Source organism: Microbulbifer mixtoriginis (SeqCode), assembly GCF_052467945.1.
This window is the reverse complement of record NZ_CP174328.1, coordinates 117,844-233,186: the sequence shown is the minus strand read 5'-3', so window position 1 is coordinate 233,186 and position 115,343 is coordinate 117,844. Positions and strand designations below refer to the sequence as shown.

The window sequence follows — 115,343 nt, the reverse complement described above, 5'->3', positions numbered from 1 at the left end:
AGCCGACTTTCCGGTCATTATGGTTTTATCAGCTCCACCATTAGTCATAGTGACGTTAACAATAGCCGCTCTACAAATTATATTGGCAGTTTTAACACCAATATCATTGCCACAAAGGACCATATGGCATGGGGCGGCGAACACTCACTGGAAAGTGCCATCATTGTAGATATAGAAGGCAGCCAACGGGAAAACTTTGAAGTATTAATCGACGGTAACCGCCATGGCTATGCGAAAGGCGAGAAAAAGTCCGTGATTAATCTTCGTCCATTTCAAAGCTACAATATATCACTTCGCCCACTAGGGGATGGTTTCTTTCACTACCGTGAAAACACGGATCAAGTGACGCTTTATCCTGGCAGTGTGACCACCGCTACTTACAAGATTCAACCTGTCTATCTGACCATAGGTCGAGTTATGGCTAAGGGGCAGGGCTTAGACAATGTGTTAGTTTCCATTGAAGGAGAGTCAACACTCACAGATAGCTTTGGTGTTTTTCAATTGGAAATACCTCTTTCTGACGAGCCCCCTTCACATCTCGAAGTCACCTGGCTTGATTGTAATGCCAAAGTTGAGGTTGTGGAGTCCAGTGAAGACTGGTTAAACCTCGGGGTTATTGATGAAAGTTCAGCCAACTGTCAAATCTCACAGACTGCTAAAACAAATGACACCCAATAAAAAATCAAGAAAGTTTATTAAAAATTTTCTTATACTAATTTTTCTTCTCTATCTGCCAAATAGCAGCCTTGCCAGCTGCCAAGGTGACACTTACCTGCGCATCTGCAATCTCTCTGGATGGCACACGATCAACAACCAAGCACAACAGCAGAATATTAGCTTCACATTCCTCAGCCAGGAACTCGGGGCAGCCTCACCTTTTTCACTGGAGATTCAGCCAGAGCATGAGGGTTATTATAGGTTATACGCCGATAATGGTGATACCGTAGATTTATCTTTAGCTTTATCTGCCCCTCATCGTAAATACTTTACTTTTCGCCCTGGTAAAACTTATCAGGACATACCCGGCAGCATAAGCGATTTCAATGCTGACCTTAAAGTAAAGTTAGTTGGGAATAGAAACTTCACCTCCAGCAGTTACCGAGGGAATTTTCAACTGCAGGCTATTCAAGAGGAATCAGGCAAAGCTGAGGAAATTAATTTTTCCATAGAACTAACAATTGAACCAACAATCAAGATCCTGCAACTCGACAATATATTTCTTAGTGATACAGGAATCTCACCGGGACAGGATATAGTTGGTCATGAAGATTTTTGCGTTGTTGGCAACGGCTTTAGCCATTACGCCATCTCCCTTTCCAGTAGCAGCGGCATCATCGCTGGTAATAGCGGGCGCATTACCACTAGCCTCCAAGAAGAAATGTTTATGCTCACCGGCATAAGAGAAGAATTGCCCTATATGGCCAGCTTTTCTAATAATGCACAGGGGAGAGCGCTCACAAACCTCAACGCATCCGGGCATATTCCCGGTATTTATGCTCGCACAACCCCAGGGGGATGCCTTGGCGACAATACCAGAATTACTATTAGAGTACCATCTCCTTACTGGGAACGTGCAACAGAATCCAAATATACAGACGTCCTTACCGTGACAGTTACTAGCCAGTAGCCAATACTAATACTAATAGCCATGATTAATGAGAACTTCCGCTTAGCTATACCCTATACAAGCAGTACATTTAGAGTTTGAACGATTGGTTTAGATTAAACCCCAAGCATAAAACAAAAATGGACTTTTTCTTTAAACTGAAAAAATTTCAATGCTGTAAATCAGGTATAAACTTTCGATATTATAAGAGGGATACCAAACCAGGTCTTAGATATCCCCTTATCGTATTTATTCTATATCACCTAGTCAGTAAAAATCTTAGCTAACTGACCCTTAACTGCCCAAAGGAAGCCGCACTCGCTCGCTATCACGTCCTCTTAAAAAGAGCTCTAGTTCCCCTTCGGTGGGAAGGTCCTCTAACGTCAGGCTTGTTCCAGCATACAAACGACCTGAAATATCAAGCTTTTGACATTCACCCTCGCTTGGGCAATGGCGGGCCTCAACCACTTCAACATTGATATTTCCGATGTTCTTTAAGTAGCCTTGACTTCCGTCAGCCTGTAACTCCAGCTGGTAACTTCCATCTTCAGGTTGCACAAATACTAACGCCTGGTAGGCCACAAGAATTTTCAGTGCGGTTTGCTCCGACTTGACCTCCCCAACTACTGGCTTGAAGGTAACCCGGTAGACCTTCTCTTCCTTTAAATCTCTATCCAACGCCATTAGACGAAAACGTTTCCTCTCTCCTGGCGCCAATATGGCCTTGGCCGGGCTCACCAACAACCTGAATTCATCCGGGTTAATCACTCGAATGCGCTCTTCGTTATCTAGCCCGGGGTTATCTACCCGAAATATTTCTGTCTGTACATACAGGGTCTCTTTATCCGGATTAGTGATAACCACGTCATCACGCGCATTGGGAGCATCATCAAGATAAAAAATTATTTTATCCAGGGACATGGCTGCCAGTGCGGGCTGCCCTAGTAGCAACAAGAAAGAGAGCAGTATTTTTTTCATCGCTCTAATATCCACCTAAATTAACCATTATTTTAAAGACTGTATTCATCGAATTTATATGGCTGTATATAGTACTCTTCCCATATTTCTGTTCTAACTCAGGGAGACCTACAGAAACTCACCCCCATACAAAAGAATTAACTCCGAGCCAGTCATTCAAAAACGATTTGTTCTTGAAATGATTACTCCGCTGAAATCATCACTCCCGAAAAGTTCTCAATGGACTTTGTTTCCAGGCACTTATTAACACCTAAATAATATACACGCTGCTCAGAGGAAGACAGCAGAGCTTCGCTTGTTAAACGAAAATGTTTGGCCGGCATATTGCGAAGACAAAACCTTACCGACTCCCTGCTTCGCTCATAACGCCACTGCACCTGAGGTGTAAAACTCAGCACTATCTGTGAAGTCGCCTGGGCAGTCTGTCCTGCAGACTGTACCTGCTCCGCTAACGCTAGCACAGTGGTGGAAATTACCAAAAGCAGAATACGTCTTTTACTACTCACGGGGGCTATATACCTCTTTAACAGCGCAGTTATGCCACAGCTGCACAGACATCTAAAGGGCACACCTTAAGTTTAGCTGGCTATTCCCTACTCTTGAGGAATGCACCTGAGCATCGAAATTTCCGCCTAACTCTACTTGCAACAACCTCTCCAGGGTCTATTTTTCCTGTAAGACCCAATTCCAGCCTGGGTCATTTGACCCTTGGGTTACAGAGCGCCTAAGCGCCTATATCCACTCGACAATAACGCCTGCTTTCCGGATTTGACTCACATGCTAATCGCGCACCGAGGCGACAAAACCCGCCACCCGGAGAATACCATCGCCGCCTTCGAGGCGGCCCATAATCTGGGCGCCTGCGCCATTCAGTGCGATGTCCGCTTTAGCTTGAATGGCACTCCCTGGTGCTACCATAGCGATACACTGCCTATGCCAAGTGATAAGCGTCAACATTTCTTCCACGATCTAAGGGACTCCCAACTCAACCGCTTGCCTATCGATTCCTTTATAAAATTGGTGGACTGGGCCAGCTGTCACCGGCATCTGGATTGGTTTGTAGGCATCTCCGCAGCCAATATCACCAACATGGGTTTTACAGCCGCGGTAAAGAAGCTCATGGAGTTAATGCGTAACGAACGCGAGTCCTTCGCGCTGCTCACAAAAGACTGTCGCAGTCTTCGGGCCGCACGCAGCATGGGCTGGCATAGGGTGGCCTTGCAAATCAACAGCGTTCCACGTTGCCTGTCTGCCGATATTGTCACTCTCGCCCCGGAGTTTCTGCTGATTCGCGACAGCTTCGTCGATTGCGAAGAATTACCCCCTGGCCCCTGGCAGTGGGTTGTCTATGAAATTAACTCTGCCGAAGAAGCTGTACTCTGGCGAAAGCGGGGGGCGCACCATATCCTCACCGGCAACCTGCCACTATTAATGCGCTCCTGGGAAGCGAGTGATGTCTACGGATTTTGATGTACTGGTAGTTGGTGCGGGAATTCTTGGCGCAGGCACCGCAGAGGCTCTGGCCAAGGAACGGCATTCGGTCGTGATTCTGGAACAGCTCGGTATCGCCGCAGCCACCTCCTCACGCTCATCCAAGCTTATCCATGGGGGCCTGCGCTACCTCGAGAGCGGTCAATTCCGACTTGTCTATGAGTGCCTGCGCGAACGTCACTGGTTGCTGGAAAATAAGCCGCAGTTGGTGCGTATGGTGCCCTTTTATATTCCTATTTACCGTGACAGCAAGCGTCCACCATGGATGGTCAGACTGGGGCTTAGCCTTTACGCGCTCCTCTCCGGTATCGGCAGTGAGGCCTCGCGCTTTCGCGCTTTACCCAAATCCGAATGGGATACCCTACCTGGCCTCAAGCAGGAGGATCTACTCGCAGTATTTCGCTATTACGATGCGCAAACAGACGATGCCGCCCTAACCCGTGATGTAGTCGCTTCAGCAATTGCGCATGGTGCGCAAATTATCTGTCCCGGCAGTTTAGTCGGGGCGGAAGTTACCGAGGAGGGGGTGCGGGTTGATTACGTGGCCGACGGCAAACTCAATACTCTACACACCCGTGCCCTGGTTAATTGCAGCGGCCCCTGGGTAGCGACCACCAACACGCGCTGTTCTCCCTCTTTGACCCTACCTCCTATAGACCTTGTCGCTGGCACCCACATATTGTTGCCACTGTCGCTCGGCAATAAGATCTTCTATGTGGAAGCTGAGGATCATCGAGCGGTCTTCGTAATGTCCTGGCAAGACAAAACCTTAGTTGGCACCACAGAGCGCCCCTTCTTCGGCGATCCACGGGAAGTGGTTCCCACCATGGAAGAGGAGGCCTATTTGCTACGTACAGTACAGCAGTATTTTTCCCAGACACGCAGCCTACAGGTGGAGGATATATGTGATAGCTATGCTGGATTGCGGGTTCTACCGGAAGCGGAAAAAAGTCCTTTCGCCCGCTCGCGGGAATCCATGATTTGCTGTGATAATGAGCGCAATCCTCGTATTCTCGCGGTAGCCGGCGGCAAGCTTACCAGCTACCGCGCCACCGCACGCAAGATACTGAAAAAACTGGAGCCTACCTTCCAGGCTGGCCAACCGATTACTACAAAAAACACTCCAACCAAATCAGAAGATAGCTCCTCCGAAAGAGAGCGAAACATTTAAATACATTTTGAAGAGCAGTTTAACCACCTGAGCGCAAGTAATCTGAATAACAATCTGAAGAACTGCCCCCAAACAATGAATTATCTCTCCACATTTTCACCATAAATATGCCTAACCGAGTAGAAAGCTAACGGCAGAATCAAATAGCTAATAATCGGTACTATAATAGCCACCGCAGTAATTACCTGGAGCAATTTATGATCTGGCAAGATTAAGGCTAAACTGTCAGGGATAAAATAAACCAAAGGAATCAAGGACAAAAAAGTAATTAGTGGCGCAAAATGTTTGTTGTGATGAACCATAGGCATACTCCCGCCCCTCCCGTACAAATGAGAGGGGCTCTAAATTACTTTTGGTTTGCTGCAGTAAGGTAGCTGTTATATACCCATCGGTAGGTCGTGTGTTGAGCTAATATGCCCCCAAGTTCCGTGTCGTGATCACTTCGCCAATCATCCATCATTTCTGCCAACACGGATGACCAGGTAGCAACTTTCACACCCGCCTGCGTCATACGATGCATAGCAGCCTGTGTCACTGTACTATTCCAAGTACCTGAAGCATCCACTACGGCATATACATCATACCCTTCGGCTACAGCAGAGATAGCGGGAAACATCAAACAGACATCCGTAACGATGCCAGCCATAATTATTTTTTTACGCCCGGTTGCTTCAATAGCTCGCTTAAACTCCAGGCTTTTCCACGCGTTTATCTCACCTTCACGCTCAATAATTTCATTGCCCAAGATGTTTGTTATCTCAGGCATAATAGGGCCATTTGGCCCCTCAGGCATACTCGCAGTAACAACAGTGGGTAAATTTACTGCCTTCGCAAGATTTGCCAATCCCTTTATGTTCTCCGTCATCAGATGAGGGTCCAGATCCCGACAACTCACCAATAGTCCCGTTTGATGATCAATTAACGCCAACACAGAATTGTCTTTAGTTAAGGTTTCTGAAAACTTATTCACGGTGTTACCTACCTATTTAATGATTTAACTTTCTAATAACAATTGCACTTGTATTAACATCTGCAATTAACTTACCGCTATGACTCCTAATTAAATCTCCATCCTTCACACTTTCTTTTTGCTCAGCTTCAGAAAAGATTCCCCAGCCATTAGTTAGGTAAACCAGAGTCTCGCCATTAAATGAAATTTGCTCGTCTGCATTTAAATTGGCGATCTCGATAATCGTACTGTTATCAAAGGTGACTGTTTGATCATCGCGCCCCCCATAAACTCGGGTGACCTTATTTTGGCCTGGCCTGTAGTACTTGTAGCCTGCGGCTTGACCAGAGACAGGTGGTAAGGCCCATAGCTGGATCATTCGATTTTTTTTGCAATCCGGGTTCATCTCGTTATGTGTAAACCCCTGGCCTCCAGCCCGCTGGACTTGTACTCCTCCTTTATCTAAACCTTTGCCATGCTCTAAAGAGCCCTCATGTTGTATTCGTCCATCCACCATGACCGAAATCACATCTATCTCACGGTGAGGGTGCATGCCTGTTTCGCCTTTCGGATTGAAGCGGGCATCGGCCAGATAAACAAAATTATCGAGCCCTTCAGAGGTATGTGGATGTTTATGCGGACCGAATACCTGGCTATCCATGACCAACCTGTGCTCGGTAAGCCCAGCAAAACCGCCAAGTGGTAGTGAGTCACGTTTGAGGATTTTCATGATGTGCCTCCAAAATATGTAAGCGATGGAGGTATCTTAGGTACAACTTATTGTTTGATATATACAAAAATTAGAATATAACTATCTCATTTTTAACAACAGTTGATTTCTATGAACCAAGACCTCAACGATATGATGGTGTTTTTAGCCGTAGTGGAAACTGGCAGTTTTACCCAAGCCGCAGACCGACTGGGCATACCAAAAGCCAACGTAAGTAGGAAAGTCGCACGCCTGGAAGATCAGCTATCAGTCAGGCTCCTGGAGCGGTCCACTCGCTCTCAAACCTTAACGGAGGCTGGTAGGAAGTATTTAAGTCACTGTAAGCGTATTGAAGAAGAGATAATGCTGGCCGAAGCGGAAGTATCAGAAATCCTGCAGGTCAATCGAGGCCTCATTAAGGTAGGGGCATCAATTACTATTGGCCAGCAAATCCTAAAACCCACGCTAGCAAAATTTTTGCATCTTTACCCTGAAATACAAATGAGCCTGAGCTTGGTTAATCACAGAGTCGATTTGATCGAAGAGGGCTTTGATGTGGTGATTCGAATTGGGCAATTGGATGACTCCAGGCTGGTCGCAAAACCTCTTGGGCACGCATGCCGAAAAATCTATGCCAGTCCAGCTTATCTTAAAGAATATGGAACACCTACGAGAACTAAAGACTTGGAGGGGCATCAATGGCTGTTTATGAACGCCATGCAGAAGGCTCCTAAAATAATTTTGCAGAACGGGAAAAAGGTATTTGAAATTAACATAAATCCAACCTTCTCTTCGGATGACTTCTCCATCATTAAGCAAGCCACATTGGATTCATGCGGTATCGCAGTTCTGCCAGACTACATGTGCCACACGGAAATTAGACAAGGCACTCTTGTAAATCTATTACCAAACTGGAACATGGAAAGAATTGGTATCTATGCACTGTACCCACAAAATCGAATCAAGATTGCTAAAGTCAGCGCATTTGTCGAGTTTCTATCAGAGGTATTTAAACAGAAAGAACTTTGTACTACCTAGCCGTGAGGATAGCAGGAATAAAGTGTAATTGCGCATCAGGGCAGCTGCCAGTCTCTCTATGCAACCAGTCAAGTGTTTGAATGTAGCAAATGTCCAGGGAGTTCAGATTGAGGGCTTGCAGGGGGTAAATTTATCTTCATTTACATGCACTTCCACATAGGGTCTATGTTTTACATCCCATATAATGGCGGGCTACTCTGTTTTTATTAGTTTTTTACATCGTAGTTTATGTCTGATTACAGTCCCCACCGCTTTTGCACCGCGCCACTACTCGATTGGAGTGACCGCCATTGCCGCTATATGTGGCGCCTACTGAGTAAACGCGCTCGCCTTTATAGCGAAATGGTGACCACTGGGGCAATTTTGCACGGGGATCGCCAGCGCCACCTACAATTTGACGCTGCCGAACAACCTGTCGCCCTGCAGCTCGGCGGTAGCGACCCGCGCGAACTGGCGGAGTGCGCACGAATTGCCGAGGAGTGGGGGTATGCGGAAATCAACCTCAACTGCGGCTGCCCCAGTGACCGGGTTCAGTCTGGACGTTTTGGCGCCTGTCTGATGGCGGAACCAGATGTTGTAGCTGCCGGCTTATCTGCGATGCGTGACGCAGTGTCTATTCCGGTCACAGTCAAACACCGTATCGGTATAGACAATATGGAAGACTACCCTGGCCTGACCCGTTTTGTGGAGGCACAGGCAGCCATCGGCACAGAGACATTTATCGTCCATGCCCGCAAAGCCTGGCTGCAGGGCCTCAGCCCAAAGGAAAACCGCGAAATCCCACCGCTTAACTACGATATGGTTTACCAGCTGAAAAAGGATTACCCACAGCTGCAAGTCATCATTAACGGTGGCATTAATTCTCTGGAAGAATGCCAGCAACATTTGCAGCGGGTAGATGGTGTTATGCTCGGTCGCGCCGCCTATCAGACCCCAGCGCTTCTTTCGCAGGTGGACAGTGTGTTGTTTGGAGAAAATGAAGGACCCGATGCCGCGCAAGTGGTCGAGCAGATGTTGCCCTATATCGAGCGAGAACTGGCAAGTGGTCAACGCCTCAACCATATTACCCGGCATATGCTCGGGCTCTTTCAGGGCCTGCCCGGGGCACGCCGTTTCCGTCGTCATCTGAGTGAAAATGCTCACAAGAAAGGGGCAGGGCCTGAGGTTGTGGAACAAGCTTTGTCACTGGTCACCCAAGCGGCTTAACTTGGAAGGCCAGTATTTCATAGGAAGGGAAGCCAAATACTATCGAGGGAATCGCGATGAATAAACTGGATCAACTCAAACAGCGCAGCCAGGTGGTAGCAGATACTGGCGATATTGATGCCATACGCCGCTATCGCCCCCAGGATGCCACCACCAATCCCTCTTTACTCTTTAAGGCTGCCCAGCTGCCTCAATACAAGGGCCTGATCCAAGAGTCACTGGACTGGGCAACTCACCACCACAGTGGCGCCAATTCCTCTGAAACAGCGCGGCTGGCTGCAATCAAGCTGGCTGTCAGTATCGGTAGTGAAATATTGCAATTGATCCCTGGGGTAGTCTCTACCGAGGTGGACGCGCGCCTGTCTTTCGATACCCGCGCCACTATTGATTACGCCAGACACCTTGTGGCCCTATACGAGCGCGAAGGCGTAGCCCGGGAGCGAGTACTAATTAAAGTCGCCGCCACCTGGGAGGGAATAGCAGCAGCAGAAATACTGGAACGGGAGGGCATTCACTGCAACCTCACCCTGCTGTTCTGTTTGAGCCAAGCGATTGCCTGCGCCGAAGCTGGAGTAACACTGATCTCTCCCTTTGTGGGCCGCATCCTCGACTGGCATCTAGCCAATGGGGACCGCAAAGCCTTTAGCGGTGAAGAGGATCCCGGTGTACTGTCGGTACGCAATATCTATCATTATTATAAGTCGCGCGACTACTCCACCATTGTGATGGGCGCCAGCTTCCGCAACACGGAGGAGATCGAAGCGCTGGCCGGATGCGATCGCTTAACCATCAGCCCTCAGCTGCTCCAGTCTCTGGAAGAGAGTGAGGGTTTATTGGTTGGTGGGCTTCCCACGGTCAACGAACCGCTGCCACGCCCTGAGGGGCGACTCTGCGAAGCAGCATTCCGCTACCAACTCAACAGTGATGCCGTGGCCACAGAAAAGCTCGCCGAGGGTATCCGTAATTTTGTCAAAGACCAGGAGCGGCTCGAAATGCTGCTGCAGAGCCAAGTGATGGGACGCCGGGAAACTGATGCTGCAACAAATCCGTAAGCTGTTTGAACAGATTGGCAACAGTGCCGATGTTGAAATGCACGATGAAAAAGACGTGCGAATGATTAGTGCCGCCTTACTGGTTGAGGTGGCTACTGTGGATCAAAAGCTAGACCCGCGCGAACGTAACACTTTGATCGAACTACTTTGCCAACACTACGCGCTGAGCAGCCATGCGGCGGCAGAGATTATTGATGAAGCCATAGAGCAAAGGGAGCGAGCCACTTCCCTGTTTGAGTTTACCCAGGCCGTCAATGACCAGTTCAGCGAGCGAGACAAGTACCTGCTGGTTCGGCAGATGTGGCAGGTGGCTTTTTCCGACGATGTGATCGAGGCTTTTGAAGAACATCTAATCCGCCGGGTTTCCGAGTTAATTTACCTTCCCCACGGACTCTTTACCCGCGCACGGGCGGAAGCTAGAGACATGCGGAGTAGCTGAAAAGTTTTGCCGGGGCGTTAAAACTTTGAAGGAGGGTGTTTGTTAAATCTCAGTGCAGGTGCGCGGAGGACTTGCTGTGGGAGCCACATTCTAGCTCGAGGGTATGGACCAGATCGCGAAAGGTTTCCGCATTTTGCTCGTTCATACTCATCAGCACCCGGTGTGCCTCTAATACCTTCTCCCGAGCAGCACATTCATCCGGGGTTTTACAGACCAACGGAGTTGTCTCCACGGAGAAATCACGTTTCTCATCGCTGATTTCCATCAGGGAGTCGAAACCCATCGCATCTAGCAGATGTTGAATGCCCCTATCGGCAAGGAATACCAAGGGCTTCTGGCAGCCACGCTCCTGTGCGCGAATCGCGATCTTGGCCATCAGCCCCAGGGTTGTGCTATCCACACCCTCGGCACCGTGTAAGTCAAAGGCCACACCGGCAAAGTCACTGCTTGCAAACATATTATCGATAAAACTATCGAAAGAAGTGCATAGGTTGAGGCGAACATCGCCCATCAATTTAATGATGTAAACGCCCTGGTGGGCCCCAACCATAATTTGCCCGGACTGCATAACAACCCCTGGCTCACCCGAACACACTCAGTGGATTAAAGTGTACTGGATGGCGAAAGTTCACTGGTAGAGCAAAAATGCTTGCGGCGGTTTTGCCGCCTCGGCACTTTTGTGCATAGGATGGGCGGAGCTTACTCCTGACTGCTGGGACTGACAAGAGTGCTAGGGCATGAAATTCGACTATTTAGTCGCAGAAATGCCACCTCTAAACGTGGGCAAGGGTAAGAATTGTAATGTCATCGGGTAATGCGCCAAAAGTGTCCACTTTCAGGCTCTCACACAGTACTCCCAACTCACCGCCCGTAGCGCTTATCAACTCTAGTAACCGCTCTTCTTTTTGCAGTAAATCGCCTTCGAGTAACTCCAGTACACCATCGGAGCAGGCCACCAACCGCCAACTGCTGGGCAGCTCGGCACACATTACCTGCCAATCACCCCGCTCAAAAATGCCCAAGGGCCGCCCCTTGCCCGGCAGCCAGTCGGCGCCAGCGGCACTGGCAAGCGCCGGCATGGGAATCTGTCCGGCGACAGCATAATGCAGTTGGCTAGCGGCGGTATCTACCACACCGATAAACATGCTGGCGTGTTTACCCATACCTGTGGATAAGAGCTCGCGGTTAATCAACTCCAAAACTTCCAACAAGTCGGAGTCCAGGGACTCCAGTTGGGAAAACAAAGGGCGCTCACGCAGGCGATGCATCACGCTGTTTTTGATCAGTGCCGTAACCAGTGCGGAGGACACCCCATGCCCTGAGACATCCACCAGATAAAACGCCACAAAGCGCTCGCCGAACAAACCGTAATCGACAAAATCGCCGCTGAGATACAGAGAGGGGATCAGGCGGTAGGCGGCCTCAACGCCGCCGGGATAAAAATAGGGACTGCGTGGCAACAGGTGCTGCTGCAGCAAGCGACCGGCCTCCTGATCACGGCGCAATACTTCTACGTGCTCGCGCAGCTCGCTATTGCGCTGCTCCAGGGTGTTGCGGTACTCAATATTCTGCTGGGCGAGGTTTTCCGCGCCGGTGATACGGCAGATTACTTTATCGATCAATGCAGCCTGTTGAATGGGTTTGATCAGATAATCGCAGGCCCCCAGACGCATGGCCTGTAATACTTCGTGAAGCTCACCCTGCTCGGCAATCATTACAACCGCCGTCGCCGGGGAGCGGAGCTTGATTTTGCGCAGTACCTCCAACCCATCCATATCGGGCAGGAGTAGATCGACGATAACCAGCTGAAACAGTTCGGGAGTAAATTGTTCTATGCCTTGCTGGCCACTATCAGCTACAGCAACTGAAAGCCCTTGACGCGAAAGCGCTCCACGCAAGAAATTGCGGGAGCGCTCATCATCGGTCAGTAACAGGCTACTGGGGCCGGCCATGGCAGGCTCTTTTGGAAAGGGGGTTAACTAGCTGTTGCTCAGTAGTCACTGGACTCTTCGACTTCCCCCTGATCGATTGCCTCGGCAGCTTCGGTCGCGGTATCCACATCCACTTCACCATCCACAATCAAGAAATCGCGGCGCTGCAGGTAGGCGTCGCGCAGCAGAATATAGCGATCACCCTGCAGAAGGGATTCAGCCTTCAGCAGGCTAGCGCGACTCTGGATAATATCGGTAGCCTTAAGCGTATAGCGAGTGGGATCGTGCTCCACATAGGTCAGAGGATTGGTGTAGTAATCCACCACTCTAGCTGGCGTATCCCGCACCGTCGAGGGCCCTAGCAGTGGCAACACCAGGTAGGGACCAGAGGGTACCCCCCAAACCGCTAGAGTTTGGCCAAAGTCCTCACCGTCACCTTTCTCCAAGCCCATATGCTTGGCAACATCAAAAAGACCGGCAATACCAATGGTGGTATTGATTAGCAGACGACCGGCGTCATTACCCGCCTGGCCCCACTTGCCCTGTAACACACCATTGAAGGTATTGGTCACTTCAGCCAGATTACTGAAAAAGTTGCTTACACCTTGCTGTACAAATATCGGGGTAATCTGCCGATAACTCACAGCCGCCGGTTTTAGCACATAGCGATCCGCACCGTCATTGAAGCTGAATATGGCGCGGTTAAATCCCTCCCAGGGATCGCGAAGAGAAAAGTCTTCACCTTCCTCACTCTCAAATTCTTCCGCGGGGTCAAAGCCATACTCATCCAGTAGTGAACCATTGGATTCACCACTAACGTCATTCTGCTCTACCGCCTCAGGCTGGGCTGAGGGAGTGGCGGCGTCACCAAATGGGTCCTGTGTCGCCAAAGCGCCCATGGGGGAGATGGCCAGTATTGCGGCCATCAACCAGGGCGATAAATCTCTGCGTCCTAGCAAAACCCTGCTCCTCTTCTAACAAATTTCAAGGTCAAGGATTCTAACGCCCCCGCAAACTGTAAACCACCCTCGGCAGCATAGCAGCTGGTATTCATCAAAGATGCCGCAGTTTCAGGCAAGCACACGCTGTCACAGAAAGGTAAATTGCGCCAGAAATCCTAGGCCCGGCCGATCTACTCTGTCGCCAGAGGCCGCAAACCAGCGATCACTCCGTTATCCAGTAATTTCTGGAGTAACTCAATACCGAAGCCGAAAAGGGCTTCGCTATCGACTTGCGGTAGCTCGGCAGCAATTTGTGCCAACAACTGCTCCCCTGTGACATCACCCTCTGAGGCCAACTGCAATAGTCGTGCGGTTACTGCATTGATTTCCATAAAGCTGACTTCATCGCTAAGGTCGCGATAGACCAGCAAGAAGGTGGGAGAATCAGCTGGCTCCTGGGGCTGATAGGTAGGACCGATACGGTGCACCGGGAAACGGTAACTGAGACTCCACACCAGTGGTGACACCACCGGAATAGAGGTCAATAAATCTCCCTGGCGATCCAGGTCGGTGGGAATCTCCTCAGTACTCACATCCAGCGCCAGCTCCACCCACTCATAATGAGCCAGCTCCAATAGAAACGCTGGGTCTTCCTCCCGCTGTTCCCTCTCCTGTTGCAGGTAAGTGAGAAACTCCTCACTAATCTGCAGAAAGTAGGGGCTCTTGGAAGTGTGGTGCTGAACAAAATCACGCACCATTTTGTGCCAGTGCTCATCACTGTAGAGGCTGCGTAATACAGGGAAACCACTGGCAATAAAAGATTCGATATTGTTGTAAATCAGGTCCCGATATATGGCAACTCGCCGGTCCTCAATATCCTCTGGCGCCTCAACTTGATCAGGGGCGCGTAGGTGATTGGCTAAAGCCCGCTGTAAGCCTTGGAACCTGGCTGTCTTATCGGCGACTGATGACATAGCTCTCTTCTTCTCGGTGACAGGCCTGAATGCTCTTGATCTGTTCCACTTCCTGAAACAATTGCGGTAGCGGTGGGATATTGAAATCGCGCTCCAGCAAGGTCGGCATGACACCGTGTATCTCGTAGGCTTTGTTCAACAACTGCCACACGGGATCAATCACTGCAGCACCGTGTGTATCCACTTTCAGATCATCCGCCTCATCGTAATGCCCGGCTACATGTACATAACGCATACGCTCGGAGGGAAGCCCGCGCAAAAACTCCAGGGGGTCATAGCGATGATTGATTGAATTCACATAGATATTATTTACGTCGAGCAGAAGGTCGCAGTCCGCCTCTTGCAGGACCGCCTGCAAAAATGCCAGCTCACTCATCTCCTGACCCGGCGCCGCATAATAGGAGACATTCTCCATGGCAATACGTTGCTCCAGGGTATCCTGCACAATGCGTATTCGCTCGGCGACATACATTACCGCTTCTTCGGTAAAGGGGATGGGTAATAAATCGTAGAGATGGCCCTTATCTGAGCAGTAGCTCAAGTGCTCGCTGTAAAGACGGATATTGTGATCGCGGATAAACTGCTTGATCGAAGCAAGCAGGTCCATATCCAGCGGGTCAGACGAGCCAATAGATAGAGACAGGCCATGTAGGATAAATGGATATCGTTCGCTGAGCTGGTGAAACCAGCGGCCATAGCGCCCGCCGACGCCAATCCAATTCTCCGGCGCCACCTCAAAGAAATCCACCGCACCCGATGAAAGTTCTTCACCCATCATAGAGCGACGCAGCCCGAGACCGGCACCCTCCACTGGATAATTACGCACCGCTATTTGCCTCTAGTGATAGTGAAAAGTACTTGGGGCGGCCCTTAACACAGTGCCGCCCCAATCGCGCGTGTTGGGGTATTAGTTACCGCATTTCCCCTCGCCGCACTTACCTTCTTTCTTTTTACCTTCTCCACACTTACCTTCGCCGCATTTACCTTCTTTCTTTTTGCCTTCGCCGCATTTACCTTCTTTCTTTTTGCCTTCGCCGCATTTACCTTCTTTATTCTTGCCGTGGCCGCACTTGCCTTCTTTCTCCTTGTCATCGTGATCGGCCAGAGCCAAGTTATAACCGGAGGTGAGCTCAGCAGCGGCAAACGGGTTAGCTTCAGCGGTGGATGCAGATACATTCATCGCAGCAGTTGCAATAAAAGCAGCACCAACAGCAGCTGCTACAGGGGAAAGATGCTTCTTGTTCATAATGAATCTCCTAACTAATACCCAATGTAATATAACTCTCTATGACTTTTTCTATGTCCCGCAACAGTATAATGATGCGCACTGAAAAACCGTCATATTGTGAAACCGGCTCACAGCCATCACATATTTAATGATGCCGCGTATGCTTACCGACTCTCATTCATCTGTCGGGCCAGTTTGGGAAATATTACACAAGGCCACAAATTTTTTTGTGAACTATGGCTAAGCAGTACTCAACCGAGCAGCTCCATGCCATCAATTTCTATCCAAACTTTGTGTAGGCGCTTGGCGGAGATCGGCATCAGAGTCTTTAACGTCTGTGCAAACAGGCTCACACGGAATTCCTCAAGCATCCAGCGATACTCTACCAGCGCAGGCTCTGATGCCAGCTCTCTCCTCGAAAACTTCTCTATCTGATTATCGAAAGACTCGGCAGCCTTGTGGTACTCCACTTGCAACTTGCGGTCGCGGTTTGGATCGAGGGCCGCCTTTTCCAGACGCACAGAAATCGCCTTGAGATAACGGCCATACTGGCGCAACCATTGCAGAGGGGTATCAAACAAGACACCCCGGTAGAAAAGTCCTGCCAATTGCTGCTGGATATCCCCCACCGCCATAGCGACTGCCAGGTTCTTTTGCTGTTTGATCTGCTTGCGCAGGGGGACCAATTGCCCCAGGGCTTTGACCAAAAGGTCGCCAATTTCCTGAGCCACTCCCACCAAATCACCCTCTTTCTCCAGTGCAGATAGAAATTCAGCTTCACTGCGTGGCCAGTTTTCATCTCCCCAGAAGACTTCACGCGCGGCAGCCATCAGAATATCGTCTGCCACTTCTTCGCGACGCCCCAGATCTGCGGCGGAAAGCCCCAACTCTTTGCCACGCAACAGCTCTTTACGTAAATATTTCACCTTCTCGGGCAAGTGCAACAGAGCCAGGCGGCAGATCCCAGCACGACTCAGGCGTCGCGCTTCAGCGGGATTATCCAGCAATTTCAGGGAAACACTTTCCTTAGCTTCTACGAGCGCCGGATAGGCGCGTACCTTGAGCCCTCCCTGATCGAGTGTGTGAGTTTCCGGCAGTTCACCAAAATCCCAGCTGGTAATATCATCCCGCTCGAAGCTATCGCCCGCATTTGCCAGTCCCTGCTGTACCCGGTCGCGATAGCGTGCCTGCAATAGCGAGAGATCGCGATCCTGATCCAGCAATTTTCCTGACTCATCCAACACCTGGATATTAAAGCGGTAGAAATCTTCCAAGGAATGTTCCGCAGATTCCCAGGCATCTTCAGGCAGCTGCTGAGCGGTCTGACGTTGCAGCTCCAGGGCCAGCGACTGCCATAGGGGAGTATTGTCTGCGCGCAGTCGCGGCAGGGCCTTATCCACAGCCGCCGGTACCGGTACAAAGTATTTGCGCCACTGTTTCGGCAGGGCTTTTATTAGGGCGATACATTTATCTCGTAAAATTCCAGGTACCAACCAGGAGAGTCGAGCGGCAGGCACCTGATGTAACGCCCCAACGGGCACCTGGATACTGACGCCATCATCCACACTGCCGGGCTCGAAGTGATAACGGAGTGGGTAAACAATACCCCCAGCCTGCAGTTCGTTAGGGAATTGCGCCTCACCCACATGATCAGCACTCTGCTGCATCAACAACTCACGGGGGATAAACAGCAACTGCGGATCACTGGTTTCAGCTTTCTTGCGCCAATGCTCAAACCCGGCCAGGTTGACGATATCTGCGGGAACTAGTTCATCGAAAAAGCGATAAACCACTTCATCGTCCACCAAAATATCCCGGCGACGGGACTTGGCTTCCAACTCTTCCAGGGACTTCAACAGATCAGTGTAGTGCTTATAAAAACGACCCTTGCCGCGATAACGCTGTTCCACTAATGCTTGGCGAATAAATACTTCCCGCGCGATTTGCGGGTCCAGCTTGCCATAGGGGATACGGCGTTTTTCTACCAGTACCAAACCGTACAGAGAGACTTTTTCAAAAGCCATTACTTGCCCAGAGCGGACATCGTAGTGGGGCTCAAAATAATTGCGTTTTACCAGGTGCTTAGACGCAGCCAACACCCAGTCCGGTTCTATTTTCGCAACAGTGTGGGCGAACAAGCGGCTGGTTTCTAATAACTGAGCGGAAACCACCCAGCGCGGAGGTTTTTTAAACTGGCCGGAGCCGGGGAAAATATGGAAGCGACGATTACGACAACCGATAAATTCCTTATTCTCATCTCGAGCGCCAATATTACCGAGTAAACCCACGACAATGGCCCGGTGTATTGCCTCGTACTCCGAAGGTTCTTTGTTTTCTTTGACTTCGAGGTCCCGGCAAGCCACACGCAATTGGTGGTGAATATCTCTCCACTCACGCATACGCAGCCAGGATAAGAAGTTTTTCTGGCACCATTTGCGCAGCTGGTTTTGGCTCAGTTCCTGACGCTGAGTCTCGAAGGCATCCCAAAGCTGCACAAAGGATAGAAAATCCGATTGCTCATGCTGCCACTGTCGGTGCTTTTCATCCGCCGCTTGGCGCTTTTCCGCCGGGCGTTCGCGCGGGTCCTGCACGGCCAGGGCGGCGACAATAATTAATAATTCGCGCGCACTGCCATTGTCCGCACCGGCCAGCAACATTCGACTCAATCGTGGGTCCAGCGGCAAACGTGAAAGTGCACGGCCCAGTTTGGTTACTCTGCCCTGGTCATCGACTGCCTGTAATTCCTGCAACAATTTATAGCCGTCATTGATCAGGCGCGGATCGGGCGGATCGACAAAGGGAAACTCACGGATATCGCCGATACGCAGCTGCAACATTTGCAGGATTACCGCTGCCAGATTAGTGCGCAGAATTTCCGCATCGGTAAATTCTGCACGCTGAGCAAAGTCCCGCTCTTCGTACAAACGCACACAGACACCGGCACTGACACGACCACAGCGGCCAGCGCGCTGGTTGGCACTGGCCTGTGAAACCGGCTCAATGGGCAATCGCTGGATTTTACTGCGATAGCTGTAACGGCTGACACGCGCAGTACCCGGGTCAATCACATAGCGAATTCCCGGCACCGTAATGGAGGTCTCCGCCACATTGGTGGCTAGAACAATACGGCGACCTTTATGACCGTGAAAGACCTTAGCCTGTTCTGCCAGACTTAATCGAGCATATAAGGGCAGTATCTCTAACTGAGCTATCTGCGCATCCCGCAAAGCCTTGGCACACTCGCGGATTTCCCGTTCACCACTCATAAATACCAGGATGTCCCCGCCGCGCCGGCTGCTGGACTTTTCCTCATGCAGTAACTCTTCAACTGCTGCGACAACTTGCTCATTGAGGTCGGCATCGCTATCTGCCGTCGGGCGATAGTGAATTTCCACCGGGTAGGTGCGACCAGATACTTCGATAATCGGTGCGTCATCAAAGTGCTGAGAGAATTTTTCTAGATCAATCGTAGCTGAGGTAATAATCAGTTTTAAATCTGGGCGCTTGGGCAGAATGGTTTTTAAATAGCCCAGTAGAAAATCAATATTGAGGCTGCGTTCATGGGCCTCGTCGATAATCAACGTATCGTATTTATTCAAGAACGGGTCACGCTGAATTTCAGCCAGCAGAATACCGTCAGTCATCAATTTGACATGAGTATGCTCAGTGCTGTGGTCGGTAAAACGCACTTGGTAACCGACTGATTCCCCCAAAGGTTGCTGCAATTCTTCAGCAATTCGATTGGCCACTGTGCGCGCGGCAATTCTACGTGGCTGTGTATGCCCAATCTGGCCATAAATACCCCGCCCCAGGGACAGGCAGATTTTGGGTAACTGGGTGGTTTTACCGGAGCCGGTTTCACCAGCGATAACAACAACCTGATGCTTTTCGATCAGCTCGGCGATTTCCTCACGCCGCGCCACCACCGGCAACGACTCCGGCCACTGCACTTCGGGCAATTTGCCCTGGCGCTCTTCTGCCAAAGACTGTGAAACCTGCAGCTGCTGTTCCAGCTGGGCCAACATACGATCGACCGGCTTGCCCTCTTTCTGGCGCCGGCGCACATTTTTAACCGTTCGATACAGCTGGTAGCGGTCCCGCCCCATACAGCCAGAGATTCGGGCCTGTAAAGCGCCCAGGCTTTTATCTGCTTCGGTGTGACTCATAATTCATACAGAATTGGTAAACGGGAGATTATACCCGCACTTTGCTAAGGGGCAGAAAATCCCTTGGTGGCGCTCAACTATACTGGTCCAGATAGTAATTTTTTTCATAGGCGCACTGCTTTTGGTGGCAGTGCTGCGCCTTAGGGTCACACCTTGCGAGCAGTACTATGCAAGAGATCAAGCCCAAGCCCCCCGCCAGCGCCGGACAGCTGTTTGGCCACCCCAAAGGGTTGTTTCTGCTGTTTGGCACCGAGATGTGGGAACGTCTCAGCTACTACGGCATGCGCGGTATTTTTGTCTTTTACCTGACTTCCACTGCCACTGCCGCAGTCTTCGGCTGGGAACAGCTCACCGATACTGAATTGCAGTCCAAAGCCCTGAGCTATCTGGGCTGGTACGCCATGTTGGTGTACCTGACCCCCATTATCGGTGGCTGGATGGCTGACAACCGCTGGGGGCAGCGCCGCTGTATCATGTTTGGCGGTACCCTGATGATGCTGGGGCAATTCTCCCTGGGTTTTCCTCATACCTGGCTACCAGACGGTAGTGAGATTTACATGCTGTGGCTGGGGCTGGCCCTACTGATTATCGGCAATGGTTTCTTTAAACCGAACATCTCCACTATGGTCGGGGATCTCTACGAAGAGGGGGACCACCGCCGCGATACCGCATTTACTATTTTCTATATGGGGATCAACCTGGGCTCAATTCTCGGTTATTTGGTCGTAGGCTGGATTGGGGAAAAGGTGGACTACCAACTCGCCTTTATTGTTGCAGGCATTGGTATGTTGCTGGGCCTGATTCTGCAAATGACTCAAGCCAAACGCTACTTGGGAGAAATAGGCGTAGAACCCTCCGCTCATCTGGAACTGAAAAATAAAAAAGACGAGGAGGAAAATAAACACCGCCCCCTCACACAGGAAGAGCGGGATCGCATTAAAGTCATTCTGGTTCTGGGTGTGTTTATCGTGGTTTTTTGGGCTGGTTTTGAGCAAGCTGCCGGGTCAATGAATCTATTTGCCAAGTACCGCACCGACCTGAATATCTTTGGATGGGAAATTCCTGCCAGCTGGCTACAAATGGTCAATCCCTTGTTTATTATTATCCTCGCACCGATTATGGCCTCTATCTGGGTAGGTATGGGAGATCGCGAGCCGAGTTCACCGGCTAAATTCAGCTTGGGGTTAGTTTTTCTCGGAATCGGTTTTCTCTCTATGTGCGGCGCGGCACTACAAATCGGCGACTCCGAGACCATTAAAGCAAGCATCTGGTGGCTAATTTTCGCCTACATTTTTCACACCATTGGGGAACTTTGCCTGTCACCTATCGGACTTTCTGTGGTGACCAAATTATCTCCCCTGCGTTATTTATCCCTGATGATGGGACTCTGGTTTGCCTTTATTGGTATCGCCAACAAAGGGGCGGCAGAGATCGGTAAATTAGTGGGGGTTTCTGGACCACTCGCCACTTTCGGTGGTGTCGCACTAACTGCCATAGTGGCCGGTTTTATTTTGTATTTGATTCGTGAAAAACTAGTGGATTGGATGCACGGTGCAGAAGAGGTGCATGTTACAGTGGGCGAAACCACCAGAGAAGAAATCAGTATTACTGCTGATCACGAGGGAACGCCACCCAAACACTTCAGCGGTAATAAAGAGTAGTACTTGATTAACTCTAAAATTATCTATCGGGTAGTTCGGCACAGGAGTGTGCCGCCTGCGGATAATTCCTTGCCTAAAACTCCTTAGATTAGAGCTTCTTGCAAGGAACCTTCATTGACGCCGCTATTAGCGGCCTTTGACTAAATAGGCAATCGCCCGATCCAATCCCTCAAGGGTCATCGGATACATATGGCCATCCACTAGACGCTGGGTCATGCCGATACTGGGCGTAAACTGCCAATACTCCTCATCAACCGGATTTAGCCAGATCAGATTGTGGTAAATATCGGTGATACGTTCCATCCAGGCTGCACCCGGCTCTTCATTCATATGCTCAACACTGCCGAAACGGCTGGTAATTTCGTAGGGTGCCATAGAGGCATCACCGACAAAGATTACCTTGTAGTCCTTGCCATAGGTACGCAGTACTTCCAACAGAGACGTATTCTCGCTATAGCGCCGCTGGTTGTCTTTCCACACATGTTCATAGACAAAGTTGTGAAAATAAAAATACTCCAAATGCTTAAATTCTGAGCGGCAGGCAGAGAATAACTCTTCACACACACGCACATAAGGGTCCATAGAACCGCCCACATCGAAAAAGATCAGCACTTTTATTGCGTTGTGCCGCTCTGGCACCATCTTAATATCCAACAAACCCGCATTGCGCGCAGTGGAAGAAATGGTGTTATTCAAATCCAGTTCTTCTGCTGCGCCAGTGCGGGCAAATTTACGCAACTTGCGCAGAGCCACTTGGATATTGCGGGTTCCCAGGCTGATACTGTCATCCAGATTTTTAAATTGGCGCTTCTCCCAAACCTTGGATGCCGAGCGATTACGTCCCTGCCCTCCCACCCGAATACCCCCCGGGTGATAGCCACTGTTACCAAAGGGGCTGGTGCCACCGGTACCTATCCAGCGATTGCCGCCACTGTGGCGCTTTTTCTGCTCTTCGAGACGCTTTTTGAACTCCTCCAGCAACTTTTCCAAACCACCCAGGCTTTGGACTTTGGCCTTTTCCTCTTCGCTTAACTGCTTGAGAAATTCCGCTCTGAGCCAGTCTTCCGGGATCATTTGCTCAACGATATCGTCGAGGGTTTCCAAATCTTTGAAATAGGCCTCGAAAGCGCGGTCGAACTTATCGAAATGTTTTTCATCCTTCACCAGACAGACACGAGCGAGGAAATAAAATTCCTCCAGATCTGCAAAAACCAGGCGCTGTTGTACAGCCTCCAGCAAGGCCAACAACTCGGTGATGGATACCGGTAATTTATAGCGACGTAAATTCAGGAAAAAGCCAATCAGCATAGTAATTCGCAGTCAGCAATGGGAAAAAATGCTCAGTGGTACCGAGCGGAACATCATCAGGGGCAGAAGTTTACCCCTAATGAAAGGCAACAAGGCTTGCTCAGCGGTTGTCACGACGTGCCATAAACGCCAGGCGTTCGAGCATATGCACATCTTGCTCATTTTTCAGCAAGGCGCCATACAGTGGAGGAATGGCACTGCTGTTATCGCGATTCTTGAGTACTTCTTCCGGAATATCATCGGCCATCAACAACTTCAACCAATCAATCAGCTCTGAGGTGGAAGGCTTCTTCTTTAAACCCGGTACTTCGCGCAACTGGAAGAAAATATCCATCGCTTCTGCGACCAGTTGTCCTTTAATTTCCGGGTAATGGACATCGACAATTTTGCGCATGGTATCGCGGTCGGGAAAGCTGATGTAATGAAAGAAGCAGCGGCGCAGGAAGGCATCCGGCAGTTCTTTTTCATTATTCGAAGTAATAATGACAATGGGGCGGTGCTTGGCCTTGATAGTTTCTCCGGTTTCGTAAACGAAGAATTCCATGCGATCCAGCTCCACCAACAAGTCGTTGGGGAATTCGATATCCGCTTTGTCAATCTCATCGATCAGCAGTACCACACGCTCTTCCGCAGCAAAGGATTCCCACAGCTTGCCGCGCTTGATGTAATTGGCAATATTGTGAACCTTATCCACCCCCAACTGGGAGTCGCGCAGGCGGGATACCGCATCGTACTCGTAAAGTCCCTGCTGGGCCTTAGTGGTAGATTTGATATGCCATTGGATCAATTTCATTCCAAGGCTCTCGGCAACCTGTTCCGCGAGCAGTGTTTTGCCGGTGCCCGGTTCGCCTTTGATCAACAAAGGGCGCTGTAAGGTGACGGCTGCGTTCACCGCCATCTGCAGGTCTTCGGTAGCTACATAGCTATCGGTACCGGTAAATTTCATGCTTACTCCAATCCTGTCATCACGCTATCTTCAGATCCAGCGAATGATAATTGAACAGCGGGGCGGGTGGCGAGGCGGGAACGATCAAATTGGATGACCAGCCCGAGTAGAGACTAAATGAAGGGGGTTATCGACTATGGCTCAAGCCATCTGAGTGCTACGGCGGTGTACTACTTGGCGCCCCTTACCGGTGATATACCAGCGAATCCCCAGGTGACTGTGGATTTTGCCCACCATTTCTAATACAAGCAGGCTGTTAAGGGCACGGGCAATAGAATTGGTCTCCATACCACTATCTTGCACCATGCCACTTAGGGAGCGGAATACACACTCACCGTCATTTAGCAGATTGAGTACCTGCAGGGCATTGTCGTCCAGCTTGCGAATTTGGTTGAAATCCAGCACCGGTCCCTGCTCCAGATCCCCTTCTATCTCATGTTCCAGCAAAGGCATCATTTCCAATTGCATAGTGCGCAGTTCCTGCTCCATATTTTCCACTCGAGCACGGGCGATACTGGCATCGCGCAGCTGGCGACGCGCAGCATTAAACACGAACATGCGGGAAGCTATAGCGGCAAGCAGACAATAACCGGTAAAAATCAAAAGCCGCGAAGGGTCGCCTTGGATTTCGATCAATAAATCGCTTTGGGTAAACTTCAGGAAGATTGGCACCATTAAGGCACCACATAATCCCATAATCAGGCAGCGAGCAAGGCCGGCGGGATCCTCCTCCGTAAACAGCATTTGATAATAGTTCACCAGCCCACCGAGAATGCCCGATACCAGCATTACTGCAGTGAGAATCAGCAGGTGGTCGAGCATCAGGGTTCCTCAGCCATCTGGCAACCTGCGCCATAACTATGGGCGAAAATCTACGCCAAGGGCAATTTATAAACTTTATCTGTCGTGAGTCTGGCTTACCAATAAGTAACCCACTCTACTGGGATATTCAGAAATGCAATCCATGATTTCCCAATAGGGGCTTGTTTATTGGTCTTTATCAGTACGCCGGCTCGTCTGGCCTCACGCCAAGTGCGTAAGCAGCCTAATAGATATAGCAGCTGTCACCATCCACAGAGAGGCTAGAGAAAGGAAGGAACGCCTTTGATAAGCAAGGGGAGAAAAGTAAGTGGGCCCAGTTGCGATGAGCCCTGTGATAAGGGAAGATCTGGATGAAAAATCCCGTTACTGTTCCTTGAAGTATGGGTCTTCGTCGAAACGACGGCGGCGACTGCGGCGAAACTTAGATAATAGTGAAACCAGTCCCCACACAATCATCACCGCTAAAGCACCACCTGCAGCAAATACCAAATTTGCTGTCACTTCCGGTGCTGCCCCATTTTCTTCAAATAATACCTGGTAGAGATACAGGGGTAGCACGGGCATGGCTACTGACTCGGCCACCGGTATTTTTACCGGCAGCAGTAGTACACCAGCCAAGACCAATAACAAGGTGCGGCGCAGCCAGCTCCAGCGCCAATTGCGCATAAACCACCAGCCGGCAGCTAGTAAAACCAGTGTCGAGCCGGTATATACCAACCAGGCAAGTTGAAAATCTTCAGACATTTTTTATTTACTCTATGTTTCCCGCCCAGTTCAGGAACGAGTGACTATGCCTCACTAGCTCAACCGGCTTCCACCCAGGTGACGATGTGCTCCTCCATATCATCCGGGTGAACCAGCTCCTCACTGATGACACTGCCGCGCACAGACATACCCGCTTTGTGTACAGACTGGCTATCTCCACTCACAAGCGGATGCCACTCCGGCAACGGGTGCCCTTCGGCCAAGCGACGGTAGGCACAGGTGCTCGGAAGCCAGGTGTATTGGTCTATATCCTCTACCCGCAACTGCACACATCCAGGCACCAATTCTTTTCGCCTTGAATACTGGCTACAGCGACAGGAATCTGTATCCAGCAAACGGCAGGCGACATTGGTGTTGTAAAGCTCACCAGTTTCCTCATCTTCCAGGCTGTGCAGGCAGCAGCGTCCACAACCATCACACAGAGCTTCCCATTCAGGTTCACTCATTTGCGCTAGAGTTTTACGTCGCCAAAAAGGCAATTGTGCCATTAATCTAACTCAGCGCTGCAGTTTGCTGTTTTTCAATGCGATCTCACGCATTTCAGAATCGGCCACCGGCGGCATCTGCAAATAGTAACCTTGCACACGTACCTCTTGCAGGACTTTGTCGGCATTTGCACGCGCCAGTTTGCGCTCTGGAGTCATTAGCATGGTAGTGACGTGCTGGGGGCTGCCAAACAACTCCAATAAATTTTTAGGTACTCGCGCAGTCCCCTCACGCTTATCGACGTACAAATACATTTCTTCTTTTTTGGGACTGCGATAAATATCACACAAGACTTTCACTTCATTTCCTCTTTGCGTAAATGTCGCAGAGCTTTAAGCAGGGGCCAACCAACCACTTCGGCGCGCCAACCACAGAGGCGCCCCTGCAACTGGGGGTCGCGAGCAAGGACCAGGGCTTCCAACTCTTTTTTGCGAATTAGGATTTCTGCAGGCAGCTTTTCACGCTCTGCAATACTCGCGACCTCTTTACGCAGTAACTTCAGTAACTCCCCCTGTTGTCGGTTGAGCGGCTGCGGTAAACGCGTCGGCAAATCGCTGCGCTCCAGGGCGCGAGAAATCAACTGCAACAACCTATCACCGTGTTCTCGCAGGGCACGGCCCTCGAGACCAGCCTGGCTCAAGGCGCCTTTATGCCGCGGCAACTGCTGGGCCATGGTCATACAGAGATTCTCCTTGAGCAGGTGGTTGCGCGGCATATTTCGGGTTCGCGCCTCACATTCCCGCCAAGTACAAAGGTCCTGTAACACGGCCAAATGTTTACCGCGCAGGCGCCAGGCACCTTTCACTTTCTGGTAATAGAACTCAGGGGGTTGCGGGCTTCGCGCAGTTGCCACCAAAGTTGCGCAGTCTTCTACTAGCCAAGTTTCCCGCTGCTGCTCCTGCAACCGCTTTAGCAAGGCACCATAGAGAACCGGTAGCCAAGCCACATCGAGTGCGGCGTAGGTTTTCTGGGCATCACTGAGAGGGCGCTGCAACCAATCCGAGCGGGTCTCGCTCTTCGGCAGTTCAATACTCAATAGCTCGCGCACGGTAGCGGCGTAACCGAGGCCTGCCCCCATACCACTAATCGCCGCGGCGATCTGAGTATCAAAAATGGGCTCGGGGATCACCCCCAGCAGACGCTCCAGAGTCTCCAAATCCTCGCTGCAGCTGTGCATGATTTTTGTAACAGCCGTATCCAGCAGCAGATCACGCAAAGGTTGCAGGTCTTCAATGGCGAGATTATCGATGAGGTAGCAGTGCCTGCCATCCCCAACCTGTACTAGGGCCGGCTGAGGATAAAAGGTGCGACTGCGCATAAACTCGGTATCCAGAGCCACAGCGCGCTGCTGTCGCCACTGTGCGCACAAAGCCGCCAACTGCTCGCAGGAGTCCACCCAGCGTGGAGTAGTATCTATTTCAACCATCGGTATTACTCTGCTGGGGGGAAGAAGGCGGTGCGACTATTGAAGGCGTGCGCCAGGGTACCGCCGTCGATATATTCCAGCTCACCGCCGATGGGAACGCCATGGGCGATACGACTGACAGTCACTCCCTGCGCTTTGGCGCGCTCGGCGATGTACTGGGCTGTCGCCTCCCCCTCTACTGTGGGATTGGTGGCGACAATCAACTCCTGTAATGGCTCACTGGCCAACCTGCGCTCCAGTAGGTCCATACCAAGATCCGCGGGGCCGATACCGTCAATCGGAGACAGGTGACCGTGCAGCACAAAATAGCGGCCATGGTAGTTACCAGCCTGCTCAATCGCCAGCACGTCGGCGGGAGTTTCAACAACACAGAGAGAGGTTTGTTCGCGTCGGCTGTTGTTGCACAGAGTACATACGGCTTCTTCGGTCAATGTACGGCACTGCTGACAACGTCCGACCTTCTCCACAGCCTGCGCCAGGCTGCGCGCCAGTAATTCTGCAGCGTCGCGATCCTTTTCCAACAAGTACATCGCCATGCGCTGGGCCGACTTGGGGCCCACACTGGGCAGGCAACGCAGCGCGCGAATCAACTCTTCGATTAAGGGACTAAACATATAAGGCTAAACAACCGGGCTCTGCCCCTTAAAATGGAAACTTGAAGCCTTCCGGCAGATTCATGCCAGAAGCGAGGTTGCCCACCTGCTGCTTTTGTAACTCCTGGGCCTTCTCCTCAGCTCGGCGCACAGCATCGTTCACTGCCGCGGCCAAAAGATCTTCCAACATCTCTTTGTCTTCGGACAGCAGGGAAGGGTCGATTTCCACAGAGATAACATCGTGCCGGCCATTCATGGTGACCTTAACCATACCCGCGCCGGATTCACCGCACACCCGTAGCTCATTTAACTCCTGCTGTACCTTCTGCATTTTTTCCTGCATGTCGGCCTGCATTTTCTGGGCCTGTTGCATCAGATCGCCCAAACCTTTCATAGATAACCTCTATCTCTATTATGTGTGAGCCCGGTTAGACGCCGGGTAACCAAAAACTCTATCAATTCGCCTTCGCCAGGGATTCAACAGTATCTGACACTAACTCAGCGCCCAGCTCGGACTGAAGTTCCTGAACCAGGGGGTCTGAGGTAAGGGCATCCCGCGCTGCTGCTAGGCGCGCATCGCGAGTCGCCGCAGCCAAACGTGCCGGCGTACTGCCTTGTACCTGCCCCACCTGAATCTGTGCAATAACCGGCTGCTGGAAAAAGTCTCCCAGTAAGTCCCCCAGGCGCCGCTGATGCACCTCGTCATAAAGACTGCTAAAAGATTCGTCCAGGGTAAAGGAAAGTATATTGTCCTGGCGCCCCACTAGCTCCAGATGCTGCGCGATCGAGTGCAATATGCCGCTGATGCCCAACTGCTTATAGAGTGCCGGCCAGCTACCTGATGTAAGGGCATCAAAGCGTGCCGGCGGCGCTTCAGCAACCTGAGCAACCGCTTCCGTTCTCGTGGGGGCCTGGTTTTCTAGCGCAGGGGGGGAGGCCTCGACTTCCGCTACGCGTTGGCGAAGTTCAGCTAGAACCCCCTCCCGCGAGCCAGAGGGCTGCGCGCTGGGTACCTCTAGTGGCCGCTCAACTATTGCAGTCTGGGCACCCAGTACTAACTCGCTGGCTTGTTCTGCATGGTATGGAGGCTGCTGGGGCGCGGGTTCTTCAAGTTTAGGAAGCATATCCCCTCTTGCCGGCACCGAGTTCTGAACCGGGCTTTCATTCTGCGCAGCCGCTATCGCTTCGGCATGAGGCCCTGGAGTTGGCACAGCCTCGGCACTCTCAGAGTGCTGAGGCACCACAACTTCAGACTTTTTTTCGGCGGCATTCTCCTGCTCGATAGGCGCCTGTTCTCTAGGAGCCGTCTGAGTTTGTGCACTAGCAGTTGTTTCAGGCAGTTCTGCCCTTGGAATTGTCGCTACGCCCTGCGGACGGAACGCCAGCATGCGCAACAGCGCCATTTCAAAGCCACTACGGGGATCTGGGGCCAGGGGCAGGTCACGGCGAGCGTGCAGGGTCATTTGATAGTAGAGCTGTATATTCTCTGGGGCTATACGACTGGCAAGCTGTCGTAGCCGCTCACCATCGCCCAGGGCGTTATCTATCGACTGGGGCAAAATCTGGGCGACCGCCAGACGATGTAAGTTATCGGAGAGCTCTGCCAGGGTGGCGCCAAAGTCTGGAGCCTGTTGAGCCAGCTCAGCGACAGTAGCAAACAACGTCGCCGCATCTTCTTCTGCCAAGGCATGTAACAGTTTCCACACCAAGCCGGTATCGATGCTACCGAGCATGCCACGCACTTCGGCTTCGCTGATTTTGCCACCGCCAAAAGCGATAGCCTGGTCGGTGAGACTCATACCATCGCGCATACTGCCGTCTGCCGCGCGGCCTAGCTGCCAAAGGGCGCCCTCTTCAAAAGGCACCTGTTCCTCCCCCAGTACAAAGCGCAGATGCTCGACAATCCGCTCGGGGCTCATATTCTTAAGCTTGAACTGCAAGCAGCGGGACAACACAGTTACTGGCAGCTTCTGTGGGTCTGTGGTAGCGAGCAGGAATTTTACATGGGGCGGCGGCTCCTCCAGGGTCTTCAGCAGGGCATTGAAGGAACTGTTCGAGAGCATATGCACTTCGTCGATCAAATAGACCTTGTAGCGACCCCTGGTCGGAGCATACTGGACATTTTCCAGCAGCTCCCGGGTATCCTCCACCTTAGTGCGGGATGCCGCATCCACCTCAATCAGATCGACAAAACGGCCATCGGCTATCTCATTGCAGGCATTGCAATGTCCGCAGGGCTCTGAGCTGACACCCTCCTCACAGTTCAGGCATTTGGCCAGAATGCGGGCAATTGTGGTCTTTCCCACTCCCCGAGTACCGGCAAACAGGTAGGCGTGGTGCAGCCGGCCGTTATCCAAGGCATTGATAAGTGCCTGAAGCACGTGCTCCTGTCCCACCATCTCCTTAAAAAGACGCGGGCGCCATTTACGTGCCAGTACTTGATAGCTCATCCAGTCTCCGGTGCTCGGCACACCTCTGCCAACTTATATCTCAGCGCCTTTGGCGCGGGCGCCATTATACCGGCATAGACGACGAGGCATAGCGAATAGCAGGCTATCATCCCAAGAGATCGTTTCGCGCCACTCGTAGCCCAAGCCAACCTTGTGATATAACTGCGCCAGCTCGCACTAAGAACAAACAATTCACAACGATAAAGCGAGCCTGGGACGGGGAAAGCAATACGCAATGAATAAAGCCAGGAAGACACTTCTGGAGAGGCTATTTGCCGAGCACGGCCAAGCCTTGGTGCGCTTTGTCGCACGTATTGTCAAAAGCCCAGACGATGCCGAGGATATTGCTCAGCATGCCTACCTGCGCCTACAAAAACTCAGCGATGAAAAGGAGTTGGAAAACCCTCGCGCCTATCTCTACCAAATCGCAAACAATCTGGCTGTTGACCAACTACGTCGAGGCAAGCTGCATGTGGAGTACCTCAACCAGCAAGTCTCATTAGAGGGGGAGACTCACGGTAACGACCATACCGATCACCAGTCCCCAGAACGGGTTCTCGCTGCACGCCAACAGTTACAGTCCATCTATGAGGCAATGGATAAACTGCCACTGAAGTGCCGACAAGCCTTTCTGCTACATAGAACTCGCGGACTCTCTTATAGCGAAATCGCCCATGAAATGAACATCTCAGTGAGCAGTGTGGAGAAATATATTCTACAGGCACTAAAGGCCTGCCGGCGCAAAGTGGATTCCTCCCCGTAAACCCGAAGCTTCCATTCAGCCTCCTCACTAATTTTTGTTGAGGGGGGCACCTTCTCAGCCGTCTCAGTGTGCATGAGTGGAGCTTAAATCCTGACAAAACCTAAAAAGTGAGGCACTTTCAGAATTATTTGCTGCTACATGAGGCAGTTGCGTTGCGATTATTCTGTAGGAAGATCTTTACCTTCACCGGCATCGCAAAAGTCGGGCAGTTTTGAGTAAGATGCACTGAATTTTGAGACCAAAGTCCCACTCTTAAAGCGTTATTTAACCCTTAACTACCAGAGCAAATATGAACAGCAACCCCCAAAGTCAAACAAGCAATGAGAGCCTGGACCAGGCCTGTGCTTGGGTTGCTCGCTTACGCTCAGAGGCCATGAGTAGCGCGGAAAAGCATGAATTCGAAGCCTGGCTGTCAGCTTCTGAAGCTCATCGCCAGGCTTTCGATGAGGTGGTCGAGCTCTGGGGCGACCTGGGTGCCCTCGCCCATATGCCAATCGATCAACTGTTCCCTGAGAGTGTACCCAGCCCCCACACCCAAAATGGAAAAACTCAAGAAAAGAAAAGAGTACAACCTATTCATTGGGGACTACCGCAATGGTTCATCGGTGGCGGACTCGCCACCTGTGGTGTATTCCTCGCTGTCTGGGTTGGCCTGCAATGGCTAGGAAACAGCAAGACTGATCAACAAATTTATATCACCCAGCTAGGTGAGATTCGCACCATCAGCCTGCCTGATGGGTCCGAAGTAAAGCTGAACTCTAATAGTGAATTTCGCGTCAGCTTTAGCCGCAAGGAAAGACAAACGCAACTCCTTCGTGGAGAGGCCTTTTTTGACGTCGCTCGCCAAACTGCCCGCCCTTTCACCGTTGCCGCAGGCAGTGCAAGTATCCGTGTACTGGGAACCGAATTTAATGTAGAGCTGAACCCAAAGAATACCCGAGTATCGGTCACCGAAGGTAAAGTCTCTGTCAGTGAAACAGAGAAAACACCAGGCCTAACCCCCGACTCCGTTACGCTAATCAAGAACCAAAAGGTCAGCGTATCTGACCAAGGCCTCACCCAAGTCCAGCGCACCTCACCGGAAGAGGCGACAGATTGGACTCGCGGTATCCTGGTATTTGAAAGAACTCCCCTCAAAGAGGCCTTGCAAGAGCTAAACCGCTACTTAGCCACCCCTGTTGTCGCTGCACCACAAATCGAGGGGCGCCTAGTATCTGGTACTTTTGCCATATCCGACCCAGATAACACACTCGAAGCCATTACCACGGCCCTGGACCTTCAGCAGGACCGCAGCAACAACAACCTGACTATCTTGTCTCCCAAGCACAACTAGGTTATAACCGTCTCAAACGGCGGTCGTTTATTAAGCAAATAACCAACTCCCCGCCCACAAACACAATAGATACACCCGCTCAGTTAAATTCAAACTGCTGGGCGCAATAAAAATGGGCAATTTCTTGACGGTAAAGCACTGGGTTACAGCTTTTTTAGCACTCATGCTGTCGGCAAATAGTGCGGCCGATGCACTGTGCCCAAAGCCCAGAATCGAGCTTCCAGCGAGCTCTCTGCCAGAGGCCCTCATTTCTTTGGGAAGGCAGTGCCAAGTCTCTATTCTGGTACCAACCTCCTCAGCTTCGTTATATCAACTACCTAAGCAGACACTGAGTACAGGGCAAAACCCATTTGAAGCAACAATTGAACAACTACTAGAAGGCCTTCCATTTTCCTATCACCGTATAGGCCCGACCTCCTTCGCGGTGACTCCAAAAAAGGAGTCACCGCCTCGATCGGAACAGCAATCCAGCAAAGCACCTGAAGAAATCACAGTTACCGGCCAAAGCCTTACCGGCAGCCATTTGCGCCATTATCAGCTAGACGGCTATGCTCCTATCGACAGACTAACCCGGGAGCAGCTTGAACTTACCGGAGCGCAAACTGTTGCCGATGTACTCAAGTTTCTCCCAGCCATTTCGGGAAATTCCACCAGTACCTCAGTCAGCCAACAGGATGACGGAACAGCCACCGTTTCTCTCCGCTACCTTCCTGCCAGTAACACATTGGTCCTGATCAACGGTCGCCGCATAATTGGGGATGGATATAACGGAGAGGCCACTGACCTCAACACAATTCCTTTATCTTTAGTTGAGCGTGTAGAGATCCTAAAAGACGGGGCTTCTGCAGTTTATGGATCGGATGCCATTGCTGGAGTGATCAATATTATCCTCCGCAAGGACTTCGAGGGCCTATCTCTAGATAGCTACTATGGGCAATCAGGAGCTGGCGATCGCGAAACCGAATCCCACCATTTAACCTGGGGGAGACACGGCGAGCGGGGTCACATCATGCTCAACCTGGCACAATACACCCAAGGCTCAATAATGAGCCGCGACCGCAACTTATCTGAGTCTGCAGACAGCCGAAATTTTGGTGGCACAGATAAACGCTCATCAGCCACCCCCGAAGGATTTATCGCGCTTGATAACGGTGCCACTCTGACCAGCCAAACCTCCAATAATTATCGGGACTGGTCCCTAGAGGATCGCTACAACTATAACGACTACACCTCTGCCGTCACTCCACTCAAAAGTAACTCCGCTTACCTATCTGCTAATTTTGACCTTTCAGACAACCTCCTTTTATTTGCAGAGGCAATGGGGCTACACACATCTGCAGAGTCGACCAAAGCGCCCTCCCCAGTCTTCACACGCTTCGATAACGGTGATTTGACAATAGCAGCAGATAACATTTACAACCCCTTCAACCAAACAATTACAGATGTTAGGAAGCGCATTACGGAGCTAGGTCCACGCATTCAAAAAAACCGCACAGCTACCTGGAGACTGAATACAGGAATCAAAGGGGTCTACAACCAGTGGCACTGGGAACTGAATACCTCCCTGCAAAGGGCAAAAAAATCTGAAAAGCTCAGCAACCTTATTAACCCCCTAGCGCTCTCTCAAGGCTTGAAGGGGCCTACCAGCTGCAATTCGAGTAACGCCTGCACCCCTATCAATCTCCTCGGCCCCAGCGGCAGCATCCCTCAGGAACAGCTGGAGTTTATTCGAGGAACAAGCACTACCAACAGCCGCACGAGAATGGAATCTCTCACCTTTATCTCAGACGGATCCCTAGGGGAAACCAGAGCCGGAGAAATTTTAGCGGCAGCAGGGTTTGAGATTAGACATGAAACCCTGACCAGCGACTCAAATGACCTAAACGGCCTTTCCTATATTGGTGGGCACTCCCCAGGAGCGACTCGAGGCTCACGAACCATAAAAGAAACTTTCGCCGAGGTCTCAATCCCAATTCAGGAAGAAAAACTCTGGCTCGATGGGGCTGTCCGCTTGTCCAGCTACAGCGACTTTGGCAATACTTACAATCCCAAGCTCGCTATACGCTGGCAGGTTTTGGAAGACCTAAATCTACGGGTCAGCTATGCCAGCGGTTTCAGGGCCCCCACTCTTACTGATATGTATCAAAAGGGCTATCAAAGTCAGGAGTTTATCTTTGACCCCTGTACCAGTAAGAGCGCAAGCACTTTAACTGGCTGCCCAGGGCAATCAGACAGCGCACGAATTCAGTATCTTACCGAGTTTGGAGGCAACCCCAACCTCACGCCTGAAACTTCAAAAACCCTTACAGCTAGCCTTGCCTGGACACCAGAACATATAGAAGGGTTAAGCTCTGCAGTCGAATTTTTTAACATTCAACAGGAAGATGTCATTGGCAGTAACCCTCAGTTCCTGGTTGAGCAAAATGCCTATGCTGGGCTATTCAGCGATAGAGTATTGAGAGACGAGCAAGGTGAAATCACCAAAATTCTCGCAACAAGAATCAATCAAGGTCGCAGAACCATCCGTGGTTACGATGTTGCGCTTCGCTACGATCTACCCGAGGATGAGCATGGGCAGTTCAAGCTGGCTATGAACATAAGCCATATGCTGGACTACCTCAACCAGGGAGCCGCAGGACTGCCTGAAGAAGAACTGTCAGGCACTTTTGTAGACATCACAACTGGCGGGGCAGGCTCACTGCCAGAATTTAAAGCCAATGCGGGGGTTTATTGGAGCAGCAACCGATGGAAAGCTGGCTACACCGTACATTTCGTCGGTCGCACCAAGGAAACCTACGCTCTGAACGATAGAATCGTCACCAACGATATAGGCAGCTGGTTTAGCCATGATGCACAACTCTCCTTCAACCCCTCTAGCAGATTTCGATTCTCAATAGGAGTCAACAACCTGCTTAACACCCCACCTCCTCTTGCTGTAACGGCGACAGAAAATAACTTTGACCACCGCACTTACGACCTGACTGGACGGTACTGGTATAGCAGTTTCTCATTCAGTTTATAAGCTAACAAGTCAAGCCTACATACAAAAAAATCGCTCTCCTCCTAACTGTCCATATCTCCCCCCCTAAAAAACTGCACTTAAAGACCTCCATCTAGCTTCAACATCCCCCCATAAATACGGACTCCCTCTCTCGCTGAAGTCAATTGAAAACGCCCGTACAACCTGGCAAAACTGACATTGCGAATTATTGGAAAAAAAATGTGATTTTTATGGAGGGGTTCTTGATGCCAACCGTCTTTGAATATGTTGGGAGAGAAGCGGCTACTTGGGGGTACCCGTTTCTAACGATCGCCATTCATGGCAAAAGACTATAAATCCAACGATCAAGAGAGGATTGACAATGAAAAAGAACCTCCTATCCGCAGCCGTAAAAGGGGCACTGGGCCTCACCGTGGCAGCGATCATGGTTCCGACTATGCCTGCTTTCGCCCAAGAAGACGCGGAAATGGTAGAAGAAGTAATCGTAACAGGCTCGCGCATTAAGCGTGCTGACCTGGATAGCTCCAGCCCGGTTACTGTACTTACTGCAGAAGATATGCAGGCTACCGGCATTACTGACGTTGGCGACCTGCTACAACGCTTGCCCGCCATGTCTGGCTCCCCAATTGGTACTACCACTAACAACGGCGGTAGTGGTGCAGTAAACGTTGACCTGAGAGGCCTGGGCGTAGTTCGCACTTTAACCTTGGTTAATGGCAAGCGCACCGTTGATGGTGGTGACTACCAAACCATCCCTGCGGCGATGATCGAGCGTGTTGAAATCCTCAAAGATGGTGCATCTGCAGCCTATGGCGCTGACGCCGTTGCCGGTGTTGTCAACATTATCACCAAAAAGGACTTTGAAGGGGTTCAACTCGACATTCAGTCCTCTGACTCATTTGAAGCTGATGCTGGTGGTCAGCAGTCCTTTAGCTTCCTTGCCGGCAAGTCATTTGATGGCGGCAACGTTGTCTTCGGGGCTGAGTACGTTAAGCAGAAAGAAATTTACCAGTCAGATGTACCCTGGGATTACTTCCAGAATTCATACTACATTCTGGATGGTGACGAGTTTGAGGCAAATGGGGCAACCAGTGGCTTCCCCCTTGGCTCCTCCCGTATCCCTGAAGGTCGCCTGCAGCGAGGCAATTTGACTCAGAGATTCTTTGACCTCAATGGGGATGGTACCGCTAATACAGCTCGATTAGTGGATCACGCAGGAAATATTAATTACATAACTAACGATGATGGCGATCTTGTTGCAAACAGCAAGTTTGTAGCCTCCCAAGGTAATCCTACCTTTAATCATGCCGACGTATTTATGAATGCGGGCAATGGCGTCGTTGAATTTGACGGCCGTACCTATAATTATGCCCCGGTAAACTATATTCAGACTCCTTATGAGCGAGTGAATATCTTTACTGAAGCTAACTTCGATCTTACAGATAACGTCAAGTTCTACTCTGAGTTCCGCGCAAATCTACGCACTTCAGCACAACAGCTTGCTCCTCAACCTTACGCTTCAGGCGGCGACCCAGGCTACAATGGCTTCTATACTCTAGTTGACCCTCTCACCGGAAACCCTCTTCGCGAAGTGAATGTTGGTACCGATGACGATCCAAACTGGGTTTACACTGACGACCAAAGCGCCGGCCGTGAGGTTGAAGCCTCATCCTATATCGGTATCTCTGAGGATAACTTTTACAATCCTTTTGACATGCCCATTATCGATGCTCGCCGCCGGGTAGTTGAATCCGACCGTCGCTTCGAGCAGGAAATCTCTCAATTCCAAGCCATCGCTGGCCTGACCGGCTCCATCCAAGAGTGGGACTGGGAAGTTAGCTACAACAAAGGATACCGCCAACGATCAGATCAGGATTTCGGTCAGTTTTATGGGCCTAATCTATCTAAAGCAATGGGTCCTTCCGCCGACCTTGACGGAGATGGGACTCCAGAGTGCTATACAGATATTAACAACCCACAAACTCTGATTGAGGGCTGTGTACCAATCGACTTGTTTGGTGGCGCTGGCTCACTCACTGACGAGATGCTGGCGTATGTGGGCACTGTAGTCGTCGACAAGACCACTACCGAGCAAGATCAATTCATGGCCTCAATTACTGGCGATTTGTTCGAACTGCCAGCAGGTACCTTGGGCTCCGCATTTGGTTATGAGTATCGTCGCGAACATTACGCCTACCAGCCAGATTCAGCGAAAGTAGCTGATGAAGTAACAGGTAATACTGGGGCCGGAACTGAAGGTGGTTACAATGTTAACTCCTTGTTTGCAGAATTCTTTGCCCCTCTGTACGACAATGGTACTCAGTCTCTCGACATGACCTTAGGGGTTCGCTGGGATGACTACAGCACCTTCGGCGCTAACACTGTTTATCAAGTTGGCCTGGAAGCTCAGATTATCGATGGTCTAAAATTCCGAGCCACTCAGGGTGAAGTATTCCGTGCTCCAAGTATCATAGAACTCTACCGCGGAGTAACCGACTCCTTCCCCTCATATGATGACCCTTGTAACTCTGCCAATGTTGGTAAGTCTCCCGGCTGTGCCCAAACCGCACCTCAGACTGACACTCAAGTACTGGCGCGTGTAGGTGGCAACGAGAACCTCGATCCAGAAACTGGTGATACATTTACCGTTGGTTTTGTATGGACGCCTGAACTCCCCTACGGTGATATGTCTCTTACCCTGGATTACTGGCAGACCGAACTCGACGACATGATCGATAATCTTGGCGCTCAGTTCATTCTGGATGATTGCTATCAGAACGGAAACTCCGATGCTTGCTCATTGATTGTCCGCAATAATGATTACAGCATTGCATACCTTGAAGATACCTACCTCAATGTGGCCTCTCTGACTGCAAAGGGTGTAGATACTGAGATTCGCTACGGCTTCGATACAGACTTTGGCCGCTTCGAAACCTCTTTACTGTGGGTTCGCCAGCTGGAAAACAGCCGTGTGGCCTTTGCTGGAGCAGATACCGAAGACTACGTTGGTACAATGAACTCCGATTCAGAGACCTACGCAGAAGACAAAGCTAACTATGCCGTAAACTGGTACTGGAATGACCTTTCAGTCTCTTATCTAGGTGAATACATCAGCGGTATTAAAGCGGATGCTTCATACTCTGATTACACCCAGAAAATTGACTACCAGCTGTATCACGACTTAGCGGCTTCGTATAACTTCTCCCAAACTAATACACGCGTTTCTTTCGGTATCACTAACCTGACCAACGAAGAACCTCCGTATATTGATGCAGGCTTCAACGCAAGCACTGACCCCTCCGTCTACCGCTTGTTCGGCCGTTCCTACTATCTGCGCCTCTCTCAGGAATTCTAATTTCCTGATAACTGTGTACAGTTAGTACTAAGCCCCCGAGGCTTAGATGAAAAGCCCCGCTTTTGCGGGGCTTTTTTTTTCCACATGTACCAGTTAGCCACTCAACTAGTAAACTGCTGCATCACCACTCATCTAGATGAAAGCCCCCTCCCTAAACCCACTAACTGAACAAAACATAACTTAGCTAGCCACCTGCCAACCTCAATTAACAATGTAATGTACTTACACAAACATGATTTACATCTGGCTGGTCAAGATTAATCTTAAAAAAATTAATTTATTAGCGATAAGCCAGGGAGAGCAACGAACTTACAAAAAACAACCACAAAGCGATATATCGAGCCTAACAAGATCAAAATTCAGCCAAAATGATCAGTGGCTGATGCTGTCAATTCATGCTAAATCGGACTAGTAAGCTGTCACAATAGTTCCATATTGCAGGATTTTCATTTAAAGTCATATTTGACAGGTTATCTTAATTAAAACTTATAGCCATAAAAGCACCTTAAGTATAAAAAGGTTCCACTATGATCAAGACCAAACTGAGCGTTGCCATTGCAGCACTGGGCACCATCGCCAGCTCTGGCGTTTTCGCCCAGGAATCTATTCCCGGACCAGAGGTTGAGGAAGTAGTTGTTACTGGTTCCCGCATTGCTCGTGACCCACTATCCACTACCGGCCCCATTACCCTGGTTGACTCTGAAGCTATCCAGCGCTCTGGTGTAGGCACCATTGATGAGCTGCTCAACCAGCTGCCATCCATGGGAACAACAGGTATCAATGCCAACGACAACAACGGTGGTGCTGGTCTGTCATTTGTGGACCTGCGTAACCTGGGTTCTGCCCGTACCCTAGTGCTGGTTAATGGTCGCCGTTTCGTATCTTCTAGCTCTGGTGTCGCTTCTGCCGTAGATATGAACAATATCCCGGTTGATATGATCGACCGCATCGAAGTTCTTACCGACGGAGCCTCCGCTGTATACGGCTCTGATGCGGTTGCCGGTGTAATCAACGTTGTTCTAAAAGATTCTTTCGACGGTGTTCGCATTAACGCCCGTGCAGGTGCCACTGAAGCCGGCGGCGGTGAGAATGGTGAGCTGTCTATTACCTTCGGTAAAGAATTCGATCGCGGGCAATTTATCGGTAACATTACCCATAGCAAACGCGATGAAATCACATTTAAAGACCGTGACTGGGCTGGATTAGAAAGCTCCATGTCACCAACCGGCAACATCTATACCGACTATGGTAAATTTGGTGTAGATAGTGATGGGAAGACATTAGGGGCCTTCTCCTACTATGATATCGGCCAGTACATGTGGCTATCCGGAGCCATGGAACGCACCAGTTTTACTGGCAGCGGTACCTTCTCCATTACAGATGCAATTGAATTTTATGGTGAGGGTTCCTATACCAGCAAGACTACCAATCAGCAGCTGGCAGCCCAGCCCATGTACAATAGCAATGGGCTAAAAATAACTTCTGATAACTTACCTGCCGAAGTTCAGGCCCAACTTGCTGATGCTTGGCAGGAAGCTGAGGACGCCTATCAAATTGAATTGGCCGCCTATAACGCCGCGCTTGCTGAGTGGAAGTCTCAGGGCAGCCCGAAAGATCTGGAGCCTAGTGAACCGGAGGCATCTCATGGTGACTCTTGGCAAGCAGGACTAACCGATGTTCGCTTGCGTCCGGTTGCAGGTGGCACCCGAGACTCTGAACAGCAGACAGAAACCTATCGTATTCTTGGCGGCCTTCGCGGCGACCTAGCTAATGGCTGGGGGTGGGATACTTTCGTGAGCTACGGCAAGAACGAAGGGGAGAATACTGTTGGTAACTCCATCAATAAAACGCTGATGCAGCAGATCCTTGATGGCACGAGCGGTATTGCTGAAGAAAATATTCAGCTCCTCGGTGGAATGAGTGATGAAGTCATCGATTACATCAGCTACACCGACCGTGAAGATAATGAATATGAAATGCTCAATTTTGGCGCCAGCTTAACTGGTGATATTGAAGCAATTCAATTTCAAGGTGGTGCTTTAGGTTTTGCTAGTGGCATTGAATACCGTAAAGAATCTGGTGAGTTCAATCCAAGTGCTGAAACCCAAAGTGGCGCGACCTACAGCAATCAGCAGGATGCTACTTCTGGCGACTTTGCAGTTACCGAGGTATTTGCTGAGTTCAACCTGCCGATCTTATCTGGTGCTAAGTACGCAGACGAATTATCTGTTGATGCAGCTGTGCGTTACTCTGACTACGATACTTTTGGTGGTCAAGCAACCTACAAGTTAGGCGCAGTTTATGCACCAACTGAAAATCTGCGCTTCCGTTCCAGCTTGTCCACGGCCTTCCGTGCACCGGGCATTTATGAACTTTATAGCGGCACCGCACAAAGCTACGAAACTCTAATTGACCCCTGTGACACCAGTAAAAGCAACACTAAGGGACAAGGAGACCACTGCGGCGATCTCAGTTCCAGCTTCCTACAGGCAGGTAACCAGATCGCTACCAATATCGGCGGAAATCAGGACCTACAGCCGGAAGAATCTACCAGCTTTACCGCAGGTGTTGTCTGGACTCCGGCCTTTACTGAAGATTTGTCCATTACTTTGGACTACTTCAATGTAGAGATCAAAGATGCAATCACCTCTACAGATCTCCAACAGCTGCTTGATGACTGCTATCGCTCAGGAATAGCCGCTGCATGTAGCGAAGATCTGGTACGACGTGATAGCACCGGTCAAATTGTCCACCTGGAAGGCTCTCTGCAGAATATTGGCGAAATCAATACCAGTGGTATAGATATCGATATCGTCCAGAACTTCCACTACGATACTGGCAAGCTGGCTTTGCGTGCTCAAGCAACACACTTGCTTGAGTACGATGTATACGACTCCCAAACCAAACAAACTACAGATAACGTAGATTACATTGGTACAACTGGTGATGCATACACCAAGTGGCGTGGCCTTGCCAGTGCAACCTGGTATGCCGATAACTGGGACTTCGGTGCTGACGTTCAGTATATTGGCGACGGCCACAGCCCTTATCTGGACATGCCTTCTCACACCTACCTGAACCTGAAGGCCGGCTGGGATGTGAACGAGGCTATGCGTTTGACTGCCGGTATTGATAACGTAACTGACCGTGAGCCAGCCACTACTTCTGGTAGCAACTGGAACGCCACTTACGACTATCAGGGCCGCTATGCCTGGGCTGGTGTTACTTACCAGTTCTAATTAGCGAATCTCGCAAGTCAATAAATAAGAAAGGGGCCAATCTGGCCCCTTTCTTTATTTAGCATTGAATTTTAGTACGCCCTTGTACTTAACACTTAATTACAAGTAACAAAAACCCTCACTCACTCTGCATTATCAGATGCAATTTTCGCTGATAGGCGTTGACTGTTGAGGGACTAGTCACCAACGAGAAGGCCTCTTCAAAGCTCTCCCTTGATGCCGCCATTTCCCCAAGCTGATATCTGGCCAACCCGAGCAGAAAGTGGAAGCGATGATCACCCTCATAATGCGATACAGCTCTGCGCAAGCGGCGTTCGGCCCGCTTGAAGTCCCCCTGCTCATAGGCCTCCCGTGCCTGGTAGAAGAGATAATAGGGATTACGTCCCCGGTGGTAGCGGGCACGCTTGGCGTATTCATCGGCAAGTGCTTGCTGGCCGTTGTATCGGTAGAGACGCTCCAGATTGCTGATTGCAACGAGGTTGCTGCTTTTTAAATGTAAGGCTTGCTGGTAACTTTGCTGCGCCTCGGTTAGAAAACCGAAGTGGCTGTACAAGGCTCCCAAGTTGGCCCATAAATCACTCCTTTGTGGACGCAGCTCCAGAGCCTTGCGCAGATATAAAAAGGCTTGCTCTCTCTCCCCTTCACGCATCAACTCAACTCCGCGATTACTGTAGAAGAGAGCAAAAGCCGTCGTATCATCCAGGATGTGCTGATCGTAAGCAGGGTCATAAACGGCAAGGTTGAAATCGACTACACGACGACCGCGGGAGCTTTCCGATACCATATTCACATGTCTGTAAACGACGAAGGTCTCAGCCTCATCGTGGCTCCAGACGGGAGGCACTTCTACCTGATTGAAGGAAGCCTCAGCCCCTAATTCCCTGGCCATCGCCACCATCATCAGAGTGAAGGCTAAGCAGTTACCCCGTGCCAGCCGATAGGTTTCCATGGCTGTTAAGGTAGCGCTTTCATCATACTCCACAGTGAAGTCGCGCAGCTCAAAGGCCCGTATCAGGGCTGCCAAACGACTTTGCGGGCTGGCATTTGGAGCTAACTCTTTCAAATAAGCGCGTATATCTGAGTCTAACCCCAGAAGATCTTCTTGCGGCAACTCCTCCATGGAGACCGCTCTGCCCAGCAAAGCCTCACCGCTCAAGGCATTTTCCAAGTCAATTGGCTGAATATGACCAGACGGTAGCCTCGCACATGCACTCAAGAACAGGAGCAGACTTAGTAGCAATAGGGTTTTCATTGTTATTTTCCCCTTAAAATTCCATGTTACGCAGGATTTACCACTTATCACGCTGCGATGGAAGCACCTGATTACCATTTCTCTAAATTGTTCCACAACGGTTCGCCTGTAATTTAGACAGCTGGTAAACTCTGTCGGCTGTACTGGAAGCTCTGGAAGCAGCCCAATCAATCCCGCCCCTTATTCCGGGAGAGTGGCTAGCGGAGGTTCCCCAATAACTATTACAGACAGAGGAACTTCTATGTCTTCTAATGTCGCGGACGTCACAACGGCGGCCTCTCAGAGCTCGGGCGAATTGCTCGGCCACCCGAAAGGGCTCTATATCTGTTTTGCTACAGAGCTTTGGGAGCGATTCTCCTTCTATGGGATGAAGTACTTACTCCTACTCTACCTCACCAAGTATCACCTTTTTACCGATAGCGCGGGTTACGACGTACTCGGCGCCTATGCCGGCCTGGTATACGCCCTGCCCCTGATCGGTGGTCTGCTGGCCGACCGCTACCTGGGTATGCGTAAGGCCGTACTATTTGGCGGTGTGCTGCTGTGTCTAGGCCACTTGTTAATGGCTGTGGAAGGCCATCAGGCTATCTCCTATGCGGCAGGTACAGTTCTTTCAGAAGCCATTACTTTGAATGATGGCAGCGTGATTGCGGCAGGGACCACCCTGACTGAAAACGTAATTATTCAGGATGTGGTGGCCCTCAAAGTCTTCTTTATGGCCCTGGCACTGATCACCGTGGGAGTCGGCTTCTTGAAGCCAAATATTTCCACCATTGTCGGCCAACTCTATCCGAAAAATGATTCCCGCCGCGATGCCGGCTTTACCATCTTTTATATGGGCATCAACGTAGGTTCCTTTATTGCTACCCTGCTGTGCGGTTGGCTGGGAGAAACTTACGGTTGGGGCTATGGATTTGGTCTTGCCGGTATCGGTATGGTCTTCGGCCTGATCACCTTTGTTTGGGGCCAAAAATACCTTGACGGCCTGGCAGAACCGAGCCGTCCGGAAGTACTGAAAGAAAAGGCGCTTGGTCCGATCAATAAAGAGTGGGCTGTTTACCTCGGCGCCATCCTGTCTCTTGGTTTGGTTTGGTACCTGGTACAGAGTGAGCCCATGGTGCACCTGGCTCAGAACAGCCTCTTGATCGTCGCAATCGTCGGCCTAATCCTGTTCTCCATGCTGTACAAAGACAATAAGAGTAAAGATGTTGTCGCCATTGGTATGGCAGCTCTCTCTGCCGGCCTTGGCCTGATTTGGGCCTTCAATGGCGACGACCTGTGGTTGGGCGGCATGTTGCTGGCTCTGGTAGCCTTTATTGGTTACGGCTTTGTCCGCCACTATAGTGAGGAGTTCTCACGCACCGTTGTACTGATGGTCCTTATTACTTCTACTATCGTCTTCTGGGCATTGTTCGAACAGTCCGCAGGTTCTATGACCCTGTATGCAGACCGTGTACTGGACCGCTCCATCGGCGACGGTGAAGTACGCGCCTCCATGTTTGGCTCACTCAACGCAGGCTTTATCATGCTGCTGGCCATTCCCTTCGCAACCCTGTGGGTTTGGCTGGGCAAGCGCGGATGGGAACCAAGTACACCGGTGAAATTCGGTTTGGGCATTATCCAAGCTGGCTTGGGCTTCGGCGCCTTGGTGCTAGGTGCTGCATACCCCACAGAGGCCGGTAAAGTAGCAATGATCTGGCTGGTGCTCGCCTACCTGTTGCACACCTCTGGTGAGCTGTGCCTCTCCCCTGTTGGTCTGTCCGCCGTGACCAAGCTGTCCATTGGCAAAGTGGTCAGTGTGAGTATGGGCACTTGGTTCCTGGCAACAGCCCTGTCAGAAACCGTTGCAACCCGTATCGGTAAGATGGCAGCTGTTCCCCAGGATGGAGCAACTGATCTCGCCTCCACTCTGGCGACTTATACCAACCTGTATGAGTATCTGATGTGGTGGGGCCTGGGTGTCGGTGCATTGATGATTGTTATCTCACCGCTGCTGAAAAAAGGCATGTGTGGTATCCGCTAAGAAGAACCACCATAGCACCAAAAGGCCGCTGTTTTACAGCGGCCTTTTTATTTTTGGCCTCCCACCTCTCTGGGATAAATAAAGCTTGGCGAACCTAATTGGCGCCGAGCCAGGCAATCAATACGCAGTCAGTAGCTTTAGCTCAGCCCAATTAATAAATTGAAGTTCTGCCAAATAAATCGAATACCGATAATGCAGAGCAATAAGGCAAAGCAAAGTTTCAATCGCTTGGCAGATATCTTATGCGCCAGGTTAGCCCCAAGCTTGGCAAAGAGCACGCTGGTAAGAACAATCCCTAAAAAAGCCGGCCAATAGATGTAACCACTGCTCCAGTCCGGCAATAACTTATTACCCCACCCCTGAACAACAAAGCTCAGCGAGCCAGAGATGGCAATAGGCAAACCAAAAGCCGCTGAGGTACCCACTGCCCGCTGCATTTTGACAGCAAAGTGCGACAGATAGGGGACAATCAGCGCCCCCCCGCCAATACCAAAAATGGCCGCGAGCCAACCAATTCCCCCCCCCGAACAAATCAGCGGGAGTGAGCCAGGTAAGCGGTCATCACTCTCCTTCTGGGAAGCTGTACGCAAGCCACTCACGCCCATACGCACAGCCATAATTATGGCGAAGACACCAATCAGGAGTTGTAGCCAGGCTCCAGGCAATAGGTCCGCAGTTACGCCGCCCAACCAAGATCCCACAAGTATCCCAGGGGTCATAACCCAAAATAGATGCCAGTCGACAGCGCCCTTAGCATTGTGAGCCCATACCGAGCTTATTGAAGTAATAACAATGGTTGCTAGAGAAGTACCCACAGCCATATGGGTCAGCACTTCGGGAGAAATACCCGTCGCGGAAAAGATCAGCACCAGAGCAGGAACAATGATCAGCCCCCCACCAATCCCCAAGAGGCCTGCCGCGGTACCTGCAACAGCACCGAGTAATAAATAAACAAGCAACATTTCCATGTTGCTTCAGTTTAGTCACCCTGTGTGACTAGGATGGGTTACGGGCAACAGGGAGAGTACAAAGCACCCACCCCATAACTGCGCTTTGCCAAAAGCTCAGATCAATATGACCTGAGCAACCTTACTTCACAGAGCCAGTAAGCCACTATTCAGCCAAATGAAACGTCCACCAATAACGCAAAGCAACACTGCAAATCCATGCTTCAACCACTTTGCCGGTAGGCGGTGGGCCAGATTAGCGCCGAAGCGAGCAAAGATCGTACTGGTCGCAACAATCCCCAAAAAGGCAGGCCAGTAGATAAATCCACTGCTCCAGTCTGGCAGTAGAGTGTTCCCCCAACCCTGCACCGCAAAGCTGAGAGCTCCCGCAATGGCAATGGGCAAACCGCAAGCTGCGGATGTAGCAACGGCTCTCTGCATCCGCACCTTGCAACGGGACAGAAATGGCACGGTGAGCGAACCACCACCAATGCCAAAGATTGCCGAAACCCAACCAATCACTGCACCTGCGCCAGCTAATATGGGGGCTGCCGGTAAAATACCGGCACCCTCCTCCGCCCCACTGTGCCGCAAGCCACTCAGCCACATGCGAATGGCGATAACGATAGCAAAGACGCCAATTAACAGCTGTAACCAGGCCCCAGACAACCAATCTGCTGTCATTCCGCCAAGCCAGGAGCCAATAAGAATCCCCGGAGTCATCATTCCAAACAAGCGCCAGTCCACCGCACCTTTTTTATTATGTGCGCGCACTGAGCTGATAGAAGTAATGATGATGGTTGCGAGAGATGTCCCCACCGCCATATGAGTAAGGATGTCCGGGGAGATACCCATGGCAGTAAAAACCAGCACTAGGGCCGGCACGATAATTAAACCACCGCCCACCCCAAAGAGGCCGGCAATAGTCCCTGCCGCAGCCCCCACTAACAAGTAAATAAGTAAGGTTTCCATCCAGTCACTATCCTTTAAACAACCGCTAGCACTGACCGCAGCGCCCTTGGGCCTGTGAGTTATCACTATTTTTTGAGAGGAAATTTAGGTGGCACCCGAGTGCCGATTACTCACGGGCTTCAACGGTGAGCCAGTCAAACCCTTCCTGCTGACAGGCGAAAATGCAGTTCTCGACACTCTCCACCATTTCTGCCAGAGCTGAACGAGCAAGTTCGAGAGTATTGTTTTTTTCGCTGATATGGGCGACCACCAGATGCTGCAGCTGTTCATAACCCACACGCTGTAAAAATCCCGCAGCCTGCTGGTTACTCAGGTGCCCATAGGCACCACCTACACGCCGTTTCAGAGAGGGAGGATAGGGTCCCTGGGCCAGCATCTGTGGATCGTGGTTGGCTTCCAGAACCAGTGCATCGCAACCTGCAAAATGGGATTCCACATGGGGCGTTACTGTGCCCAGGTCGGTCAATAAGCCCAAACTACTCCCTCGGCTGCGGAATACATACTGTGCAGCTTCTCTGGCATCGTGCGGCACGGCGACAGGTGTCACCTGAATATCCCCAATCAAGAAAGGCTGATGCCCTTCGATCAAGTGCACCTGTGGTAACTTGCCGATATCACGGGCGCGAAGAGTCCCTGGAGTCAGGTAAATCGGCAGGCCATACTTGCGCGCAAGCGGAGCGACACCGGAGAGATGGTCGCTGTGCTCGTGGGTTACCAGTATCGCAGCGAGGTCAACCGGAGACATACCGAGCCGAGACATACGTCGCTCGGTTTCCTTGATGGTAAAGCCGCAGTCCACTAACAGACATTGGTCGCCACTGGCGACCAATGTACCATTTCCTTTACTGCCGCTTCCCAGTGAGGCGAAGCGCAGACCCATTATTAAATCAGGTTCTGCTGAATAGAGAGCAGTAGCTGGGAGGCCTTGTTGCGCGAGAGAGGCTGACCACGGGTATCGCGGATACGCACTTCGATCTCATCGTCACCACCCCGAATCACAATTAAGTAGCCGGGGAAGCCGCCCTCAGGAATTGAGCCGACACCCAAGCCTTTGATTTCCTTGAACAGCGCAGGCTCACTACCCTCAGAGGTATCGATACCGGCAAGGATCTGCTGCAGGGTTATCTGGTCGGCATTTTCGGCCAGCTCATCGTCCTGCTTGGACTTCTTACCCCAGGAGAACCAACCACCATCATCCTCTTCACTCTCCGCCAACTCGCGCTCTTCATCGTAGGTAACGTAGAAAAGACCGATATCGGAATCCTCGCGATGCAAGCGATAAGCGCCGGCATTCACAGCGTGGGCAACGGTAGCCCAAGCACGTTCCATCTCGAGCCCCATAGAAATATAGGGTTCGTGACCTACGGGTTCACGCAGCTGCACCTTTACAGAGCTACCACCTATGGCCTGGGCCACCAGAGAGGCCGAAGCACCGGAGGCATCTGTGGCCAGGGCAGTGGACATCTCATCGATCATCCAACCCTCGCGCTCCGGGCTGCTTGAGAGTTGCGGCCAGTTGACCGTTCCCCCCACAGGAGCATCCACCGCAACAGATAGGTGGCGCACGTGGACCTCCGTGGTGTCCGGCTGAACACCAGTCTCTATCTGCAGACGATATTTATCCTTGGTATCGGGGCTCTCGTTAAATGTCATCCAGGCGGTTTCCATAATACCGGCACTGGCGTCAGACATCTCCACGGTCAGCCCGGAAGTGCGCAGGAAATAGTGCAGCTGGGGCCAAACCTCTTCGGGGGGTTGGGAAATCAATACCCAGCGGCTGTTGCCCAGCTTCTGAATTTTTACCCGCTCCAGCCCCGCATTGACCGATAGTGCCTGTGGACGCGGCACTTCAAAGTCCCCATCCTCTAAGCCATTTCCGGCGATCTGTGGAATCTCGTAGAGTTCTTCCTGGTGTTTGGCGTTGATACCCTCTGGAATCTGCAGCGGCGCCAGGCTGTCCGCCTGCTGGTAATCGTTACTGCGATCGCGAAAATAGCCATCGTTGCCGAACACACCACAACCCGCCAGGCTGAGACTAGAAATACAAAGCGCGACTCCAACGGTCAATTTGTTCATTAAAGCTTTCCTGGTTAATTCACGATTCGCAGGTTTATAGTACGCCGGCACTGCGCAGAGCCTCGCGCACTGTAGCATGATGCTCGGGCGACAGACTGGTCAGCGGCAGGCGGATGCCACCATCAATACGGCCCATCTCCCGCAAAGCCCACTTCACCGGTATCGGGTTGGACTCCAAAAACAAAACTTTGTGCAATATTTGAATACGCTGGTCTATTGCCCGTGCAGTCACGGCGTCTCCAGCCAGTGCGGCCTCACACATCTGAGCCACTGCCGCTGGGGCCACATTGGCAGTGACACTGATATTACCTTGGCCGCCCATCAACATCAGTTCCATGGCAGTACTATCATCACCGGAGTAGAGTGCAAAGCCCTCTGGCAAGGTATCCAATAAAACTTTAGCGCGCTCCAGGTCACCGGTGGCCTCTTTAATCCCAACGATATTACCAATTGATGCCAGGCGCTGAACTGTCTCTGGCAACATATCGACGGCAGTGCGACCAGGCACGTTGTATAGAATCTGAGGAATCGGCACAGCCTTGGCGATAGCGCGGTGATGTTGATATAAACCTTCTTGGCTCGGCTTGTTGTAATAGGGCGTCACCAACAGACAGGCATCGGCACCACAGCGGGCGGCACCTTCAGTTAGATCGATCGCCTCTGCGGTAGAGTTGGCGCCAGTACCGGCAATTACCGGAATACGCCCCGCGACCTGATCCACAACCCGACGGATAATCTCAACATGCTCATTAACGTCGAGGGTTGCGGACTCTCCTGTGGTACCCACGGCCACCAGTGCACGTGTACCCTGTTCAATATGCCAGTCAACTAGGTTACGTAAACTGTCCCAGTCCAAGCTTCCGTCTGCAAACATTGGGGTGACCAGGGCCACCATACTGCCGGTAAACATCCTCTCTCCTTATTTATTGCGCTCGGCCTGGAATAGCACCGCCAAAGTCGAACTGGTATGTTACTTAGGGCGCAGAATCTATGCCAGTGCCACTAGCTCGCTACCTTCCTGCGCTTCTTTTTCTTCTTGCGCACACCTTCATAGACATTGGTTGCGCCCTCTGGACGGGTCTTAAAGCGGCGGTGAACCCACATATACTGCTCGGGCGCCTCGCGGATACGCGCTTCGATGAAGCGGTTGACCAGAATCGCGTCCTGTAGTTCATCACCGGAAGGAATTTCATCGATGGGATCGTACACTTTGAGGCGATAACCGGAATTGTCATCCAGGCGGGTAAGCACGTAAGGCACAACCCTAGCACGCCCCACACGGGCAAATCGCGAAGTCCCTGTGACGGTCGCTGCAGGCACACCAAACAAAGGCGCAAAAACACCCTGCTTAATCCCATAATCCTGATCCGGAGCATACCAGACCGCCCGACCATGTTGCAGGGCGCGCAATACTCCACGCACATCCTTACGCTGATAAACGCTGCCACCGCCTGTATGGCGCTCGCGTCCTTTGCGTTGCATATAGTCGTAAACCGGATTTTTATGGGGCCGGTACATGCCATCCAGGGTAATACTCATACCCATCAGGGCCGCCCCCATCTCCAGAGTGGTGAAGTGCATGGCCATCAACAACACACCCTGCCCCTGAGACTGAATTTCCTGTAACTGCTCAAGGCCCTCGAAAGTACATCGCTTTCGCAACCAGCGCGCTGAGCGAAACCAGGCCATACCGGTTTCCATTAACGCGATGCCACTGGATTCAAAATTGCGGATAAGTAAGTTTGCCCGCTCGGTATCACCAAGCTCGGGAAAACACAGGGCCAGGTTGCGCTCGGCTATGGTACGGCGGCTCTTGGCCATTCTGAGCATTGCTCGGCCAAAACTGCGTCCCATTGCCAGCTGCCAACGATAGGGCAGTTGAGCCACCAGGAACCAGAGACCGAACAACAACCAGGTCGGCCAGTATCGGGGGTGCAGCAGGGCCGCTCGAAAACGAGGTTTTTCCATCGGGTATCGCTACGCGGCCGGGGAGTTCCCCCGGCTTAATCGGTTGAATTCGGCGTAGTATAACCTATGGGATACGGCGCAGGGGTGGACAACTGGCCAGTGACACGGCGGATTAATGACGCAGCAGTGAGTCCAGCTCATCGACTGCGACGCACCAGTCAGAATCTTCTTCTATGGCACTCTCGAGAAATTGTCGCTGCCCCTCGGTCCAGAAAGATGCTGCGGACAGTTTCTCATGCCGATGCAGGTAATGAGTGATCAGAAACTCGTGAATTTCCGCATCCTCTGAAGCCAGCCCGAGCTGGGCGAACAAATCATTGAGAGTGTGATGCCCGGTGGTCTCCATAAAAGCTCCCTAAAGTTTTCCCTTACCGGTTACGCAATTTTCTCTCCCAATTATAGATATCTCCACCCGCGCACTAAGGTGCCGGGTTAGGGTTTTCGCTGTGGATTGCCTCAATTGCGGCCAGCACTTCCTCATCGAGCTTTAAATCAAGGCTGGCAATATTTTGACGCAACTGCTCCATGGTTGTGGCGCCGATAATATTAGAGGTCACAAACGGCTGCTGATTGACGAAGGCCAGGGCCATCTGCGCAGGGTTTAGATCAAATTGACGCGCCAATTTCACATAGGCCTCGGTAGCTGCACCAGTGCGCCCCCCCGTATAGCGCTGGAAACGATCATATAGTGTCAAGCGTGCGCCGACGGGCTTTTCCCCTCCCAGATACTTCCCGGAGAGGACCCCAAAGGCCAGTGGCGAGTAAGCCAATAATCCACATCGCTCGCGCAGGGATATCTCGGCACAACCAATCTCAAAAGTGCGATTCAATAAGTTGTAGGGATTTTGGATCGAGGCGATGCGCGGCTTACCTAAAATCACAGACTCCTTAAGATACTCATGCATCCCCCAAGGGGTCTCATTGGAAATGCCAATGTGGCGCACCTTACCCACCTTGACCAGCTCCTCCAAGGCATCGAGAGTCTCGGCAATAGCGATGCCATCATCCCCTCCATGCTGATAGCCGAGACGGCCGAAAAAATTGGTCAGGCGCTCGGGCCAATGCACCTGGTATAGGTCGATATAATCGGTAGCTAGCCGTTTGAGGGATTGGTCACAGGCCTCCAGTATCTGCGCACGGTTCAGCCGCGGGCCCGAGCGCAGATGCCCAACGCCGGAGTTTGCCTCCCCACGCCCGGCTACCTTGGTGGCGATAATCACCTTGTCGCGCCCACCGCGGGCCGAGAGCCACCTGCCGATAAACTCTTCCGTCCGCCCCTGGGTCTCTGGCCGAGGTGGCACCGGGTACATTTCGGCGCAATCAATAAAATTCACCCCTTGCTCGAGGGCATAATTCAGCTGTTCGGCGGCATCATCGGCGCTATTTTGCTCGCCAAAAGTCATGGTGCCCAGGCAGATCTGGCTCACATTGAGATTGCTGGTACCGAGCTGGCGGTATTCCATGAAGTCCTCCCCGCAAAAACAAAAAGGGAATTATGCCCCCTCGCCGCAGGTAGAAAACAGGGAGGTGAAGAAGTAATTAGGGAATAAGAGAAAATGCCATGCAAACCTTAACGGTGAGGCAAAATAAAAGGGAGTAGCGACACAACTCCCCGTGGATAGGGGCTCTAACTTGAGCCCCGCAAAAATCAACGGAACTCCGCCTCTACCAATGGGCTGGTATCCGCCTCATAGTCAACACTCTCAGTGCCAAAACCAAACAGCTTGAGAAAATCCGCCTGATAGCCGCTGTAATCAGTCAACTCAAACAAATTTTCCGCCGTTACCTGAGGCCACAGGTTTTCAATCTTAGCCTGGGTCTCTGGGCGCAGCTCTTTATCGTCCATACGTAGGCGGTTCTCTTCATCGAGGCGCGGCGTATCGGTATAGAGCCCTTCGGTGTAAAGACGATACAACTGCTCAATACAACCCTCGTGAGTACCCTCTTCTTTCATCACCTTGTAGACCAGGGAGATATAGAGCGGCATTACCGGGATCGCGGAGCTGGACTGGGTAACCAGAGCCTTGAGCACCGCAACATTAGCGTTTGCCTTACCGCTCTCGGTAATCGCCTTGGCGGCGCGATCCAGGTCTTCCTTGGCCTTGCCGATGGTGGCGTGGCCATAAATCGGCCAGGTGAGCTTTTCACCGATATAGGTGTAAGCCACTGTCTTGCAGTTATCGGCCAGAACCCCAGCTTCGCCCAGGGCCTGCATCCATAGCTCCCAGTCTTCACCGCCCATCACCTTCACGGTGTTGGCAATCTCTTCCTCGCTGGCGGGGTCGACAGTGATATCAGAAATTTCCAGTTTGTCAGTATTCAGGTTTTTGGCGGTATAGGATTCACCGATGGGCTTTAATACGGAGCTGTAGAGTTCACCGGTCTTGGGATCTGTACGGCGGGGCGAGGCGAGACTGTAGACCACAAGGTCTACTTGCCCTAAGTCCTCTTTAATCATTTCAACAGCCTGGGCTTTTACCGTGTCGGAAAAGGCATCGCCATTGATACTCTTAGCATAAAGGCCGGCCTTATGCGCCTCGGCCTCAAAAGCTGCGGAGTTATAGTAACCAGCAGAGGCTGTGCGCTTCTCCGTGGGCGGTTTCTCGAAAAACACCCCCAGAGTATCGGCGCCACTGCCAAAGGCGGCAGTTATCCGCGAGGCCAATCCGTAACCGGTGGAAGCACCCACGACCAGGACACGCTTTGGACCATTTTCGATCGCTGGCTGCGACTTGATGTAGTCAATCTGCTCACGCACGTTGGCAGCACAGCCCTGCGGGTGGGCATTGGTACAAATGAATCCGCGAACTTTCGGCTGGATAATCATCCTAACAGTCTCTCCCTATGCACTTGGGGAATCGTGGTTATGTGATCACAGATACGTGGAACACGCATCGGGGAAAACGGTGCTGCAAACCCTGCGCATCGACGCCTGAGTCACACTGATACGTCATTCTAATGGTTGTGGCCTAGGAGTCCCATAGCCCCTTTTCCCTTCAAACAGCCTCACTGTCCAGAACCTCCCCAATAGCGGCCAAAGTGGCCAAACACCCCTAAAATGACTTTTTGCACTATTTTTGCGCATCAGGATTAATTTCATGCCGGATATACGGCTTAAATCTCTTGTTATGGCACGCATTCCACCTGAAAAGCTCAGCTAGACTTTCTCAGGCTTGGCACGCTGTGTGCAGAACACTCCATATGCGAAAGCTATCGGTTTGAATACTGGAAGCATCCAATCCGAATAGTCACTGCGCAATTACTTACCCGTCGAGCGTTAAACCCAAAGTAAGTTAGGAAGGTCAGCGTGAAATATTACTCCCGTCACTGCGTCAAACCCTGCGATCTGAATCCCGCACAGCGCCTGTTTGGCGGTCAGCTGCTCGCCTGGATTGATGAAGAAGCCGCCATTTTTGCTGGCTGTCAAATGGGCACGCCCATGCTGGTCACCAAGCTGATGTCAGAAATTGACTTTGTTAGTTCAGCCTGCTGCGGCGATGTCGTGGAATTCGGCTTTGAAGTGGTTGGTATTGGTCAGACCTCCCTGACCGTGCACTGCGAAGTGCGCAACAAGCAGACCCAACAACTGATTGTGCAGGTGGAACAGATTGTTTTCGTGGCACTGGATGCCAACGGCAAACCCACTCCCCACGCCAAGGCCGGGATGACCCTTGAGCAGGCGCGTATCGCTACGCGGCGTGAACGGGAGCTTCGCGAGCGTCGATTGGCCGGTTAAAGCTCTCTTAAGTCCCCAGAAAGCTATTCCTGTGTATGACGGTATAATGACCATTTTGTCACTGCTGTTATCCACCATGTTGCAACTACGCTTTAAAACTCCGAGGGCCTGGGCAGAGGTAGTGCTCAAAGATTTCAATCGTTTTCTACAGGATCACGCCGCCGCCGAAAAGAAGGCCTCTGGCATGGCCGTCTCCATGTTCTCCCACTATCCGGACAAACCTCTGTTGGTGGAAGCCATGGTGAACCTGGCATTAGAGGAAATGAACCATTTTCGTCAGGTCATCAAAATCATGCACGAGCGAGGTATCTACCAAGCAGCGGACGAGAAAGATCCCTATATCCACGCCCTGCGCCAGTTAATCCGCCGCGGCCCTGATGAATACTTGATGGATCGCTTGCTCACCGCAGCCATTATTGAGGCGCGCGGTTGCGAGCGCTTTGGCCTGGTGGCCGAAATACTTCCAGAGGGGCCGCTGAAAACTTTTTATCGGGTAATCACCGAGAGCGAAGCCCGCCACCATGAACTCTTTTTAGAGTTGGCACTGGAATACTTTCCTAGCCATACAGTAGAAGACCGTCTTTGCCATCTACTGGATGAGGAAGCGCGAATCACTGCGGCACTGCCCTACCGTGCAGCTCTGCACTAGCCAGGGATGGAGTCAGTAATCCGATACAACCCACGGAGGTACGCGATCGTGTATGCTGGCGCGGATATACCTTGTCTGTAATGGGGTTTCTGCAGTTATGTCCACCCTTCGCCAACACTGGTACCGCTTGGTACTACTGAGCGTTTTCGCCTTTACTTGGGGTTGGTCCGCCTGGCAGCCCCTACATCCGGATGACTGGTTGCTGGAAAACTACCTGGTCTTTGCAGCCCTTCCCGTTATTTTACTCAGCGCCCGGGTATTTCCTCTATCCAGGGTTTCCTACACGCTAATCACCCTGTTTATGTGCCTGCATGTAATCGGCTCCCACTACACCTACGCGGAGGTACCATTCGGTTTCTCCATGGGAGAGTGGCTCGGCAGCGAGCGCAATATGTACGACCGGTTGGTGCATTTTAGTTTTGGCTTATTACTGGCCTACCCGGTACGAGAGATATTGATCCGCCTCGCCGGTTTGCACGGTTTCTGGGCTTACTTCTTTCCGGTGGATGTCACCTTCGCCCTGTCCTCCATTTATGAAATTATCGAGTGGCAAGCGGCGCGCACAGTTTCCCCGGAATTGGGCATCGCCTTTCTCGGTTCACAGGGGGATATTTGGGATGCGCAGAAGGATATGTTGCTGGCGGGCCTAGGCGCCATAGTCGCTATGTTGATTGTACTGGCCCTAAACTTGTGGCTGAACTCCAATACTTGGAAAGAAATACGCAGTAGTATGCGGGTTCCTGAAGGGGACAGGGCCAGAGGAGAAGCCAAACTCCTGCAATGGTGGCGCAACCGGCACAGCCATTAATCCTTCAGCCTGTCCCTGCGTAAGTCAGTGGCAGGCGGGTAGTCTGTTTCATGGTCTCCATCACAAAACTGGAACTGACATCGAATAGGTCAGCTTTGATCAGCGCCTTATAAAGGCGGTCGTAACCGGGCATATCGGTAACCACCGCCTTGATCAGGTAATCAAGGTCCCCACTCATACGGTGCACCTCCAATATCTCGGCGATGCCTTGCACCAACTCACCGAACTGAGCAGCCCAATGATCATTGTGCTGATTGGTTCGAATGGAAATATATACGGTCAGTGGCAGATTGAGTTTCTGCGGGTTCAGCAGTGTCACCCGTTCGGCAATCACGCCCTCCTCCTCCAGCTTGTTAATACGCCGCCAACAGGCGGATTTTGATAGTCCTACCTGCTCGGCAATATCCCCCACAGAGAGTGTCGCATCCCGCTGCAATAACTCGAGAATTTGTTTATCTTGCCGGTTAAGTGCCGCTGCCATACCTGTCCCCACTCTGGCCATCAAATGGCCCATCGTCTCACTTAACCATCAGAATTCAACACAAAGAATCTAAAAGCTTAAAATTACGGCACAGAACTTCGGTAATGAGCTGAAAAACAACATAAATAGGCACATTGTTTCACTCCCAAAGCCCTAGAGTGCCCCTATAAAACAGGGAAGAGAATCATGACCACTCTTATCAAGCACATCCGTGAATCTGTTATCGGCGATCGCACACCGATTCCGACTCCTTTTGGACCGAGGCCTTTGGTTTATGCCGATTACACCGCTTCCGGTCGTTCATTGAGGTTTATCGAAGATGCCATCCGTCAGCAGGTACTGCCCTACTACGCCAATACCCACAGCGAGAGTTCCTTTACCGGTGCCCAGATTAGTGCGCTGCGCGAGGAAGCGCGGGAAGAAATTCGCCGTGCGGTCAATGCAAGCCCCGAACACAAGGTCATTTTTTGTGGCTCTGGCGCCACCGCTGCGATCAACAAGCTGATCGATATCCTCAACATGCGTTTGCCGGCTGACCTGGATAAGCGACACCAGCTACTGGAGCAAATCCCTCCGCAACAACGGCCGGTGGTTTTTATCGGACCCTACGAGCACCATTCCAATGAATTGCCCTGGCGGGAAAGTATCGTCGAACTGGTTTCTATTCCCCTGAATCGCCAAGGCGGGCTGGATCTAAACGGTCTGGAATCCATGTTGCAGACCTACGCCGAGCGTCCCGTGAAGATCGGCAGTTTTTCCGCCGCCTCCAATGTGACCGGCATTAAAACCGACGTAACGGCCGTCACCCAACTGCTGCACCGCTACGACGCCCTATCTTTCTGGGACTATGCGGCTGCCGCACCCTATGTGGGGATCGACATGTGCGCAGTTGGGGACAATGGTGAAGATGCGAATAAAGACGCGGCCTTTATCTCGCCACACAAGTTTGTCGGCGGGCCGGGTACACCCGGTATCCTGGTGGTACACGAGCGGCTGTTAAAAAATTCTGTACCGGCGACTCCCGGCGGGGGCACAGTGCTCTATGTTACCCCGCAGGATCACCGCTACCTGGAGGACCCGGAGCGCTGTGAGGAGGGCGGCACCCCCGCCATTGTCGAGTCCATTCGCGCCGGCATGGTCTTCAAACTGCAGGGGATGGTGGGCACAGAAGAAATTGCCAGACGCGAAGAGCAGTTTATCAACCGAGCGCTGCAGCGCTGGTCCCGTGAAGAAAATATCGAAATTCTCGGCAACCTGCAGGCACCTCGCCTTTCCATCGCTTCACTGCGTATTCTCTGGCAGGGCAAGGACTTGCACTACGGTTTTGTTGTGGCACTGCTCAATGATCTGTTTGGTATCCAGGCCCGCGGTGGCTGCTCCTGTGCCGGCCCCTATGGGCACGCACTGCTCGGCATTGATATGGAGCACAGCCGCGCTCTGGAAGAACAGATTCTAAAGGGGCAAAAACTACTACGACCCGGCTGGGTGCGCCTGAATTTCAATTATTTTATCGACGAAGGCACCTTTGAATACTTGCTAGAGGCAGTTGTCCTGGTCGCACAGCACGGCTGGAGGCTGCTGCCCTATTACGCCTTCGACACGGCTCAAGGAGTCTGGCGCTTCCAGCAAGAAAAACTCGGCCCAATTGTCAGCTTGGCAGAGATGGATTTTTTCGCAGGGGCAATAAACGAAGAAGAGGAGCCTCAACCGCTAAGGAACCTGAGCGACTACCTTGCTATCGCGGAGGAGGAACTATGCCGAGCTCGGCCGGAGGCGCATTACTGCGAATTAACACTACCTGCAGATGCCGAAGCACTGCGCTGGTTCACCAGCCCCAGGGAGGCAGCGTTGGCACTCTGAGGCCGCAACCCCAGAGCTTCAATGATCAACGCAACAGCAGCAGGGGTTGCCGGGTTTTTAGCAGCATCTTGGCGGTGATGCTCCCCATTAACAGATCACGCAGGCGATTGTGGCTGAAGGCCCCCATCACTGTGAGGTCAATCCGGTGTTCTGACTGATAGGCAATCAAAGCTTCAACCGGATTGCCCTCCAGGTGGCTGGCTGTAACCGCCAGCCCCGCAGTATCCAGCTCAGCGCTGGCCTGCGCCAGCAGCTTCTCCGCCACATCCGCAGGTCCCACATTTACCAGATGGCAGGACATCTGCCGGAACAGAGGGCTCTCTGCCACCAGCGACAGGGCCTTGCGCGCGGCTTCGCTACCATCGTAAGCGAGCATAATGCGCTTAGGTGGCTGGAATTCCCGGTTAACCACCAGAATCGGCTTGTGCAGGGCACGCACCACCGTCTCCAATTGCGCACCCAGGCCCTGGTCAGAATCCGCGTGCTCTTCACCGCGAATACCGAGCACCAGCACACGAATCGAATCCTCAAGCTCCACCACGGACTCGGGCAAGCTGTCGTGGCGCTGGCAGCTCATTACCTGCTCCACTCCAGCAGCCTCAACGCGAGTACGCGCGGCCTGCAACATCAGTTTGCCCTGTTTTACCAGCAACTGCGCGCGCTGTTGCTCCAGCGCGGTCAGCTCTTCCAGTAACTCTTCCTGGCTGCCGAGGCCGATGCTACCAGTGAAGTCCGTTACCGCAGGGACCTCACTGCGTTCGATGTTATGCAACAGCTTTAACGGCGCACCCAGGCTATCGGCCAGCCAGGCCGAATAATCACAGACTGCGCCGGTGTAATGGGAGCCGTCGATACAGGAGAGTATCAACGGCGGTGTAGCACCATTACCAAAGGAGTTATTGTTATTGTCGCTGTTGCTTACGGCCATCAATGTCCTCCAAGAACCCGTTCAATTTCCTCGGGTTTATCATGTACGCCGAACCGGTCGACGATTGTCTCACTGGCTTGGTTAAGTCCCACCAGCTCTACCTGGGCGCCCTCGCGACGGAATTTCAGCACAACTTTGTCTAGGGCGTTCACCGCGGAGATATCCCAGAAGTGTGCGCGGCTGAGGTCGATCACTACCGTATCCACGACTTCTTTGAAGTTGAATGATGCGGTGAATTTATCGGCGGAATTAAAGAAAACCTGCCCAATCACTTTATAGGTACGACGACTCTGCGCCTCGTCCAGTTTACTGCTTACATACATAAAGTGGCTGACTTTGTTGGCAAAAAATAGCGCGGCCAGCAACACTCCAACAAACACACCATAAGCCAGGTTATGAGTCCACACTACCACAATCACAGTGGCCAGCATGACCAAATTGGTGGAGAGCGGATAGTGTTTCAGGTTGCGAATGGAGCTCCAATCAAAGGTGCCGATAGAGACCATGATCATGACCGCCACCAGGGCCGCCATAGGGATCACCGCCACCCAGTCACTGAGGAATACCACCAGGGTCAACAGGCCAATACCGGCCACCAGGGTGGAGAGTCTACCGCGACCGCCAGACTTCACGTTGATTACCGACTGGCCAATCATGGCGCAACCGGCCATACCACCGAGGGAGCCTGCAGCGATATTGGCGATCCCCTGCCCCTTACACTCGCGGTTTTTATCGCTGTTAGTATCGGTCAGGTCGTCGACAATGGTTGCCGTCATCAGAGATTCCAGCAGACCGACCACAGCCAGGCCAGCGGAATAAGGAAAGATAATCTGCAGGGTTTCAAAATTCAGCGGTACTTCGGGCCAGAGGAAGATCGGCAGAGTATCCGGCAGTTCACCCATATCGCCGACGGTACGGATATCCAGCCCCATGGTTACGGCCACTGCGGTGAGCAGTAGGATACACACCAGCGGTGAGGGCACCGCTTTACCAATCACCGGAATATAGGGAAAAAGATAAATAATCCCCAGGCCCGCTGCGGTCATGGCGTAGACCTCCCAGGTGCCACCGATCAACTCGGGCATCTGCGCCATAAATATCAGAATGGCCAGGGCGTTCACAAACCCGGTCACCACCGCCCGGGACACAAAGCTCATCAGGCTGCCCAGCTTGAGGTAACCGGCAATAATCTGCAGTACCCCGGTGAGCAGCGTCGCCGCCAGCAGATACTGCAAGCCGTGCTCCTTCACCAGCGTCACCATCAGCAGTGCCATGGCACCCGTGGCCGCGGAAATCATACCCGGCCGGCCACCCACAAAGGCGATCACCACGGCAATACAGAAGGAGGCGTAGAGTCCAACCCTGGGGTCCACCCCCGCAATAATAGAGAAGGCGATCGCCTCTGGAATAAGAGCCAGGGCCACTACCAGGCCTGCGAGAACGTCGCGACGTATATTGCCGAACCAGTCGGCTTTGGTCGATGAGAGCAGCGATGGAAGGAACATAAACGCAATAAATTTGAATTGATCAAAAAAAGGCCGCGCACTCTACCACATGCACAGTCCCCCCGCATAAACCCCCACTACAGACCAAAGATTCAGCGGATAGACCTTCGCCTTCAGTCTCCCCAGCCCTAGCTTTATTCATCTTCCCCGGCCCCTTAGCACTAGCGGACAAAGCGGACAGCGGACACTTTTTGCGGACACCCCCGAAAAAGCCCCGCACTACCAATAACTCAAAAAATCCTTATTTTTCAATGAGTTAACAATTATTTCAAAGTTGGCACAGCCCTTGCTGAATACCCGGCAAAACCAGTTTTTTTGATTTGCATCCGAATAGAAAATTTTTTGCATCCAAGTTGGAAAAGCAAAAGCCCCAATTAGAGAGTAATGGAAAGCGAGATGATCAGAGACACTTCCAGGCAAGATACAAAAATCGAAGCCGTGCCGCTGTGGAAGAATCCAAAAGTAATTAAGAGTACCCTCGGCCTCGGCCTGGCCACCGCTTTCCTCACCTGGGGTATCAGCGCCTGGCATAGCACCAGCTCCGTGGATAACACCCTATCTCTATCAAGGATCAATATCGCCCAAGTGGAGCGCGGTGATCTAGTGCGCGACCTGGTGGTTCAAGGCAAAGTCGTCGCCGCCAACAGCCCCACCCTGTTCAGCCCCGCTCAAGGTATCGTGAAGTTTTCCGTGAAAGCCGGAGATACCGTAAAGGCCGGTCAGATCCTCGCCAGCGTCGACAGCCCAGAGCTGTCCAACCAACTGGCCCAGGAAAAGGCGCAACTGAACCAGCTCGGTGTGCAGCTGCAACGGCAGAAAATCCAGGCCAAGCGCCAACAGATGGAGAACGAGCAAAAAGCCGACCTGGCCAAAGTCGATCTCACTGCAGCTAAGAGGGAGTTAAAGCGCTCCGAACTCTCGATGGAGAAACAGATTATCTCCCTGCTCGACTTTGAGCGCAGCAAGGATGAAATGGCCCGCGCCCAGCTGGAATACCAACAGGCCGTACAAAATGCAGAGCTGGAGAAAGAGTCCCTCACCTTTGAAACCCAGACTCTGGAGCTGCAGCTATCACAACAACAACTGCAAGTGGAGGAGTTGGAGCGCCGTGTGCGCGAGCTGCAGATCCTCTCTCCAGTGAATGGCACTGTCGGCAGTCTCGCCGTCACCCAACGCAGTGCAGTGCCCGCTAATTCACCGCTGATCACTGTAGTGGATCTCACCAGTTTCGAATTGGAAGCCGCCGTGCCAGAAAACTACGCCGACGACCTGGGTCTGAATATGGCCGTGGCCATCAACCTTGGAGGGCGGGAACTGCCCGGCGAAATCACCGCGATATCCCCTGAAGTCATCGACAGCCAAGTCATCGCCCGGGTGCGCTTTAGCGAGGGACAACCCCAAAACCTGCGCCAGAACCTGCGCCTCACCGCTCGCGTACTGCTGGAGAACCGCAATGATGTGTTGCTGGTAAAACGTGGAGGCTTTCTGGATCAGAGCGGCGGCCGCTTTGCATTCCGTCTCAACGATCAACAACAGGCAGAGCGCGTTGCCATTCAAGTCGGCGCGCTGGGATTGAAGCAAGTGGAAATTGTTTCCGGCCTGCAAGAGGGCGATCAAATCATTATTTCCGCCTCCGAAGGATTGGATACGGCGCAGCTGATTGCCCTGAAAGAATAGGTCAAACAAGACATTCGGCACGCGCAAGCTACACCCACTCAGCTTCCGCGATTCATTAAAGATTTAAAAAATTCAGTGATAAACAAGGAATATCGCCATGCTTAAAATGCATAACGTCCGCAAGAGTTTCCGTACAGACACCATAGAAACCCACGCCCTGCGTGACTTCAGCCTGGAAGTAAAGGAAGGGGAATTTGTCTCTGTCACCGGTCCAAGCGGCTCCGGTAAAACCACCTTTCTCAATATCGCAGGGCTACTAGAAACCCCAACCGGTGGCCAATATTTGCTGGACGGTGAAGATGTCAGCAACCTGAATGACCGCCAGCGCTCCCTCCTGCGCAACGAGAAAATCGGTTTTATTTTTCAGGGATTCAACCTGATTCCAGATCTCAACCTATTCGACAATATCGATGTGCCTCTGCGCTATCGCGGCTTTAATGCTAAAGAGCGCCGTAAACGCATCGAAAAAGTTCTGGAACAAGTAGGTCTATCTGCCCGAGCCAAGCACCTTCCAGCACAGCTATCCGGTGGCCAGCAGCAGCGTATCGCCATCGCCCGTGCCCTGGCCGGCGAACCGCGCTTCCTGCTCGCGGACGAGCCCACCGGAAATCTCGACTCCCTGATGGCGCGCCAGGTTATGGAGCTTCTGGAGTTTATCAATGAATGGGGCACCACTATCGTGATGGTCACCCACGACCCCGAGCTGGCCCGCCGCGCGCATCGCAATATTCAGATTGTGGATGGGCAAGTGTGTGATCTGCGCCCGGTCACCAAGCAACCTGAAGCCGCTACTGCTTAAGGAGCCTGCAGTAATGATTGGATACTATATTTCCCTGGCACTGCGCAGCCTGCGCAGTACACCGATATTAAGCGCACTAATGGTCGCGGCCATCGCAGTGGGTGTTGGTGCCTCCATGACAGTGCTTACTTTGAACTACACGATGTCAAAAAATGCTCTTGAGCATAAGGATGACGTACTTTTCGCAGTACAACTCGATGGCTGGGATGTTAATAAAGCCTACGATAGCGCCAACGAAATTCCCTGGCAGTTGACCTTTAAAGATGCCGAGGCCCTGCTGCGTTCCGATATTCCCACCCACCAAGTGGCTATGCATCGCTATGGTTTCACCGTGGAACTGGAAGATTCTGCAACCCGGCCTTTTACCGCAAACACCCGTGTAACCACCCGTGATTTCTTCGCCCTATTCGATGTTCCTTTTATCTATGGCGGTACCTGGGCTCAGGCTGCCGACAATTCGCCCACGCAAGTTGTGGTGCTTTCCAAAGCCACTAATGAAAAATTATTCTCGGGGAAAAACAGTGTAGGCAAAACAGTCGTATTAAATAGCCTGCCTTATACTGTCATTGGCGTTATTGATACCTGGAAGCCCTCACCCAAAGTCTACGATATAAATAACAGTCCTTTCGCAGAGGTCGAGTCCCTTTTTGTGCCTTTTGGTCTTCACCGCAAGCTGGAAATGCATAGCTGGGGTAACACTAATGGTTGGGACCACTCCAACCCTGAAAGCTATGATGAATTTCTGCAGAGCGAGTATATTTGGGTTCAATACTGGGTAGAACTTAGCAACCACGAACAAAAAGAGCAGTACGAACAATTCTTAACCGCTTATATTCAACAGGAAAAACTACAGGGACGTTTTCAAAGGCCTCTTAAATTTGCCTTAAGTAAACCTTCGGAATGGCTAGTGCTCAACGAAGTACTCAGTGATGACAACCGCGTTCTGGGCTGGGTCTCATTGGCCTTTCTACTCGTATGTATTATTAATGCTGTAGCCTTACTCTTGGCCAAATTCTTGCGTAAAGCTCCCGAAGCAGGCGTGCGCCGCGCACTGGGCGCCAGTCGCAATGCCATTTTTACTCAGCACTTAATTGAAAGTGCCACCATCGGAATTATCGGCGGTATAACAGGCATTTTTCTTGCCATCTTAGGTCTCAGTGGCATCCGTTACCTTGCCATGGGACAAATTGATACGCTACCGACTATGGACTGGCTCATGATGATCGCAGCTATCGGTTTAGCACTTATGGCCAGCTTATTGGCAGGTTTCTACCCTGCTTTAAGAATAAGCCAAACCAATCCCTCCATTTATCTAAAAACCCAGTAAGGACGAACCATGCTTGAACTAAAACCCATGCTGTCCGCCCTCTGGCGCAACAAGATCTCCGCACTACTAATAGCTCTACAGCTCGGACTAACCTTGGCAATTATTAGTAATACTGCAGTTATTATTCATGACAGGATTGAAAAGATAAGTCGCCCCACAGGAATAGATGTAGACAACATCATTACCGTAGGTTTGATGGCTATTCCCCAAGACTATGACTTCAAAGAAACCGTTCGTGCCGATATGGATCTTCTACGAACAGTTCCCGGCATTATAGATGCTTCCTACACCCAGCATATTCCGATCTCGCAGTCTGGCTCTTCCTCTAAGTACTTCAATAAACCTAATCAGGAAATCGGTGGCGAGCGCAGCAATTACTATTTTGTTGATACCCACTTTATCAACACAATGGATCTCAAACTGGTCGCAGGTCGTAATTTCACAGAAAATGAAGTTAGCATGGATAACTCCGACGAGTCTGATAAAAGCGCTGTAGTTATTATTACTCAGCAAATGGCAAATAGCCTTTATCCAGACCAAAACCCAATAGGAAAGCCTGTTTTCCCTGGAGCCAGCTCTGAACCAATGGAAATTATTGGAGTTGTAGAGCGCCACCTGGGCGCTTGGGTTGACTGGTCAAAAGCCGGTAACGTAATTTTTATTCCTGAAATTAAAAATAGACGTAATACTAAATATTTGGTACGCACAGAAAGTGGAAAGCGAGACGAGACTCTTAAAATACTTGCGGAAAAATTGTATGAGCAAGACCCCCAGCGAGTAATCACCGTCAAGACGCTATCTGAGCATGTAGACCGCAGTTACGCTATCGATAATTTGATGGTTAAAGTCCTCTCCGTTGTTGCAGCAATGCTCAGCTTTATCGTAGCACTGGGAATTGTCGGCCTGACAATCTTCTGGATTAATCAACGGGCCAAACAAATTGGCGTAAGGCGTGCACTAGGTGCAACCCGCACTAATATCAGTCGTTATTTTCTGATTGAAAACAGCCTGATTGCCGCTACTGGTATTGCCCTGGGCAGTGCCGCAGCCTTAATCGCCAACCAATATATGGTGCGCGATTACTCCCAGCCGGTATTAACCCTGCTGCCACTCACTATCTGCGCTCTATTGGTACTGGTTGTCAGTCTTGCTGCAGCTCTAGCACCAGCACTGCGTGCTGCCAATATTTCCCCGGCGACTGCAACACGAAGTGTATAAAGATTGGACTTGGTGGTCAGCCTTCTTAATAGCCTGACCACTATTCTTAAGAAAACATAGAAGGATTTTTTATGCGCAATTATTTTGGAGCTGTAGGTTTTACAGCTATATCGCTTTTCATGTCCACAGCACTTGCCGAGCAGCACCCAGTCGTTGCCGGCCCTCAAGCCACAAAGGAATTAGAACAAGAAATCACAACTGTGGATTCACAACTGTTTGATGCAGTTTTCAACAGCTGTGACATCGACAAACTGAGCCAGCTTGTAACCGAAGACTTGGAAATGTACCACGATAAATGGGGAAAAACCGCAAGCTCAGCGCAAGAGTTTCTCGATGGTATTAGTGGGATGTGTGAACGACAAAAATCCGGCAGCGATATCAAGGCACGCCGCGAGTTAATTGCTAAAAGCGTAAAGATATTTCCAATCAACAACTACGGCGCGATCCAAACCGGAACGCATAATTTTTATGGTATTCACGCCAACAACAAAGAAGTACTGCGTGAAAGTGGACAATTTACCCATCTCTGGCAAAAGGTAGATGGGCAATGGAAACTCGCCAGGGTGCTGAGCTTTGATCACCAACCTGCTAACAATAGCCAATAACTCCTAACACTTTGGTGAACGCCTTCCGCTGGGGCACATATTGCCCTAGCTGCAGTTCCCCCTTAATACCCACTCATTGCATAATGCTCAGCTTACAAGCTGGCTCTTGGCCCTATGGATAAAATACTCATTATCGACGATAACAGCGGTATCGTCTCAGCCCTAGAAATACTGTTGTCACTGCACGACCTACAGCCTCTCTGCGCCATTACCCCCCAGGCAGGTCTGCAGCTGTTGCGGGAAAACCGGGATATCAGCCTGGTGATCCAAGATATGAATTTCACCTCGGATACTACCTCTGGTGAGGAGGGACGCGAATTGTTTTTTGCCATTCGCGAAATTAACCCAGATCTACCCATCATTCTTTTGACCGCCTGGACGCAATTGGAAATGGCCGTGGAGCTGGTCCGCGCCGGTGCTGCCGATTATCTGGGCAAACCCTGGGACGATAACAAGCTGATTTCCACCATCAATAATCTTCTTGAACTCGGTGAATTGCAAAAACGGCAACGAGCTTCCCAGCAAAAGGCCATCGATGCCCGCAGTGAATTACAGGATAAATTCGACTTGCGCGAGATCATCTACCGCAGCGATAAAATGCAACAACTGCTAGAGATGGCCACGCAGGTGGCCAAATCTGATGTACCAGTTCTAATTACAGGGCCCAATGGAGCCGGCAAGGAAAAAATTGCCGAAATTGTGCAGGCCAATTCCATGCTACGTGACGAACCTTTTGTAAAGATCAATGTGGGCGCCCTACCGGAAGAGCTGATGGAAGCAGAACTATTTGGTGCCGAGCCAGGCGCCTATACCGGCGCTGGTAATAAGGCCCGTGAAGGACGTTTCGAGGCCGCCGATGGCGGCACCCTCTTTCTCGATGAGATCGGCGAACTTTCTGCCAGTGGGCAGGTGAAGTTATTGCGCGTACTGCAAACCGGCGAGTTCCAGCGGCTCGGTAGCAGTCAAACCCGCAAGGTTAAGGTTCGGGTGATCAGTGCCACCAATAGCGATCTGCCCCAGGCCATCACTAATGGCAGCTTTCGCCAGGACCTGTTCTACCGCCTGAATGTGATTGAGTTGCGCCTGCCCCCTCTGTGTGAACGCCCCGAGGATATAGCCCCGTTGGCCATGAATTTTTTACAGGATAACGGCAGTTCAAAAAAACTCTCCCCCCAAGCGTTGACCGCCCTAACCCGCTATCAGTGGCCCGGCAATGTGCGTGAACTGCAAAACGTGATGCAACGCGCTTCGGTTCTCTGCCGTGGAGATACGATAGATGAAGCACTGCTTGCCCTGCCGAAACAGGCCTCAATAGACAGAGCCGAAGTACATTTCGAGCCCAGCCGCGAACTCCTACAGCAAACGCTGGCCAGCTGTAATGGCATTATCGCCCAAGCTGCCAGGGAACTGGGCATGAGCCGTCAGGCACTGTATCGCCGACTGGACAAACACGGTATTCCCTATTGATGTCGAAATATTTCTCTCTGGAAGGCCGTATCCTCGCCTTCTCCATATTGGCTCTAGCCATCGCCGCCGGCCTGCCGTGGTTATTAAGCCTTATTGGTTTGGACGCCCGTCTCTCCTGGACCCTGGGCCTTATCCTGGGAATTTGTACTCTTATCAGCCTGATACGTCTGGCACTAAAGCCCCTGACCTCCACCCTGAAATCCCTACAGGGTGGATTGCTCAACTTTCGCGATGGTGACTTTTCTATTTCACTGGTCTCTCCCCGGGATACTGAACTGAGCAAGATCACGAATTTATACAATGATATCGGCGAACACCTCAGACGCGAACGCGCCCATATTTATCAGCGGGAATTACTTCTGGATACAGTAATACAAAGCTCTACCCAGGCTTTGATCCTGGTGGACCAGAGTGATCATATTATTTATTCCAACAGTAGCGCTAAAAAGTTACTCAATGGCGGGAAACCTATTCAGGGTTTACTGTTGCAAAAGTTGCTGCCCAACAGCCCGAAAGAAATTGCCAGCGCCATACAAAATTGGGATAACGGCCTGTTTAATTACACGGATAAATATGGCAGCCACTCCATGCATATTGGCAACAGCACATTTGTACTCAACGCCCACAAGCACCGCCTGATTGTTATGCGCGAGATGACAAAGGAGCTCACCAAGGCGGAAGTAGAGGTATGGAGAAAAGTGATTCGCCTGATTAGCCATGAATTAAATAATTCCCTCGCCCCCATCTCCTCCCTGGCCCACTCAGGAAAAATGCTGATCGCCAAACCGGATAAAGCCGCAGCGCTTGGAAAGGTGTTCGATATTATTGCCGAGCGCTGCAAACACCTGACTGAGTTCACCCAAGGCTATGCCAGCTTTGCCAAATTACCCCCACCAAGCTGTGAACTAGTCAGCTGGCAAGAACTTGTAGAACGCATAGCCCCCTTACAGGAATTTATTTTAAAAGGTGAACTACCAGAGCGACCAGGCTACTTTGATCCGGTACAAATTGAGCAAGCTCTACTAAATTTAATCAAAAATTCCCGTGAAGCAGGCTCCGGCAGTAATGATATCGAACTGTCGATTCACACTGATGGCCTGGGTCAACAACTGGTTATTGCCGACCGTGGTTGCGGCATGAGTGAAAAAGTGTTGCAACAAGCGCTGCTGCCATTTTTCTCTACCAAAGAACAGGGAGTGGGCCTGGGCCTCGCCCTCTGTAGAGAAATTGTCGATGCACACGGAGGGCACATTCAGTTAATGAACCGAAACGGTGGCGGCTTGCAAATCTCACTATGGCTACCCTGGGAGCAAGAAACTTAATAGCAAAAATTTAAATTAAACAATTAAAATAGAAATTAAGCCTTCCAAGAAGGATTAAGATAAAAAAATAATTCCAGAGTGTGCACCCACTATCTCAGTGCAAAGCAACGTAAATAACCGAGTAAAAAAATACCAAGTCCATCACAAAAAAAGTGCTGTGGCTCTTCCCTCTTACTTCGTTGAACAACATGGGGCTACTGAATAGTTCAGCCGGCCCTTAAGGTTCGGGTAATGCACCGGCAAAGTGCCCTTAAAATTTATAAAAATCTCCCGAGCTCTTTGTTAAAACAAAAATGAAAGAAGGGATCAATGCTAAAAGTAAATAGTCTGCTGCCCGTCAGCGCGCTTGCTCTCAGCCTGATGGCTGCGAGCAGTTACGCTGCACCCTCACCTCAGCTACAAGGTGGCAATCAGTTCGACCTGGTAATCGCCAACGAAGCCAAGCTGATCGACATGCTCAAGCGCTCAGGCCGAATTAGTAAAAATGCATCCATTGGCGAAGCCGAGCGCACTCTACACCAGTTTCTGAAAGAACGTGCCAGTAAAAGCCAGAACCTGGCCCAGGATTTGTCCAGTGAAACGGTACAAATGATGAAGCATGCCCGTGGCGGCAAGCATCCCAGATTAGGGCGTGGTAAAGGCAAGGGGCGCTTCCATGGCATCGGCCATGCACCGGCACCCATTCAGCTCGAAAACTATGAAGGTGAAATGCGTACCGCGAAGGTTCTCGCAATCTTGATGGACTTCCCAGATTTCCCCCACAACAGCATTGAGCCAGGGGAAACGGATATGTACTACGAGGACTATGCCGCACAACACTATGCAGATCTGCTGTTCTCCCAACAGGGCTTTACTGGCCCCCAGGGTGAAAACCTACTGTCTATGCAACAGTTCTACTGGCAACAATCCGGCAATAGCTACTCCGTCGAAGGTGCAGTAGTAGGTTGGTACACTGCCAGTCAGCCAGCAGCTTTCTATGGTAACAATGAAAACGGCGATGCCCGTGCTTTGGTGCGTGAAGCACTGCAGGCTGCCGCAGCAGATCCCAGCGTTAACCTCGCTGACTTCGATATCGAAGACCGCTACGACCTGGATGGGGATGGCAACTATTGGGAAGCCGACGGCTTGGTGGACCACATTATGATCTTCCATTCCTCAGTGGGGGAAGAAGCTGGTGGCGGCCAGCTGGGAGAAGACGCGATCTGGGCGCACCGCTGGAATCTCGGCGATGTTTTCTCTATTGAGGGAACTACCGCGTCAGTGGATTACTGGGGCGGCACCATGGCGGCCTACGACTACACAGTACAGCCTGCCGACGCAGCAGCAGGTGTTGTCAGTCACGAGTACGGCCATGACCTGGGTCTACCCGACGAGTACGACACCGATGGTTCCGGCCGCGGTGAACCCGTCTCCTCCTGGTCAATCATGTCCAGCGGCAGCTGGGCCGGTGTTATCCCTGGCTCAGAACCCACGGGTTTCTCTGCTTGGGCAAAGGAGTATTTGCAAACCAACCACGGCGGCAATTGGCTGCACGGTGAGACCATCGCCCTGCAAGATATTCCCCGCCGCGGCATCCCGCTCCTGCTTGACGAGGCGGTACACAAGGGCACCAACAACGATGCGATCCGTATCGACCTTCCCAAAAAGGAAGTGGTCGTGACCGTACCAACCAGCGGTGAGTACGCCTATTTCAGTGGCAGTGATAACAACCTGCAAAACTCCATGGTAATCCCTGTCGACCTGACCGATGCTCAGAGCGCAAGCCTGACCTTCAAGGCCTGGTATGACATTGAGCAGGATTGGGATTACGGTGCGGTTATGGTTGACCTGGGTGAGGGCTTCGTCTCTATTCCCGGTAACATTACCACCGAGACCAGCCCCAATGGGCAAAACCCGGGCTTCGGTATTACCGGCAGCTCCAGTGGTTGGGTCGATGCCGAATTTGACCTGAGTGCCTACGCTGGCCAACAGTTCAACCTGTCCATCGCCTATATTACCGATGCCTATGAAGCCAACTCCGGCCTGTTTGCCGATGACATCACCATCAATGTCGACGGCCAAGCCACCCTCTTCGATGATGCGGAGAGCGACGGCAACTTCAGCCTGACCGGTTTCAGCCGCCACCCCGGCTACAACCTCCACGACCACTACTACCTGTTGGAATGGCGTACCCACCGCGGTGTAGACCAAGGTCTGGCACACATAAATGTGGCCGGCCAAATGCTGACCTATAACGAGGGTCTTCTGATTTGGTATGCGGACACCAGCTATGAAAACAACTGGGTAGGTGTCCACCCCGGTAATGGCTTCCTCGGCGTAGTCGATGCAGATCAGCAGGTTCTGAAGTGGAGCGATGACTCCGTTGCATCTACTCGCTACCAAATCCACGATGCCACATTTGGTGTCGACTGGGCCCAGCGGCTGACACTGGATCTTCTGGAAGATTACGGCATCACCATGACCGATATCCACAACCGTCCCCAGCGGGTATTCAACGATCGCAGAAGCTTTAGCAGCGATGAGATCCCCGATGCCGGCCGCGCGATTACCCCTTACGGTTTGAAAGTTCGCGTAGTCACGCAGAGCAGAGACAAGTCGGTAGGTAAAATCCTTATCTCTCAGAAGTAATTCTGTTTTGAGATAAATCTGAAAGGCGGCCAGATGGCCGCCTTTTTTATAAGCGAATAAGATTTCTTCTTATTTCGTTTCCCTTCTGCAGCAATGCAAACCCTCCAGCAGAAATTCCAAACCGAGCTACTCTGAAATTCTGAAGACTAATGCAAAGCGTTTTGGAAATTTTGCCAATGGAAAAACATCAGAATATTTCCCGCAGAAGGTTCCTTAAGTTATCCGGCGGTGCCCTGGCGATTCTTCCGGTTAGCATAATCGCCACTGATCGGGCCAGCGCCCAAATCAAGGCGACCAAGGAATCGGTCAATTACCAGGACACACCGAAAGATGGTAAGAAGTGTGTGGACTGCCAGCTATTTACACCACCCAATGCCTGCATAGTGGTGGAGGGCGATATCAGCCCCGAGGGCTGGTGTAGCCTATTTGTTCTCAAACAGGGCAATGCCACTTCAGACTAAGCTGGCACTCGCAGCTCACCGCGCAGCTTACTGACATCGGCGCGAGGCGGTAGGCCGAACATGCGGCTGTATTCACGGCTGAAATGGGAGGGGCTTTCGTAGCCCACCCGATAACTGGCGGAAGCTGCTTCCAACCCCTCTGAGAGCATCAGGCGGCGTGCCTCGTGCAGACGCAGTTTCTTTTGGAACTGCAGTGGCGACATGCGGGTTATCTGCTTGAAGCTGTGATATAGAGAGGACTCGCTCATATTGGCTTGTTCGGCCAGATCGCTGATACGCAGGGGTTCGGAGAAGCGGTCTTTAAGCACCTCTATCACCCGCGATACCCGGTTAGCCTGGCTGTCCGCCATGGCAAACTTGCGCATGCGCGCACCGATCTCACCCATCAGAGCCCGATAGATAATCTCCCGCCTCGCCATGGGCGCCAGTATTTGCGCGTCTGTAGGATTTCCTGCCAAGTGCACTAAGCGGCTCACTGCATCGAGAATGCCCTGATCCATTTGTGTTACACAGAGGCCGCAGCTGACCTCCGGGCAGTCATAGCCCGCTTCAATGCCGGGAGCCTTATCTCCTAGCTCCAGGACCAGGTCTGCCACCTCTTTGGGGTCAATAATCAACTTTACCCCAAGAAAGGGGACATCCTTGGAGGCCCGCTCTACTCGCCCCAAAATCGGCAAATGTACAGAAGTTGCGACATAACTGAGGGGCATATAGGAAATTTCCCTATCCCCCAACTCCAGGGTTTTGCTGCCCTGGATAATAAAGTTCAGTGAAGGCGTATAGACTGACGAGGCACAGGCGAGCGGCTCATTGCAGCGAATCAAGGCCAAGCCATCCAGCTCAGTCTCCGTCAAGCCTTGCTCTGGTGCCTGACGCATCAGGGTTTGGATCAGTTTTTGCCTGGTCGACTCCAACTCCGCCGGAATAACTTCTGCTACCGCTCTCTCTTCACTACTCATAGTTTTTCCTCGCGCCCGCGTGCCCTGGGCGGCATCAAACAAGGTGGCTGACAGTATACGGAGTTTTAGGCAACTCTCGCAGGATTTTGCAGGATTGGGCAATTACTGTGCAGCAATAGATAACTTACCGTAATCTCCTGCCGTATAAAGCCGTGATAAATTCATTAGTGATTCGCAAACCTAGTTATATATACAGTACTAATTGATTGACTTAAAGGTCTTTCTCAGACTGTCACCTCACTGAGAAAAATAGAAATAGGCAATCAAGCCATAGTTACCGGATATCGCCCCCCTATTGCGCCCTATTAAAGTTGCCTCCCAACTGAGAGGAGTGCCAAACGGCCCCTCTCTTCCGAAGCAAAGGGAGTACACGCGTTATGGTGAAGAAACTTACCGCCACACTGTTCGGCCTCTCCGCACTGGTCCTGGCTGGCTGCGGTAGCGAAGAGCCCACTGGGCAGCAACCGCCCCCTCCGGCCGTAGAAGTTGCCCAGGTTAGCACCGAGGCAACCACTTTGTGGCGCAGTTTTACCGGCCGCGTTGTCGCTCCGGAGACCGTTGAACTACGCCCCCGTGTCAGCGGGTATATCGACCAGGTATCTTTCACTGAAGGCGCCCTGGTAGAGCGAGGTGATGTGTTATTCACTATCGATCAGCGCCCCTACAAAGCCAAACTGCGTGCCGCTGAAGCGGATTTACAGCGGGTACGCAGCGAACTGGCATTCAATACGAAGCAAGCCCGCCGCGCCCAGCAGCTGCTCGACAGTAAAGCCATCTCGCGAGAAGAATACGACCGCCGCATCGCCGCGCGGGATGCCAAGCACGCAGCCCTGAATGCCGCCGAAGCCGCTGTGGAAAACGCGCGCCTCAACCTGCAATACACCGAGGTGACAGCACCTATTAGTGGCCGTGTTAGCCGCGCCCAGATAACCCGCGGCAATCTGGCCAACGCGGATACAACCCTGTTGACCACCCTGGTGTCTGTAGATCCCATGTACGTGTATTTCGAAAGTGACGAGCAGACTTTTGCCGCCAGTCGCAACCTACTTAACAGCGATGCCAGGCCCCCAGTTCATATCGGCTTAGCAGGCGAACACGGCTACCCGCATAAAGGTCAGTTGGATTTTATCGACAACCGCCTCAACAGCCACACGGGCACTATCCAGTTCCGAGCGGTAGTCTCCAACCCCAAAGGCACATTTAAGCCAGGGCAGTTCGCCCGCGTGGAAATGCCTATCGAAGAAATGGCCCAGGCAGTACTGATCGATAGCAAGGCAGTACTCACCGACCAGGATCGCCGCTATGTCTATGTGGTCACGCAGGAGAACTTGACGGAACGTCGCCCGGTAGAATTGGGCCCACGGCAGGGGGAGCGCACGGTAATCCGTAGCGGCCTTCAAACTGGCGAACGAATTGTAGTCAACGGCCTCCAGAAGATCTTCTTCCCCGGCATGCCGGTCGCACCCGAGATGATCGCCCAGCAGGGTCAAGGCAGTAGCGCTCAGGCCGCCGGACACTGAGCCTAGGTGTTTCCACTACTTTTGGACACCGAGTTTTGGGCACCGAACGCCCAACGAATCCTATCAATGGAATCCGAGCGGCCTGAAAGCCGCTTCCCAGGTAGCAGCGTATGAATTTTTCCCGTTTCTTTGTCGACAGGCCCATCTTTGCCTCGGTGCTGTCGATCATTATTTTTGTAGTGGGATTGATTAGCATCCCGTCATTACCAGTCAGTGAATATCCTGAGGTTGTACCGCCCAGCGTGCAAGTAAGTGCCCGCTACCCTGGTGCCAACCCCAAGACGATATCCGAAACTGTTGCCACACCACTGGAAGAAGCCATCAATGGTGTGGAAAACATGATCTACATGAAGTCGGTGGCCGGCAGTGACGGCACCCTCACTTTGAATGTCACTTTTAAACTGGGCACCGACCCAGACCAGGCCCAGGTTCAGGTACAAAACCGGGTATCCCAGGCACTACCCCGTCTACCGGAAGACGTACGCCGCCAGGGGGTAACCACGCAGAAGCAGTCGCCCAACCTGATGATGGCGGTGCATCTGATCTCTCCAGACGACAGCCTCGATGCCACCTATATTCGCAACTATGCGGTATTGCATATCCGCGATGAGCTGTCGCGTATTCCCGGCGTGGGCCTCGCCGCGGTCTTTGGCTCCGGAGACTATGCCATGCGCCTGTGGGTAGACCCGCAAAAAGCGGCGGCCCTGGGCGTGACTGCAGCGGATATCGTCAGCTCAGTGCGTGAGCAAAATGTGCAGGTGTCCGCCGGACAGATCGGCGCCTCACCGATGCCCAATGGCTCTGATTTCCTGATCTCTATCAACGCCAAGGGCCGCCTGCAAAGCGAAGAAGAGTTTGGCAATGTGGTACTGAAGACCGGCAGCGATGGTGAAATCACCCGATTGCGTGACGTGGCGCGGGTTGAACTGGCCTCATCCCAAGACTCTCTACGCGCCTTACTAAACGGCCGCCAGGCGGTCGCCATTCCGATTTTCCAGTCTCCAGGCTCCAATTCCCTGGAAGTCTCCGCTGCAGTACGCGAGAAGATGGCGGAACTGGGAGAACAGTTCCCCGAAGGCCTGGAGTGGAAAGTTGCCTACGACCCAACCGTATTTGTCAGCACTTCCATCAGCTCTGTGATCAAGACCCTGCTTGAGGCGGTATTGTTGGTAGTGCTGGTGGTTATCCTGTTCCTGCAGACCTGGCGCGCCTCCCTGATTCCACTCCTGGCCGTGCCGGTATCCATTGTTGGTACCTTTGCGGTGCTACTGATGCTGGGCTTCTCGATCAACACCCTGACCCTGTTCGCCATGGTACTGGCCATCGGTATCGTGGTGGATGACGCCATCGTGGTGGTGGAAAACGTCGAGCGCAATATCGAGGAGAGACTGACACCCTTAGCCGCTGCCCACCAGGCCATGCGCGAGGTGAGCGGCCCAATTGTCGCCATCAGTTTGGTGCTCTGTGCAGTGTTTGTGCCCATGGCCTTCCTGGACGGCATCACCGGCCAGTTTTACCGCCAGTTCGCCACCACTATTGCCATCGCCACCATTATCTCCGCGATCAACTCCCTGACCCTGTCCCCGGCCCTGGCGGCTACCCTGCTGAAGCCCCACGGTGCCAAGCCGGATATGCCCGCGCGCATTATCGAGCGCCTGTTCGGCTGGTTATTCCGCCCGTTCAACCGCTTCTTCCAGCGCAACTCTGAACGCTACCAGCGGGTGGTGGGCCACAGCCTCAAACGCCGCGGTATCGTATTTGGGGTCTACCTGATATTGCTCGGCGGTACCTTCGCCCTGTTCCAACAGGTGCCCGGAGGCTTTATTCCGGTTCAGGATAAGACCTACCTGGTGGGCAGTATCCGCCTGCCGGAAGGAGCCTCCCTGGATCGCACTGAAGAAGTTGCGCGCCGCGTGAGTGAATTGGCTCTGGAAACAGAGGGCGTTGCCAACGCCGCGGCTTTTGTCGGCTTTAACGCCCTGCAAGGCACCAATACCCCCAACGTGGGCACGGTATTTATCCTATTCGACGACTTCGATGTGCGCGAACGCAGTGCCACCGAAATCGCCGCGGAGCTAAACGGCAAGCTCTCCCAGATCAAGGAAGGCTTCGCCATGACCTTTATGCCACCGCCCATCTTCGGGCTGGGCGCTGGCTCCGGTTACTCCCTCTATGTCCAGGACCGCCGTGGTGCCGGCTACGGTGAGCTGCAAAATGCCACCAATATGCTGGCTGGGGCCTTGAGCCAAGCCAGCGGCCTCAGCTATCCCTTCAGCTCCTACCAGGCCAATGTGCCGCAGATGGACGCCGAGGTAGACCGCCTGCAGGCCAAAGCCCAGGGTGTGCGCATGGACGACTTGTTCGGCACCCTGCAGCTGTATTTCGGCTCCATGTATATCAACGACTTCAACCTGTTCGGTCGTACCTACCAGGTGGTTGCCCAGGCAGATGCGCCTTTCCGCGATGAAGTGCAAGATCTCGACAATCTCTACACCCGCAATATGAATGGGGAGATGGTGCCCATCAGCACCATGGTGACCCTGCGCCAAAGCTACGGACCCGACCCGGTTATCCGTTACAACGGCTATCCCGCAGCCGATTTGATGGGGCAATCCGATCCCAGCATGCTGTCTTCCTCTGAAGCACTGGCGGCGGTTGAGCAGGTAGCCGACCAGGCCCTGCCTCCGGGTATGCAGATTCAATGGACCGACCTCAGCTTCCAGCAGGTTAACCAGGGCAACGCCGCTATGGTGGTATTTCCACTAGCAGTACTGCTGGTATTCCTAGTACTCGCCGCACTCTATGAGAGCTGGGTAATGCCGCTGGCGGTTATTCTGATCGTGCCCATGTGTCTGTTGGCTGCACTATTCGGTGTTTGGGCTACTGGCGGCGACAACAATGTATTTGTTCAGGTAGGGCTGGTTGTATTAATGGGGCTCGCCTGTAAAAACGCCATTCTAATTGTGGAGTTTGCCCGCGAGCTGGAAATGGACGGCAAGGGTACCGTAGAGGCAGCCTTGGAGGCCTGTCGCCTGCGTTTGCGTCCAATCATTATGACTTCCGTAGCCTTTATTGCCGGCGTGGTTCCCCTGGTACTAGCCAGCGGTGCCGGTGCCGAAGTGCGCAACGCCATGGGTATTACCGTATTTACCGGCATGATTGGCGTAACCCTGTTTGGCTTGTTCCTGACCCCAGTGTTTTATGTTGCACTGCGCAAACTTGCCGGTGGCAGCTTGTCCAACACAACAAAAACTAATGAGCCAGCACTGATTCAGGATTCAATGGAACAACCGACGCATAGCTAGAAATACCCCCCAACTTCAAGCCCCCGCTGCGCTCTGCTCGGGGGCTTTTTTTTGCTCTATGGCTCTTCTTTTTTCCAGCGGGCACTGGGGAAAACTAATACATAAAGCCAGGTAAACAGACAGAGAGGCATGCAGAAAAAAATTACGATCACCCCCAGCAGCACACGCATAAAGTCACTGCCCTCTTCATGTTTTTCTGCGCGATCCCACAGATAAGACCGGTAGCAATGATCCGGCCCATCGATGGGGATAAAGGTAAAATTGATCACCCATTCCAAAATCCGCCAATAACGGCGTAAACGTGTCTCCTGCACCCGTGAAAAATAACCGCAACGACCAGAGATAGTGGCATCGGGATTACCTCCGGCAATAGCATTACCGAGCTGATCAATCGCGATGCAGACATTGATTATCCAGCTTCTTCTGGCGCCTCTCATTACACGCTCGTCTAATTAAAAGAAATCCGGCAAGCACTGCCACTCGCCAAGTAATGTATAGACGTATCGAGACAAGAGCAGCCCCCGAGTTGTACAGACCTGTCACTTCAGATAAAAGGGTCGGCTAGACTTCTCACAGGTGGCAAAGAAACCTTTGCCGGCTTAGAAAGTTGTAGGCGCAGGGGTTTCTCCTAAAAAATGTTGCATATCGCCACCATTGCCACCCACTCGGAAAGAATGTTTCCCGTACTCCAGGAATCCGCCAGACGCAATGGCGTATCACTTACCATTCTTGGGCGCGATCACCCCTGGAAAGACTTCTCATCCAAAATGGATATTTTGCTTCCTTTTTTTCAAACGCTGCCTGAGGAGGACATAATCTGCTATCTCGACGGTTTCGACTCATTGATATTACCGTCAGTACGCCTGCTCGAAAAAAACTTTCACTCCTTTGGCAAGGATATTATTTTTTCCAATGACTACCGGCACGATGGTGTTCAGGGGTATTTTGAGAAAAAATTCTTTCCTAACGAACATGTTTTTTCCACGGGAATATTTATTGGAAAAAACAAAGCACTACAAAACCTATTCCAGGCAGCCCGCGGAATGTATCCCAATTACTGCGATGACCAGAAAATACTGCGGCGCTATTATGCGCATCACACTTGTGAGCAGGTGGATATAGATCACGAGGCCAAGTTATTTTATAACTTTGACATGGCCGATCCCAGTTACAACCTGCTCAATCAAGTGGGCCATATTCAGGGAGGAAAAATTTACCTGCTCAACGGGCAGAGTCCCAGCATTATCTCCTTCCCCTGCAGCTGGTTCGCCATTGGTATCAAGAAAAACCTGCATATCCTGCTGGAAAAGCTGGGCTATGACTACTACCCGGAAGTGAATATCAAGGGCACACTTAACGGCTTAAAGTACTATATTGGAACTTCGATAAAAGAAAGCATTAAAACACTGCTGAAGTAACTCAACACTTTTGCCACTTTCTATATTTTCACCCCTGCTTCACCCGGAGAAGTCACGAGCAATATCCATCAATAGAAGCTGTAACTCAATTCAAATGGTGAATAGGGCCCGGCACACCAGTCGCCAGTATCCAATTGATAGCAAGGCACTCCCGCAGCAATGCAATTGTCCAGGTCACCCATATAGGGATCACAAACCAGGCAAAAGCGTGGGAATGCAGTCAGTTCATCGGGCGGAACGGGGCTGTGCTTATAGGAATAATAAATTGCGGTGCCATTTAAATCCTGCCAAAAACCATCGGCACAGCCACCGAGCAGCTGCGCCACAATCAATGACAGTAAAACTTTACTCTTCATAGGAAATACAACGCCTTCCACCGGAAATATCAAAGCAACGGGCACTCTCAGGACAAATTGATCCGGGCGCCAATTCCTCAGAGTCACCGGGGCAACTGGAATGACTGGACCTGCGTGTTGAGGGAGCTGCGGGCATTGCTTGAGAGGGATATGCGCGATATTCCGCATGGCGGGGTATCGGCGCACTGGTTGGGTAGACCACCTGGTTGCGCGTATCCGGGGTACCGCAAGCTGAAAACAGCAAGCTGGTACACAACGCGGCAATGGCTATAGGAAATTTTTTCATGGGCTTGCCTCCGTATCGGCACCACGCGAAACCTAATTCGCGTACTTCGGTAAATGATCGGACGGTGCAGCCACAACCTTGCGCACTACCTTCCCAGACTCGCAGCTTGGTGCTTAGTACACCCTCAGAACCGGGAAAAACCAGGCGGTGGAGTCGTACACCTGGTGAGTGCAATGCCCTTCACACTCATTATTAACAGGCAAGGCCTGAGCAGGCGATGAAACAATCGAGTCGGCTTCGACAAAGCCACCTTCCTGCCCGCTAGCCTGAGCCTCGAAAAAGAAAGGATCTTCCCCTTCCACTTCTTCTGCGGGTAAGAATAAGCAACCCTGCACCGCCAGAGCCGCTACAAGCGGCAGAGCGAATTTCCTTGAAGGCCTCATGATCCGACACTCCACTTTCAGTGTTGCGCTGATAGCTGTCTTTCAAAAAAGTCTAGCCGGCGAGGATTATCCAGCCAGTTGGCGCCAGGTCATTTCTGCGTGCATTTCATTTTTATAAAGTTTTATGCGCCATTTTAGGTACTTTTGTAGGTAACTGGTTAAAAGTTTCTTCCCAGTAAGGCACCTACGAGTCCGTTCTGACTAAAAAAAGCAGAAAGAACTCACAACTTCTTAAAAGCCCAATTTCAGCTGAGTGGTCCCCATAAAAAAAGCGGCCATAGGCCGCTTTTTGAGGGTTGTGCTGTAGCTTATGAATAGGCTATAGCAGCAGGCGCCGCACATCCGCAAGCACACTCACCAGGTAGGTCATAAAGCGTCCGGCATCGCCACCATTGACCGCGCGGTGGTCGTAAGAAAGCGCTAAAGGCAGCATCTGCCGCGGCTCGAAGTCCTCGCCGTTCCACACCGGCTTCACCGCCAACTTGGAAACACCGAGGATGCCCACTTCTGGCGAATTGACGATCGGGGTAAATCCGGTACCGCCAATAGCACCCAGGCTTGAGATGGTGAAACAGGCACCCTGCATCTCGTTGGGCTTCAGCTTGCCATCTCGGGCTTTCAGGGCCATTTCAGTGGCCTCGGCCGCCAGCTCGTACAAGCCTTTTTTATCCACATCGCGGATAACCGGCACCATCAAGCCTTTTGGCGTATCCACCGCCATACCCACATGTACATAGTCCTTGCGCACAATCTGCTCGCCATCGTTGTGCAGGGACACATTGAAGCTGGGCTCTGCGCGCAGGGCCGCGGCTACCGCTTTCAGCAGGAAAGGCACAGGCGTGAGTTTCACACCGCGCTTCTCCGCCTCAGCCTTCATAGACTTGCGGAAGGTTTCCAGCTCGGTGATATCCGCATCATCAAACTGGGTGACATGAGGCACGTTGAGCCAGTTGCGCGACATATTGGCTGCGGTGATCTTGTGGATCTTGCTCATCGGCTCCACGTTCACCGGGCCAAACTGGCTGAAGTCGATATCCGGCATCTTGGCGATACCAATTCCACCGCCGACCGCACCGCTCTCGGCTTTCTTCACCTGCTCGCGGATATAATTGTGTAAATCGTCCTTGGAGACCCGGTTGCGCGGACCAGTGGGCTTCACCTTGTTCAAGGTAACACCCAACTCACGGGCCAATTTGCGTACGGCGGGACCGGCATAAACCTGGGCTGCAGCAGTGAGATTGCGTTCCAGCTGGTAATCTTTCTGCGGCACTGCCGGCGGCTCAACAGATAAAGGGGCCTGCTGTGGAGCACTCTCAACAGGCGCAGCAGCTGCCGGGACTGCGGCTTGAGCTGCCGGGGCGGCGGCACCACCTGCGGCAACCACTTTCAATACACCGAGGGTATCGCCTGTGGAAACCTTATCGCCCTCTTTAACGGCGATAGAAACGACAGTACCGGCGCTGGGGGAAGGGACATCCATGGAGGCTTTATCGCCTTCCACCACAATCAGAGAATCACCCTCTTCGACGGTATCACCGGGTTGCACACTGATCTCGATCACATCAACCGCATCGGCACCGCCCAGGTCCGGGATCTGGATCGTTTCCTCTTTCGGCTCGCCGCTCGCTGCTGCCGCAGGGGCTTCAGCTACAGGCTCTGCCGCCGGCGCAGCGTCTTCCTGGGCGGGGGCTGCAGCGGGCGCCTCTGCCGGTGCTTCCGCGACATCGGTTTCGATCTCGCCAATCACATCGCCTTCAGAGACCTTATCGCCCTCTTTTACGCTGATGCTGAGGATTTTACCGGCCACCGGGGCCGGCACATCCATGGAGGCCTTGTCGCCCTCCACCACAATCAGAGAATCCTCTTGCGCGACGGTATCACCGACGGCAACCGTAATTTCAATCACATCCACCTGATCGGCACCGCCGAGATCAGGCACTTTAATGACTTGTTTTGCCATAGGAGTTCTGCCTTCTCTTAGCTGATGCGCGGGTTAACTTTTTCGGCGTCGATATTGAGCTTCACGATCGCTTCGGACACTTCTTTCGCATCAATCACACCCTGCTTGGCCAATCCATTCAGAGCGGCAATCACCACATAGTTGCGATCCACCTCGAAGAAGCGACGCAACTGCTCACGGCTGTCACTGCGGCCGAAACCATCAGTACCCAGGGTGGTCAAGTCCCCATCGATAAATTCACGCAGGGGCTCCACATAGGAACGGATGTAGTCAGTGGAAGCGATCACCGGTGAGGTATTGCCCTCAAACTGCTCGGTGATCCAGGCTTTGCGCAACTCGGCTTCTGGGTGCAGCATATTCCAACGCGCCACATCCTGGCCTTCGCGAGCCGCTTCCACCGCGGAGGTGAGGCTCCAAACATCGGAGGTCACGCCAAATTGGTCGGCGAGGATATCCGCTGCTGCCAGCACTTCGCGCAAGATAGTACCGCCACCAATCAGCTGCACATGCTTCTTGGCAGTCTTGCCCTTGGCGCCTTTCTTAACGTTGGACTGGAGTTTGTAGATACCGCGAATAATGCCCTCTTCCACGCCCTGGGGCATTTCCGGTTGCAGGTAATTTTCATTCTCGATGGTGATGTAATAGAAGACATTCTTCTGCTCCTCATACATCTCCTTGAGGCCCCGCTGCATAACCACAGCCAACTCGTAACCGTAAGCCGGATCGTAGCTGCGACAGTTGGGGATAGTGGAGGACAGTACATGGCTGTGACCATCCTGGTGTTGCAGGCCCTCACCATTCAAAGTGGTACGACCGGCGGTGGCGCCAATCAGGAAGCCGCGCGCCTGCATATCGCCAGCGGCCCAGGCCAGATCGCCCACACGCTGGAAGCCGAACATGGAGTAGTAGATATAGAAAGGCACCATCGGCACGCCGTGGTTGCTATAGGCCGTAGCCAACGCCATCCAGGCAGACATGGCACCGGCTTCGTTGATGCCCTCCTCCAGCACCTGGCCTTTCTTATCTTCCTTGTAATACATGATCTGGCCGTGATCCACCGGGGTATAGCGCTGCCCTTCAGAAGAGTAGATACCCAGCTGGCGGAACAGGCCTTCCATACCGAAGGTACGGGCTTCATCGGGCACAATCGGCGCGATGTTCTTGCCGATATTCTTGTCTTTCACCAGTGCGGCGATAGCGCGCACAAATGCCATGGTGGTGGAAATTTCGCGCTCGCCGGAGCCTTTGGTCAGCGCGCTGAAGGCATCGAGACCGGGCACTTCCAGTTTTGGGCACTCAATCGGGCGACGGGGAACCGGACCGCCCAGGGTCTTGCGGCGCTCCGCCATATATTTCATTTCCGGGCTATCCGGAGACGGACGGTAGTAAGGGACTTCTTCCAGCTCTTTATCGGTGAGCGGGATGGCAAAACGGTCGCGGAAGCGCTTGAGGGAATCCAGATCCAGCTTCTTCACGGAGTGGGTATCCATCGCCGCTTCACCGGCGGAGCCCAGGCCGTAGCCTTTAACTGTTTGCGCCAGGATCACAGTGGGCTGGCCTTTATGGGCCATGGCTGCCGCGTAAGCTGCGTAGACTTTATAGGGGTCGTGGCCGCCGCGATTGAGCTTCATAATCTCATCGTCGGACATATCCTTGACCAGCTCCAGCAGCTCCGGGTACTTGCCGAAGAAGTGTTCGCGGGTATAGGCGCCGCCGTTGGCCTTGAAGTTCTGCATCTCGCCATCGACCACTTCGTCCATGACTTTCTGCAGAAGCCCCTTGTCGTCTTTCTCCAGCAGCGGATCCCACAGGCGGCCCCAGAGCACCTTAACGACATTCCAGCCGGCACCGCGGAATACACCTTCCAGCTCCTGCACAATTTTACCGTTACCGCGCACCGGGCCATCCAGGCGCTGCAGGTTACAGTTAACCACGAACACCAGGTTTTCCAGTTGCTCACGGCCGGCCAGGGAAATGGCGCCCAGAGTTTCCGGCTCATCACATTCGCCGTCGCCGAGGAAAGCCCACACCTTGCGGTCACCGCGCGGTGACAAACCACGGGCGGACATGTAGCGCATAATATGCGCTTGATAAATTGCCTGAATCGGTCCCAGCCCCATGGAAACTGTGGGGAACTGCCAGTAATCCGGCATCAACCAGGGGTGTGGATAAGAGGAGAGACCGTTGCCGTTCACTTCGCGGCGGAAGTTATCCAGCTGCTCCTCATCGAAGCGTCCTTCCAAGTAAGAACGGGCATAAATACCCGGCGCACTGTGGCCCTGGAAGAAAATCAGGTCGCCGCGCTCTTCACCTTCATTGCCGCGGAAAAAGTAGTTGAAGCCCACATCGTAGAGTGTGGCGGCAGAGGAGAAGCTGGAGATATGACCGCCGAGGTGGTCGTTATTCTGGTTGGCACGCACCACCATCGCCAGGGCATTCCAGCGAATCAGGGAGCGAATACGGCGCTCCATAAATAGGTCGCCGGGCATGCGCTTTTCCGCATTGGGCGGAATGGTATTGCGGTAGGGGGTAGTGATAGCCGCGGGTAGCTGCACACCGACATCGGTAGCGCGATCAGACAGCTGCTTTAGAAGGAAGGCGGCGCGCTCTTTGCCGCTGTAGCGGATAACCGCCTGCAGCGCATCCAGCCATTCCTGCGTTTCGAGGTTATCGGTATCTTCGTGCATCAAATGCTCCTCGGCGAATTAGGCGACGTCGAGTCGGTCTATTTCTCAAAAATCGGTACGCGGGCAAACTACAGCGCAGGCAAAAAAATGCTTCCTTTTTTTCAGGCTTCCGCCAATTCACCGCCGTTGGTGGCGGAAATGCAATGTGTGAATCTTCACCCGATCGCGGCGGAGAGGAAAAGCGGCGCAGTCTGTGCCGCGAGTGCTTAGTTTGACTGTAATTATCTGTTCCGGGCCCCACTCTAACGTGGCGGACAAAGCCCCATTCCCGGTTATTAGCGGAAGTGATTGTAGTATTACTACAAAAAATTTTCCAGATAGGACGGTTAGTAACAAACAAAACAAAACGGCAAAACAATTATTTGCCATTTTGCTGTTTTACCGGAATATTTTATGGAAAGTTTGAGAAATCAAATTACAAAATCGAGTCTCAAATAAAGGTGCCAGTCACAGCTGCACCAGCTCCCCGCCAGATTGGTATTCAGCGTAGACCAAGTAGCGCAGTGGACCACCCGCCTCCATAGCATCGAAGGGATAGCAGGTCACCAGTAGCAGGCCGCGCTCGGCAAAAACCGGCAGACGTTCGCGCGCACTATTTACGATGCGCAGCTCCGTCACCCGATACGTGTGCCAGCGCCCGTCTTCACCCTGCAGGTAAATGCCATTGCCACGCCGCAGGGTTTGCAGCCCGGCAAAGTGCGTATCCCGATGCGCAGCGATTACCGTGGTGCGAAAATCACCGGGCTTACCGGAACCATTAAGCAAGCCGGGACCAAAGGCGAGGGATTCTCCACTGCCTCCCGCCAGCACAATAAAAGGACGCTGGCCCTGCAGCTTGAGTTTGGCCACCGGCCGGGTATCCGCCCAGGGCCAAGGCTTTTGCGGAACCCCGCCCTGCAACTGCTCCTCCCAGGCACTGGCAATCAGCAACTGGGCCAGCTGCGCCTTGGCCAGCAGCCAGGAGGCGGAGCCCAACTGCCACAACCCCACCAGCAGGCACACTGAAAAAAGCAGCAAGCGCATCACTGCGGCGTACTCCCCAGCTGCGCCTCCAAACCACTGTTACAGCGACGCAAATCCGGCACCACCTTACGCAGCAGGCGGCGGATTGCCCCCATCAAATTGGCGCGCATTGAGCGGCCGCGGCGCAACAATGCTGCCAGGCTGAGCAAGCTCAGGGCAGCAAACAGCTGCGCATAAACACCTGTGGCCGTACTGGGGTAGGCCTGGCGCTGCAACACTTGCCCTCTAGGCACCATGTTGGTGAGCGCAGTTTGGGAGAGCTTTTCTTCGGGCTTGCGCACCAGCTCTTCTTCAACCGCGACAAAGCTGGTGTAGGGGCTGGCGAGCTGATGATCCAGGGCGAGCTGTAAAATCTGTGCACGCAGAGCCTGGCCCGCATCGCTCTCCTCACCCAGCTGGGTCTGGCGGTCGCGCAGGGATTCCATTTTTCTGCGCGCCCACAAACTGCCGATGCCCTTGCTACTGGGGGCCTGCTCCAGTGTCAGCGCCAGGTTGCGCACAAACTGCTTACCGGCCATACGCCCACGCAACTGAATGTCCCCCTGCAGCAACTCCCCTTCCACCCTGGCCACCAGCTGCAACGGCTCGCCGCGATAGAGATCGGGGATTCGCTTGGGATAGGCATCCGCCACCACACCCTCGGGCCAGCTCAACTGCAGATCGGTGGCCATAGGGTTTTCCAGCTTGGCGAAAAGGGTCTGCATGCGTCCGCGCAGCTCGGAAAGATCGCCGATAGTGACGAAAGAACCGCGGCCAAACTGGGTAGCTTTACGCATAAAATGGCTGTTAGGTGCCGAGCCAATACCCACCGTAAATAAACGCGCATCGCCCAGGTGTTGGTGGATTAACTCGAACAGCGCCTGTTCATTGCCCACCGCACCATCGGTAATAAATACCACCTGGTGTACCAGGTTGTTGTTATCGGGCAACTGCTGGCCCAGCGCTAAACGTAGCGCAGCAGCCATCTCGGTGCCGCCATCGGCATTTAAGCGTTCCACCTCCCGGCGTGCGCGCTGAATATTCTCCGCACTCGCCGCCAGCGGGCGCGGGAAAAATGCGCGGGGGCTGTTATTAAATTCGATTACATTAAAACGGTCATTACCATCTAGACGCGAGAGCGCCAGGGTAAGACTCTCCTTGGCCTGACGGATAGAGTTGCCAGACATGGAGCCGGAGGTATCGATCACGTAAACCACTTCCCGTGGCAGGCGCTGGGCACGAGTGCCCTCATCTGGTGGCAGCAGCATTAGCTGCAAATAGGTACCGGATTTTTTATCCGCACTTTCCCTACCATCCGCCTGCACACCGGCGTCACTCTCACCAACATGCTCACTAAACAGCGCCGCACGCGGCATGGCCGAGGGCTCCGGCTGCCAATTTAAAAGAAAGTCCCGATCCATTTTTGCCCTGCCCTTGCGCAGACGGATCGAGTAGCGCTCTCCGGCTTTTTCATCGATGGCAATATCGTGATAAGGACTGCCGATTTTCACCAGCGGCAAGCCGCCCTCCAGCTCTACTTCAATGGCAATATTGTGACTGCCCGCCGCTTCCAACTCTGCCGCCGGCTGTATCAACGGGGTTATCGCTGCGGCATCCGGTACCTGATCAGTGGGCAGCGCCCAGCCACTGCTCTGAGTGGCCAGTTCCAGTTCGGTACCACCGAAAGCTTGTGAGGGAATGGGTTCACCGGGGATATAACGGGGAGTCAGGGTGGTTGGTAGTCGCAATGAAAAGACGCCACTGTCATAGACTACTGGCTGTAGATAGCGAATATTCACCTGCACCGTTTCTCCCGGTGCAATATTGGCCACTTTGTTGGTAAACAGGTTGGGGCGCTGCTGCTCTAAAAGAGCCGCGCGCTTACCCGCCGCGCGCGCGGCCTTATAAATCTTTGCCGCCTGTTTGCGCTCGCGCACCTTGCCGACAATACGGCGCTCGCCCAATTGAATCTCGAGACCAGCCACCGCTGCATGCTCGGGCAATGGCAGTGCGTAAACCGCCTCCTGCCAGCTATCGCTGGTATTTTGAAAAGCCTGCTGTAATTGCACTTCCGCAACCAGACCACGCACCACCATTTTGACACTACTGTGCAGGTGCACGGCGGGCACATAGCGGCCCGGCTCCGCGCCAGTGAACAGTAAATCCCCGGCTTGCACATCGTCCAGGGTAACCGGCTCAGCGGTAGCCGTATCATTTTCAGAGACAAGCGCCTGGGCACTGACCTCGGCCCCGATTGCCGCAATGACCACCGCTAATACCACCACAACAAATAACAACCAGCGCCCGGTACCACCGCTCTTCTGGCGGCGGCGGTAATATTCCTCCGTCGGCAACATCAGATCGTCTTTATGAAACCGCTGCCCAAACAACATCACCCTGTTCACTCACTTCCCTCCACTTTTAAATTGGATGTTGAAGTAATTAAACAGGGGCAAGCGGGCGAAAGGCGGCAGGAAAGCGGGCGGGAAAAGGGAGGAATTATGGCGAATTGTGATGGAGGATCAAGTTATACTCACAAACAACAAACACCTGAAAAAATTACATAAGAAAAAATTTTAAGCATCACACCAAGTAACTATAAATACCCTTTAAAATATCCCCATTAGAAATATTACTATTCAGCCCAACAATATATTTAGAGAACAATTCGGCCAACCCAAAAATAAGATGTTAAAGCCAAAGAAAAAATAGCTAAAGCGCCCTACTTTAAAGCCGAGACAGAAAGTAGAGCTCCTCTAGAGCTGCCCCTGATCTTAGCTGTTGTTTTCAATATTAAAGGGAGGGTTTACCCAAAATTCTGGAACCTCTCTAAGCCTATCGCTTTGACTAGAGGGATTAGGTATAGATGGCCCATCCCACCTAAATCCAACTCCATTATTAAAATAATTCAAGTTCTTTACATTCGAGCATGTTACCCCATTTGGATGCTTTCCTTTACTTCTACTCGCCCAATCCTGAGCAACCTCTAGAATCTCAGCGGGAGTAACATCTTGGTAATTAAGAACTTTAGTATATATCAGATCCTCACCAATCAATTTATTAAACCGAATTGCCTCACTAACCACAACACACATTGATGCAAAAGCTTTCCAAACCTCCTTAAGCTTCCCGCCATCTCTATGCTTATGCAGAGTATATATATTCCCTTCTATTTTCTGCCAGCTAAGCTTAAGGTCATTTTCTTTAGATTCATCATCTACAAATTGTAATGACCTATAGTCCCCCTTATCAACAAAAATAAATCTATTATTATCTTTAGGGAGCCCACAATCTCCCGTATAAAACACCTCATTCTTATTGTTTTCAAAGGCGATTAGATATAAATCCTTCATTCGCATATGCAGCCTCAATCTCAAATCAAAACTGTACACGAAATCAAAATATACCCTTCCCTCCCCCGCCCTAAAGGACTTATTCCTAAACAAGAATGCATAACGCCTTATATCGGCAAGATAACGCTCCTTAGTAAACCATAACTCATGTACAGCAGGCATAACCACCTCTAACAGTATTAAATTAAGAGAATCCTATCAAAACAGCCCCATCAAATCTGGTAATTTTAATTACAAACAAATACAAATCACAACAAATGTGCAAACCCTCTCTATGAAATTTATAAAACCCTTAATAACTTCAAGAAGGTCACACCAACCACAGTGAAATAGCAACTCCTCCTGATATAACACATGAAATTGAAAATCTAGAAATTCAGCATTAAAAGATGAAAGCCAGCATTCACAACCCAGACATTTTTTGACATATTTATGTGCGAATTTTTTCAAACTAATCACACCCAACTATTTTATTAATCTAAAGGTAACCTCCCAAGATATTCAAACACCACCTTCCACCCCAAAAACAAGCACAAAAAAACCGGCGCAAGCGCCGGTTTTTTTATCAATCAATCTGATATCAGTCGACCAGACCATAATCCTTACGCAATACTTCAAGCAATTCCGCTTTGGGATTATCGGATATCTCCAATTTCTTACCAATAATCTTCTCAGCAATACCAATATAAGTATTAGAGAGATCCATCAGCATGGATTCCGGCAGCTCGTTGTCGCGAGCCAGTGCCAGGCGCTCATCCATGCGGTCTTTGTTTAGCGGGATATCGGCATCGGGGAAGTGATTGAGCAGGGCCTGGCGGAAACCCTCTTTGGATTTTTCCACAACCTTGCCCGCGCGATACTGTTCGCCGTCCCAGATACGGGAGGAGTCAGGGGTACCCACTTCGTCCATATAGATCAGCTTTTCTTTACCATTGGCATCGGTGACATAGCCGAACTCTTAGGATGCCTAAAAGACATTTCATAATTTTTTAAAGTAATCAATATCCAGGAAATATAGAAAAAAGCTCTGCAAGAAGATAAATAGCGGCCTCACCTGACTACCAAGCGATGATAGCTCCCGCGCCATACAAAAGCTCTCTCAGCTTTCCAGCGTCACACATATCTTCTAAGCTTTCTGCCATCTTGTTGCGAAGTTTCTTCTATTCTTACGGCGAGAGCAAATCAGATCAATTTCACGGTGGACAAAAGTATAGCGTGACGGGTCAGAATCCGTATATTTTTCATACACTAGACGTCAAATTTTTGTATTTTCAAAGGTAATATTAAGTGGTGGCTGCTATAAATTTACTTCTGCTAGTAAGGCCAAAGTAACGGTGCTTCTCAATGGAATACCCCCGCCATCGACCACCACCACCCACTTTGTACCCTTGCCCTGCTTAGTTTTTCTGACTTCTGCTCCCCTTTTTTACTGGAGAAAAGCTGCCATCCGAGAAAAATTCTTCCCAGTTAAGAAGGGATCTTTGATCGAGCTATCCGAGATAGTTTTCGCCAAACCTCCAACCAAGTGCCTTGTTCTTCTCAAAAATGGAGCCCTCTCCACCAAATACTCAGCGATGTGTAGGATAGAGGCAGCCCCTTCCATCGTACCCCTGAACACAAAATCCATAAGACACCTTCAAAACATGCACGGTTATCAATGGGTTTAGGGCCACTTTTTCCACATTTTAGCTTGGGAAGGCAAGGCTCAATCAATTCCCATTGGGTGTCGGTTGATTCTGACTTAATTCTGCTCACACTTGCTGGTCTTATCATTCCATGAAGCCACAAGAATAACCGATTTCAAGTTATGAAACAGCTTCTAGTAGATTAGTAGATGTTCTTAAACGCCAAGAGAACACTTATTCAACATACCACCATCTCAAGCATGAAAAACTAACATCAAGGGCTGGTTGCCAGCACCAAATTCTATATCAGCAGCAGTTAGAGTTTACATTTCCACTGAAGGCAAATGATACATAAAGCAAATGAATTAAAAATAAAGCTATAATCTACTTCGCCACCCAAAATATTCAATATAATTTGAATACGAAATCACTATAATTCATTTGATATAAGCTGTAATCATCTATTATCCATTAATTATTCACCCCCCCTGTTTTCACTTATATAATCTAGCAACCTAAAGCAACAAGCCAGTGTCAGATAATTAATAACGGAGTATTAATATGACCAGATTAAAAGCACAGAAAATATGGGATAATCACCCCTACCCAGACTACCCATGCAGCACAGAACACTTTGGAAATCAGTGCGCAATAAGGATGGGGGTAGCCCTTGAAAAGTCAGGAGTTGATACCAGCTCATTCGATAAGATGTACCCAAATCGAAGATGCTATAAGGGATTAAACCACAACCCCAAACACATCCTCTCCGCCGAAGAGATGGCTTACTGGATGAAAGCCAATACGAAGTTATTTGGGAGCCAAAAAACTTATACGAAAGCCACCTCAGCCAATTTTATTGGAAAAAAGGGGATTGTTTTTATTATGAATGGCTGGGGGTCTACCGATCATATTGATATCTGGATCGATAATGAGATGAAGGGTGGATCTCCTTATTATTTCGGCCTAGGCGAAAGGGTTTGGTTCTGGGAACTCGATTAATGCGAAATTTAACTTTCATCCTTATTACGCTTCTGACCGCAGCTTGCAATGCAAGCGATAAAAAAGTTACAGATCGAGCAGAAATTGAAGGTCATTCTTTAATCTTAGAAACTGACAAAGGTATATGTATATTACACATTAAAGATAAAGAACTTTTCAGCTCCAAGGCTCTTGATATTGCACCACCTTGCTTTTTTTTACGCCAAGGAACTCAAGAACCTCAATCCTTTTCCTACCCTGATAACGACATTTTATCTGTAATAATGGTAGTCGGCTCACCAGCCCCCCAAGAAAAGAGAGAAAGATGGGGAATTAGGGAGGAAACTATATGTGGGGAAAATCGACAAGGTATTCTATTTAAGGAATCAGGAGAGGTAGTAGCTGGAAAAACGCTTAAGGGTGGACTGGTGTGCAAAGACAAGGGAGCAGATGAAAAAGATTTTTGGTACCTAGCTCATTAGAGACAAGAAGATCTTTAAATTAGAATTCAGGTTTTCCCCGGCCTCATCATTTTTAGTGAGTACTCTGCTTAGCCTGTAATACTGACATTTTTCTAATTGCACTCTATCCTCAGCCAGTATTGGGCACAAAAAAACCGGCGTAAACGCCGGTTTTTTCTCAATCAATCTGATATCAGTCGACCAGACCATAATCCTTACGCAATACTTCAAGCAATTCCGCTTTGGGATTATCGGATATCTCCAATTTCGTACCAATAATCTTCTCAGCAATACCAACATAAGTATTAGAGAGATCCATCAGCATAGATTCTGGCAGCTCATTGTCTCGAGCCAGAGCCAGGCGCTCATCCATGCGGTCTTTGTTTAGCAGGATATCGGCATCGGGGAAGTGATTGAGCAGGGCCTGGCGGAAACCCTCTTTGGATTTTTCTACAACCTTGCCCGCGCGATACTGTTCGCCGTCCCAGATACGGGAGGAGTCCGGGGTACCCACTTCGTCCATATAGATCAGCTTTTCTGCACCATTGGCATCGGTGACATAGCCGAATTCAAACTTGGTATCGACAAAGACCTGGTCGAGTTTTTCCAGCTCGGCGGAGATCAAATCGAAACCTTCTTTCAGTAACTTCTCGTACAGATCGATATCGCCCGCACTGCGGAAGCCGAAGGCCGCGAAATTATCTTCGATATTCTTGCGGGTGACATTGACGTCATCTGCTTCCGGCACGCCGGGGATGCCCTTGAGAATACCTTTGCTGGAGGGGGTAATCAGCAATTCTGGCAGCTTCTGGTCTTTCTGCAGGCCATCGGGAATTTCAATGCCGCAGAACTCGCGCTCGCCCTTTTGGTAAGAGCGCCACATAGAGCCGGTAATGTACTGGCGGGCGATAGCTTCGATCATCACCGGACGCGCCTTCTGTACGATCCACACCAGCGGATGCGGGATATCCAGAATATGGCTGTCGGCCAGACCCTGCTCTTTAAACCGCTTAAACCAGTGGTTGGAAATCGCGTTCAATGCCGCACCCTTGCCGGGTACACCGCGCATGCCGCCCTCGCCGGTCCAGATGCAGTCGAATGCGGAAATGCGGTCAGAAATCACCATTACCGCGAGAGGGGTATCCGGGGAAACCGGGTAGCCTTTTTCCTCAATCAGGCGGCGGCTATCTTCTTCGCTCAGCCAGTAAACGGAACGGACCTTGCCGCTGTGGACAGGCTTGTCGGTACGGATCGGCAGGTCATTATTGACCGCTAGAACTTTGTCAGCCAGGCTCATGGGCTCTCACCTATTCAAAGGAGCAAATAAAAGAAAGCGCGGCATTCTAGCAATGGCCCGCGTCGATACAAAGAAAAGAAGTTGGCAGAGAGCCCCTGAACAATTCCGTGATGCCTCTGGCTTTCAGGCCGGTTACAGGCAGGGCTCGGCTGCGCAGGAGTGCCTAGACGTTTCAATAAGTCGCAACGCAGAGTGTGACCCGCTCTTAAAGCTCTATAGGGCGGGCCAGGTATTGCGAAATAACAATGGCCCAGAGGTTCCCCACTGGGCCCGCTAGCATTACTCCGATATACGCTTGGCCTCCCACTCGGCCTGGTGCTCGCTGGTGGGCCAGGCACTCATAATGGCCTTAAGCAGGGTCGCCAGCGGAATAGCGAAGAAGACGCCCCAGAAGCCCCAGATACCGCCGAAAAACAATACCGCCAGGATAATTGCCACCGGGTGCAGATTGACAGCCTCGGAAAACAGCAGTGGCACCAGCACATTGCCATCGAGCAGCTGGATAATGCCGTAGGTCATAATCAGGTAGAAAAACTCATTGCTCCAACCCCACTGGAACAGGCCAATGGCCGCCACCGGGATGGTCACCACCGCCGCGCCGATATAGGGAATCAATACACTCAGGCCCACCGCCACCGCCAGCAGCAGGGCGTAATTGACCCCCAGCAACAGGAAGGCGGCATAGCTCACCGCCGCCACTATGCCGATCTCCACCACTTTGCCGCGCACATAGTTGGCCACCTGATCGTTCATCTCGTGCCAGATCTGATGCAGCATGGGGCGTTGCTTTGGCAGGAAAGAGGTACACCAGCGGATCAGCTGGTCGGAGTCCTTCAGGAAGAAAAACACCAGGATCGGCACCACCACCACATAAATCAGCAGGCCGGCAAAAATGGGCAGGTTGGTGAGAGAGAAAGCCAGCAGGGTCTGCCCCATGCCACCCAGCTCTTTGCCGAGGGTATTAAAAACCTCGTCGATCTGCGCCGCAGAAATCAGGCGCGGGTAGCGCTCCGGCAGTAGCAACAACAGCTCCTGGCCGCGCTGCACCATATTCGGTAACTCCGCACCGAGGCGCACCAGCTGGCGCCAAATAATCGGTAGCACCACAAATAGCAGGCCCACGATAGTGCCCACCAATACCAGGCAGGAAAGTGTTACCGCGAGCCAATGGGGCACCCGCCAGGACTTCAACTTTTGCACCATGCCCTGCATCAGGAAGGCGATTACCAGGGCCGTAAGCACAGGCGCCAGCACACCGCCGAGCGTGGCCAGTACCACCAGCGCTACGGTGAGCAGCAGCACGAGCAACACCACTTCTTCCTGACTGAAGTAGCGGTTCACCCAGCCTTTAACAATCGACAACATAGACTCTCGGGATTGATTCTTCATTTGCCAGCGTACAGCCAATATAGAAAGGTATTATCACGCCTCTCGGCGCGCAGCAGGGGCCTGCCACTCAGTGCGGCAAAGCTGTGAAAATCGCGCCAGGAACCCTCATCGGTAGCCATCACACACAGTAAGGTCCCCGCCTCGTATTGGCGCAGGGCCCTGCGCATAGCCAGCAGAGGCTGGGGGCAGGGCAACTGGCGGGCGTCCACCGTTACCGCCGCATACCAGTCCGGCACAGGGTTTTTATCAACGGTATCGGAAGGGGGCACGGCCATTGGCTATCTGGTCACAAGCTTTACAGAGCCGCGGATTATAACGCGTAATCTGCGCCAGTTACCGACAATGCTTAACCCTTTTTAACCTTCCCGCTGGCGCCGGCCAGAACCTTTACCGCCCCACCCTGTCTAATCCTCGACAGTTCAACGGGGTTGCGTATAGAGTTGGACTATAGATCCTTCATGGACAGACCGAGCAGTAATCAAAATGACTGATCCCCAAAAAAGCCTGCCTCGTCGATCAAACAAAGCGCCTCTCTCACTGCGATTGCGCAATACCCTAAAGGCACTCGGCTTAGGCCTGTTGCTCGGCAGCACTCCCATTGCAGCCACCGCTGACTCTGAGGGAATCCGCCTGCCGGAACTTGGAGACAGCACCAGCGGCCTGGTATCCCCCCAGCGCGAGAAAGAACTGGGGCAAATGTGGCTACGTATATTTCGCAGCCAGGTTAAGACTTCCTCCGATGCACTGCTGCAGCAGTACGTCGAAAAAACCGTTAAGGGCCTGGCCGAATACAGCCCCCTGGAGGACAAGAATATTGATGTGGTCGTGGTAAATAATGAAACCATGAACGCATTTGCGGTACCCGGTGGCATTATGGGTATTCACACCGGTCTCTTCCTATTTGCGAAAAACGAAGATCAGTTTGCTTCGGTGGTCGCCCACGAACTGGGCCACCTCAGCCAGCGCCACTACGCCCGCTCCCTCGAAGCCCAGCGCAACAACACCCTGCCCACCCTGGCCGGCATGCTCGGCGCCCTGGTACTCGCCGCCACCGCCGGTGGCGAAGCGGGCCTCGCCGCCATAACCGCAACTCAGGCCGCAGCGCTCGACAGTCAGCTGCGCTTTAGCCGCAAGAATGAACAGGAGGCCGATCGGGTCGGTATCGAAACCTTGGCAAGATCCGGCCGCGATCCAGATGCCGCCGGCGAGATGTTCGAGCAGATGCTCAAAGCCACCCGCTATTACCGCCGTCCACCAGAGTTCCTGCTGACCCACCCAGTAACAGAGAAGCGTATCGCCGACGCCAAGCTGCGCTCCCAGCGCATGGAGGATGTCGAACCCAGCGATAGCCGCGACTACCATATGATGCGCGCGCGAATCCGACTGGCCACTGAAGCCACGCCACAGCAGGCCGTTAAACGCTTCCAAGCCGAGCTTAATGGTATCCATGACAACGAAGATGCCGCCCGCTACGGCCTGGCATTGGCACAAATCGCCGCAGGAAGGCCGGATTCCGCTCTGGACACCCTGCAGCCGCTCCTCGATAAGGAGCCCTCCAAAGCCGCTTTTGTCCTGGCGCGCGCAGATATTGACCTAGTGCGCCAAGACTATTCAGGCGCCACCCAGCGCTTACAGCAGGCACTGGACCGCAACCCCGGCGACCACGCCCTGGTGATGGGGCTCGCCAACGCTCATTTTAAAGCGGGCAACTATCTGGCGGCAGAGCGCATGCTGGCCAAATACAGCCGGGTGCGCAAGAAAGACCCCGCCGTATGGTACCTATTGGCCGAGACCCATGGCTTGGCCGGGGATATCGTCGGGGTGCACGAGGCACGAGCCGAATACTATATTTTGATCGGTGTTTTCGATAAGGCCCTGCAGCACCTGCGCCACGGCATTCGCATGACCAAAGACGACTATCAAACCAATGCCATCCTGAAACAGCGCCTTAAAGACGTCATCAAGATGCAGGAAAAAGCCAAGGAGCTTTAACCTCACCCATTAACAATACAAACAAAGCACAAACAAAAAGAGCGGCCTCTAGCCGCTCTTTTTTATTGGCACTGGAGCCCGCTAGGCGCCTTTAACCCTTGCGGAAATCCAGCATTCTCTGCAGCGGGATCATCGCCTTACGGCCCAGCTCCGCATCTACAAAGATCTCGTTATCACCGCGCTCCAACACCCCACACAAATTCTCCAGGGAGTTCATCGCCATCCAAGGACAGTTCGCACAGCTGCGGCAGGTGGCGCCAGCTCCAGCAGTAGGGGCAACCATCAACTCTTTATCCGGGCACTCCTGCTGCATCTTGTAGAAGATGCCCTGGTCGGTCGCCACGATAAAGCGCTTCTCTGGGCGGGTCTTGGCTGCATTGATTATCTGCGAGGTGGAACCCACCACATCCGCCAGTGCAACCACCGAGGCAGGGGATTCCGGGTGCACCAACACTACGGCATCCGGGTAGAGCGCCTTCAGGTCCTCCACACCTTTCGCCTTGAACTCCTCGTGCACAATACAGGAGCCATCCCAAAGCAGAACATCCGCACCGGTTTCACGCTGCACATAGCCACCGAGATGCTTATCCGGGGCCCACAGGATTTTTTCACCGTTGGCATCCAAATGGTCCACTACATCCAAGGCGATACTGGAGGTAACCACCCAGTCCGCTCTCGCCTTCACCGCCGCAGAGGTATTGGCATAGACAACGACCGTTCGATCCGAATGCTGATCACAGAACTCGGAAAACTCATCCGGGGGGCAGCCTAAATCCAGGGAGCAGGTAGCCTCTAGGGTGGGCATTAACACACGCTTATTCGGCGTCAGGATCTTGGCGGTCTCGCCCATAAACTTCACACCGGCCACCACCAGGGTATCGGCGCTATGCTTGGCACCAAAGCGGGCCATCTCCAGAGAGTCAGATACACAGCCACCAGTCTCTTCGGCCAAAGCCTGGATTAATGGGTCTGTGTAATAGTGAGCCACTAACACGGCATTCTGCTCTTTAAGCAGACGCTTGATACGCTCGCGCCAGGCTTGCAACTCCTCCTCACTGTACTGAGACACAACCGGCTCCGCCAAGTGCGCCTGCACCAGGGAGAGGGAATCTACCGTTTCTGCAACAACGGACTTTTGGGTCATGGCTAACTACCACCAGCGAAAAACGCGCAGTATAACGCATTGCGACGCCATATCAGCGCACCTAAAGTATCAACAACTGGTAATTCGACAGCACCGCAAGATAAGTTACGCCCCAGGCCTGGGCTGCAGAGCCCAAGAGAACAGAGAAGCAGTTTTGCACGCCCACATCCAGGCAAAAAAGCCTTCCTATTAATGGGGAGCCCCTAAAATGGAGCAGGTTGAAAACATTGTGATTGGTGCTGGAGCCATTGGTCTCGCCAGTGCCTATGCCCTGGCCATTAGAGGGCAGGATGTGCTGGTTCTGGAACAACACACCAATATTGGCACAGAGATTAGCGCCCGTAGCAGCGAGGTGATCCACGCCGGCATTTACTACCCAAGCAGCAGCTTAAAGGCTAAAGCCTGTGTCGCGGGCAAAGCCAAGCTGTATCGTTTTTGCCGCGAGCATGCGGTCCCACACAAAGCCATCGGCAAATTAATCCTGGCTACCAGCGAAGCCCAACTCCCCCAACTCAAAGCCTTGAAAGCCCAAGGAGATAAGAATGGCGCCGGCAATTTACAACTGCTGAGCGCAAGAGAAGCCAAGGCAATGGAACCCCAGCTGCAGTGTCACAGTGCAATTTATTCACCTACCACAGGCATCTTCGACAGCCATGCCCTGCTGTTGGCACTGCAGGGCGCCCTGGAAGCAAGAGGTGGCCAGGTGGTACTGGACACAGCGGTAAAAAAACTATCGCGGGAAAGTGACCACTACCAACTCACCATGAGAGATGGCTATCAACTCGGTACCAAGAATTTGATCGTAGCCGCAGGGCTACACAGCCACCAATTGCTCTGCAAAATCAACGACAAAAGTATTCGACAACTAGTCCCAAACCAATTCCTGGCAAAGGGGAATTATTTTTCTCTCGACCACAAACCCCCTTTTTCCCACCTGATCTACCCCCTGCCAGAACCCGGCGGACTGGGCACTCATCTCACACTGGATTTGGAGGGCTATGCCCGCTTTGGACCCGACGTTGAGTGGGTAGAAAAAATTGATTACACGGTGGATAAAAAACGAGGGGAAAGGTTTTATAAAAGTGTTCGCCTTTATTGGCCCGAGCTCCCCGCAGAAAGCCTAAAGCCAGATTACGCTGGCATTCGCCCAAAGCTCACGGCAAAAGGCGGCCCAACCCGGGACTTCAAAGTATTCCACTGGGGCGAAAGTCAAGAACCACAACTAGTAGCCTTTTTCGGCATTGAGTCACCCGGCCTTACCAGTTGCTTAAATTTAGGGGAGATGGCAGCAGACTGTATTTGCCGCTAAAAACTGCTCTCTGTAGAGACCAACAAATGTCTTAAAGGCTCAGCCAAGTAGAGAATTTTCAGGCGCGAGCAAACCAATATTCACAGAGAAGTAAAAAATAAAAAGGAATGCAGTAAAGAAATGGTGGGTCGTGCTGGATTCGAACCAGCGACCAATTGGTTAAAAGCCAACTGCTCTACCAACTGAGCTAACGACCCTTAGGAAGTTGGGCGAACTTGGTATGTCCCAACTCAGGATGCCTTTACTTCTCTCGCAGATCTGTAAAAGCTGTGGGGTTACTGTGGATATCCCCGGCGGAAATGGTGGGTCGTGCTGGATTCGAACCAGCGACCAATTGGTTAAAAGCCAACTGCTCTACCAACTGAGCTAACGACCCTTTTCCGTGCCTCGATGTGAGGAGCTGCGTATCTTACGGATCTATTCTGAAAAGACAATACCTAACCCGAAAAAAAATCTAACAAATTTAAGGGGTTAGGCATTTCCCATAAAAATGACACCAACTGACAATCAGCTGGCATACACCGTAGGGTCCGCCAAGCCTGCTTCCGTAAATCCCGCAGCACGCAGCCGACAACTATCGCAGCGACCACAGGCCGCACCATCTGGGCGCGCCTGGTAACAGGATACCGTCAAACTGTAATCAACCCCAAGACGGGTTCCCTCGAGTACAATATCCGCCTTACTCATCTGCATCAGCGGCGCTCTCACAGAGAGCTTGTTTCCCTCTACCCCAGCGCGGGTAGCGAGGTTGGCCATCTTTTCATAGGCCTCGATATACTCCGGCCGGCAATCCGGATAGCCAGAGTAATCCACCGCATTGACGCCGACAAAAATATCCTGAGCTCCAAGCACCTCGGCCCAGCCAAGGGCAATAGAGAGGAATACCGTATTGCGAGCCGGTACATAGGTAACCGGGATGCCACTGGTTTCCTCTTCGGGAACCTCAATACTGTCATCGGTTAGGGCCGAGCCGCCAATTGAACGCAGATCGAGCTTCACCACTTTGTGCTCTGCCGCTCCGAGATCAGCGGCTACGCGCTTTGCCGCTAACAATTCAGCTTCGTGCCGCTGACCGTAATCAAAACCCAAGGCATAACATTCATAACCTTCTGCACGCGCCATGGCGAGCACTGTGGCCGAGTCGAGGCCACCGGACAGCAAAATTACCGCTTTCTTTGCAGTCATCTCTTCCTCAATTTTTCAATCCACAATCACCGGGCCAATCAGACACCCGGGATATCTCCCCACAGCAATTTGTGCAGCTGCATCTGCATGCGCACCGGCAACCCATCGGCCAGCACCCACTCCGCCAGCTGCCGCGCCGGCAACTGCTCATAGCTGGGCGAGAAAAGTACCTCCCCTACACGCTCTGGCAAGTTGTACTGATCCAGGGTGAACCTGGCCCACTCGTAATCGCCCCGGTCACAGATCACAAATTTGATCTGATCATCGCGGGTGAGCACCTGCATATTTTCCATGCGGTTGCGGTGCTGCTCTCCGGAAGCTGGGGTTTTCAGATCCACAACCCGGGATACCCGCGGGTCCACCTGATCCACCGGCATGGCGCCACTAGTCTCCAGTGATACCGAGTAGCCGGCGTCGCAAAGGGCTTCAAGCAAGGGCAGGCAATTGGGCTGGGCCAGGGGCTCGCCGCCAGTTACACAAACATGGCGTGCGGGGTGGCTTTGCACCTGCTGCAATATTTGCTCCAGGGTCATGCGCTCGCCGCCATAAAAAGCGTATTCCGAGTCACAATAGGTACAGCGCAGCGGACAACCGGTCAGTCGAACAAAAACCGTAGGCAGGCCACTTTCCCGCGCTTCCCCCTGAAGGGAGTAGAAAATCTCACTAATTCTGAGTGATTCTTTAGACAGATTGGTCATACACACCCGACACAAAAACGCCCGAATGGCACATGCCATCCGGGCGCGGGATCATAGGCTTTTTCTGCTCAAAAAACCAGCGATGCAAATTAGGCAACAGCAGCAGTTATTACTGCCGCACCGGGCTAGAAGTTCTCCTGCAGATATTTTTTAGCCAGGTTTGATGCACGGGCATCACTCGCCGCCACCTGCTCCAGCAGGTTGCGCGCTTTCTGCTGATCTCCCAGCTGGTGGTAAACCGTTCCCAGCTTGTAACGACCATCCCAGACTTTATTAGAGTTCGGGTAGCCGTCCAGCAGGGCCACAAACCATCCGCGGGCCTCTTCCAAATTTCCCTGTACCAGCGCTATCTCACCCAGCCAATAATTGGCATTGGGGGCATACTGACCGTTGGGAAAGTCTTGTAGCAGACTCTTGAATTCAGCACTGGCGCCACCGTAGTCACCATTGCGAGCCAGACCAAAGCTGGCCTGATAGCGGTCGCGTTCACTCTTGCCGTCTTTCGGCCCCTGGGGCTTGGGCGGCATTGAGGAACCTCCTTCAACAGAGGCGCCACCACTGCCTTTAGTATCCACCGGCGGCTGAGCTGAGGGCTCTGTACCACTCAGGCGCGCTATACGCCGGTCCAGATCCATATAGTCCTCGGTGCGCTGTTGTTTGAGACGCTTAATCTCGTGGCGCAGCTCCTCAACCGTACCGCGCAATTCGCGCACTTCCTGCTGCAATACCTGCATCTGGTAGTAGGCTTCAGCCTGGGGGTTGGTCTTAGCTTTGGGACTGGGGGTTGTGGCGCGGGCGAGGTAGATGTCCTCGTTACTAGCGTCACTTGAGACGGGCGACGGCTCCTGGCTGCTGGCAGTCAGGTCGACAATCGGGGCTTGGGAGAATACGGGCGATGCCGCAGCCATTATGGCAGCGGCGATCGCCAGTTTTCTAATCGTAAAAGCCATTGGCATCCATTTTGACGATTAGTTAATAACAACGCGACGGTTCATCGCACGGGCAGCTTCGTTAGAGCCCATTTGAGCCGGGCGCTCTTCACCGTAGCTGATTACTTCCAGGTTAGCTGCGTCTACGCCCTGCAGTACCAAAAAGTCGCGTACGGCATTGGCGCGGCGCTCACCCAGAGCCAGGTTGTACTCGCGGGTGCCCAGTTCGTCAGCGTGGCCTTCGAGGCGAACAGCAGTAGCATTACTGCGCATGCGGTCGGCGTGACGGATCAGCAGTTCACGGGTTTCTGGCTTCAGCAGGGACTGGTCGAAGTCAAAGTAAACCACATTTTCCAACGGAGCCATGGTTTCAGGCTCATCTACAACGTTAGTTTCAACTTGAGTATCAACCTCAGGCTGAGTGTACTCTTCACCGCTGGTGTTGTCGCTGCTGGTATTGCTACAACCGGCCATTACTGCCAGAACACAGGCCAACCCCAGGCCCGTTTTTACTGATTTCAACATAAGCTACTCCGCTTTTAGTGTTATCGAAAATCCTGAAAGATTTTTAAAATTGGTCTTATAAATACCCCACGCCTCAGAGCGCTGGGCCCCCGCCTCAATCAAAGTATGGCGACCATGCCGGTTCACGGACATCGCCTCTCTGTGAGGGTAAGTTGTACTTCACCCCGGCATCCAGCGATACCGCAGCCAGAATGCCCTTGTCTCCGCGCTTGGTTGCGTACATCAGCATGGCCCCATTGGGTGCAATGCTGGGGGACTCATCCAGGGTGGTCTCCGTGAGGACACGCATCCTGCCCGAGTTAATATCCATCGTGGCGATGGTAAAGGTTCCCCGGTTGCGATGTACCATGACCAACGTTTTCCCATCAGGAGAAACACGCGGCCGCGCATTGTAGTCGCCATCGAAGGTTAAGCGGTCGACTTGACCAGTGGCAAGAGTCAATTGGTAAATTTGTGGCTTCCCTCCCCTATCTGAGGTGAAAACCAGCGATTTACCATCCGGCATCCAGTTCGGCTCGGTATCGATGGAGAAGTGTCTGGTCATGCGAGTGAACTTACCACTCGCCAAATCCAGTACATAGATCTCCGGGTTGCCGTCCTTGGAGAGCACCATAGCCAACTTGGTTCCATCAGGAGACCAGGTTGGCGAGCTATTGATGCCCTTGAAGTTGGTTAGTTGTTTGCGTTCGCCTGTGCGCAAGTTTTCGCGGAAAATCGCCGGGCGGCCGGTCTCGAAAGAAACATAGGCCAGCTCCTGGCCGTTGGGCGACCACATGGGCGACATCACTGGCGCACTAAAGCGGCGAACCTGCTTGGCACGGGCACCGTCGATATCCGAGCGCATCAGCACATAGCTGGGCTTGCCACCGCGCTTCTCTTCCTGCACATACACCATCTCTGTGGAGAAGGCGCCGCGAATACCAGTGATGGCCTCAAAGATTTCATCGGCGGCGCGGTGGGCAATATCGCGCAACTGGGTTTGGCCGCCGCGTACCTGTTTGGTGAACATCTTGTGCTGGCCGAAAACATTCACCAGGTCAAAAGTCAGCAGGTAGCCCGAGGCCTGAGGCTCGATACGGCCGGTAACAATGTACTCGGTGCCGAGGATACGCCAATCGCGGAACACCACATCTTCCGGAGTTTTAGGGAAGGACAGCATGTCCTCCTTGGGTACCGGAGAAAAAAGGCCGCTGCGGCGCAGGTCGGCAGAAATAATTCCAGAGACATCCTCTTTGAGGACACCACCGCCTGACCAGCTGAATGGGGATACCGCGATCGGGGTGGGATCATCGATACCACTGGTGATATCCACCACCAGCTGGGCGCGAGCCCCCAGGCTCACCGAGGCGATTGCAATAATGACGACTGTCTTCAGTAAACTCTTGATCATTGGCGCAGATCTTCGACTTTAAAGTTCAAAATTGTGGTGCGGACTTCCCGCTCAAATATCACCGGCTCCTCCTGGGCCAACTTGGCCACTTCAGGAAAGACTTCCACCCGACGGATGGCGGTGAGTACCGATCGATCCAGGGCCGCATTACCACTGCCCTCGACGATATTAGTTGCCACCACCCGGCCGGTGGGGACAAAATTTATTTTTACCTTGGTCAACATGCCGTTACGGGCACTCGGTGGGCGACTCCACACGGCTTCAATTTGCTGCTGAATCGCTTGGGCTACAGACATCACCGCCTGCTGCCCATCATTGGCATCAAGCAGCTCCTGTTCATCCTCCAGCGCTTCATTGAAAGAGCTCTCTCGCTCTTTGGCCAGCTGCTCCTTGAGTTCTTTTTCCTTACGCTCTTTTTCTTTGCGTTCTTTCTCGCGCTGGGCCTTCTCCTGCTTAGCCTTGCGATCGGCTTCGACTTTGGCCTTGCGCTTTTTCTCCGCTTCCTGCTTTTTCTTTTGCTCCAGGGCCGCGCGGCGCTTGCGCTCAACTTCGGCCTTGCGTTTTTGCTCAGCCTCGCGCTGGGCGCGCTGCTGAATTTTGTCTACTTTTTTGGGCAGTTTCTTCTTTGGCGTCGCCGCCTCAATGGTTACCAGCTTGGCCTGCACAAACTTCGGCATCGATTTGCGCTCGGGCATACTGCTGGCTTCCCAACCATAGGTAATGGCAGTGATTAGCGCCCCGTGTAGCAGGAGGCTAATTATTATCGCCAATACATAAAAGCCTTTATTCACCGGCACCCTACCCCTGCGGTGGCTCTGTCACCAGGCCGACACTCGGTGCACCCGCCTGCTGCAGCTCGGTCATGGCATTGACGATCAAGCCATAGCGGGCCTCGCTATCGCCCCACACTAGTACCGGGGTTTTCGGCTTTTGCCGCAACACCTTGGCCACCGTCTCCTTAATCTCAGTGAGAGACTTGGCCTCCTGCTCATCGGTACCCAGATTTAGGTAATAGGTGCCATCGGCACGCACCGAAATAATCAAAGGCTCCTCATCGGTGTCCTCCATCGGCGCCGAGGGCGCATTTGGCAGGTCCACTTTGACCCCTTGCATCAACAATGGTGCCGTGACCATAAAGACAATCAACAGCACCAGCATCACATCGATGTAGGGCACTACATTGATCTCGGAGACCAGCTTTTTCTTGGTTCCCTTGCGAAACACACTCATAGGGTTCGCCTACTCACTACTCAGCCGGAGTGCACTTTGCGGTGCAGGATAGAGGAAAACTCCTCGGCGAAAGTTTCGTAGCTGGACAACAGCCACTCCGCCTTGGCCGAGTAACGGTTGTAGGCCATCACCGCGGGAATCGCTGCGAACAAACCCATGGCCGTTGCCACCAGTGCCTCACTGATACCCGGGGCTACAGTGGCAATGGTGGCTTGGTGCATAGTGGCGAGACCGCGGAAGGAGTTCATAATCCCCCAAACGGTGCCGAACAGGCCGATATAGGGGCTAACGGAGCCTACAGTCGCCAGAAACGGCAGGTTCATCTCTACCTTTTCCTGTTCCCGGGACATGGCCACGCGCATGGCGCGCTCGGTACCTTCCATAACCGCTTCCGGGCCACTACTGCCCTGCTGGCGCAGGCGGGTAAACTCAGTAAAGCCAGCGCGAAACAGGGATTCGACCCCATCGGTCTTTCCTTTTTCGGCGCGCTCGTTGCCCTCGCGAAAAAGTTTGTTCAGATCTGCACCGGACCAGAAACGACGTTCAAAATTATTGAGCGCGCGTTTGGCCTGGGATAAGTAGAGCCCGCGCTGGATAATCATGACCCAGGACACCACAGAAGCCAGTAACAGCAGCAACATGACGAGCTGTACCAACAGGCTGGCGTTCTGAATTAGCCCCCAAAGAGAAAGTTGTTCACCGGCGTTCATCTTCTTAAATAACTGCCTTTAATGCTGAATAAATAGGTTCCGGCAGGGCACAGGGCCTGCGGCTGTCGTCAGCGACACAGGCCACTTTGACCACGCCTTCGCAAATTAGCTCATCGCCGCGCCAAATTTTTTGCTCAAAAGTCACTGCGGCACGCCCCAGTTTGCCAATCGCCGCCGTGGCGCGCAATGCGTCATCGAGCCTGGCGGAACGACGGTACTGGACCTCGGCGGAATGTACCACCAACAGTACACCTTCCTGCGGCATTGCCGGCTTATCATACCCGAGGGAGCGCAACAGTTCTGTGCGCGCGCGCTCCATATACTTCAAATAATTCACGTAATACACGATGCCGGCCGCATCGGTATCTTCGATATAAACCCTTACAGGAATACCGAACTCTTCCTTCATTGAATTTCCCTCACTTCCACAATCACCCGCCCCAAAAGTAACTGGTGCTGAATCATCAACTGACCTTATCCGGCTTAGGCAGGCCAAAATGTTCATAGGCGAGCCCGGTAACTACTCGCCCACGGGGTGTCCGGGCAATATAGCCCTGCTGGATCAGGTAGGGCTCCAGCACATCTTCCAAAGTATCCCGCTCTTCGCTCACAGCAGCGGCGAGACTGTCCACCCCCACTGGACCACCATCAAATTTCTCGATCATCGCCAACAGCATACGTCGATCCAGAGAGTCGAAGCCTTTTGCATCCACATTGAGCATATTCAAAGCGGCATCGGCGATATCAGCATCCACCGCACCATCGCCCTTAACATCTGCGTAATCGCGCACACGGCGCAGCAGGCGATTGGCAATCCTCGGGGTACCGCGGGCGCGACGCGCCACTTGTAAGGCTCCGCCTTCATCCATCTCAACCCCCATCAACCTGGCGGAGCGACGCACGATACTGGTGAGGTCTTGCACGTTGTAGAATTCCAGCCGCTGCACTATGCCGAATCGATCGCGTAGGGGCGAGGTGAGCAGGCCCGCTCTGGTAGTGGCCCCCACCAGAGTAAAGGGTGGCAGATCCAACTTGATTGAACGCGCCGCCGGCCCCTCGCCGATCATAATATCCAGCTGGTAATCCTCCATGGCCGGATACAAAACCTCTTCTACATGGGGGCTGAGCCTGTGAATCTCGTCGATAAACAGTACGTCCCCAGGTTCCAAATTCGTCATTAGCGCGGCCAGATCACCGGCCTTCTCCAGCACTGGCCCCGAGGTAGTCTTGATCGCAACACCCATCTCTGCGGCAATAATATTGGCCAGAGTGGTTTTACCCAGACCTGGAGGACCGAACACTAAAGTGTGATCCAGGGCCTCTTTGCGCAATTTGGCCGCCTGAATAAAGATCTCCATCTGCTCGCGCACCACTGGCTGACCCACATAGTCGGCCAGCGCTTTGGGGCGCACAGCGCGGTCGTACTGCTCTTCCTGCCCAGATGGCCCCGCTGGTTCGGGGGCTACTAAACGATCGGCTTCAATCATCGCAACAACTCCAAGCCTTCCGGTTTAGGCGGGTGCCATGCCCTTTAGGGCCAGGCGGATAAGGGTGGCACTGTCGGCTTCCGGCTGCTCCTTGCTCGCGCGGGCCACCATTTTGCTGGCCTCAGTGGGCTTGTAACCCAGGGCCACCAGGGCGCTCTCGGCCTCGCCGGTATGATCTACCTTGGGTGCTGTGGCTGCCGCCATCAATGGAATATCGTTGGAATCACCGAAATCCGGGGTCAACTTATCGCGCAGCTCTACAATCAAACGCTCGGCCGTCTTCTTGCCAACGCCTGGTACCTTTACCAGTGCCGCAACATTATCCTCAGCCACACAGCGTGCCAAAGCCGCACCATCGAGACCGGATAAAATCGCCAGGGCCATCTTGGGGCCCACACCACTGACCTTGATCAGGGTCCTGAACAGTTTGCGATCGGCGTCGCGGATAAAGCCGTAGAGTTGCTGGGCCGTTTCGGAAACCGCCAAGTGCGTGTGTACTCGAACCGGCTGTCCCAGGGCGGGCAATTCAAAAATTGTGGTCATAGGCGCGAGTACTTCGTAGCCCACCCCTTGCACATCAATCAGTAACAAAGGGGGCTGTACCGCGGCCAGAGTGCCACTCAGTCTTCCAATCATGTGTTGTTCCAGGTTTATCTATCGCTGCCCACAATGAGAATGAGGGCCAACTTCTGCAGAGTTTTCTAAACGCTGAGGCGACCGCGGCGAAAGCGGCTGCGCGCTCCGCCGGCGGTAAATAGCAGGGTCTGCTCCGTGTGCATATGGCAGAGAGCCACGGCGAGTGCATCGGCGGCATCCTCCTGGGGAGTCCCCGGTAGTGACAGCAAGGTTTTGACCATGTGCTGCACCTGCAGCTTATCGGCTGCACCACTGCCCACCACCGCTTGTTTGACCTTGCGCGCCTCATACTCAGCCACGGCGAGACCACTATTGGCCCCGGCCACTATGGCTGCACCGCGCGCCTGGCCCAGTTTCAGGGCTGAGCCCGCACTCTTAGACATAAATACATTTTCAATTGCCATCTGCGCCGGTTGGTATTGCTGGGCAATCTGAGAAACCGCGTCGAAAATCAGCTTTAGGCGCTCAGGTAGGGGGCCTTCGGGAATACGAATTACCCCACTGGCCACATAGCGGGCCTTACCCCGTTCTACATCGATAATTCCATAGCCGGTTTTACGCGAGCCGGGGTCAATACCCAGGATTCGGGTCAAGAGGTGTTCCCCAAATATCTGTATGTTTATATAGTGGCGGGAGTGTCCCAAGGTGGGAGCGAGGCGTCAAGGGAGATCGCAGACAGCATAGAAAAAGTGGCTATCTGCTGAAGCGATATGAGGGTAAACCGGAGCAAACACCGTCCGCCCCGGTCTGAACTGGGACTCAGCCCAGCTCTTCCATCACCTCTGCGGGAATATCCGCGTTGGTGTAAACATTTTGCACATCGTCGAGATCTTCCAGCATCTCGATCAGGGCCAACACCTTCTCTGCCCCCTCTTTATCCAACGGGATAGTGGTGGACGGAATCATGGCGATTTCGGCGCTGTCCGGCGTGAAGCCTGCGGCTACCAGCGCATCTTTCACCGTGAGGTAATCCTGGAATTCAGTGGTCACCTCAACGCTGCCATCATCGTTGGTTTCGATATCCTCAGCACCCGCTTCCAGGGCCGCTTCCATCAACGCGTCTTCATCCACGCCAATGTCGTAAAACATCTGACCTTTGCGGGTGAACAGATAGCTTACGGAGCCATCGGTACCCAGGTTGCCGCCGCGCTTGGAGAAAGCGTGGCGAACCTCGGCCACTGTACGGTTGCGGTTGTCGGTCAGACACTCCACCAGTACTGCAACACCGCCGACACCGTAACCTTCATAAACTACAGCTTCATAGTTATCACCTTCCGCATTGCCGGCGCCCCGGGCAATAGCTTTATCGATGGTGTCGCGCTTCATATTCGCGCCCAGAGCCTTGTCGATAGTCGCGCGCAATGTCGGGTTATCGTCGGGGTTGGGGCCCGCCTTGGCCGCTACGGTCAGCTCACGAATGATCTTGGTAAAGATCTTGCCGCGCTTGGCATCCTGAGCCGCTTTACGATGCTTGATATTGGCCCATTTACTATGTCCGGCCATGTTCCGTCTCTCTTCAATCTGTGCGAGGGATGGGCCAATATGCGAAGCGAAATGCCCATCACCACGATTTGACAGGCCCGCTTCGCCCGGCCCATCGGGGGAAAATCAGCTGATTTTTTCTTCTTTCTGGCGCAGGCGAATATTCAGCTCGCGCAACTGCTTGGCATCCACCGTGCCCGGAGCATCCGTCATGACACAGGCGGCACTCTGGGTTTTGGGGAAGGCAATCACATCGCGAATAGAATCGCTGCCAGTCATCAACATTACCAAGCGGTCCAGACCAAAGGCCAGGCCTCCATGGGGCGGCGCACCATACTTGAGAGCATCCAGCAGGAAGCCAAATTTCTCGCGCTGCTCTTCCGCATCGATACCGAGAATACGGAACACCGCCTGCTGCATGGCCTGGTCGTGGATACGCACAGAACCGCCACCCAGCTCGGTACCATTCAGCACCATATCGTAGGCGCGCGACAGCGCCCCCAGTGGGTTCTGCTCTAACTCTTCGGGGCTACAGGAAGGGGCAGTAAACGGATGGTGCAACGCGGTGAGGCTGCCGTCTTCATTTTCCTCGAACATCGGGAAGGCCACTACCCACAGGGGCGCCCACTCACTGGTGTACAGATTGAGGTCTTCACCCAACTTGCAGCGCAGCGCACCCAGCGCTTCGGAGACCACTTTGGCGGTATCCGCGCCGAAGAAAATAATATCGCCGCTCTCAGCCTCAAGCCGATCCAGAATGGCAGCACGAGTCTCAATGGGCAGGAATTTCACGATCGGCGACTGCAGGCCATTCTCCAGGTCGGAGCGGTCGTTCACCTTCACATAGGCCAGACCCTTGGCACCGTAGATGCCCACAAACTTGCCGTAGTCATCGATCTGCTTGCGGGTCAGCTTGTCGCAGCCACCGCTCACCTTGATAGCCGCTACGCGACCTTTGGGATCATTGGCCGGTCCAGAGAACACCTTGAAGTCCACTTCGGTCATCAGGTCTTTGATCTCTACCATTTCCAGCGGAATGCGCAGATCCGGCTTGTCAGAGCCGTAGCGCAACATCGCCTGGTAATGGGACATACGTGGGAATTCACCCAACTCAATGCCTTTCAATTCCTTGAACAGCTTGCGCACCATGCCCTCAGTGATCGACATAATCTCTTCCTCGTCGAGGAAAGAAGTCTCGATATCGATCTGAGTGAATTCCGGCTGGCGATCGGCGCGCAGGTCTTCATCGCGGAAACACTTGGCAATCTGGTAGTAACGATCGAAGCCGGACACCATCAACAACTGTTTAAACAGCTGCGGAGACTGCGGCAGGGCAAAGAATTTGCCATCGTGGGTGCGGCTCGGCACCAGGTAATCGCGCGCGCCTTCGGGGGTGGCGCGGGTCAGGATCGGGGTTTCGATATCGAGGAAACCGTGCTCATCCAGATAATTGCGAATGGCCGTGGTGAGCTTGGAGCGGAAATACAGGTTGTTCTGCATTTCGTTGCGACGCAGGTCCAGGTAGCGGTACTTGAGGCGCACGTCCTCACCCACAGCGGTGTGCTCATCCAGCTGGAAAGGCACCGTCTCTGCCGTGTTGAGAATTTCAAGCTCAGTGCCGTAAACCTCAACTTCACCAGTCACCATATTCGGATTAAGGGCTTCGGGCGCGCGGGCGCGCACACGGCCGGTGACCTTGAGAACATATTCGCTGCGCACGCGATCGGCCATTTCGAAATGCTCGGCCGCATCCGGGTCGAATACCACCTGAACAATTCCCTCGCGGTCGCGCAGGTCGATAAAGATTACACCGCCGTGATCGCGGCGGCGGTCGACCCAGCCACAGAGGGTTACTACACGGTCTATGTCCGCGGAACGAAGGACGCCACAGTAGTCGCTGCGCATGGATGAAAATTCCCGTTATCGATAGGTAAAAAGGTTAAATAGAGAGTACACCGCACAAGCGGCTCCGCACAGCGGGTTTAAGCCGTCTTCGCCGTTTTTGCCGGCTGGCCACTTTTAGCTTTACTGCCATTGGCAGCATCACCGGCCAAATTTTTCTTACTGCCGGTCTTAAAATCTGTCTCGTACCAGCCGCCGCCCTTGAGGCGAAATCCCGCTGCTGAAATCTTCTTGTGCAACTCGGCCTTGTCACAGGCTGGACAGTCTTTGAGGGGGTTGTCGCTCATGCGCTGCAAGGCCTCCATCTCGTGGCCGCAGGCATTGCACTGGTATTCATAGATCGGCATTACTCGGTACCCGATGCTGGAAAAAGGGGAACAGAGTATACATGAGCCCCCCAGAGGGAAGAAGCAGGCACCCCCTTTTGGCCTTTGTAGAAGGGGTTTGGGATCTCAAAATAGGTACAAAATAAGGAAAAAGCACTATTTTTCTAGTATTTTCCCGTGCGGCCAAACAAAAACTATATATACTTCCCACCATCACCCGCTGAGACGCCGTTTTGTGGATGCAGCGCAGCGGGAGACCGAACACACTTTTACCGGATATACACCGAACAACAAAGAAGGAAGTAAGCTATGGCAATCGCCAAGAAAGCTGCCAGCAAAACCACTGCTGCCAAAAAGGCTCCAGCCAAGAAAGCCGCTGCCGCTCCAGTTAAGAAAGTAAAAGCGATCAAAGAGAAGTTCACCAAAACCCAGGTGCTGAACCAGATCGCAGAAAATACTGAACTGTCCCGCAAGCAGGTACAGTCTGTTCTGGACGAGCTGAGCGATATTATTGAAGGCCACATCAAGAAGCGCGCTGTTGGCGAATTCTCCCTGCCGGGCCTGATGAAAATCACCACTGTGAAGAAGCCAGCCAAAAAAGCCCGTAAAGGTATCAACCCCTTCACTGGTGAAGAGACTGTCTTCAAGGCCAAGCCTGCAAGCATCCAGGTAAAAGTTCGCCCGCTGAAGAAGCTGAAGGAAATGGCTGAGTCCTAAGGCTCCCAGCCTCAGGCACTAAACCCCGCAACTGCGGGGTTTTTTTATGCCCCTATATACCATCTAAAGATTGGCCATAGCCCCATTCTTAGCTACACCAATTACCCTTTTAACCACGCCCTTATCAATATCAGCAGGGTGTAGCTTCCATAAAAAATAACCGATCCCATACGGGAGTCTATCCGGCAATATTTATTAGCTGATGAATAGCGTAAAATAACCAGCTTACCGATAATTGAACCCAGTTTATTCCTATGCGCGCATCCCGTTACCTTATCGCCACCCAGAAAGAAACGCCCAACGACGCGGTAGTAATCAGCCATCAGCTGATGCTGCGCGCCGGTATGATCCGCCGTCTCTCCTCCGGCCTCTACACCTGGCTGCCCACCGGCCTGCGCGTACTGCGCAAGGTAGAGCGTATTGTGCGTGAAGAGATGAACAGTGCCGGTTCCCTGGAAGTATTGATGCCGGTAGTGCAGCCGGCGGAGCTGTGGGAGGAGTCCGGCCGCTGGCAGCAGTACGGCCCGGAATTACTGCGCATCCAGGATCGCCACTCCAATGACTTCTGCCTGGGCCCAACCCACGAGGAAGTTATTACCGACCTGATCCGCAATGAGATCAAAAGCTACAAGCAGCTGCCTGCCAATTTCTACCAGGTACAGACAAAATTCCGCGATGAAATTCGCCCGCGTTTTGGTGTGATGCGCGCGCGTGAATTCACCATGAAGGATGCCTACTCCTTCCACATCGATGCGGATTCCCTGCAGGAGACTTACGACATTATGCACGGCGCCTACTGCCGCATTTTTGATCGTATTGGCCTGGACTACCGCCCGGTGCTGGCGGATACCGGCTCTATCGGCGGTTCCAGCTCCCATGAGTTCCACGTTCTGGCACAGAGCGGAGAAGACGATATCGCTTTCTCCACCGAATCCCGCTACGCCGCCAATGTTGAGCTGGCCGAAGCCTTGGCCCCTGCTGGCGAGCGCGCCGCACCGAGCCAGGAAATGCAGGAAGTACACACGCCAGGGCAAAAAACCATCGCCGATGTCAGCGAATTCCTGAACAGTGACCCCACCCATTCGGTAAAAACCCTGATCGTGCTGGGTGAATGCGAAGAGGGTGAAACCGCGCCCCTGGTTGCGCTGGTGCTGCGCGGCGACCATGAACTGAACGAACTGAAAGCAGAAAAGTTGGCCGGCATCGCCAGCCCATTGCAGTTCGCCCCGGAGCAACGTATTGCCGATGAACTGGGCTGCAATATCGGCTCTTTAGGACCCGTCGGCATGAAGCTCGAAACCATTGTGGACCGAGCTGCGGCACACCTGGCGGACTTTATCTGTGGCGCCAACCGCGACGATTACCACTTCACCGGCGTGAACTGGGGCCGCGACGTGGAACTCGGCCGCATTGAAGACCTCCGCAATGTCGTTGCCGGTGACGCCAGCCCCGATGGCCAGGGCACCCTGGAAATCAAACGCGGAATCGAAGTCGGCCATATATTCCAGCTGGGTGACAAATACAGCCGCGCCATGAACGCCACCGTACTCGATGAGAACGGCAAGGAGCAGGTCATGTCCATGGGCTGTTACGGCATTGGAGTATCCCGGATTGTCGCCGCCGCTATTGAGCAAAACCACGACGACTCCGGCATTATCTGGCCAGACGCCATAGCGCCGTTCCAGTTGGCAATTGTGCCCATCAATATGCACAAGAGCGATGTGGTACGGGAAAAGTGTGAGCACCTGTATGAATCTCTGCGCAGCAAAGGCGTGGATGTACTGCTAATGGATGAGCCCAAGGCTCGCTTGGGTGGCATGCTCGCAGATGTCGAATTGATTGGTATCCCCCACCGCATCGTTATCGGCGACCGCGGCCTGGAGAAAGGCATTGTGGAATACAAGGGCCGCGCCGATACTGAGAGCCAGGAGTTTGCGGTATCCCAGCTGGAGGAAGTACTGCTGGA

The 115,343-nt window shown here is 52.4% G+C and carries 103 protein-coding genes, 2 tRNA genes and 1 pseudogene (2 of these 106 only partly in view); 38 read left to right on the top strand and 68 right to left on the bottom strand.

Going from position 1 to position 115,343, the window contains the following annotated elements; all coding sequences use genetic code 11:
• Together ACJJIJ_RS01035 and ACJJIJ_RS01030 are read left to right on the top strand one after the other, a co-directional pair.
• A protein-coding gene (locus tag ACJJIJ_RS01035; RefSeq protein WP_444938409.1) for a TcfC E-set like domain-containing protein crosses the window boundary here: on the top strand, positions 1 to 678 show its end. The gene continues 1,341 nt to the left of window position 1, outside the view; only the last 678 of its 2,019 coding nucleotides appear in the window; its start codon lies off the left edge, out of view; the stop codon is at positions 676 to 678.
• On the top strand, positions 620 to 1,627 hold the full coding sequence (locus ACJJIJ_RS01030; RefSeq protein WP_444938408.1) for a hypothetical protein: 1,008 nt from the start codon (positions 620 to 622) through the stop codon (positions 1,625 to 1,627). Before ACJJIJ_RS01035 ends, ACJJIJ_RS01030 begins: the two co-directional genes overlap by 59 nt.
• A 273-nt stretch (positions 1,628 to 1,900) precedes the next feature.
• Here ACJJIJ_RS01030 and ACJJIJ_RS01025 read toward each other — a convergent pair whose 3' ends face one another.
• A complete protein-coding gene (locus tag ACJJIJ_RS01025; protein WP_444938407.1) occupies positions 1,901 to 2,584 on the bottom strand; it encodes a fimbria/pilus periplasmic chaperone in 684 nt (227 codons plus the stop codon).
• Positions 2,585 to 2,766: 182 nt separating this feature from the next.
• Positions 2,767 to 3,090 (bottom strand): hypothetical protein, encoded by a 324-nt coding sequence (locus ACJJIJ_RS01020; protein WP_444938406.1) that lies wholly within the window; start codon positions 3,088 to 3,090, stop codon positions 2,767 to 2,769.
• Between the two features lie 271 nt (positions 3,091 to 3,361).
• Between ACJJIJ_RS01020 and ACJJIJ_RS01015 the strand changes: the two genes are divergently transcribed.
• Positions 3,362 to 4,054 carry a glycerophosphodiester phosphodiesterase family protein gene (locus ACJJIJ_RS01015; RefSeq protein WP_252084703.1) on the top strand — a complete coding sequence of 231 codons (693 nt, stop codon included), beginning with the start codon at positions 3,362 to 3,364 and terminating at the stop codon, positions 4,052 to 4,054.
• Positions 4,038 to 5,246 (top strand): glycerol-3-phosphate dehydrogenase/oxidase, encoded by a 1,209-nt coding sequence (locus tag ACJJIJ_RS01010; RefSeq protein ID WP_252084702.1) that lies wholly within the window; start codon positions 4,038 to 4,040, stop codon positions 5,244 to 5,246. The genes ACJJIJ_RS01015 and ACJJIJ_RS01010 overlap by 17 nt, the downstream gene beginning before the upstream one ends.
• A gap of 80 nt (positions 5,247 to 5,326) precedes the next feature.
• Here ACJJIJ_RS01010 and ACJJIJ_RS01005 read toward each other — a convergent pair whose 3' ends face one another.
• The 3 genes from ACJJIJ_RS01005 to ACJJIJ_RS00995 are packed head-to-tail and all read right to left on the bottom strand — an operon-like array spanning position 5,327 to position 6,925.
• Entirely contained in the window at positions 5,327 to 5,548 is a 222-nt protein-coding gene (locus tag ACJJIJ_RS01005; protein ID WP_252084701.1) for a hypothetical protein, read from the bottom strand.
• Between the two features lie 44 nt (positions 5,549 to 5,592).
• Positions 5,593 to 6,216, bottom strand: coding sequence for an isochorismatase family protein (locus ACJJIJ_RS01000; protein WP_444938405.1), 624 nt, complete (start codon positions 6,214 to 6,216; stop codon positions 5,593 to 5,595).
• Positions 6,217 to 6,232: 16 nt separating this feature from the next.
• Positions 6,233 to 6,925, bottom strand: a complete 693-nt coding sequence (locus tag ACJJIJ_RS00995; RefSeq protein ID WP_252084699.1) for a pirin family protein — start codon at positions 6,923 to 6,925, stop codon at positions 6,233 to 6,235.
• A gap of 111 nt (positions 6,926 to 7,036) precedes the next feature.
• On the opposite strand from ACJJIJ_RS00995, the gene ACJJIJ_RS00990 reads away from it, so the two are divergent.
• The 4 genes from ACJJIJ_RS00990 (at position 7,037) to ACJJIJ_RS00975 (ending at position 10,639) form a co-directional block, all read left to right on the top strand.
• Positions 7,037 to 7,942 carry a LysR family transcriptional regulator gene (locus ACJJIJ_RS00990; RefSeq protein ID WP_444938404.1) on the top strand — a complete coding sequence of 302 codons (906 nt, stop codon included), beginning with the start codon at positions 7,037 to 7,039 and terminating at the stop codon, positions 7,940 to 7,942.
• 228 nt (positions 7,943 to 8,170) lie between these two features.
• The gene (gene dusA, locus ACJJIJ_RS00985; protein WP_444938403.1) at positions 8,171 to 9,148 is read left to right on the top strand and encodes a tRNA dihydrouridine(20/20a) synthase DusA; all 978 of its coding nucleotides are present in this window, start codon (positions 8,171 to 8,173) and stop codon (positions 9,146 to 9,148) included.
• Between the two features lie 56 nt (positions 9,149 to 9,204).
• On the top strand, positions 9,205 to 10,200 hold the full coding sequence (gene tal / locus ACJJIJ_RS00980; protein ID WP_444938402.1) for a transaldolase: 996 nt from the start codon (positions 9,205 to 9,207) through the stop codon (positions 10,198 to 10,200).
• Complete coding sequence (locus ACJJIJ_RS00975) at positions 10,181 to 10,639, top strand: tellurite resistance TerB family protein (protein WP_252084695.1); 459 nt, start codon at positions 10,181 to 10,183, stop codon at positions 10,637 to 10,639. The genes tal and ACJJIJ_RS00975 overlap by 20 nt, the downstream gene beginning before the upstream one ends.
• 49 nt (positions 10,640 to 10,688) lie before the next feature.
• Here the strand turns inward: ACJJIJ_RS00975 and ACJJIJ_RS00970 are convergent, their stop codons facing one another.
• The 7 genes from ACJJIJ_RS00970 to hrpA all read right to left on the bottom strand — a co-directional run bounded on the left by ACJJIJ_RS00970 (position 10,689) and on the right by hrpA (position 19,879).
• The gene (locus tag ACJJIJ_RS00970; protein WP_252084694.1) at positions 10,689 to 11,207 is read right to left on the bottom strand and encodes an STAS domain-containing protein; all 519 of its coding nucleotides are present in this window, start codon (positions 11,205 to 11,207) and stop codon (positions 10,689 to 10,691) included.
• Positions 11,208 to 11,412: 205 nt separating this feature from the next.
• Entirely contained in the window at positions 11,413 to 12,591 is a 1,179-nt protein-coding gene (locus tag ACJJIJ_RS00965; protein ID WP_252084693.1) for a PP2C family protein-serine/threonine phosphatase, read from the bottom strand.
• A gap of 38 nt (positions 12,592 to 12,629) precedes the next feature.
• The gene (locus tag ACJJIJ_RS00960) at positions 12,630 to 13,529 is read right to left on the bottom strand and encodes an MlaA family lipoprotein (RefSeq protein ID WP_444883863.1); all 900 of its coding nucleotides are present in this window, start codon (positions 13,527 to 13,529) and stop codon (positions 12,630 to 12,632) included.
• A 173-nt stretch (positions 13,530 to 13,702) separates the two neighbouring features.
• Positions 13,703 to 14,485 carry an HvfC family RiPP maturation protein gene (locus tag ACJJIJ_RS00955; RefSeq protein ID WP_444888088.1) on the bottom strand — a complete coding sequence of 261 codons (783 nt, stop codon included), beginning with the start codon at positions 14,483 to 14,485 and terminating at the stop codon, positions 13,703 to 13,705.
• Positions 14,466 to 15,311 (bottom strand): HvfB family MNIO-type RiPP peptide maturase, encoded by an 846-nt coding sequence (locus ACJJIJ_RS00950; protein ID WP_444888087.1) that lies wholly within the window; start codon positions 15,309 to 15,311, stop codon positions 14,466 to 14,468. The genes ACJJIJ_RS00955 and ACJJIJ_RS00950 overlap by 20 nt, the downstream gene beginning before the upstream one ends.
• Positions 15,312 to 15,392: 81 nt before the next feature.
• Positions 15,393 to 15,731 carry an HvfA family oxazolone/thioamide-modified RiPP metallophore gene (locus tag ACJJIJ_RS00945; RefSeq protein WP_252084690.1) on the bottom strand — a complete coding sequence of 113 codons (339 nt, stop codon included), beginning with the start codon at positions 15,729 to 15,731 and terminating at the stop codon, positions 15,393 to 15,395.
• A 233-nt stretch (positions 15,732 to 15,964) separates the two neighbouring features.
• Positions 15,965 to 19,879, bottom strand: a complete 3,915-nt coding sequence (gene hrpA / locus ACJJIJ_RS00940) for an ATP-dependent RNA helicase HrpA (RefSeq protein ID WP_444938401.1) — start codon at positions 19,877 to 19,879, stop codon at positions 15,965 to 15,967.
• 167 nt (positions 19,880 to 20,046) lie between these two features.
• Between hrpA and ACJJIJ_RS00935 the strand changes: the two genes are divergently transcribed.
• Complete coding sequence (locus ACJJIJ_RS00935) at positions 20,047 to 21,540, top strand: peptide MFS transporter (protein ID WP_444891251.1); 1,494 nt, start codon at positions 20,047 to 20,049, stop codon at positions 21,538 to 21,540.
• Between the two features lie 126 nt (positions 21,541 to 21,666).
• On the opposite strand, the gene ACJJIJ_RS00930 is transcribed toward ACJJIJ_RS00935, so the two are convergent.
• From ACJJIJ_RS00930 to dnaX, 10 genes are all read right to left on the bottom strand, one after another.
• On the bottom strand, positions 21,667 to 22,848 hold the full coding sequence (locus tag ACJJIJ_RS00930) for a vWA domain-containing protein (protein ID WP_444888084.1): 1,182 nt from the start codon (positions 22,846 to 22,848) through the stop codon (positions 21,667 to 21,669).
• Positions 22,849 to 22,948: 100 nt separating this feature from the next.
• The gene (locus ACJJIJ_RS00925; RefSeq protein ID WP_252084686.1) at positions 22,949 to 23,794 is read right to left on the bottom strand and encodes an AAA family ATPase; all 846 of its coding nucleotides are present in this window, start codon (positions 23,792 to 23,794) and stop codon (positions 22,949 to 22,951) included.
• A 141-nt stretch (positions 23,795 to 23,935) separates the two neighbouring features.
• Entirely contained in the window at positions 23,936 to 24,616 is a 681-nt protein-coding gene (locus ACJJIJ_RS00920) for a YEATS-associated helix-containing protein (RefSeq protein WP_252084685.1), read from the bottom strand.
• Between the two features lie 363 nt (positions 24,617 to 24,979).
• On the bottom strand, positions 24,980 to 25,360 hold the full coding sequence (locus ACJJIJ_RS00915) for a hypothetical protein (RefSeq protein ID WP_252084684.1): 381 nt from the start codon (positions 25,358 to 25,360) through the stop codon (positions 24,980 to 24,982).
• A gap of 59 nt (positions 25,361 to 25,419) precedes the next feature.
• The gene (locus tag ACJJIJ_RS00910; RefSeq protein WP_252084683.1) at positions 25,420 to 25,869 is read right to left on the bottom strand and encodes a YcgN family cysteine cluster protein; all 450 of its coding nucleotides are present in this window, start codon (positions 25,867 to 25,869) and stop codon (positions 25,420 to 25,422) included.
• Between the two features lie 9 nt (positions 25,870 to 25,878).
• The gene (locus tag ACJJIJ_RS00905; RefSeq protein WP_252084682.1) at positions 25,879 to 26,166 is read right to left on the bottom strand and encodes a YcgL domain-containing protein; all 288 of its coding nucleotides are present in this window, start codon (positions 26,164 to 26,166) and stop codon (positions 25,879 to 25,881) included.
• The gene (gene rnd, locus ACJJIJ_RS00900; protein ID WP_444888083.1) at positions 26,163 to 27,293 is read right to left on the bottom strand and encodes a ribonuclease D; all 1,131 of its coding nucleotides are present in this window, start codon (positions 27,291 to 27,293) and stop codon (positions 26,163 to 26,165) included. The genes ACJJIJ_RS00905 and rnd overlap by 4 nt, the downstream gene beginning before the upstream one ends.
• A 5-nt stretch (positions 27,294 to 27,298) precedes the next feature.
• Positions 27,299 to 27,907: a recombination mediator RecR gene (gene recR / locus ACJJIJ_RS00895; protein ID WP_252084680.1), complete on the bottom strand. Its 609-nt coding sequence runs from the start codon at positions 27,905 to 27,907 to the stop codon at positions 27,299 to 27,301.
• A 28-nt stretch (positions 27,908 to 27,935) separates the two neighbouring features.
• Complete coding sequence (locus tag ACJJIJ_RS00890) at positions 27,936 to 28,280, bottom strand: YbaB/EbfC family nucleoid-associated protein (protein WP_152451685.1); 345 nt, start codon at positions 28,278 to 28,280, stop codon at positions 27,936 to 27,938.
• Between the two features lie 61 nt (positions 28,281 to 28,341).
• Positions 28,342 to 30,336: a DNA polymerase III subunit gamma/tau gene (dnaX, locus tag ACJJIJ_RS00885; protein ID WP_252084679.1), complete on the bottom strand. Its 1,995-nt coding sequence runs from the start codon at positions 30,334 to 30,336 to the stop codon at positions 28,342 to 28,344.
• A gap of 235 nt (positions 30,337 to 30,571) precedes the next feature.
• Here dnaX and ACJJIJ_RS00880 point away from each other — a divergent pair, with 235 nt between their 5' ends.
• From ACJJIJ_RS00880 to ACJJIJ_RS00860, 5 genes are all read left to right on the top strand, one after another.
• Positions 30,572 to 31,099 carry an RNA polymerase sigma factor gene (locus tag ACJJIJ_RS00880; RefSeq protein ID WP_252084678.1) on the top strand — a complete coding sequence of 176 codons (528 nt, stop codon included), beginning with the start codon at positions 30,572 to 30,574 and terminating at the stop codon, positions 31,097 to 31,099.
• A 289-nt stretch (positions 31,100 to 31,388) separates the two neighbouring features.
• Positions 31,389 to 32,432, top strand: a complete 1,044-nt coding sequence (locus tag ACJJIJ_RS00875) for a FecR family protein (RefSeq protein ID WP_252084677.1) — start codon at positions 31,389 to 31,391, stop codon at positions 32,430 to 32,432.
• 112 nt (positions 32,433 to 32,544) lie between these two features.
• Positions 32,545 to 35,454: a TonB-dependent receptor gene (locus ACJJIJ_RS00870; protein WP_444938400.1), complete on the top strand. Its 2,910-nt coding sequence runs from the start codon at positions 32,545 to 32,547 to the stop codon at positions 35,452 to 35,454.
• 340 nt (positions 35,455 to 35,794) lie between these two features.
• Positions 35,795 to 38,788, top strand: coding sequence for a TonB-dependent receptor plug domain-containing protein (locus ACJJIJ_RS00865; RefSeq protein WP_444938399.1), 2,994 nt, complete (start codon positions 35,795 to 35,797; stop codon positions 38,786 to 38,788).
• 527 nt (positions 38,789 to 39,315) lie between these two features.
• The gene (locus ACJJIJ_RS00860) at positions 39,316 to 42,027 is read left to right on the top strand and encodes a TonB-dependent receptor plug domain-containing protein (protein ID WP_252084674.1); all 2,712 of its coding nucleotides are present in this window, start codon (positions 39,316 to 39,318) and stop codon (positions 42,025 to 42,027) included.
• 118 nt (positions 42,028 to 42,145) lie between these two features.
• Here the strand turns inward: ACJJIJ_RS00860 and ACJJIJ_RS00855 are convergent, their stop codons facing one another.
• Positions 42,146 to 43,279 carry a tetratricopeptide repeat protein gene (locus ACJJIJ_RS00855; RefSeq protein ID WP_444938398.1) on the bottom strand — a complete coding sequence of 378 codons (1,134 nt, stop codon included), beginning with the start codon at positions 43,277 to 43,279 and terminating at the stop codon, positions 42,146 to 42,148.
• 241 nt (positions 43,280 to 43,520) lie between these two features.
• Between ACJJIJ_RS00855 and ACJJIJ_RS00850 the strand changes: the two genes are divergently transcribed.
• A complete protein-coding gene (locus tag ACJJIJ_RS00850) occupies positions 43,521 to 45,302 on the top strand; it encodes a peptide MFS transporter (RefSeq protein ID WP_444938397.1) in 1,782 nt (593 codons plus the stop codon).
• Between the two features lie 137 nt (positions 45,303 to 45,439).
• On the opposite strand, the gene ACJJIJ_RS00845 is transcribed toward ACJJIJ_RS00850, so the two are convergent.
• From ACJJIJ_RS00845 to fabV, 9 genes are all read right to left on the bottom strand, one after another.
• Entirely contained in the window at positions 45,440 to 46,264 is an 825-nt protein-coding gene (locus ACJJIJ_RS00845; protein ID WP_444938396.1) for a sulfite exporter TauE/SafE family protein, read from the bottom strand.
• 132 nt (positions 46,265 to 46,396) lie between these two features.
• On the bottom strand, positions 46,397 to 47,221 hold the full coding sequence (locus ACJJIJ_RS00840; RefSeq protein ID WP_444888076.1) for a sulfite exporter TauE/SafE family protein: 825 nt from the start codon (positions 47,219 to 47,221) through the stop codon (positions 46,397 to 46,399).
• Between the two features lie 106 nt (positions 47,222 to 47,327).
• Positions 47,328 to 48,101 carry an MBL fold metallo-hydrolase gene (locus ACJJIJ_RS00835; protein ID WP_444938395.1) on the bottom strand — a complete coding sequence of 258 codons (774 nt, stop codon included), beginning with the start codon at positions 48,099 to 48,101 and terminating at the stop codon, positions 47,328 to 47,330.
• A 2-nt stretch (positions 48,102 to 48,103) separates the two neighbouring features.
• A complete protein-coding gene (locus ACJJIJ_RS00830) occupies positions 48,104 to 49,297 on the bottom strand; it encodes an NlpB/DapX family lipoprotein (RefSeq protein WP_252084668.1) in 1,194 nt (397 codons plus the stop codon).
• Positions 49,298 to 49,331: 34 nt separating this feature from the next.
• Positions 49,332 to 50,207: a 4-hydroxy-tetrahydrodipicolinate synthase gene (gene dapA / locus ACJJIJ_RS00825; RefSeq protein WP_252084667.1), complete on the bottom strand. Its 876-nt coding sequence runs from the start codon at positions 50,205 to 50,207 to the stop codon at positions 49,332 to 49,334.
• Between the two features lie 92 nt (positions 50,208 to 50,299).
• A complete protein-coding gene (gene lpxL, locus ACJJIJ_RS00820; protein ID WP_444908765.1) occupies positions 50,300 to 51,265 on the bottom strand; it encodes an LpxL/LpxP family Kdo(2)-lipid IV(A) lauroyl/palmitoleoyl acyltransferase in 966 nt (321 codons plus the stop codon).
• Between the two features lie 112 nt (positions 51,266 to 51,377).
• Positions 51,378 to 51,611 (bottom strand): DUF2789 family protein, encoded by a 234-nt coding sequence (locus ACJJIJ_RS00815; RefSeq protein ID WP_252084665.1) that lies wholly within the window; start codon positions 51,609 to 51,611, stop codon positions 51,378 to 51,380.
• A 73-nt stretch (positions 51,612 to 51,684) separates the two neighbouring features.
• The gene (locus tag ACJJIJ_RS00810; RefSeq protein WP_444938394.1) at positions 51,685 to 52,728 is read right to left on the bottom strand and encodes an NADP(H)-dependent aldo-keto reductase; all 1,044 of its coding nucleotides are present in this window, start codon (positions 52,726 to 52,728) and stop codon (positions 51,685 to 51,687) included.
• 185 nt (positions 52,729 to 52,913) lie between these two features.
• Complete coding sequence (fabV, locus tag ACJJIJ_RS00805; RefSeq protein ID WP_252084663.1) at positions 52,914 to 54,092, bottom strand: enoyl-ACP reductase FabV; 1,179 nt, start codon at positions 54,090 to 54,092, stop codon at positions 52,914 to 52,916.
• A gap of 480 nt (positions 54,093 to 54,572) precedes the next feature.
• On the opposite strand from fabV, the gene ACJJIJ_RS00800 reads away from it, so the two are divergent.
• From ACJJIJ_RS00800 to ACJJIJ_RS00790, 3 genes are all read left to right on the top strand, one after another.
• A complete protein-coding gene (locus ACJJIJ_RS00800) occupies positions 54,573 to 55,001 on the top strand; it encodes an acyl-CoA thioesterase (protein ID WP_252084662.1) in 429 nt (142 codons plus the stop codon).
• 76 nt (positions 55,002 to 55,077) lie between these two features.
• Entirely contained in the window at positions 55,078 to 55,650 is a 573-nt protein-coding gene (locus ACJJIJ_RS00795) for a tRNA-(ms[2]io[6]A)-hydroxylase (protein WP_444939549.1), read from the top strand.
• Positions 55,651 to 55,747: 97 nt separating this feature from the next.
• Positions 55,748 to 56,458: a DUF2238 domain-containing protein gene (locus ACJJIJ_RS00790; protein ID WP_444938393.1), complete on the top strand. Its 711-nt coding sequence runs from the start codon at positions 55,748 to 55,750 to the stop codon at positions 56,456 to 56,458.
• Positions 56,459 to 56,462: 4 nt separating this feature from the next.
• Here the strand turns inward: ACJJIJ_RS00790 and ACJJIJ_RS00785 are convergent, their stop codons facing one another.
• Positions 56,463 to 56,939 (bottom strand): Lrp/AsnC family transcriptional regulator, encoded by a 477-nt coding sequence (locus ACJJIJ_RS00785; protein WP_444883841.1) that lies wholly within the window; start codon positions 56,937 to 56,939, stop codon positions 56,463 to 56,465.
• A 186-nt stretch (positions 56,940 to 57,125) separates the two neighbouring features.
• Here ACJJIJ_RS00785 and ACJJIJ_RS00780 point away from each other — a divergent pair, with 186 nt between their 5' ends.
• A complete protein-coding gene (locus ACJJIJ_RS00780) occupies positions 57,126 to 58,799 on the top strand; it encodes an aminotransferase class V-fold PLP-dependent enzyme (protein WP_444938392.1) in 1,674 nt (557 codons plus the stop codon).
• Positions 58,800 to 58,824: 25 nt separating this feature from the next.
• Here ACJJIJ_RS00780 and ACJJIJ_RS00775 read toward each other — a convergent pair whose 3' ends face one another.
• Together ACJJIJ_RS00775 and ACJJIJ_RS00770 are read right to left on the bottom strand one after the other, a co-directional pair.
• Positions 58,825 to 59,727, bottom strand: a complete 903-nt coding sequence (locus tag ACJJIJ_RS00775; protein WP_444938391.1) for a universal stress protein — start codon at positions 59,725 to 59,727, stop codon at positions 58,825 to 58,827.
• Positions 59,727 to 61,232, bottom strand: coding sequence for a SulP family inorganic anion transporter (locus tag ACJJIJ_RS00770; RefSeq protein ID WP_152451629.1), 1,506 nt, complete (start codon positions 61,230 to 61,232; stop codon positions 59,727 to 59,729). Before ACJJIJ_RS00770 ends, ACJJIJ_RS00775 begins: the two co-directional genes overlap by 1 nt.
• Positions 61,233 to 61,628: 396 nt before the next feature.
• On the opposite strand from ACJJIJ_RS00770, the gene ACJJIJ_RS00765 reads away from it, so the two are divergent.
• The 9 genes from ACJJIJ_RS00765 (at position 61,629) to ACJJIJ_RS00725 (ending at position 72,736) form a co-directional block, all read left to right on the top strand.
• The gene (locus ACJJIJ_RS00765) at positions 61,629 to 62,909 is read left to right on the top strand and encodes an efflux RND transporter periplasmic adaptor subunit (protein ID WP_444938390.1); all 1,281 of its coding nucleotides are present in this window, start codon (positions 61,629 to 61,631) and stop codon (positions 62,907 to 62,909) included.
• 97 nt (positions 62,910 to 63,006) lie between these two features.
• Complete coding sequence (locus ACJJIJ_RS00760) at positions 63,007 to 63,708, top strand: ABC transporter ATP-binding protein (RefSeq protein WP_444938389.1); 702 nt, start codon at positions 63,007 to 63,009, stop codon at positions 63,706 to 63,708.
• Positions 63,709 to 63,721: 13 nt separating this feature from the next.
• A complete protein-coding gene (locus tag ACJJIJ_RS00755; RefSeq protein ID WP_444923374.1) occupies positions 63,722 to 65,035 on the top strand; it encodes an ABC transporter permease in 1,314 nt (437 codons plus the stop codon).
• 9 nt (positions 65,036 to 65,044) lie between these two features.
• The gene (locus tag ACJJIJ_RS00750) at positions 65,045 to 66,253 is read left to right on the top strand and encodes an ABC transporter permease (RefSeq protein WP_444938388.1); all 1,209 of its coding nucleotides are present in this window, start codon (positions 65,045 to 65,047) and stop codon (positions 66,251 to 66,253) included.
• Positions 66,254 to 66,324: 71 nt separating this feature from the next.
• Entirely contained in the window at positions 66,325 to 66,858 is a 534-nt protein-coding gene (locus ACJJIJ_RS00745; RefSeq protein ID WP_444903903.1) for a nuclear transport factor 2 family protein, read from the top strand.
• A gap of 114 nt (positions 66,859 to 66,972) precedes the next feature.
• A complete protein-coding gene (locus tag ACJJIJ_RS00740; protein ID WP_444938387.1) occupies positions 66,973 to 68,325 on the top strand; it encodes a sigma-54-dependent transcriptional regulator in 1,353 nt (450 codons plus the stop codon).
• The gene (locus ACJJIJ_RS00735; RefSeq protein WP_252084651.1) at positions 68,325 to 69,647 is read left to right on the top strand and encodes a sensor histidine kinase; all 1,323 of its coding nucleotides are present in this window, start codon (positions 68,325 to 68,327) and stop codon (positions 69,645 to 69,647) included. Before ACJJIJ_RS00740 ends, ACJJIJ_RS00735 begins: the two co-directional genes overlap by 1 nt.
• A gap of 309 nt (positions 69,648 to 69,956) precedes the next feature.
• Positions 69,957 to 72,275 carry an immune inhibitor A domain-containing protein gene (locus ACJJIJ_RS00730; protein ID WP_444938386.1) on the top strand — a complete coding sequence of 773 codons (2,319 nt, stop codon included), beginning with the start codon at positions 69,957 to 69,959 and terminating at the stop codon, positions 72,273 to 72,275.
• A gap of 176 nt (positions 72,276 to 72,451) precedes the next feature.
• Positions 72,452 to 72,736, top strand: coding sequence for a hypothetical protein (locus ACJJIJ_RS00725; protein WP_444883830.1), 285 nt, complete (start codon positions 72,452 to 72,454; stop codon positions 72,734 to 72,736).
• On the opposite strand, the gene ACJJIJ_RS00720 is transcribed toward ACJJIJ_RS00725, so the two are convergent.
• The gene (locus tag ACJJIJ_RS00720; protein ID WP_444888064.1) at positions 72,733 to 73,695 is read right to left on the bottom strand and encodes an AraC family transcriptional regulator; all 963 of its coding nucleotides are present in this window, start codon (positions 73,693 to 73,695) and stop codon (positions 72,733 to 72,735) included. The genes ACJJIJ_RS00725 and ACJJIJ_RS00720 overlap by 4 nt on opposite strands.
• Before the next feature lie 377 nt (positions 73,696 to 74,072).
• On the opposite strand from ACJJIJ_RS00720, the gene ACJJIJ_RS00715 reads away from it, so the two are divergent.
• Complete coding sequence (locus tag ACJJIJ_RS00715) at positions 74,073 to 75,215, top strand: efflux RND transporter periplasmic adaptor subunit (RefSeq protein WP_444899034.1); 1,143 nt, start codon at positions 74,073 to 74,075, stop codon at positions 75,213 to 75,215.
• Positions 75,216 to 75,325: 110 nt separating this feature from the next.
• Positions 75,326 to 78,520: an efflux RND transporter permease subunit gene (locus tag ACJJIJ_RS00710; RefSeq protein ID WP_444938385.1), complete on the top strand. Its 3,195-nt coding sequence runs from the start codon at positions 75,326 to 75,328 to the stop codon at positions 78,518 to 78,520.
• Between the two features lie 56 nt (positions 78,521 to 78,576).
• On the opposite strand, the gene ACJJIJ_RS00705 is transcribed toward ACJJIJ_RS00710, so the two are convergent.
• On the bottom strand, positions 78,577 to 78,957 hold the full coding sequence (locus tag ACJJIJ_RS00705) for a hypothetical protein (protein WP_252084645.1): 381 nt from the start codon (positions 78,955 to 78,957) through the stop codon (positions 78,577 to 78,579).
• Positions 78,958 to 79,155: 198 nt separating this feature from the next.
• On the opposite strand from ACJJIJ_RS00705, the gene ACJJIJ_RS00700 reads away from it, so the two are divergent.
• Positions 79,156 to 79,938, top strand: a complete 783-nt coding sequence (locus tag ACJJIJ_RS00700; protein WP_444938384.1) for a glycosyltransferase domain-containing protein — start codon at positions 79,156 to 79,158, stop codon at positions 79,936 to 79,938.
• Positions 79,939 to 80,006: 68 nt separating this feature from the next.
• On the opposite strand, the gene ACJJIJ_RS00695 is transcribed toward ACJJIJ_RS00700, so the two are convergent.
• The 7 genes from ACJJIJ_RS00695 to ACJJIJ_RS00665 form a co-directional block, all read right to left on the bottom strand.
• Positions 80,007 to 80,294 carry a hypothetical protein gene (locus ACJJIJ_RS00695; protein WP_252084643.1) on the bottom strand — a complete coding sequence of 96 codons (288 nt, stop codon included), beginning with the start codon at positions 80,292 to 80,294 and terminating at the stop codon, positions 80,007 to 80,009.
• Positions 80,284 to 80,580: a hypothetical protein gene (locus tag ACJJIJ_RS00690; RefSeq protein WP_444938383.1), complete on the bottom strand. Its 297-nt coding sequence runs from the start codon at positions 80,578 to 80,580 to the stop codon at positions 80,284 to 80,286. Before ACJJIJ_RS00690 ends, ACJJIJ_RS00695 begins: the two co-directional genes overlap by 11 nt.
• Positions 80,581 to 80,693: 113 nt before the next feature.
• Entirely contained in the window at positions 80,694 to 80,963 is a 270-nt protein-coding gene (locus tag ACJJIJ_RS00685) for a hypothetical protein (protein ID WP_444883824.1), read from the bottom strand.
• Positions 80,964 to 81,282: 319 nt separating this feature from the next.
• Positions 81,283 to 82,923 carry a dihydrolipoyllysine-residue acetyltransferase gene (gene aceF / locus ACJJIJ_RS00680; protein WP_444938382.1) on the bottom strand — a complete coding sequence of 547 codons (1,641 nt, stop codon included), beginning with the start codon at positions 82,921 to 82,923 and terminating at the stop codon, positions 81,283 to 81,285.
• Between the two features lie 17 nt (positions 82,924 to 82,940).
• A complete protein-coding gene (gene aceE, locus ACJJIJ_RS00675; protein WP_252084639.1) occupies positions 82,941 to 85,610 on the bottom strand; it encodes a pyruvate dehydrogenase (acetyl-transferring), homodimeric type in 2,670 nt (889 codons plus the stop codon).
• A 447-nt stretch (positions 85,611 to 86,057) separates the two neighbouring features.
• Complete coding sequence (locus ACJJIJ_RS00670; RefSeq protein WP_444939548.1) at positions 86,058 to 86,633, bottom strand: class GN sortase; 576 nt, start codon at positions 86,631 to 86,633, stop codon at positions 86,058 to 86,060.
• The gene (locus tag ACJJIJ_RS00665; protein WP_444938381.1) at positions 86,633 to 88,969 is read right to left on the bottom strand and encodes a marine proteobacterial sortase target protein; all 2,337 of its coding nucleotides are present in this window, start codon (positions 88,967 to 88,969) and stop codon (positions 86,633 to 86,635) included. The genes ACJJIJ_RS00670 and ACJJIJ_RS00665 overlap by 1 nt, the downstream gene beginning before the upstream one ends.
• 12 nt (positions 88,970 to 88,981) lie before the next feature.
• Here ACJJIJ_RS00665 and ACJJIJ_RS00660 point away from each other — a divergent pair, with 12 nt between their 5' ends.
• Complete coding sequence (locus ACJJIJ_RS00660; protein ID WP_444938380.1) at positions 88,982 to 89,179, top strand: hypothetical protein; 198 nt, start codon at positions 88,982 to 88,984, stop codon at positions 89,177 to 89,179.
• A 207-nt stretch (positions 89,180 to 89,386) separates the two neighbouring features.
• On the opposite strand, the gene ACJJIJ_RS00655 is transcribed toward ACJJIJ_RS00660, so the two are convergent.
• The 3 genes and pseudogenes from ACJJIJ_RS00655 to ACJJIJ_RS00645 form a co-directional block, all read right to left on the bottom strand.
• On the bottom strand, positions 89,387 to 90,127 hold the full coding sequence (locus ACJJIJ_RS00655) for a ribosome-inactivating family protein (RefSeq protein WP_444938379.1): 741 nt from the start codon (positions 90,125 to 90,127) through the stop codon (positions 89,387 to 89,389).
• A 418-nt stretch (positions 90,128 to 90,545) separates the two neighbouring features.
• A pseudogene (locus tag ACJJIJ_RS00650) lies at positions 90,546 to 90,923 on the bottom strand (phosphoribosylaminoimidazolesuccinocarboxamide synthase); the annotation flags it as partial.
• Positions 90,924 to 91,504: 581 nt separating this feature from the next.
• Complete coding sequence (locus ACJJIJ_RS00645; protein ID WP_444891287.1) at positions 91,505 to 91,738, bottom strand: transposase; 234 nt, start codon at positions 91,736 to 91,738, stop codon at positions 91,505 to 91,507.
• A 413-nt stretch (positions 91,739 to 92,151) separates the two neighbouring features.
• On the opposite strand from ACJJIJ_RS00645, the gene ACJJIJ_RS00640 reads away from it, so the two are divergent.
• Together ACJJIJ_RS00640 and ACJJIJ_RS00635 are read left to right on the top strand one after the other, a co-directional pair.
• Positions 92,152 to 92,589: a T6SS effector amidase Tae4 family protein gene (locus ACJJIJ_RS00640; protein ID WP_444891288.1), complete on the top strand. Its 438-nt coding sequence runs from the start codon at positions 92,152 to 92,154 to the stop codon at positions 92,587 to 92,589.
• On the top strand, positions 92,589 to 93,050 hold the full coding sequence (locus ACJJIJ_RS00635; RefSeq protein ID WP_444938378.1) for a hypothetical protein: 462 nt from the start codon (positions 92,589 to 92,591) through the stop codon (positions 93,048 to 93,050). Before ACJJIJ_RS00640 ends, ACJJIJ_RS00635 begins: the two co-directional genes overlap by 1 nt.
• A 172-nt stretch (positions 93,051 to 93,222) precedes the next feature.
• Here the strand turns inward: ACJJIJ_RS00635 and ACJJIJ_RS00630 are convergent, their stop codons facing one another.
• The 3 genes from ACJJIJ_RS00630 to ACJJIJ_RS00620 form a co-directional block, all read right to left on the bottom strand.
• Positions 93,223 to 94,326, bottom strand: coding sequence for a phosphoribosylaminoimidazolesuccinocarboxamide synthase (locus tag ACJJIJ_RS00630; protein ID WP_444938377.1), 1,104 nt, complete (start codon positions 94,324 to 94,326; stop codon positions 93,223 to 93,225).
• Between the two features lie 279 nt (positions 94,327 to 94,605).
• Entirely contained in the window at positions 94,606 to 95,691 is a 1,086-nt protein-coding gene (locus ACJJIJ_RS00625; protein ID WP_252085962.1) for an AI-2E family transporter, read from the bottom strand.
• A 20-nt stretch (positions 95,692 to 95,711) separates the two neighbouring features.
• Positions 95,712 to 95,990 (bottom strand): sulfurtransferase TusA family protein, encoded by a 279-nt coding sequence (locus tag ACJJIJ_RS00620; protein ID WP_444938376.1) that lies wholly within the window; start codon positions 95,988 to 95,990, stop codon positions 95,712 to 95,714.
• Positions 95,991 to 96,198: 208 nt separating this feature from the next.
• On the opposite strand from ACJJIJ_RS00620, the gene ACJJIJ_RS00615 reads away from it, so the two are divergent.
• On the top strand, positions 96,199 to 97,707 hold the full coding sequence (locus ACJJIJ_RS00615; protein WP_252084633.1) for a M48 family metalloprotease: 1,509 nt from the start codon (positions 96,199 to 96,201) through the stop codon (positions 97,705 to 97,707).
• A 91-nt stretch (positions 97,708 to 97,798) separates the two neighbouring features.
• On the opposite strand, the gene nadA is transcribed toward ACJJIJ_RS00615, so the two are convergent.
• The gene (gene nadA / locus ACJJIJ_RS00610; RefSeq protein WP_252084632.1) at positions 97,799 to 98,851 is read right to left on the bottom strand and encodes a quinolinate synthase NadA; all 1,053 of its coding nucleotides are present in this window, start codon (positions 98,849 to 98,851) and stop codon (positions 97,799 to 97,801) included.
• Between the two features lie 208 nt (positions 98,852 to 99,059).
• Here nadA and ACJJIJ_RS00605 point away from each other — a divergent pair, with 208 nt between their 5' ends.
• Positions 99,060 to 100,160: an NAD(P)/FAD-dependent oxidoreductase gene (locus tag ACJJIJ_RS00605; protein WP_444938375.1), complete on the top strand. Its 1,101-nt coding sequence runs from the start codon at positions 99,060 to 99,062 to the stop codon at positions 100,158 to 100,160.
• A gap of 121 nt (positions 100,161 to 100,281) precedes the next feature.
• Here the strand turns inward: ACJJIJ_RS00605 and ACJJIJ_RS00600 are convergent.
• The 17 genes from ACJJIJ_RS00600 to ACJJIJ_RS00520 form a co-directional block, all read right to left on the bottom strand.
• Positions 100,282 to 100,357, bottom strand: a tRNA-Lys gene (locus tag ACJJIJ_RS00600).
• Between the two features lie 103 nt (positions 100,358 to 100,460).
• Positions 100,461 to 100,536: transfer RNA gene (locus tag ACJJIJ_RS00595), tRNA-Lys, on the bottom strand.
• Positions 100,537 to 100,667: 131 nt separating this feature from the next.
• Entirely contained in the window at positions 100,668 to 101,345 is a 678-nt protein-coding gene (queC, locus tag ACJJIJ_RS00590; RefSeq protein WP_444883815.1) for a 7-cyano-7-deazaguanine synthase QueC, read from the bottom strand.
• A gap of 38 nt (positions 101,346 to 101,383) precedes the next feature.
• The gene (gene queE / locus ACJJIJ_RS00585; RefSeq protein ID WP_252084629.1) at positions 101,384 to 102,043 is read right to left on the bottom strand and encodes a 7-carboxy-7-deazaguanine synthase QueE; all 660 of its coding nucleotides are present in this window, start codon (positions 102,041 to 102,043) and stop codon (positions 101,384 to 101,386) included.
• 125 nt (positions 102,044 to 102,168) lie between these two features.
• Complete coding sequence (locus ACJJIJ_RS00580; RefSeq protein ID WP_444938374.1) at positions 102,169 to 102,993, bottom strand: YbgF trimerization domain-containing protein; 825 nt, start codon at positions 102,991 to 102,993, stop codon at positions 102,169 to 102,171.
• 18 nt (positions 102,994 to 103,011) lie between these two features.
• Positions 103,012 to 103,497 (bottom strand): peptidoglycan-associated lipoprotein Pal, encoded by a 486-nt coding sequence (gene pal, locus ACJJIJ_RS00575; RefSeq protein ID WP_444891297.1) that lies wholly within the window; start codon positions 103,495 to 103,497, stop codon positions 103,012 to 103,014.
• A gap of 94 nt (positions 103,498 to 103,591) precedes the next feature.
• Positions 103,592 to 104,887, bottom strand: a complete 1,296-nt coding sequence (tolB, locus tag ACJJIJ_RS00570; protein WP_252084626.1) for a Tol-Pal system beta propeller repeat protein TolB — start codon at positions 104,885 to 104,887, stop codon at positions 103,592 to 103,594.
• Entirely contained in the window at positions 104,884 to 105,678 is a 795-nt protein-coding gene (gene tolA / locus ACJJIJ_RS00565; protein WP_444938373.1) for a cell envelope integrity protein TolA, read from the bottom strand. Before tolA ends, tolB begins: the two co-directional genes overlap by 4 nt.
• A gap of 7 nt (positions 105,679 to 105,685) precedes the next feature.
• Positions 105,686 to 106,117, bottom strand: coding sequence for a protein TolR (gene tolR / locus ACJJIJ_RS00560; RefSeq protein ID WP_444883811.1), 432 nt, complete (start codon positions 106,115 to 106,117; stop codon positions 105,686 to 105,688).
• Positions 106,118 to 106,137: 20 nt separating this feature from the next.
• Positions 106,138 to 106,827 carry a protein TolQ gene (tolQ, locus tag ACJJIJ_RS00555; RefSeq protein WP_152451559.1) on the bottom strand — a complete coding sequence of 230 codons (690 nt, stop codon included), beginning with the start codon at positions 106,825 to 106,827 and terminating at the stop codon, positions 106,138 to 106,140.
• A 4-nt stretch (positions 106,828 to 106,831) separates the two neighbouring features.
• Positions 106,832 to 107,236, bottom strand: coding sequence for a tol-pal system-associated acyl-CoA thioesterase (gene ybgC / locus ACJJIJ_RS00550; protein WP_444883810.1), 405 nt, complete (start codon positions 107,234 to 107,236; stop codon positions 106,832 to 106,834).
• Between the two features lie 55 nt (positions 107,237 to 107,291).
• Positions 107,292 to 108,314 (bottom strand): Holliday junction branch migration DNA helicase RuvB, encoded by a 1,023-nt coding sequence (gene ruvB, locus ACJJIJ_RS00545; protein ID WP_252084622.1) that lies wholly within the window; start codon positions 108,312 to 108,314, stop codon positions 107,292 to 107,294.
• 24 nt (positions 108,315 to 108,338) lie between these two features.
• Entirely contained in the window at positions 108,339 to 108,950 is a 612-nt protein-coding gene (ruvA, locus tag ACJJIJ_RS00540) for a Holliday junction branch migration protein RuvA (protein WP_444891301.1), read from the bottom strand.
• A 65-nt stretch (positions 108,951 to 109,015) separates the two neighbouring features.
• Positions 109,016 to 109,543, bottom strand: a complete 528-nt coding sequence (gene ruvC / locus ACJJIJ_RS00535) for a crossover junction endodeoxyribonuclease RuvC (RefSeq protein ID WP_252084620.1) — start codon at positions 109,541 to 109,543, stop codon at positions 109,016 to 109,018.
• A gap of 166 nt (positions 109,544 to 109,709) precedes the next feature.
• Positions 109,710 to 110,453 (bottom strand): YebC/PmpR family DNA-binding transcriptional regulator, encoded by a 744-nt coding sequence (locus ACJJIJ_RS00530; RefSeq protein ID WP_252084619.1) that lies wholly within the window; start codon positions 110,451 to 110,453, stop codon positions 109,710 to 109,712.
• 105 nt (positions 110,454 to 110,558) lie between these two features.
• A complete protein-coding gene (aspS, locus tag ACJJIJ_RS00525; RefSeq protein WP_444891302.1) occupies positions 110,559 to 112,337 on the bottom strand; it encodes an aspartate--tRNA ligase in 1,779 nt (592 codons plus the stop codon).
• Positions 112,338 to 112,414: 77 nt separating this feature from the next.
• The gene (locus ACJJIJ_RS00520; RefSeq protein WP_252084617.1) at positions 112,415 to 112,681 is read right to left on the bottom strand and encodes an FmdB family zinc ribbon protein; all 267 of its coding nucleotides are present in this window, start codon (positions 112,679 to 112,681) and stop codon (positions 112,415 to 112,417) included.
• Positions 112,682 to 112,969: 288 nt separating this feature from the next.
• On the opposite strand from ACJJIJ_RS00520, the gene ACJJIJ_RS00515 reads away from it, so the two are divergent.
• Together ACJJIJ_RS00515 and ACJJIJ_RS00510 are read left to right on the top strand one after the other, a co-directional pair.
• Positions 112,970 to 113,377 (top strand): HU family DNA-binding protein, encoded by a 408-nt coding sequence (locus ACJJIJ_RS00515; RefSeq protein ID WP_252084616.1) that lies wholly within the window; start codon positions 112,970 to 112,972, stop codon positions 113,375 to 113,377.
• Positions 113,378 to 113,631: 254 nt separating this feature from the next.
• Positions 113,632 to 115,343, top strand: partial view of a proline--tRNA ligase gene (locus tag ACJJIJ_RS00510; protein WP_444938372.1) — the 5' portion only. It continues 19 nt past the right edge of the window; 1,712 of the gene's 1,731 nt are visible here — the first part of the coding sequence; the start codon lies at positions 113,632 to 113,634; its stop codon lies off the right edge, out of view.

Bases quoted from the DNA above. Each gene is read 5' to 3' on its own strand.
- ACJJIJ_RS01030 (WP_444938408.1), top strand. From the start codon at position 620: ATGAAAGTTCAGCCAACTGTCAAATCTCACAGACTGCTAAAACAAATG.
- ACJJIJ_RS01025 (WP_444938407.1), bottom strand. From the start codon at position 2,584: ATGAAAAAAATACTGCTCTCTTTCTTGTTGCTACTAGGGCAGCCCGCA.
- ACJJIJ_RS01015 (WP_252084703.1), top strand. From the start codon at position 3,362: ATGCTAATCGCGCACCGAGGCGACAAAACCCGCCACCCGGAGAATACC.
- ACJJIJ_RS01010 (WP_252084702.1), top strand. From the start codon at position 4,038: ATGTCTACGGATTTTGATGTACTGGTAGTTGGTGCGGGAATTCTTGGC.
- ACJJIJ_RS01005 (WP_252084701.1), bottom strand. From the start codon at position 5,548: ATGGTTCATCACAACAAACATTTTGCGCCACTAATTACTTTTTTGTCC.
- ACJJIJ_RS00995 (WP_252084699.1), bottom strand. From the start codon at position 6,925: ATGAAAATCCTCAAACGTGACTCACTACCACTTGGCGGTTTTGCTGGG.
- ACJJIJ_RS00990 (WP_444938404.1), top strand. From the start codon at position 7,037: ATGAACCAAGACCTCAACGATATGATGGTGTTTTTAGCCGTAGTGGAA.
- dusA (WP_444938403.1), top strand. From the start codon at position 8,171: ATGTCTGATTACAGTCCCCACCGCTTTTGCACCGCGCCACTACTCGAT.
- tal (WP_444938402.1), top strand. From the start codon at position 9,205: ATGAATAAACTGGATCAACTCAAACAGCGCAGCCAGGTGGTAGCAGAT.
- ACJJIJ_RS00975 (WP_252084695.1), top strand. From the start codon at position 10,181: ATGCTGCAACAAATCCGTAAGCTGTTTGAACAGATTGGCAACAGTGCC.
- ACJJIJ_RS00970 (WP_252084694.1), bottom strand. From the start codon at position 11,207: ATGCAGTCCGGGCAAATTATGGTTGGGGCCCACCAGGGCGTTTACATC.
- ACJJIJ_RS00965 (WP_252084693.1), bottom strand. From the start codon at position 12,591: ATGGCCGGCCCCAGTAGCCTGTTACTGACCGATGATGAGCGCTCCCGC.
- ACJJIJ_RS00955 (WP_444888088.1), bottom strand. From the start codon at position 14,485: ATGTCATCAGTCGCCGATAAGACAGCCAGGTTCCAAGGCTTACAGCGG.
- ACJJIJ_RS00945 (WP_252084690.1), bottom strand. From the start codon at position 15,731: ATGAACAAGAAGCATCTTTCCCCTGTAGCAGCTGCTGTTGGTGCTGCT.
- hrpA (WP_444938401.1), bottom strand. From the start codon at position 19,879: ATGAGTCACACCGAAGCAGATAAAAGCCTGGGCGCTTTACAGGCCCGA.
- ACJJIJ_RS00935 (WP_444891251.1), top strand. From the start codon at position 20,047: ATGCAAGAGATCAAGCCCAAGCCCCCCGCCAGCGCCGGACAGCTGTTT.
- ACJJIJ_RS00930 (WP_444888084.1), bottom strand. From the start codon at position 22,848: ATGCTGATTGGCTTTTTCCTGAATTTACGTCGCTATAAATTACCGGTA.
- ACJJIJ_RS00925 (WP_252084686.1), bottom strand. From the start codon at position 23,794: ATGAAATTTACCGGTACCGATAGCTATGTAGCTACCGAAGACCTGCAG.
- ACJJIJ_RS00920 (WP_252084685.1), bottom strand. From the start codon at position 24,616: ATGCTCGACCACCTGCTGATTCTCACTGCAGTAATGCTGGTATCGGGC.
- ACJJIJ_RS00915 (WP_252084684.1), bottom strand. From the start codon at position 25,360: ATGTCTGAAGATTTTCAACTTGCCTGGTTGGTATATACCGGCTCGACA.
- ACJJIJ_RS00910 (WP_252084683.1), bottom strand. From the start codon at position 25,869: ATGGCACAATTGCCTTTTTGGCGACGTAAAACTCTAGCGCAAATGAGT.
- rnd (WP_444888083.1), bottom strand. From the start codon at position 27,293: ATGGTTGAAATAGATACTACTCCACGCTGGGTGGACTCCTGCGAGCAG.
- recR (WP_252084680.1), bottom strand. From the start codon at position 27,907: ATGTTTAGTCCCTTAATCGAAGAGTTGATTCGCGCGCTGCGTTGCCTG.
- ACJJIJ_RS00890 (WP_152451685.1), bottom strand. From the start codon at position 28,280: ATGAAAGGTTTGGGCGATCTGATGCAACAGGCCCAGAAAATGCAGGCC.
- dnaX (WP_252084679.1), bottom strand. From the start codon at position 30,336: ATGAGCTATCAAGTACTGGCACGTAAATGGCGCCCGCGTCTTTTTAAG.
- ACJJIJ_RS00880 (WP_252084678.1), top strand. From the start codon at position 30,572: ATGAATAAAGCCAGGAAGACACTTCTGGAGAGGCTATTTGCCGAGCAC.
- ACJJIJ_RS00875 (WP_252084677.1), top strand. From the start codon at position 31,389: ATGAACAGCAACCCCCAAAGTCAAACAAGCAATGAGAGCCTGGACCAG.
- ACJJIJ_RS00870 (WP_444938400.1), top strand. From the start codon at position 32,545: ATGGGCAATTTCTTGACGGTAAAGCACTGGGTTACAGCTTTTTTAGCA.
- ACJJIJ_RS00865 (WP_444938399.1), top strand. From the start codon at position 35,795: ATGAAAAAGAACCTCCTATCCGCAGCCGTAAAAGGGGCACTGGGCCTC.
- ACJJIJ_RS00860 (WP_252084674.1), top strand. From the start codon at position 39,316: ATGATCAAGACCAAACTGAGCGTTGCCATTGCAGCACTGGGCACCATC.
- ACJJIJ_RS00855 (WP_444938398.1), bottom strand. From the start codon at position 43,279: ATGAAAACCCTATTGCTACTAAGTCTGCTCCTGTTCTTGAGTGCATGT.
- ACJJIJ_RS00850 (WP_444938397.1), top strand. From the start codon at position 43,521: ATGTCTTCTAATGTCGCGGACGTCACAACGGCGGCCTCTCAGAGCTCG.
- ACJJIJ_RS00845 (WP_444938396.1), bottom strand. From the start codon at position 46,264: ATGTTGCTTGTTTATTTATTACTCGGTGCTGTTGCAGGTACCGCGGCA.
- ACJJIJ_RS00840 (WP_444888076.1), bottom strand. From the start codon at position 47,221: ATGGAAACCTTACTTATTTACTTGTTAGTGGGGGCTGCGGCAGGGACT.
- ACJJIJ_RS00835 (WP_444938395.1), bottom strand. From the start codon at position 48,101: ATGGGTCTGCGCTTCGCCTCACTGGGAAGCGGCAGTAAAGGAAATGGT.
- ACJJIJ_RS00830 (WP_252084668.1), bottom strand. From the start codon at position 49,297: ATGAACAAATTGACCGTTGGAGTCGCGCTTTGTATTTCTAGTCTCAGC.
- dapA (WP_252084667.1), bottom strand. From the start codon at position 50,207: ATGTTTACCGGCAGTATGGTGGCCCTGGTCACCCCAATGTTTGCAGAC.
- lpxL (WP_444908765.1), bottom strand. From the start codon at position 51,265: ATGGAAAAACCTCGTTTTCGAGCGGCCCTGCTGCACCCCCGATACTGG.
- ACJJIJ_RS00815 (WP_252084665.1), bottom strand. From the start codon at position 51,611: ATGGAGACCACCGGGCATCACACTCTCAATGATTTGTTCGCCCAGCTC.
- ACJJIJ_RS00810 (WP_444938394.1), bottom strand. From the start codon at position 52,728: ATGGAATACCGCCAGCTCGGTACCAGCAATCTCAATGTGAGCCAGATC.
- fabV (WP_252084663.1), bottom strand. From the start codon at position 54,092: ATGATTATCCAGCCGAAAGTTCGCGGATTCATTTGTACCAATGCCCAC.
- ACJJIJ_RS00795 (WP_444939549.1), top strand. From the start codon at position 55,078: ATGTTGCAACTACGCTTTAAAACTCCGAGGGCCTGGGCAGAGGTAGTG.
- ACJJIJ_RS00790 (WP_444938393.1), top strand. From the start codon at position 55,748: ATGTCCACCCTTCGCCAACACTGGTACCGCTTGGTACTACTGAGCGTT.
- ACJJIJ_RS00785 (WP_444883841.1), bottom strand. From the start codon at position 56,939: ATGGCAGCGGCACTTAACCGGCAAGATAAACAAATTCTCGAGTTATTG.
- ACJJIJ_RS00780 (WP_444938392.1), top strand. From the start codon at position 57,126: ATGACCACTCTTATCAAGCACATCCGTGAATCTGTTATCGGCGATCGC.
- ACJJIJ_RS00775 (WP_444938391.1), bottom strand. From the start codon at position 59,727: ATGGCCGTAAGCAACAGCGACAATAACAATAACTCCTTTGGTAATGGT.
- ACJJIJ_RS00770 (WP_152451629.1), bottom strand. From the start codon at position 61,232: ATGTTCCTTCCATCGCTGCTCTCATCGACCAAAGCCGACTGGTTCGGC.
- ACJJIJ_RS00765 (WP_444938390.1), top strand. From the start codon at position 61,629: ATGATCAGAGACACTTCCAGGCAAGATACAAAAATCGAAGCCGTGCCG.
- ACJJIJ_RS00760 (WP_444938389.1), top strand. From the start codon at position 63,007: ATGCTTAAAATGCATAACGTCCGCAAGAGTTTCCGTACAGACACCATA.
- ACJJIJ_RS00755 (WP_444923374.1), top strand. From the start codon at position 63,722: ATGATTGGATACTATATTTCCCTGGCACTGCGCAGCCTGCGCAGTACA.
- ACJJIJ_RS00750 (WP_444938388.1), top strand. From the start codon at position 65,045: ATGCTTGAACTAAAACCCATGCTGTCCGCCCTCTGGCGCAACAAGATC.
- ACJJIJ_RS00745 (WP_444903903.1), top strand. From the start codon at position 66,325: ATGCGCAATTATTTTGGAGCTGTAGGTTTTACAGCTATATCGCTTTTC.
- ACJJIJ_RS00740 (WP_444938387.1), top strand. From the start codon at position 66,973: ATGGATAAAATACTCATTATCGACGATAACAGCGGTATCGTCTCAGCC.
- ACJJIJ_RS00735 (WP_252084651.1), top strand. From the start codon at position 68,325: ATGTCGAAATATTTCTCTCTGGAAGGCCGTATCCTCGCCTTCTCCATA.
- ACJJIJ_RS00730 (WP_444938386.1), top strand. From the start codon at position 69,957: ATGCTAAAAGTAAATAGTCTGCTGCCCGTCAGCGCGCTTGCTCTCAGC.
- ACJJIJ_RS00725 (WP_444883830.1), top strand. From the start codon at position 72,452: ATGGAAAAACATCAGAATATTTCCCGCAGAAGGTTCCTTAAGTTATCC.
- ACJJIJ_RS00720 (WP_444888064.1), bottom strand. From the start codon at position 73,695: ATGAGTAGTGAAGAGAGAGCGGTAGCAGAAGTTATTCCGGCGGAGTTG.
- ACJJIJ_RS00715 (WP_444899034.1), top strand. From the start codon at position 74,073: ATGGTGAAGAAACTTACCGCCACACTGTTCGGCCTCTCCGCACTGGTC.
- ACJJIJ_RS00710 (WP_444938385.1), top strand. From the start codon at position 75,326: ATGAATTTTTCCCGTTTCTTTGTCGACAGGCCCATCTTTGCCTCGGTG.
- ACJJIJ_RS00705 (WP_252084645.1), bottom strand. From the start codon at position 78,957: ATGAGAGGCGCCAGAAGAAGCTGGATAATCAATGTCTGCATCGCGATT.
- ACJJIJ_RS00700 (WP_444938384.1), top strand. From the start codon at position 79,156: ATGTTGCATATCGCCACCATTGCCACCCACTCGGAAAGAATGTTTCCC.
- ACJJIJ_RS00695 (WP_252084643.1), bottom strand. From the start codon at position 80,294: ATGAAGAGTAAAGTTTTACTGTCATTGATTGTGGCGCAGCTGCTCGGT.
- ACJJIJ_RS00690 (WP_444938383.1), bottom strand. From the start codon at position 80,580: ATGAAAAAATTTCCTATAGCCATTGCCGCGTTGTGTACCAGCTTGCTG.
- ACJJIJ_RS00685 (WP_444883824.1), bottom strand. From the start codon at position 80,963: ATGAGGCCTTCAAGGAAATTCGCTCTGCCGCTTGTAGCGGCTCTGGCG.
- aceF (WP_444938382.1), bottom strand. From the start codon at position 82,923: ATGGCAAAACAAGTCATTAAAGTGCCTGATCTCGGCGGTGCCGATCAG.
- aceE (WP_252084639.1), bottom strand. From the start codon at position 85,610: ATGCACGAAGATACCGATAACCTCGAAACGCAGGAATGGCTGGATGCG.
- ACJJIJ_RS00670 (WP_444939548.1), bottom strand. From the start codon at position 86,633: ATGCGCTTGCTGCTTTTTTCAGTGTGCCTGCTGGTGGGGTTGTGGCAG.
- ACJJIJ_RS00665 (WP_444938381.1), bottom strand. From the start codon at position 88,969: ATGTTGCCGACGGAGGAATATTACCGCCGCCGCCAGAAGAGCGGTGGT.
- ACJJIJ_RS00660 (WP_444938380.1), top strand. From the start codon at position 88,982: ATGAAACCGCTGCCCAAACAACATCACCCTGTTCACTCACTTCCCTCC.
- ACJJIJ_RS00655 (WP_444938379.1), bottom strand. From the start codon at position 90,127: ATGCCTGCTGTACATGAGTTATGGTTTACTAAGGAGCGTTATCTTGCC.
- ACJJIJ_RS00645 (WP_444891287.1), bottom strand. From the start codon at position 91,738: ATGATAAGACCAGCAAGTGTGAGCAGAATTAAGTCAGAATCAACCGAC.
- ACJJIJ_RS00640 (WP_444891288.1), top strand. From the start codon at position 92,152: ATGACCAGATTAAAAGCACAGAAAATATGGGATAATCACCCCTACCCA.
- ACJJIJ_RS00635 (WP_444938378.1), top strand. From the start codon at position 92,589: ATGCGAAATTTAACTTTCATCCTTATTACGCTTCTGACCGCAGCTTGC.
- ACJJIJ_RS00630 (WP_444938377.1), bottom strand. From the start codon at position 94,326: ATGAGCCTGGCTGACAAAGTTCTAGCGGTCAATAATGACCTGCCGATC.
- ACJJIJ_RS00625 (WP_252085962.1), bottom strand. From the start codon at position 95,691: ATGTTGTCGATTGTTAAAGGCTGGGTGAACCGCTACTTCAGTCAGGAA.
- ACJJIJ_RS00620 (WP_444938376.1), bottom strand. From the start codon at position 95,990: ATGGCCGTGCCCCCTTCCGATACCGTTGATAAAAACCCTGTGCCGGAC.
- ACJJIJ_RS00615 (WP_252084633.1), top strand. From the start codon at position 96,199: ATGACTGATCCCCAAAAAAGCCTGCCTCGTCGATCAAACAAAGCGCCT.
- nadA (WP_252084632.1), bottom strand. From the start codon at position 98,851: ATGACCCAAAAGTCCGTTGTTGCAGAAACGGTAGATTCCCTCTCCCTG.
- ACJJIJ_RS00605 (WP_444938375.1), top strand. From the start codon at position 99,060: ATGGAGCAGGTTGAAAACATTGTGATTGGTGCTGGAGCCATTGGTCTC.
- queC (WP_444883815.1), bottom strand. From the start codon at position 101,345: ATGACTGCAAAGAAAGCGGTAATTTTGCTGTCCGGTGGCCTCGACTCG.
- queE (WP_252084629.1), bottom strand. From the start codon at position 102,043: ATGACCAATCTGTCTAAAGAATCACTCAGAATTAGTGAGATTTTCTAC.
- ACJJIJ_RS00580 (WP_444938374.1), bottom strand. From the start codon at position 102,993: ATGGCTTTTACGATTAGAAAACTGGCGATCGCCGCTGCCATAATGGCT.
- pal (WP_444891297.1), bottom strand. From the start codon at position 103,497: ATGTTGAAATCAGTAAAAACGGGCCTGGGGTTGGCCTGTGTTCTGGCA.
- tolB (WP_252084626.1), bottom strand. From the start codon at position 104,887: ATGATCAAGAGTTTACTGAAGACAGTCGTCATTATTGCAATCGCCTCG.
- tolR (WP_444883811.1), bottom strand. From the start codon at position 106,117: ATGAGTGTGTTTCGCAAGGGAACCAAGAAAAAGCTGGTCTCCGAGATC.
- tolQ (WP_152451559.1), bottom strand. From the start codon at position 106,827: ATGAACGCCGGTGAACAACTTTCTCTTTGGGGGCTAATTCAGAACGCC.
- ybgC (WP_444883810.1), bottom strand. From the start codon at position 107,236: ATGAAGGAAGAGTTCGGTATTCCTGTAAGGGTTTATATCGAAGATACC.
- ruvB (WP_252084622.1), bottom strand. From the start codon at position 108,314: ATGATTGAAGCCGATCGTTTAGTAGCCCCCGAACCAGCGGGGCCATCT.
- ruvA (WP_444891301.1), bottom strand. From the start codon at position 108,950: ATGATTGGAAGACTGAGTGGCACTCTGGCCGCGGTACAGCCCCCTTTG.
- ACJJIJ_RS00530 (WP_252084619.1), bottom strand. From the start codon at position 110,453: ATGGCCGGACATAGTAAATGGGCCAATATCAAGCATCGTAAAGCGGCT.
- aspS (WP_444891302.1), bottom strand. From the start codon at position 112,337: ATGCGCAGCGACTACTGTGGCGTCCTTCGTTCCGCGGACATAGACCGT.
- ACJJIJ_RS00520 (WP_252084617.1), bottom strand. From the start codon at position 112,681: ATGCCGATCTATGAATACCAGTGCAATGCCTGCGGCCACGAGATGGAG.
- ACJJIJ_RS00515 (WP_252084616.1), top strand. From the start codon at position 112,970: ATGGCAATCGCCAAGAAAGCTGCCAGCAAAACCACTGCTGCCAAAAAG.